At 63.0% G+C, this 115343-nt stretch carries 82 protein-coding genes, 1 other RNA gene and 1 pseudogene (2 of these 84 running past the window's edge); 52 read left to right on the forward strand and 32 right to left on the reverse strand.

Translation table 11 applies throughout. From position 1 onward, the window contains the following. A protein-coding gene (locus J9885_RS06830) for a CvpA family protein (RefSeq protein ID WP_043761016.1) crosses the window boundary here: on the forward strand, nt 1-400 show its 3' portion. 92 nt of this gene lie to the left of the window's left edge; only the last 400 of its 492 coding nucleotides appear in the window; its start codon lies beyond the left edge, outside the window; the stop codon is at nt 398-400. 18 nt (nt 401-418) lie between these two features. Beyond that, on the forward strand, nt 419-1939 hold the full coding sequence (gene purF / locus J9885_RS06835; protein WP_043761014.1) for an amidophosphoribosyltransferase: 1521 nt from the start codon (nt 419-421) through the stop codon (nt 1937-1939). Nucleotides 1940-2044: 105 nt separating this feature from the next. Here purF and J9885_RS06840 read toward each other — a convergent pair whose 3' ends face one another. Further along, nucleotides 2045-3475: a 6-phospho-beta-glucosidase gene (locus J9885_RS06840; RefSeq protein ID WP_210548538.1), complete on the reverse strand. Its 1431-nt coding sequence runs from the start codon at nt 3473-3475 to the stop codon at nt 2045-2047. 30 nt (nt 3476-3505) lie between these two features. Further along, on the reverse strand, nt 3506-4957 hold the full coding sequence (gene ascF / locus J9885_RS06845) for a PTS cellobiose/arbutin/salicin transporter subunit IIBC (protein ID WP_210548539.1): 1452 nt from the start codon (nt 4955-4957) through the stop codon (nt 3506-3508). 253 nt (nt 4958-5210) lie between these two features. Between ascF and J9885_RS06850 the strand changes: the two genes are divergently transcribed. Further along, nucleotides 5211-6221 carry a LacI family DNA-binding transcriptional regulator gene (locus J9885_RS06850; RefSeq protein ID WP_210548540.1) on the forward strand — a complete coding sequence of 337 codons (1011 nt, stop codon included), beginning with the start codon at nt 5211-5213 and terminating at the stop codon, nt 6219-6221. Between the two features lie 103 nt (nt 6222-6324). Next, a complete protein-coding gene (miaE, locus tag J9885_RS06855) occupies nt 6325-7083 on the forward strand; it encodes a tRNA isopentenyl-2-thiomethyl-A-37 hydroxylase MiaE (protein ID WP_043761008.1) in 759 nt (252 codons plus the stop codon). Nucleotides 7084-7224: 141 nt separating this feature from the next. On the opposite strand, the gene J9885_RS06860 is transcribed toward miaE, so the two are convergent. The 6 genes from J9885_RS06860 to pspF form a co-directional block, all read right to left on the reverse strand. Further along, nucleotides 7225-8010, reverse strand: a complete 786-nt coding sequence (locus J9885_RS06860) for an ABC transporter ATP-binding protein (RefSeq protein WP_043761007.1) — start codon at nt 8008-8010, stop codon at nt 7225-7227. A gap of 82 nt (nt 8011-8092) precedes the next feature. After that, complete coding sequence (locus J9885_RS06865; protein ID WP_043761006.1) at nt 8093-9091, reverse strand: oligopeptide/dipeptide ABC transporter ATP-binding protein; 999 nt, start codon at nt 9089-9091, stop codon at nt 8093-8095. A 79-nt stretch (nt 9092-9170) separates the two neighbouring features. Continuing rightward, complete coding sequence (locus J9885_RS06870; RefSeq protein WP_134694970.1) at nt 9171-10064, reverse strand: ABC transporter permease subunit; 894 nt, start codon at nt 10062-10064, stop codon at nt 9171-9173. 86 nt (nt 10065-10150) lie between these two features. Further along, nucleotides 10151-11110 (reverse strand): ABC transporter permease subunit, encoded by a 960-nt coding sequence (locus J9885_RS06875; protein WP_043761004.1) that lies wholly within the window; start codon nt 11108-11110, stop codon nt 10151-10153. Between the two features lie 67 nt (nt 11111-11177). Beyond that, nucleotides 11178-12773 (reverse strand): ABC transporter substrate-binding protein SapA, encoded by a 1596-nt coding sequence (sapA, locus tag J9885_RS06880; protein ID WP_210548935.1) that lies wholly within the window; start codon nt 12771-12773, stop codon nt 11178-11180. Nucleotides 12774-12903: 130 nt separating this feature from the next. Then, a complete protein-coding gene (gene pspF / locus J9885_RS06885; protein ID WP_210548541.1) occupies nt 12904-13950 on the reverse strand; it encodes a phage shock protein operon transcriptional activator in 1047 nt (348 codons plus the stop codon). A 196-nt stretch (nt 13951-14146) separates the two neighbouring features. On the opposite strand from pspF, the gene pspA reads away from it, so the two are divergent. From pspA to hutW, 12 genes are all read left to right on the forward strand, one after another. After that, on the forward strand, nt 14147-14821 hold the full coding sequence (gene pspA, locus J9885_RS06890; protein ID WP_043761001.1) for a phage shock protein PspA: 675 nt from the start codon (nt 14147-14149) through the stop codon (nt 14819-14821). Between the two features lie 3 nt (nt 14822-14824). After that, nucleotides 14825-15061 carry an envelope stress response membrane protein PspB gene (gene pspB, locus J9885_RS06895; protein WP_042075503.1) on the forward strand — a complete coding sequence of 79 codons (237 nt, stop codon included), beginning with the start codon at nt 14825-14827 and terminating at the stop codon, nt 15059-15061. Beyond that, nucleotides 15058-15462, forward strand: coding sequence for an envelope stress response membrane protein PspC (gene pspC, locus J9885_RS06900; RefSeq protein WP_043761000.1), 405 nt, complete (start codon nt 15058-15060; stop codon nt 15460-15462). Before pspB ends, pspC begins: the two co-directional genes overlap by 4 nt. A 104-nt stretch (nt 15463-15566) precedes the next feature. Continuing rightward, on the forward strand, nt 15567-16973 hold the full coding sequence (locus tag J9885_RS06905; RefSeq protein ID WP_210548542.1) for a YcjX family protein: 1407 nt from the start codon (nt 15567-15569) through the stop codon (nt 16971-16973). A gap of 30 nt (nt 16974-17003) precedes the next feature. Continuing rightward, complete coding sequence (locus J9885_RS06910) at nt 17004-18026, forward strand: TIGR01620 family protein (protein WP_210548543.1); 1023 nt, start codon at nt 17004-17006, stop codon at nt 18024-18026. A 168-nt stretch (nt 18027-18194) separates the two neighbouring features. Next, nucleotides 18195-18989: a phenylalanine 4-monooxygenase gene (gene phhA / locus J9885_RS06915; RefSeq protein WP_210548544.1), complete on the forward strand. Its 795-nt coding sequence runs from the start codon at nt 18195-18197 to the stop codon at nt 18987-18989. A gap of 42 nt (nt 18990-19031) precedes the next feature. Next, nucleotides 19032-19370 (forward strand): 4a-hydroxytetrahydrobiopterin dehydratase, encoded by a 339-nt coding sequence (locus tag J9885_RS06920; protein WP_210548545.1) that lies wholly within the window; start codon nt 19032-19034, stop codon nt 19368-19370. A 142-nt stretch (nt 19371-19512) separates the two neighbouring features. Beyond that, entirely contained in the window at nt 19513-21060 is a 1548-nt protein-coding gene (tyrR, locus tag J9885_RS06925) for a transcriptional regulator TyrR (protein WP_210548546.1), read from the forward strand. Between the two features lie 189 nt (nt 21061-21249). Continuing rightward, nucleotides 21250-21798, forward strand: coding sequence for a YfiR family protein (locus J9885_RS06930; protein ID WP_210548547.1), 549 nt, complete (start codon nt 21250-21252; stop codon nt 21796-21798). Then, nucleotides 21795-23024, forward strand: a complete 1230-nt coding sequence (locus tag J9885_RS06935) for a diguanylate cyclase (RefSeq protein ID WP_210548548.1) — start codon at nt 21795-21797, stop codon at nt 23022-23024. Before J9885_RS06930 ends, J9885_RS06935 begins: the two co-directional genes overlap by 4 nt. Nucleotides 23025-23057: 33 nt before the next feature. Beyond that, nucleotides 23058-23546 (forward strand): OmpA family protein, encoded by a 489-nt coding sequence (locus J9885_RS06940; RefSeq protein WP_210548549.1) that lies wholly within the window; start codon nt 23058-23060, stop codon nt 23544-23546. Nucleotides 23547-23828: 282 nt separating this feature from the next. Further along, the gene (gene hutW, locus J9885_RS06945) at nt 23829-25202 is read left to right on the forward strand and encodes a heme anaerobic degradation radical SAM methyltransferase ChuW/HutW (protein WP_210548550.1); all 1374 of its coding nucleotides are present in this window, start codon (nt 23829-23831) and stop codon (nt 25200-25202) included. Between the two features lie 59 nt (nt 25203-25261). Here hutW and xseA read toward each other — a convergent pair whose 3' ends face one another. Together xseA and J9885_RS06955 are read right to left on the reverse strand one after the other, a co-directional pair. Beyond that, nucleotides 25262-26623, reverse strand: a complete 1362-nt coding sequence (xseA, locus tag J9885_RS06950; protein ID WP_134694961.1) for an exodeoxyribonuclease VII large subunit — start codon at nt 26621-26623, stop codon at nt 25262-25264. A 107-nt stretch (nt 26624-26730) separates the two neighbouring features. Then, a complete protein-coding gene (locus J9885_RS06955) occupies nt 26731-27630 on the reverse strand; it encodes a DMT family transporter (protein WP_210548551.1) in 900 nt (299 codons plus the stop codon). Nucleotides 27631-28040: 410 nt separating this feature from the next. On the opposite strand from J9885_RS06955, the gene J9885_RS06960 reads away from it, so the two are divergent. From J9885_RS06960 to J9885_RS06980, 5 genes are all read left to right on the forward strand, one after another. Beyond that, nucleotides 28041-31208, forward strand: coding sequence for an alpha-amylase family glycosyl hydrolase (locus tag J9885_RS06960; protein ID WP_246876804.1), 3168 nt, complete (start codon nt 28041-28043; stop codon nt 31206-31208). A 679-nt stretch (nt 31209-31887) separates the two neighbouring features. Next, nucleotides 31888-32520: a YitT family protein gene (locus J9885_RS06965; protein WP_043760988.1), complete on the forward strand. Its 633-nt coding sequence runs from the start codon at nt 31888-31890 to the stop codon at nt 32518-32520. 252 nt (nt 32521-32772) lie between these two features. Then, nucleotides 32773-34236, forward strand: a complete 1464-nt coding sequence (guaB, locus tag J9885_RS06970; RefSeq protein ID WP_210548552.1) for an IMP dehydrogenase — start codon at nt 32773-32775, stop codon at nt 34234-34236. An 83-nt stretch (nt 34237-34319) separates the two neighbouring features. After that, on the forward strand, nt 34320-35909 hold the full coding sequence (guaA, locus tag J9885_RS06975; RefSeq protein WP_210548553.1) for a glutamine-hydrolyzing GMP synthase: 1590 nt from the start codon (nt 34320-34322) through the stop codon (nt 35907-35909). 662 nt (nt 35910-36571) lie between these two features. Beyond that, nucleotides 36572-37153 carry a GNAT family N-acetyltransferase gene (locus J9885_RS06980; protein WP_210548554.1) on the forward strand — a complete coding sequence of 194 codons (582 nt, stop codon included), beginning with the start codon at nt 36572-36574 and terminating at the stop codon, nt 37151-37153. A gap of 259 nt (nt 37154-37412) precedes the next feature. Here the strand turns inward: J9885_RS06980 and J9885_RS06985 are convergent. Continuing rightward, nucleotides 37413-37639 (reverse strand): annotated as a pseudogene (locus J9885_RS06985) (MGMT family protein); the annotation flags it as partial. A 112-nt stretch (nt 37640-37751) separates the two neighbouring features. Here J9885_RS06985 and J9885_RS06990 point away from each other — a divergent pair. Both J9885_RS06990 and J9885_RS06995 read left to right on the forward strand, forming a co-directional pair. Further along, nucleotides 37752-39125, forward strand: coding sequence for a leucine-rich repeat-containing protein kinase family protein (locus tag J9885_RS06990; RefSeq protein ID WP_210548555.1), 1374 nt, complete (start codon nt 37752-37754; stop codon nt 39123-39125). A gap of 160 nt (nt 39126-39285) precedes the next feature. Continuing rightward, nucleotides 39286-39933: a thiopurine S-methyltransferase gene (locus tag J9885_RS06995; protein ID WP_210548556.1), complete on the forward strand. Its 648-nt coding sequence runs from the start codon at nt 39286-39288 to the stop codon at nt 39931-39933. 309 nt (nt 39934-40242) lie between these two features. Here the strand turns inward: J9885_RS06995 and J9885_RS07000 are convergent, their stop codons facing one another. Continuing rightward, entirely contained in the window at nt 40243-43017 is a 2775-nt protein-coding gene (locus J9885_RS07000) for an insulinase family protein (protein ID WP_210548557.1), read from the reverse strand. Between the two features lie 162 nt (nt 43018-43179). On the opposite strand from J9885_RS07000, the gene sixA reads away from it, so the two are divergent. From sixA to J9885_RS07015, 3 genes are all read left to right on the forward strand, one after another. After that, nucleotides 43180-43647, forward strand: a complete 468-nt coding sequence (gene sixA, locus J9885_RS07005; RefSeq protein ID WP_043760982.1) for a phosphohistidine phosphatase SixA — start codon at nt 43180-43182, stop codon at nt 43645-43647. Between the two features lie 133 nt (nt 43648-43780). Next, complete coding sequence (locus tag J9885_RS07010; RefSeq protein WP_005324080.1) at nt 43781-43987, forward strand: DUF1107 domain-containing protein; 207 nt, start codon at nt 43781-43783, stop codon at nt 43985-43987. 198 nt (nt 43988-44185) lie between these two features. Beyond that, the gene (locus tag J9885_RS07015; RefSeq protein WP_043760981.1) at nt 44186-45106 is read left to right on the forward strand and encodes a DMT family transporter; all 921 of its coding nucleotides are present in this window, start codon (nt 44186-44188) and stop codon (nt 45104-45106) included. Nucleotides 45107-45155: 49 nt separating this feature from the next. On the opposite strand, the gene J9885_RS07020 is transcribed toward J9885_RS07015, so the two are convergent. Further along, nucleotides 45156-46772, reverse strand: coding sequence for a peptide ABC transporter substrate-binding protein (locus tag J9885_RS07020; RefSeq protein ID WP_043760980.1), 1617 nt, complete (start codon nt 46770-46772; stop codon nt 45156-45158). Nucleotides 46773-46938: 166 nt separating this feature from the next. Between J9885_RS07020 and J9885_RS07025 the strand changes: the two genes are divergently transcribed. Continuing rightward, on the forward strand, nt 46939-47157 hold the full coding sequence (locus tag J9885_RS07025; protein ID WP_210548558.1) for a hypothetical protein: 219 nt from the start codon (nt 46939-46941) through the stop codon (nt 47155-47157). After that, a complete protein-coding gene (gene fbp / locus J9885_RS07030; protein ID WP_043760979.1) occupies nt 47145-48179 on the forward strand; it encodes a class 1 fructose-bisphosphatase in 1035 nt (344 codons plus the stop codon). The genes J9885_RS07025 and fbp overlap by 13 nt, the downstream gene beginning before the upstream one ends. Before the next feature lie 75 nt (nt 48180-48254). On the opposite strand, the gene mfd is transcribed toward fbp, so the two are convergent. Then, nucleotides 48255-51716: a transcription-repair coupling factor gene (gene mfd, locus J9885_RS07035; protein ID WP_210548559.1), complete on the reverse strand. Its 3462-nt coding sequence runs from the start codon at nt 51714-51716 to the stop codon at nt 48255-48257. Nucleotides 51717-51764: 48 nt separating this feature from the next. Then, nucleotides 51765-52340: a hypothetical protein gene (locus J9885_RS07040; protein WP_043760977.1), complete on the reverse strand. Its 576-nt coding sequence runs from the start codon at nt 52338-52340 to the stop codon at nt 51765-51767. Between the two features lie 76 nt (nt 52341-52416). Between J9885_RS07040 and J9885_RS07045 the strand changes: the two genes are divergently transcribed. The 3 genes from J9885_RS07045 (at nt 52417) to lolE (ending at nt 55671) form a co-directional block, all read left to right on the forward strand. After that, on the forward strand, nt 52417-53652 hold the full coding sequence (locus J9885_RS07045) for a lipoprotein-releasing ABC transporter permease subunit (protein WP_043760976.1): 1236 nt from the start codon (nt 52417-52419) through the stop codon (nt 53650-53652). 79 nt (nt 53653-53731) lie between these two features. Beyond that, nucleotides 53732-54430: a lipoprotein-releasing ABC transporter ATP-binding protein LolD gene (gene lolD, locus J9885_RS07050; protein WP_167576576.1), complete on the forward strand. Its 699-nt coding sequence runs from the start codon at nt 53732-53734 to the stop codon at nt 54428-54430. Beyond that, complete coding sequence (gene lolE, locus J9885_RS07055; protein ID WP_134694949.1) at nt 54430-55671, forward strand: lipoprotein-releasing ABC transporter permease subunit LolE; 1242 nt, start codon at nt 54430-54432, stop codon at nt 55669-55671. Before lolD ends, lolE begins: the two co-directional genes overlap by 1 nt. 74 nt (nt 55672-55745) lie before the next feature. On the opposite strand, the gene yfbR is transcribed toward lolE, so the two are convergent. Then, nucleotides 55746-56336, reverse strand: coding sequence for a 5'-deoxynucleotidase (gene yfbR / locus J9885_RS07060; RefSeq protein ID WP_134694948.1), 591 nt, complete (start codon nt 56334-56336; stop codon nt 55746-55748). Nucleotides 56337-56425: 89 nt separating this feature from the next. Beyond that, the gene (locus tag J9885_RS07065; protein WP_043760972.1) at nt 56426-56860 is read right to left on the reverse strand and encodes a YccF domain-containing protein; all 435 of its coding nucleotides are present in this window, start codon (nt 56858-56860) and stop codon (nt 56426-56428) included. Between the two features lie 428 nt (nt 56861-57288). Here J9885_RS07065 and tig point away from each other — a divergent pair, with 428 nt between their 5' ends. The 6 genes from tig to ppiD all read left to right on the forward strand — a co-directional run bounded on the left by tig (nt 57289) and on the right by ppiD (nt 65726). Next, nucleotides 57289-58599, forward strand: coding sequence for a trigger factor (gene tig / locus J9885_RS07070; RefSeq protein ID WP_210548560.1), 1311 nt, complete (start codon nt 57289-57291; stop codon nt 58597-58599). Between the two features lie 86 nt (nt 58600-58685). Beyond that, nucleotides 58686-59309 (forward strand): ATP-dependent Clp endopeptidase proteolytic subunit ClpP, encoded by a 624-nt coding sequence (clpP, locus tag J9885_RS07075; RefSeq protein WP_005324106.1) that lies wholly within the window; start codon nt 58686-58688, stop codon nt 59307-59309. A 70-nt stretch (nt 59310-59379) separates the two neighbouring features. Next, nucleotides 59380-60654, forward strand: a complete 1275-nt coding sequence (gene clpX, locus J9885_RS07080; RefSeq protein WP_043760970.1) for an ATP-dependent protease ATP-binding subunit ClpX — start codon at nt 59380-59382, stop codon at nt 60652-60654. Nucleotides 60655-60794: 140 nt separating this feature from the next. Next, complete coding sequence (gene lon / locus J9885_RS07085; protein ID WP_134694946.1) at nt 60795-63149, forward strand: endopeptidase La; 2355 nt, start codon at nt 60795-60797, stop codon at nt 63147-63149. Between the two features lie 240 nt (nt 63150-63389). After that, entirely contained in the window at nt 63390-63662 is a 273-nt protein-coding gene (hupB, locus tag J9885_RS07090; protein ID WP_005315375.1) for a nucleoid-associated protein HU-beta, read from the forward strand. 150 nt (nt 63663-63812) lie between these two features. Further along, nucleotides 63813-65726, forward strand: coding sequence for a peptidylprolyl isomerase (ppiD, locus tag J9885_RS07095; RefSeq protein ID WP_210548561.1), 1914 nt, complete (start codon nt 63813-63815; stop codon nt 65724-65726). Nucleotides 65727-65936: 210 nt separating this feature from the next. Here ppiD and J9885_RS07100 read toward each other — a convergent pair whose 3' ends face one another. The 5 genes from J9885_RS07100 to J9885_RS07120 all read right to left on the reverse strand — a co-directional run bounded on the left by J9885_RS07100 (nt 65937) and on the right by J9885_RS07120 (nt 72234). Beyond that, nucleotides 65937-67529 (reverse strand): ABC-F family ATPase, encoded by a 1593-nt coding sequence (locus J9885_RS07100; RefSeq protein ID WP_210548562.1) that lies wholly within the window; start codon nt 67527-67529, stop codon nt 65937-65939. Between the two features lie 208 nt (nt 67530-67737). Then, entirely contained in the window at nt 67738-69393 is a 1656-nt protein-coding gene (locus J9885_RS07105) for a cation acetate symporter (protein ID WP_043760965.1), read from the reverse strand. Continuing rightward, nucleotides 69390-69701 carry a DUF485 domain-containing protein gene (locus J9885_RS07110; RefSeq protein WP_043760964.1) on the reverse strand — a complete coding sequence of 104 codons (312 nt, stop codon included), beginning with the start codon at nt 69699-69701 and terminating at the stop codon, nt 69390-69392. The genes J9885_RS07105 and J9885_RS07110 overlap by 4 nt, the downstream gene beginning before the upstream one ends. A gap of 105 nt (nt 69702-69806) precedes the next feature. After that, nucleotides 69807-70433, reverse strand: coding sequence for a 3'-5' exonuclease (locus J9885_RS07115; RefSeq protein WP_210548940.1), 627 nt, complete (start codon nt 70431-70433; stop codon nt 69807-69809). 13 nt (nt 70434-70446) lie between these two features. Then, a complete protein-coding gene (locus tag J9885_RS07120) occupies nt 70447-72234 on the reverse strand; it encodes a putative nucleotidyltransferase substrate binding domain-containing protein (protein ID WP_210548563.1) in 1788 nt (595 codons plus the stop codon). A 158-nt stretch (nt 72235-72392) separates the two neighbouring features. On the opposite strand from J9885_RS07120, the gene J9885_RS07125 reads away from it, so the two are divergent. Next, the gene (locus J9885_RS07125; protein WP_210548564.1) at nt 72393-73199 is read left to right on the forward strand and encodes a crotonase/enoyl-CoA hydratase family protein; all 807 of its coding nucleotides are present in this window, start codon (nt 72393-72395) and stop codon (nt 73197-73199) included. A gap of 76 nt (nt 73200-73275) precedes the next feature. Here J9885_RS07125 and J9885_RS07130 read toward each other — a convergent pair whose 3' ends face one another. Then, nucleotides 73276-74769: an alanine/glycine:cation symporter family protein gene (locus tag J9885_RS07130; protein WP_043760961.1), complete on the reverse strand. Its 1494-nt coding sequence runs from the start codon at nt 74767-74769 to the stop codon at nt 73276-73278. Nucleotides 74770-75087: 318 nt separating this feature from the next. Between J9885_RS07130 and J9885_RS07135 the strand changes: the two genes are divergently transcribed. Next, nucleotides 75088-75525 (forward strand): GNAT family N-acetyltransferase, encoded by a 438-nt coding sequence (locus J9885_RS07135; protein ID WP_043760960.1) that lies wholly within the window; start codon nt 75088-75090, stop codon nt 75523-75525. 18 nt (nt 75526-75543) lie between these two features. Further along, the gene (locus tag J9885_RS07140) at nt 75544-76359 is read left to right on the forward strand and encodes a M90 family metallopeptidase (protein WP_210548565.1); all 816 of its coding nucleotides are present in this window, start codon (nt 75544-75546) and stop codon (nt 76357-76359) included. A 66-nt stretch (nt 76360-76425) separates the two neighbouring features. On the opposite strand, the gene J9885_RS07145 is transcribed toward J9885_RS07140, so the two are convergent. From J9885_RS07145 to J9885_RS07180, 8 genes are all read right to left on the reverse strand, one after another. Further along, nucleotides 76426-77022, reverse strand: coding sequence for a GPR1/FUN34/YaaH family transporter (locus J9885_RS07145; RefSeq protein WP_043760958.1), 597 nt, complete (start codon nt 77020-77022; stop codon nt 76426-76428). Nucleotides 77023-77572: 550 nt separating this feature from the next. Further along, nucleotides 77573-80500, reverse strand: a complete 2928-nt coding sequence (locus J9885_RS07150; protein ID WP_246876807.1) for a DUF748 domain-containing protein — start codon at nt 80498-80500, stop codon at nt 77573-77575. Nucleotides 80501-80737: 237 nt separating this feature from the next. Then, nucleotides 80738-81166 (reverse strand): MerR family DNA-binding transcriptional regulator, encoded by a 429-nt coding sequence (locus J9885_RS07155; RefSeq protein ID WP_280634126.1) that lies wholly within the window; start codon nt 81164-81166, stop codon nt 80738-80740. Between the two features lie 75 nt (nt 81167-81241). Beyond that, entirely contained in the window at nt 81242-82213 is a 972-nt protein-coding gene (locus tag J9885_RS07160) for a hydroxymethylglutaryl-CoA lyase (protein WP_210548567.1), read from the reverse strand. Next, nucleotides 82210-84186, reverse strand: a complete 1977-nt coding sequence (locus tag J9885_RS07165) for a biotin carboxylase N-terminal domain-containing protein (protein WP_210548568.1) — start codon at nt 84184-84186, stop codon at nt 82210-82212. Before J9885_RS07165 ends, J9885_RS07160 begins: the two co-directional genes overlap by 4 nt. Next, entirely contained in the window at nt 84183-85037 is an 855-nt protein-coding gene (locus J9885_RS07170) for an enoyl-CoA hydratase-related protein (RefSeq protein ID WP_043760949.1), read from the reverse strand. Before J9885_RS07170 ends, J9885_RS07165 begins: the two co-directional genes overlap by 4 nt. Before the next feature lie 10 nt (nt 85038-85047). Further along, entirely contained in the window at nt 85048-86649 is a 1602-nt protein-coding gene (locus tag J9885_RS07175; protein ID WP_210548569.1) for a carboxyl transferase domain-containing protein, read from the reverse strand. Continuing rightward, nucleotides 86646-87794: an isovaleryl-CoA dehydrogenase gene (locus tag J9885_RS07180; RefSeq protein ID WP_210548570.1), complete on the reverse strand. Its 1149-nt coding sequence runs from the start codon at nt 87792-87794 to the stop codon at nt 86646-86648. Before J9885_RS07180 ends, J9885_RS07175 begins: the two co-directional genes overlap by 4 nt. 269 nt (nt 87795-88063) lie before the next feature. Between J9885_RS07180 and J9885_RS07185 the strand changes: the two genes are divergently transcribed. The 9 genes from J9885_RS07185 (at nt 88064) to ffs (ending at nt 97477) form a co-directional block, all read left to right on the forward strand. Continuing rightward, complete coding sequence (locus tag J9885_RS07185) at nt 88064-89575, forward strand: CoA-acylating methylmalonate-semialdehyde dehydrogenase (protein WP_210548571.1); 1512 nt, start codon at nt 88064-88066, stop codon at nt 89573-89575. A gap of 38 nt (nt 89576-89613) precedes the next feature. After that, nucleotides 89614-90771: an acyl-CoA dehydrogenase family protein gene (locus tag J9885_RS07190; RefSeq protein WP_210548572.1), complete on the forward strand. Its 1158-nt coding sequence runs from the start codon at nt 89614-89616 to the stop codon at nt 90769-90771. Nucleotides 90772-90905: 134 nt separating this feature from the next. Next, nucleotides 90906-91703 (forward strand): enoyl-CoA hydratase, encoded by a 798-nt coding sequence (locus J9885_RS07195; RefSeq protein WP_210548573.1) that lies wholly within the window; start codon nt 90906-90908, stop codon nt 91701-91703. Continuing rightward, nucleotides 91696-92796, forward strand: coding sequence for an enoyl-CoA hydratase/isomerase family protein (locus J9885_RS07200; protein WP_210548574.1), 1101 nt, complete (start codon nt 91696-91698; stop codon nt 92794-92796). The genes J9885_RS07195 and J9885_RS07200 overlap by 8 nt, the downstream gene beginning before the upstream one ends. Before the next feature lie 40 nt (nt 92797-92836). Further along, nucleotides 92837-93769: a 3-hydroxyisobutyrate dehydrogenase gene (gene mmsB, locus J9885_RS07205; protein WP_210548575.1), complete on the forward strand. Its 933-nt coding sequence runs from the start codon at nt 92837-92839 to the stop codon at nt 93767-93769. Nucleotides 93770-93830: 61 nt separating this feature from the next. Beyond that, nucleotides 93831-94592, forward strand: coding sequence for an SDR family oxidoreductase (locus J9885_RS07210; RefSeq protein ID WP_210548576.1), 762 nt, complete (start codon nt 93831-93833; stop codon nt 94590-94592). A gap of 368 nt (nt 94593-94960) precedes the next feature. Further along, a complete protein-coding gene (gene arcD / locus J9885_RS07215; protein ID WP_043760933.1) occupies nt 94961-96397 on the forward strand; it encodes an arginine-ornithine antiporter in 1437 nt (478 codons plus the stop codon). A gap of 92 nt (nt 96398-96489) precedes the next feature. Next, nucleotides 96490-97278, forward strand: coding sequence for a sulfite exporter TauE/SafE family protein (locus J9885_RS07220; RefSeq protein ID WP_043760931.1), 789 nt, complete (start codon nt 96490-96492; stop codon nt 97276-97278). A 102-nt stretch (nt 97279-97380) separates the two neighbouring features. After that, nucleotides 97381-97477, forward strand: an RNA gene (ffs, locus tag J9885_RS07225) — signal recognition particle sRNA small type. Nucleotides 97478-98081: 604 nt separating this feature from the next. On the opposite strand, the gene J9885_RS07230 is transcribed toward ffs, so the two are convergent. Next, complete coding sequence (locus J9885_RS07230; RefSeq protein WP_160171617.1) at nt 98082-98846, reverse strand: LuxR C-terminal-related transcriptional regulator; 765 nt, start codon at nt 98844-98846, stop codon at nt 98082-98084. A 1617-nt stretch (nt 98847-100463) separates the two neighbouring features. On the opposite strand from J9885_RS07230, the gene J9885_RS19935 reads away from it, so the two are divergent. From J9885_RS19935 to J9885_RS07295, 3 genes are all read left to right on the forward strand, one after another. Beyond that, entirely contained in the window at nt 100464-112301 is an 11838-nt protein-coding gene (locus J9885_RS19935; RefSeq protein WP_282598282.1) for a peroxidase family protein, read from the forward strand. 244 nt (nt 112302-112545) lie between these two features. Beyond that, a complete protein-coding gene (locus J9885_RS07290) occupies nt 112546-114300 on the forward strand; it encodes a type I secretion system permease/ATPase (RefSeq protein WP_210548577.1) in 1755 nt (584 codons plus the stop codon). Continuing rightward, nucleotides 114297-115343: the 5' portion of an HlyD family type I secretion periplasmic adaptor subunit gene (locus tag J9885_RS07295; RefSeq protein ID WP_052365681.1), read on the forward strand. The gene runs 300 nt beyond the window's last position; only the first 1047 of its 1347 coding nucleotides appear in the window; its start codon is at nt 114297-114299; its stop codon lies beyond the right edge, outside the window. Before J9885_RS07290 ends, J9885_RS07295 begins: the two co-directional genes overlap by 4 nt.

A 115343-nucleotide genomic window follows, 5' to 3' on the forward strand; every position in this document is an offset into this window, starting at 1 on the left:
CGTCACCTGGTTCGTCGCCTTCTTCATCGCCAGCCATTTCTATTCCGATCTCGCCGTCTATTTCACCTCCTTCTCCGACGCCATGGTGCGCAATGGTCTCGCCATCGCAGCCCTGTTCGTGGCGACCCTGATCCTCGGCAGCGTGGTCAACTACGTGGTGGGCCTGCTGGTGGAAAAGACGGGGCTGTCCGGTACCGATCGGGTGCTGGGGGTCTGCTTCGGTGCGATCCGCGGGGTGCTGATCGTCAGCGCCCTGCTGTTTTTCATGGATACCTTCACCAGTCTCTCCCAGAGCGACTGGTGGGCGGCATCCAGACTGGTTCCCGAGTTCAAGCCGGTGATCCAGTGGTTCTTCGGGTTCATGATGAACTCGTCCAGTTTTCTTCAACAGGTACAGTGACATCGAGGTAGCAAAGACATGTGCGGTATTGTCGGTATAGTTGGCACCACCCCCGTCAATCAGGCCCTCTACGACGCCTTGACGGTGTTGCAGCACAGGGGACAGGATGCCGCCGGGATCGTGACCATTGACAGTGGAAACTTCCGGCAACGCAAGGCCAACGGTCTGGTGAAGGATGTGTTTGAAGTGCGCCACATGCAGCGGCTGAAAGGGAATATCGGCATCGGACACGTCCGCTATCCCACCGCCGGCAGCTCCAGCGCCGCAGAGGCCCAGCCTTTTTACGTCAACTCCCCCTACGGCATGGTGCTGGCCCACAACGGCAACCTCACCAACGCCAAGGAGCTCAAGGAGCAGCAGTTCAAGGTGGCCCGTCGCCACATCAACACCACCTCGGACTCCGAGGTGCTGCTGAACGTGCTGGCCCACGAGCTGGATCTGTGCGACAAGATGGCGCTGCGTCCGGAGGACATCTTCGCCGCGGTGCGCAAGGTGCATCAGCAGATCCGCGGCGCCTACGCCGTGGTCTCCCTGGTGATCGGCCACGGTCTCATCGGTTTCCGTGACCCGAACGGCATCCGCCCGCTGATCCTGGGCCGTCGTCAGGACGAGCAGGGCCAGGTGGAGTACATGCTCGCCTCCGAGAGCGTGGCCCTCGACGCCATCGGTTTCGAGACGGTGCGTGACGTCGCGCCGGGCGAGGCCATCTACATCACCGAGCAGGGCCAGCTCTTCTCCGAGCAGTGTGCGGACAACCCGCAGATGAGCCCCTGCATCTTCGAGTACGTCTACTTCGCCCGTCCCGACTCCTTCATCGACAAGGTCTCCGTCTACGCCGCCCGCCTCAACATGGGTCGCAAGCTGGGCCAGAAAATTGCCCGCGAGTGGGACGATCTCGATGTGGACGTAGTCATCCCCATCCCCGAGACCTCCTGCGACGTGGCGCTGGAGATCGCTCACACCCTGGGCCTGCCGTATCGCCAGGGCTTCGTGAAGAACCGCTACATCGGCCGTACCTTCATCATGCCGGGCCAGACCCAGCGCAAGAAGTCGGTGCGCCGCAAGCTCAACGCCATCAGCTCCGAATTCAAGGGCAAGAAGGTGTTGCTGGTGGACGACAGCATAGTGCGCGGCACTACGTCCGAGCAGATCATCCAGATGGCCCGTGAAGCGGGTGCTGCTAAGGTCTATTTTGCCTCGGCGGCGCCGGAAATTCGCTTCCCCAACGTCTACGGCATCGACATGCCCACCGCCAACGAGCTGATCGCCCATGGCCGTGAAGTGGAGGAGGTGTGCAAGCTGATCGGGGCCGACGGTCTCATCTTCCAGGATCTGGAAGATCTGGAAGCGGCGGTGCGGGAGATCAACCCCGAGCTGCGCCACTTCGAGACCTCGGTGTTCAACGGCCACTACGTGACCTCCGACGTGGATCAGGGCTACCTGGACCACCTGAACGCCCTGCGCAGCGACGACAACAAGGCGGTGCGCGAGTGGCAGGAAGGGACCAGCAACCTGGAAATTTTCAACGAAGGCAGTTAAACGTTTTCAGATTGTCATCGCGATGAAACAAGATGGGGGCCTAGGCCCCCATCTTGTGTTTGTGCACCCGGCGCAGAGCCTGGCGATAACCCGGGCAAGGGGCGCTCAGGCCAGATCCTCCCCGTTGCTCGCGATCACCTTCTTGTACCACCAGAACGACTTCTTGCGCCTGCGGGCCAGGGTGCCATGGCCGGCGTCGTCCCTGTCCACATGGACGAAGCCGTAGCGCTTGCTCATCTCGCCAGTGGAGGCGGAGACGAGATCGATGCAGCCCCAGCTGGTGTAGCCCATGAGCGGTATGCCGTCGGCGATGGCATCCCCCATGGCCTGGATGTGTTCCCGCAGGTAGGCGATGCGGTAGTCGTCCTCGATCTCCCCCTGTTCGTTCACCTCGTCCACCGCCCCCAGGCCGTTCTCCACCAAGAACAGCGGCTTCTGGTAGCGATCGTGCAGGGTGTTGATGGTGATGCGCAGGCCCAGGGGATCGATGCCCCAGCCCCATTCGCTGACCTCGATGTGGGGGTTGCGCAGGGACTTGACCACGTTGGCCTCGCTGGTGTTGCCCTGGTTCATGTCGGCGGCGGCGCAGCGGGAGGCGTAATAGCTGAAAGAGACGAAATCGACGGTGTGCTTGAGGATCTCGTCATCCCCCGGCTCCTTGACCAGGGTCACCCCCTTGTCGCGAAACACGCGGGCAGCATAGGCGGGGTAGGCGCCTCTCGCCTGCACGTCGATGAAGAAGAGGTTCTCGCGATCCTTCTCAAGGGCGGTCCAGACGTCGGCCGGCTTGCAGGAGTAGGGATAGAAGTTGCCCCCCGCCAGCATGCAGCCCACCCGGTTGGCCGGGTTCACCTCGTGGGCAATCCGGGTCGCCAGGGCGCTCGCGATGAGTTCGTGGTGGGCCGCCTGGTACTTCACCTGATCCTGGTGTTCACCCTCTTCGAACACCAGCCCGGCCCCGGAGAAGGGGCTGTGCAGCAGGATGTTGATCTCGTTGAAGGTGAGCCAGTACTTCACCAGGCCGTCGAAAGCTTCGAAGCAGGTGCGGGCATAGCGGGTGAAGAACCCGACCATCTGGCGGCTTCGCCAGGAGCCGTACTCCGTCACCAGGTGCATGGGCACGTCGAAGTGACACAGGGTCACCAGGGGTTCGATACCGTGCTTCTTGCACTCTTCGAACAGGGCGCGATAGAAGGCGATGCCCTCGGGGTTGGGCTCGCGCTCGTCCCCCCTGGGGTAGAGACGGGCCCAGGCGATGGAGGTGCGAAACACGGTGAAGCCCATCTCGGCCATCAGGGCGATGTCTTCCCGATAGCGGTGATAGAAGTCGATGGCCCCGTGGCTCGGGTAGAACTCGTCATCCCTCGGGGAGAAGCGCTTCTCCTGGCCGAGTTTGACCGCCATACGGTGCGGGCCATGGGGGATCATGTCCACCGTGGTCAACCCCTTGCCCCCCTCGAGATGGGCGCCTTCCGCCTGGTTGGCGGCCAGGGCCCCCCCCCACAGGAAGCCCTGGGGAAATCTTGCTAACGACATTGGTTACCTCTTGTCATGTCTGAAATGGGATCACGCGCTGGCCTGTGCCCGGGCGCCCGCGAGGGCCTGGGAGGCGTCGGTCTGGCGCTCGGTGTTCTCTGCCGGTATGTCGTCGAAGCCCATCAGCAGGGTCAGCACGAAGGAGAGCACCACGGAGAGCGCCATCACGCCGAACACCCAGGCGATGCTCATGGGATTGGCCGGATCGAAGAACTGCACGCTGGTGAAGAGGCCGGGGGCCGCCATGGAGTGGCTGGCGAGACCCGCCATGCCGGCGACGGCGCCGCAGATGAAGCCGCTGATGAGGCTCGCGATGAGCGGGCGCTTGAGACGCAGGGCGACGCCGTAGAGGGCGGGCTCGGAGATCCCGGCCATGATGGCGGAGGCAGCGGCGGCTAGGGCGGTCTGGCGCAGCTCCGGGTTGCGGGTTTTCCAGGCGACCGCGAGGGAGGCACCGCCGAGGGAGAGGTTGGCACCTATCTCGGAGGGCATCACCATGCCTTCCTTGCCGGTCTCGGCGATGGTCTGGATGATGGTCGGGGTGAAGACGCGGTGCATGCCGGTCATCACCAGCAGGGGCCAGAGCGCACCCATGATGGCCACCGACAGCCAGCCCAGGTAGTCGTGGACGGTGTAGACCAGGCCGGAGATGGCGGTCCCGATCCAGATGCCGACGGGGCCGATGAACAGGATGGCCAGCGGCGCGGCGATCAGCACGATCAGCATGGGTTTGAGGAAGTTCTTGGTCACCGCCGGGGTGATGCGATCAACCCAGCGCTCGATATAGGAAAGGCACCAGGTCATCACCAGGGCGGGGATGACGGTGTAGGTGTATTTGACTGCGGTCACCGGGATGAACGCGAAGGTCACCTGCTCTCCCTGGGCGGCCCTGGCCATCAGATCGATGAAGCTCGGGTGCACCAGAACGCCTGCGATGGCGATGGCCAGCGACATGTTGGTCTTGAACTTGATCGAGGCGGAAGCCGCCACCATCAGGGGCAGGAAGAAGAAGGCGCCGTCGCCGATGGCATTGAGGATGATGTGGTTGGGGGAGGTAGCCTCCACCAGACCGCTCATGCTCAGCACCATGGCCAGCAGCTTGAGCATGGAGCCGCCGATGATGGCCGGAATGAGCGGCGACATGGTGCCGATCAGGGCGTCAAGGATGGCGGCCCCGATGCGGCGCAAGCTGAACCCCGCGTTGCCTTGCACCGGCGCGGGCTGGATATCGGCCGGCAGCAGGGCGATGACCTCGCGATAGGCGTGGGAGACGGTGTTGCCGATGATCACCTGGCACTGGTTGTCGGCCTGTACCACGCCGAGCACCCCCGGGGTTGCCTTGAGCCCGGGGCCGTCGACCCGGGCCGGGTCTCTCAGCACGAAGCGCAGGCGCGTCATGCAGTGCGTGACGGCGACGACGTTGTCGGTACCACCGAGGGCGGTGATGACAGTACTGGCCAGAGCCGCATAGTTCTTTGACATCGAGGTTGATCCTTTTACCAAGTGGGTCCTGCTTCTGTTCACCACAGCTGATGGCGAGAGAAGGGGGATGAAACTGCATGTGGAACCGGTTTCACATAGAGTGCGAGCTTTGCGTTGGCGACACAAGTCCCCGGGGCCGACATTGTGCAGATCCGTGAATGGGATCACTGAAGGGGGGCTGCATCGCCATTCTTGCTACGACAAGCGGGGGAGGGTGCAGTACACTGCGGCCCGTCGAATAAAGGGGGAACATATGACGACGATGCTGGAGGTGGCAAAGCGGGCAGGGGTGTCAAAGGCGACGGTCTCCCGCGTGCTGTCGGGCAATGGATACACCAGCCAGGAGACCCGGGATAGGGTGTTTCAGGCCATCCAGGAGAGCGGCTATCGCCCCAACCTGCTGGCCAGGCAGCTGGCGACCCGGCACAACCAGACTCTGGGGCTGGTGGTGACCAACACCCTCTATCACGGCGGCTACTTCGGCGAGCTGCTCTCCCACGCCGCGCGGATGACGGAGGCGCGGGGACGCCAGCTGATCCTGGCGGACGGCAAGCACAGCGCCGACGAGGAGCGCCAGGCCATCCAGTACCTGCTCGATTCACGCTGCGACGGCATCATCATCTATCCGCGTTTTCTCAGTGTCGAGGAGATGGACGAGATCATCGAGCAGTATGACCAGCCCATCATGGTGCTCAACCGGCGCTTGCCCCGTCACCCTGCCCACTGCGTCTATGCGGATCAGCAGGGGGCGGCCGAGGCCGTGGTGGACAGCCTGGTGGCGATGGGACACAGGGAGATCGCCTTCATCACCGGGGCGGCGGAGTCCCCCACCGGCATCGAGCGGCTGGCCGGCTATCGCCAGGCCCTGCAGCGCCACGGTATTCCCCCTTGCGAGGAGCGGATCGTCGCCGGACGCTGGACCCCCGCCTGCGGCGCGCAGGGGGTATCGACCCTGCTGACGCGGGGCGTGCGCTTCAGCGCCCTGGTGGCCAGCAACGACGACATGGCCATCGGTGCCATCAAGCAGTTGCACCAGCAGGGCATAGGGGTGCCGGAGGCAATCTCCGTCATCGGGTTCGATGACATCGCCGTGGCTCCCTACACCATCCCCTCCCTCTCCAGCGTCAAGATGCCGGTGACCGAGATGATCAAGGAGACCATAGGGCGACTCATCGCCATGCTGGAGGAGGCAAGGCCCGTGGCCGGCGTGCCCTTCGCCGGTGAGCTGGTGCGGCGGGACTCCCTGCGGGAGCGGAATGCCTGATCGGCAATTGCACCGGGGAGGTGGGCAGGCTTTGCGGGATCCGTTAGCATAGGCGCCCCCGGCGCTGCGGCGCCGCGTGTCGTATCAACAGATGAGAGTTCAGATGGATGACCTGCTAGCCCCCGTTCGCCAGTTCCTGCATTGTGAGACCCCGGATGAGTGGGTGGAAATGGCGCGGGATCCCGCCCAATTGCCGACCCTGCTCATCGATCACGCCAACTGCGAGAACAAGGCGGCCCTGACGGCCCACAGCCTGGTGCGCCGCTACTGCCTGCCCAAGGAGAAGCGCCACCTGCTGCCCAAGCTCGAATTTTACCGTGAGCTGGACGCCATCCCCGAGAAGGCGGAGATCCTCGGCAAGCGGACCATGGGCGAGTCGGAGCGCAGCGTGTTTGCGGAGCTGGAGCGCAACCCCCTGCTGTTTCCCATGGTGCGCCTCATCCAGGAGGAGCTGCACCACTTCGAGCAGGTGCTGGAGATCATGGCCGCGCGCGGCATCCCCTACGGGCCCGTCACGGCCTCCCGCTATGCCCGCAGCCTGCTGACCCACGTGCGTACCTACGAGCCGGCGGCCGTGGTGGACAAGATGATCATCGGCGCCTACATCGAGGCGCGATCCTGCGAGCGCTTCGCGAAGATTGCCCCCCACCTGGACGAGGAGCTGGGCCGCTTCTACGTCTCCCTGCTGCGTTCTGAAGCGCGCCACTACCAGGACTATCTGGCCCTGGCAGAGGAGTTCGCACAGGAGGACATCAGCGAGCGCATCGCTTTCTTCGGGCGCCTGGAGGCGGAACTCATCCGTTCGCCGGACTCGCAGTTCAGGTTCCATAGCGGACTGCCTGTCAGATCTGACAGTTGTTGAGGTAGTGGGGGCTGCCTACCATTGCCCTGTTCCTACTACGAGCGACGCAATCACTTTTGAGCGCAATCCCCCGGCGACTGATGCCACATCAGGCCGGGTTTTTTTATGTCTGCGAGAAGGGGGAGAGGGATGCCGCCGGGATCAGCGGCGGTATTCGTTGTTGTAGTTCTGGATGAGACGGCGGGTCACCTCGTGCTGGGGATCGGCGAAGACCCGCAGGGTCTTGCCGCGCTCCACCACCCGGCCCTCGTGCATCACCAGCACCTCGTCGCTGATGTGGCTGACGATGCCCAGATCGTTGGCCACCAGCACGTAGCTGAGCCCCATGGTCTCCTGCATCTCCAGCAGCAGGTTGATGATCTGGGAGCGCACCGAGATGTCCAGGGTCGAGAGGGCCTCGTCGGCCACCACTATCTTGGGGTTGAGGATGAGCGCCCGCGCCAGCCCCACCCGCTGCTGCTGGCCGGCGGAGAGCATCTGGGGGTAGAAGAGCGCGTGATCCGCCAGCATCCCCACCATGCGCAGGGTCTGGATCACCTTCTCCCTGCGCTCCTCCTCGGTCATCTCGGTGTTGAGCCGCAGCGGCGTTTCCAGGATCTGGCCGACCCGGATCTTGCGGTTCAAAGACGTATTGGGATCCTGGAAGATCATCCGCAGCAGCTTGCAGCGGGTCTGATAGTCACCGTGGACCATGGGCTGCCCCTCGATGGCGATCTCGCCGCCGCTCGGCTCTATCATGCCGGCCAGGATGCGTGCCAGGGTGCTCTTGCCCGAGCCCGCCTCCCCGACGATGGCCAGGGTCTGACCCACCCCGAGATCGAACGACAGCGGCTTGATGGCCTCCACGGCGCGGCGCCGGAACAGGCCGGTACGGTTCTGGTAGGTCTTGCACAGGCCCCTGACCTGCAACAGGGAAGGTTCGGTCACGACGTGATCTCCTTGCGTGTGGTCGCCGGGAAAAGGGGCTGGCAGGGCGGGCAGGTGCCCCGGGTCATGGTCTGGTGCCGGTTCATTTCTTCGGGTCTTCCATGTTGAGCGGGAAGTGACAACTGAACTGATGTCCCTTGACCTTGCTCATCAACGGCGTCTGCACGCACTGCTTCTGGGCGTAGGGACAGCGGGGGCCGAGGCGGCAGCCGATGGGCAGGTGCTGCAGCGGCGGGATGACGCCGGGCAGGGTCTCGAGCCGGGACTTGTGGCGCACCAGCTTGTCAAAGTCGGGGATGGACTTGAGCAGGGCATCCGTATAGGGGTGGTGAGGGGACTCCAGGATCTGGTCCCGGGTGCCCACCTCCACCATCTGGCCGCAATACATGATGTTGAGGGTGTCGGTCAGGTTCGCGATGGCGGCAATGTCGTTGCTGATGATGAGGATGGTGGTGTTGCCCAGCTTGTTCATCTTGTCCAGCAGTCGCAGGATCTGGGAGTGGGTGGTGGACTCCATGGCGCTGGTGGGTTCGTCCGCCACCAGCAGACGCGGCTGGTTGGCAATGGCCATGGCGATCATCACCTTCTGGCACATGCCGTCCGACAGCTCGTGGGGATAGGCCCGCATCACCTTGCGGTGATCCTTGACCCCCACCCGGTGCAGCAAGGCGATGGCCCGTTTCTTGCGCCACTGGAAGCGCTGCCAGAACTTGCCGGCGAAGGCGCTGGTGGGGATGGCCTCTTCGAGCTGGGTGCCGATCTCCTCCGAGGGGTCGAGGCAGCTGATGGGATCCTGGAAGATCATGGCGATCTCCCGGCCCATGATGCGGCGCCGTTCCTTGGGGGCCATGGTCAGCAGATCCATGTCGTTGAAGCGCATCCGGTCGGCCCGGACCGTCCAGTTGTCCTTCTGGATGCCGACGATCACCTTGGCAACCAGGCTCTTGCCGGAGCCCGATTCCCCCACCAGGCCGCGGATCTCCCCCTCGTTCAGGGTCAGGCTGACCCTGTCCACCGCCTTGACCTTGCCCTGGGGCGTGTCGATTTCGATGGTGAGGTTGCGTATGTCGAGTAACGGCATCAGTGGCGCTCCTCATGGTGGCTCAGGGGAGGGCGGCGCGCGCCCTGGTGGATATGGCCGGCATTGAGCAGGGGCATCATCAATCATTCCCCTCTTTGAGCGCTTCGCGAATGCCTTCACCCACCAGGTTGGTGACCAGCACGCTGAACAGGATGGCCATGCCCGGCAGGGTCACGGTCCAGGGTGCCAGGTAGATGAGATCGCTCGAATCCGCCAGCATGGCGCCCCACTCCGGCTGGGGGGACTGGGCTCCGAGGCCGAGAAAACCCACCGCCGAGATGTCCAGGATGGCCGCCGAGAGGGTACGGGTGGTCTGGGTCACCAGGGTCTCTACGATGTTCGGCAATATGGCCAGGCGCATGATCCGCAAGGGCGGTGAGCCGTCGAGGCGGCTCGCGATGATGTACTCCTTCTGCATCTCGGCGTGGACCGCGTTGTAGGTCGCCCGGATGAAGGGGGGGATCAGCGCCAGCGTGATGGCGATCAGGGTGTTGAAGAGGCCGGGCCCCAGGATGGCCACGACGATGATGGCCAGCAGCAAAGAGGGGATGGAGAGCAGGGTATCGAGCAGGTGATGGAGCACGCTCGATTTCACCCCCTTGCTCATGCCACCCAGGATGCCGATGGCCGAGCCGACGACGAGGGCGATGACCACCACCACCAGGGCGTTGCCGAAGGTGAGGCGGGCGCCCGCGACGAGGCGGGAGAGGATGTCGCGCCCCAGATCGTCGGTGCCGAGGAAGTAGTCGATGTTGCCGATGCTGGCCCAGGAGGGGGCGAGCAGCAGGTGGTCGCTGTGCTGATCGTCGATGCCGTAGGGGATCACCAGGGGGCCGATGAGGGTGATCAGCAGCAGCAGGCCGAAGCACCAGAGCCCGGCCATGGCCAGCGGATTTCGCCGGTAGGAGGCCCAAGTCTGCTCCAGGGGAGAGAGGATCTTGAGCTCCGGATAGATGTTCGATTTATCGTGCATGATGCAGGTTCCCGCCCTGATTGCGAGGGTCGTCAACAGGGTGTTGCATGGCGTACGTTACCCCGCGAAGGGCCTGGGGCGCGCGGTCAGTCTTGTCGTGCATAGAGTTCCTTGCGCCTTGCCGGGTACATGATGGTGGTCAGCAGCTCGGTACTGACGCTGATGAAGATGACGAAGCTGGCCACCACCAGGGAGGCGCCGCGGATGGCGGCATAGTCCTGCAGCGCGATGCTGCTCACCAGCCAGCGGCCGATGCCGGGCCAGTCGAACACCACCTCGGTGATCATGGCGGAGGTGAGCACGCTGCCCAGCTGCAGCCCGAGCAGGGGCAGCACGGGGGGCAGGGCGTTCTTGAGGCCGTGGCGCCAGACGATCTGGCGGCGGGAGAGGCCGCGGCTGGCCGCTGCCTTGATGTAGTTCTGCTTCATCACGTCGATGAGGGAACTGCGCACGTGGCGGATCACCTCGGTGGTGGGCACCACGGCCAGCACCAGGGAGGGCAGCACCAGGTGGCGCAGGGCATCGTGCAGTGCCTCTTCCCGCCAGGGCTCCTGGCTCATCAGCACGTCGACGATGGCGACCCCGGTGATGGAGGGGACGTCGTAGAGCAGGCTGATCTGGCCGGAGGAGGGCAGCCAGCCGAGATCCAGCGAGAAGAACATCACCATCAGGAGGGCCAGCCAGAAGACGGGCACGGCATAGCCGAGGAGGCCGGCGGCCATGATGGAGAGATCCAGGCTGCGGCCCTGGTAGAGGGCGGCCAGGGTGCCGAGGGGGATCCCCACCAGCAGCGAGATGGCGAAGGCCGCGAGACAGAGCGCCAGGGTCGCCGGGAAGTAGCGGCGGATCTCGTCCAGCACGGGCTGGCCGGAGACGCTGGAGAGGCCGAAGTCCCCCGCGAAGATCCGCTGCAGAAAGTCAGGGTAGCCGTGCCAGAAGTCCAGCACCTGGGTGATGAGGCGAAACTCCAGCAGGTAGGCCCCCAGGGTCAGCACCAGCAGGGTGATGACCAGCAGGGTGATGCGGCGCAGGATATAGAAGAACATGCTTATGCCTCCAGGTGCGGCCGTGCCGCCGGGCGAGCGCCGCCGATGGGATGGATATCCGACATGTTCACTCCCGATAGGCCTGGTTGAAGGTGGTGCCGCCGAAGGGCATGAGCATCAGTCCCTGGACGTCGTTGCGGCTCACCTGGGTGCGCAGGGCATGGGCCAGCGGGATGAGCGGCAACTGCTCGTTGAGCAGGGACTGGGCATAGTAATAGTTGCGCAGGCGGAAGGCGAGCTGCGGGGTGGTCACCGCATCGTCCAGCAGCTGATCGAAGGCCGGGCTGCACCAGCGGCTGTAGTTGTTGCCCCGCTCCACGGCGGCGCAGCTCAGCAGCTGGCGGAAGAAGTTGTCCGGGTCCGCGTTGTCGGCGATCCAGCCGGAGAGCAGGCTGTCGTACTGCCCCCGGGCGAGCCGGGTCTCGATGACCGGCCAGGCCTGCTGCACTATCTTGAGGCTCACCCCTATCTTGGCGAGATCGCTGCGCATCAGCTGGGCGGTCTTGAGGCCGTCCGGGTTGTAGGGGCGAGCGCCGGGCTGCACCAGCACCTGCATCTCGAAGCCGTTGGGGTAGCCTGCGTCCTTGAGCAGCTGGCGTGCGAGCCTGAGGTCCGGCTTGCGCTGCGGCAGGGAGGGGTTATAGCCCCAGGAGAGCGGCGGCAGCAGGCTGGCGGCGCTCTGGCCCGTCTCGAAATAGACCGCCTGCAGCAGGTTCTGCACGTTGATGGCGCTGGCGAGGGCCTGGCGCACCTGCACCTTGTTGAAGGGTGCCTTGCGGGTATTGAGTGCGAGGAAGGCGACATTCATCCCGGACTGCACCGACAGATTGAGGTGGGTGTCCTTGCCTATCACCGACAGCTGGCTGGCGGAGGGGGTGCTCATCACATCGCACTCGCCGGTCAGCAGCTTGGCCAGACGCTTGGAGGATTTGGGGGTGATGTCGTAGATGAGCTGCTCCACCTTCGCCTCGCCGCCCCAGTAACCGGGGTGGCGCAGGTAGCGCACGAATTCGTTGTGGCGATACTCCTTGAAGCTGAACGGGCCGGTGCCGATGGGGCGGCTGTCCAGCAGTGCCGGGGTGCCGGCCTTGGCCATCTGCTCGCCATACTCGGCGGAAAGCACGATGGCGTAGTCGCTGGCCAGGGTGGCGAGGAAGGAGGCGTCCGGGCGGTTCAGCTCGAACACCACCACCTGGGGGCCCTTCTTGTAGACCCGCTTGATGAGGCTGCCGAGCCCCAGGCCGTAAAAGTAGGGGTACTCGCCGCCGGAGACGTTGTGGTAGGGGTGGTGCTCATCGAGCAGGCGCTGCCAGGTGAACAACACGTCGTCGGCGTTGAAGTGGCGTGTCGGGCTGAACCAGGGCGTGCGGTGGAAGGTCACCCCCTTGCGCAGGGTCAGGGCATAGGAGAGGCCGTCATCGCTCACGCGCCAGTGGGTGGCGAGCGCCCCTTCGATGCCGAGGGTGTTGGCATTCACCTCGAGCAGGCGATCGTAGAGGGGGCGGGCGCTGGCATCCAGGGTCGGATCCGCACTGGCCAGCTGGGGATTGAAGGTTCGGGGTGCCCCTTCGGCGCAATAGATGAGCCCCGTTCTGGAGGCCTCGTCGCGTTTCTGACAGCCGCTGACCAGGACCAGGAAGCCGAGCAGCAGCGGGGTTAGCATTCTCATGTTGGAACCATGTTTTCAGACAAAGTTGCCCGCCAGAGGGCGGGCGCGTTGCGGGAGCCTGGCTGGCAGGCACTCCCATCGGGGTGGCGAGCACCGTGATGCCCGCCGGCACAGAGGGGGCTCATCAGCCCATCTCCGTGTTGCCACCGTTCTCATCCCCGTCCAGCAGCTGGTATTTGCGCAGCATGCCTCTGAACTGGTGGTAGCTCAGGGCCAGCAATTGAGCCGCTTTGCGCTGATTATACTGGGATTGCTGCATCGCTTGCTTGAGTAAATTAATCTCGTATTCCGCCACCGCTCCCTTGAGATCCAGGGGCAGGCCGGGGGCCTGGGCCCCGTTCACCGGCGCCGCCTCGCTGGCCACGGGCGCGGCCTTGCCGGCGGCGCGGGGGCGCCAGGGGGAGTCAAAGGGATTGAGCACCAGCTCCGCCAGCGGCAACTGCGGGTTGCCCTGGCGGTAGAGGCTGCGCTCCACCACGTTCTTGAGCTCCCGCACGTTGCCGGGCCAGGGGTAGTCCAGCAGCAGCTGGGTCGCCTTGCGGGAGAAGCCGGCAAACAGCGGGTAGCCGAGCTCCCGGGTCATGCCGTGGGCGAAGTGCTCCGCCAGCATCAGGATGTCCTCGCGCCGCTCCCGCAGGGGGGGCAGGGTGATGACGTCGAACGCCAGCCGGTCCAGCAGATCGTGGCGAAACTGCCCCTTGTCGGCCAGCGCCGGCAGATCCTCGTTGGTAGCGCACACCAGGCGCACATCGACCTTGAGGGCCTTGGCACCACCGACGCGCTCGAATTCACCGTACTCGATGACCCGCAGCAGCTTCTCCTGCACCCGGGCACTGGTGGTGGCCAGCTCGTCGAGGAACAGGGTGCCGCCGTCGGCCCGCTCGAAGCGGCCCTGATGGCGCTTGGCGGCCCCGGTAAAGGAGCCCGCCTCGTGGCCGAACAGCTCGGTTTCCAGCAGGCTCTCGCTCAAGGTGGCGCAGTTGATGGTGACAAAGCTTTGATCCCAGCGATCCGAGAGATAATGTAGGCGGTGGGCGATGAGCTCCTTGCCGGTTCCCCGTTCGCCGATGATGAGCACGGGCTTGCGCAGCGGCGCAAGGCGCGAAGCCTGCTCGATGATTTCTAGAAACGCGTTGGACTCACCCAACAGACTCTCCGTGGCCGTGGTCATCCCTGCCCCTGTTCGTTGAAAAATCTGGTTAATCTTACCAAAAGTTGGTTATTTTAATCATCTCTTGTTTCCGGGGTACTTGAATCTCAGCGAGAGTGCCCATATAAATCAACAAGTTAATAATTGTTCCAGATTGGCACACAAGTTGCCATTGTCAATGGAGAAACAACCCGATGCCTATCACAGGAGTACAATCATGAGCATTTTTTCCCGCCTGGCCGACATCATCAACTCCAACCTGACTTCCCTGCTGGACAAGGCGGAAGATCCCCAGAAGATGGTGCGTCTGATCATCCAGGAGATGGAAGATGAACTGGTGAAGGAGCGCTCCAACCTGGCCCGCTTCCTCGCGAACCAGAAAGAGATCGGCCGTCAGGTCAGCCGCCATCAGGAGCGGGTGGCCGAGTGGCAGGGCAAGGCCGAGCTGGCCCTGACCAAGGGGCGCGAGGATCTGGCCCGCGCCGCCCTCATCGAGAAGAGCAAGCAGACCGAGCTCGCCGATGCGCTGCAGCGCGAGCTGCAGGCGGTGGACAGCGGCATCGACAAGCTGGGGGAGGAGATCCGCCAGCTGGAAGCCAAGCTGGAAGATGCCCGTGCCCGCCAGAAGGCGATGGCCATTCGCAGCGAGGCCGCCAGCAGCCGGCTGAACGTGCAGAGCCAGGTGGCCCGTGGCGGCAGCCAGTCCGTGGTCAGCAAGTTCGAACGCATGGAGCGCCGCATCGACGAGATGGAGGCCCGCGCCGATCTGGGCCAGTCCGATCAGGCGCTTGCCCAGCAGTTTGCCGAGCTGGAGGCGGACGATCAGATCAGCCGCGAGCTGGAGGCCATGCGCCAGAAGCTCGGTCAGAGTGACAGCAAACAGGGGGAGTAACAGATGGAAGATCTGCTGGGTGTGTTGATGGTTCCCATGGTGGTCTTCATGGTGGTGGTGGCCCCCATCTGGCTGGTGCTGCACTACCGCGCCAAGGGGCGGATCGGTGCCGGCCTTGCCGACAGCGAGCGGGAACAGCTGCAGGGGCTGCTGGCCCGTGCCGAGAAGATGCAGGAGCGGGTCGGTGCCCTTGAGTCGATCCTGGATGCCGAGGTCCCGGGCTGGAGGAGCAGGGTATGACACAGTGGAGCAGAGAGGGACGCAACCTCTATCGTGACCCCCAGCAGGGCAAGATTGCCGGGGTCTGTGCCGGCCTTGCCGACTACTTCGGGGTGGAGACCTGGATCGTGCGGCTGCTGGCCATCAGCGGTCTCATCTTCGCCGGCTTCATCACCTTCACCGCCTACATCGCCGCTTGGTTCCTGCTCGACAAGAAGCCGGTCACCCTCTACGGGGAGCAGGAGGGGGAGTTTGCCGAGGTGCGCATGAAGGCGCGCACCTGGCAGGCGGGCATCACCCCCCATCAGGCGCTGGGCCGCATCGCCCGCGAGCTAGACACCCTGGAGCCCAGGGTGCAGCGGCTCGAGAAGCTGGTGACCTCCAAGGAGTTCACCCTGCAGCGCGAGTTCAACAAGCTGTAACGACCCCGGGCCGCGGGGCACACGCCTCGCGGCCCGTCTCATGGCCCCTCTCATGACGTTGCCGGGGCCACCCAGAGGTGACAACAGGGGGAGACAGACCCGCCTTGATACGCAACAAACTCGAACACTCCTGGTCCGTGCTGCAGCACAGGGCCTTTGAGGTGGTGAACCGGGCCCGGGATCGCCACATCCGGCTGGCGGTCACCGGCCTTTCCCGCAGCGGCAAGACCGCCTTCATCACGGCCCTGGTGAACCAGCTGGAGCACGCGGCCATCGACGGCCGGCTGCCCCTCTGGGATGCCCAGCGCCAGGGGCGGATCCTGGGGGCCCGCCGGGTGCCCCAGCAGAATGCCCACATTCCCACCTTCCCCTACGAGCGGGGCCTGGACGCCCTGTTCGGCGAGCCGCCGGCCTGGCCCGAACCGACCCGGGGGGTGGCCGAGGTGCGCCTCGAAATTCGCTATCGTACCCGCCACCCCCTGCGCAGGCACCTGGGGGAGATCTCCACCCTCTACGTGGATCTGGTGGACTATCCGGGGGAGTGGCTTCTGGACTTGCCCCTGCTCGAGCTCGATTACGCCCAGTGGAGCGAGCAGGTGCGCGAGCAGCTGCGCCGCCCCGAACTGCAGGCCCTGGCGGCAGACTGGCTGACCCCCGGCTGGCAGGCGGAGCAGGCCTTTGAGGAGCGGGCCGCCAGCGAACTGGCCGCCCGTTATACCGACTACCTGCACGCCTGCAAGCGGGAGCTCGGTCTGCACCTCATCCAGCCGGGGCGCTTCGTGCTGCCGGGGGAGTATGCCGGTGCGCCGCTGCTGCAGTTCGTGCCCTGGGTCTGGGATGCCCCGGCCCAGACCCCCGTCGATGGCACCCTCTACGCCACCTTCAAGCAGCGTTTCGAGCAGTACAAGCAGCACCTGGTACAGGGCTTCTACGAGCAGCACTTCGCCGGTTTCGATCGCCAGATCGTGCTGGTGGACTGCCTGCAACCCCTGAACGCCGGCGCCGCCAGCTTTGGCGACATGCAGCAGGCCATCGCCCGCATCATGGAGAGCTTCGCCTACGGCAAGAGCAACTGGTGGCGCCGGCTGTTCGCCCCGCGCATCGACAAGCTGCTGTTTGTGGCGAGCAAGGCGGATCACGTCACGCCGGAGCAGCACGGGCCCCTGGTATCCCTGCTGCAGCACCTGGTGAGCCGTGGGCGGGGTCAGGCTCGCTTCGAGGGGATAGAGACCGAGTGTCTGGCCCTCGCCGCCATCAAGGCCACCGAGGTGGGCAAGGGGCAGGCGAATGGCCGCGAGTTCCCGGCCATTCGCGGCACCAGCCTGGCCGGCGAGCCGCTGCTGCTCTTCCCGGGGGAGGTGCCGTCCCAGATCCCGCCAGCCCAGTGGTGGCACACCCAGGGTTTCGATTTTCAGGGGTTTCGCCCTTTGCCCATGAGCGCCCATGAGGCGCTGCCCCATATCCGGCTCGATGCGGCGCTGGAGTTCTTGCTCGGGGATCACCTCGAATAACCGGCACCGCCCGAAGGAGCAGACAACAAGATGAACGATCAGATCAAACCGGCGCCGCTGCAAGGCAAGGTGATCCTGGAACCCGCCCAGGCGGCGCAAGAGCGACCGCCTGCCCCTGCCCAACGGCTGGAGGAGGAGAGCTTCGAGCGCCTCGAGGAGCTCGACGCCCTGACCGAGGTCGAGCCCGCCCTCACCGTCAGGCCGCGTCGCCGCCATCGTTTGCTGGCCTGGGGGCTGGGGGCGGTCGGCCTGCTCTCCCTGGGTCAGTTCGGCCTCTTCCTCACCGAGCAGTTTACCTCCTCGCCATTCTGGGGCGGGGCCTGGTTGCTCGCCTCCGGTCTGGTGGCGGTGGGCACCGCCGGGATGGTTGGGCGCGAGTGGCTGCGCCTGCGCACCCTCAAGAAGCGGCAGGACGTGCGCTCGCGGGCCGAAGACCTGCTGGCCCATCAGGGGGTCGGGCAGGGGCAGGCGTTCTGCGAACAGCTGGCCGAGCGCAGCGGTGACAAGGGGCGGGAGGGGTATCGCACCTGGCTCGCCCAGCTCGACGAGAGCCACAGCGATCGGGAGGTGTTGACCCTCTACAGCCAGCTGGTGCTGACCGAGCGGGACAAGCTGGCCCAGGCAAGGGTGGCGAAATGGTCGGGGGAGGCCGCCGTGCTGGTGGCCCTGAGCCCGCTCGCCACCGTCGACATGATGCTGATGCTGTGGCGCAACCTGCGGATGATCGAGGACATCGCCGATGTCTACGCCATCGAGCTCGGCTACTGGAGCCGCATTCGCCTCATCCGCCAGGTGTTTCGCAACATGCTCTACGCCGGCGCCACCGAGCTGGTGACCGAGGTGGGCATGGATCTGCTGGGGGCCGAGCTCACCGCCAAGCTCTCCGCCCGGGCGGCGCAGGGGGTGGGGGCCGGGCTGCTCACCGCCCGTCTGGGCCTGCGCACCATGGAGGCGTGCCGTCCGCTCCCCTGGTGCGCCGACGAGAAACCGAAGCTGGGCGAGCTGAGAAAGCGACTGATCGGCCAGCTGGCGGGCTACCTCAACAAGGCGTGAGCCCGTCGGCACCCGGGTGCGAATGTCACAAAATATTTACAATTATCAACGGCAGCCGACCTCGGGGTCGGCTGCTTTTTTGAGGGGCAAACCGTTACAGTGATCCCATGGTCAAGCGGCCAGTCAGCACCCGGATGGCGGGGCGGCACCCAGAGGATGGAAGCACTCATGGCAAGTCTCTACACGGCGCATCAGCCGGATGAACAGGGCAGGATCCACTACACGGACGAGGAGCACGGCACCTGGCAGATCCTGATCGAGCGCCAGCTCGCGGCCCTGGAAGGCAAGGCCTGTGACGAATACCGGGCGGGTCTGGCACGGCTTGCGCTGCCCCGGGATCGCATCCCGCAGCTTGGTGAGATCAACGCCGCCCTGACCCCCGCCACCGGTTGGTCGGTGGCCGCGGTGCCCGCCCTCATCTCGTTTGATCGCTTCTTTTCCCTGCTGGCGGATCGCCAGTTTCCGGTGGCCACCTTCATCCGTCGCCGGGACGAGCTCGACTACCTGCAGGAGCCCGACATCTTCCACGAGCTCTTCGGCCATTGCGCCATGCTGACCAACCCGGCGTTCGCCCATTTCACCCACCTCTATGGCCAGCTCGGACTCAACGCCAGCAAGGAGGAGCGGGTCTATCTGGCGCGGCTCTACTGGTTCACGGTGGAATTTGGCTTGCTGCAAGGGGCGGGGGGGCTGCGCATCTACGGGGGCGGCATCCTCTCCTCCATCGGCGAGACCGCGTATGCGCTCTCCGGCAAGCCCGTGCTGCAGCCCTTCGATCTGCTGGAGATCCTGCGCACTCCCTATCGCATCGACATCATGCAGCCGGTCTATTTCGTGCTGCAGGATCTCGACACCCTTTACCGTCTGTCGCCGCAGGCCATCATGGACGCCGTGGCTCAGGCCCGTCGCCTCGGCCTGCGTCCGCCACACTTTGCACCCGTTGCCGGCAAGCAGGCGAGTTAACCCGTTTTCATGTCCCCCCTGTTTCAATGAAAGGAGTCCCGAATGTCCGAACTGGCGAGTCAACGATGCGAGGCGTGCCGCGCCGATGCCCCCAAGGTGAGCGAGCAGGAGCTTGGCGAGTTGATGCATCTCATCCCCGACTGGCAGCCCCTGGTGGTCAACGGTGAGCTGCAGCTCAGGCGTGAATTTGTGTTTCGCAACTTCAAGGAGGCGCTGGCCTTCACCAACCGCCTCGGCGAGCTGGCGGAGGCGGAGTTCCACCATCCGGCGATCCTGACGGAGTGGGGCAAGGTGACCGTGAGCTGGTGGACCCACAAGATCGGTGGGTTACATCGCAATGACTTCATCATGGCGGCGCGCACGGACGAGTTGCTGAAGTAATCGCCGTAAAAACACGGCACAAGATGGGCCCGCCCGGTGAAAACGGGGTGGGCCCGCATTTTTATGGGGGAGCGCTCGCACTGGCGGGATCGAGTCTGTATTATCCGGTCATTCAGAATGTTAGCTAGGAAGTGTGTGCCGAATGCGTCTTGAAGTCAGCTGTGAAGACCGCCTGGGCCTGACCCGGGAACTGCTCGATCGACTGGTGGAGCACAACATCGATCTGCGCGGCATCGAAATCGATACCTCAGGCATCATCTATCTCAATTTCCCCGAGTTGGAGTTCCGGGATTTCCAGCACCTGATGCCGGAAATCCGCCGTATTCCCGGCGTCTACGACGTCAAGACCATCCCCTACATGCCCTCCGAGCGGGAGCACCACGAGATAGAGGCCCTGCTCAAGGCGCTGCCCGACCTGGTCTTCTCCCTCGACAGCAAGGGGCGGGTGACCCAGGCCAACCAGGCCGCCCTCACCACCCTCGCGCTGCCGCCGGAAGAGGTGCGCGGCGTGGCGCTCGGCTCCCTGGTCAAGGGGTTCTCCTTCGCTCGCTGGCTGGAGGCGAACGAGATCAAGCCCCAGACCTGCAAGCTCAGCCTCGGCGGCGAGGAGTACCTCGGCGATCTGATGCCGCTGTTCGTGGCCGAGGAGAAGGGCAGGCAGGCCCTGGCCGGCGCCGTGGTGGTGCTCAAGTCCGCCCGTCGGGTCGGCATGCACTTCAGCGCCCTGCACGCGGTGGAGGTGGGGGGCTTTGAACACCTGCAGGCCGAGAGCCAGAAGATGAAGGAGGTGCTGGCCCAGGCGGCGAAGCTCGCGATGCAGGATGCACCGCTGCTCATCGTCGGCGAGACCGGCACCGGCAAGGAGCTGCTGGCCCGGGCCTGCCACGGTGCCAGCCTGCGCTCCAGCCACCCCTTCATGGCGCTGAACTGCGCGGCCATGCCGGACAACGTGGCGGAGAGCGAGTTGTTCGGCTATGCCCCCGGCGCCTTTGGCAACAACACCGAGGGCAAGCGCGGGGTGCTGGAGCTGGCGAGCGGTGGCACCCTGATGCTGGACGAGATCGGCGACATGTCCCCTCATCTGCAGACCAAGTTCCTGCGGGTGCTGCAGGACGGGGTCTTTCGCCGGGTCGGCGACGAGCAGGAGGTGAGGGTCAACGTGCGCTTCATCTGCACCACCCAGAAGCAGTTGCTGGATCTGGTGCACGAGGGCAAGTTCCGGGAAGACCTCTACTACCGCCTCAACGTGCTCAGCCTGGCGCTGCCGCCACTGCGCGAGCGCAAGGCGGACATCATGGCCCTGGCCCAGCAGTTCGTCGCCCGCTTCGCCAGCGAGTTGCAGCGCCCCAAGCCGCGCTTTACCCGCAACATGGCCGAGTACCTCACCGCCTACCGCTGGCCGGGCAATGTGCGCCAGCTGCGCAACTGCCTCTACCGGGCCATGACCCTGCTGGAAGGGGACGAGCTCGGCCCCGAGCACGTTGATCTGCCGGTGGCGGCCGATGCCATGCCCCTTATCGACGAGTGGTTCGAAGGGGGGCTCGACGAGGCGGTGAAGCGCTTCGAGAGTCGCCTGCTGGAACGCCTCTATCCGGCTTTCCCCTCCACCCGCCAGCTGGCCAAGCGGCTCGGCGTCTCCCATACCGCCATTGCCAACAAGCTGCGCGAGTACGGGATTGGCAAGAAGTAGCGGCTGAGCTGCCCGTGGCGTGCGCTGACGCGCACCCCGGGCGGCACTGCGACACCCCGTGACGCACCCTGTGTGCGGGCGGATGGGGCAACCCCCTCGGGCTGATAAGCTCGGTACGACTCCCTTCAGGCAATCCCTTCATGGGCGTCGGCCCACCCTATTGTCGACGTGAACATAAGTGCGGACATCATGCAGTTGTTGTCTTTCATCCGGATTTTTGTGTGGCTGTTGCCACTGGGCTGCACGCTGGTGCTGGCCAATGCGGCCGTGGCGGCGACCTCGGCCGAGCTTCGCAGCGAGCTGGTGCGCCAGACCGTGCTCGACATCCTCAGCTACACCCGCTGGCCCAAGGAGCCTGCAACGCTTCGACTCTGCATCGCAGCCCCGACGGAATATGCCGGCGCCCTCTTTGCCATCACGCGGCAGGCCAACGGTCGCCCGGTGGAGGTGCATCGCTACGGGCTCGACGAGGAGGCGCTGGTCCGGCGCTGCGATGTGATCTATCTGGGGGTGCTGGCCCCGGAGCAGCGTCTCCCCCTGTTCGAGCGGCTGCAGGGGCACGCCATCCTCAGCATCAGCGAACAGAGTCGGGAGTGCATCGCCGACGCTGTCTTCTGCCTGCAGCCGGGCACGGAGCGGGTCCGCTTTCGGGTCAACCTGGATGCGCTCGCCCGCAGCGGCGTGCGGGTGCACCCGGCCGTGCTGAAGCTCGCCAAGGCAGACGAGGGCGCACGATGATGACCTCACACGCCAGCCCCAGGCTCACCCTGCGACAGAGCCTGGGTCGCACTCACATGATGATCTCCCTGACCGCCGTCTGCATGGCGGGCCTGTTCCTGACCGTCACGGCGCTGCTGGCGCTGCGCCTCTATGCGGATCACAACCTCGAGCTGGTGGCCCGCGCCATCAGCTACACCGCAGAGGCCGCCGTGGTGTTCGATGACGAGGAGGCGGCGAAGGATGCCCTGGAGACCATCACCTCCCGGGAGGATATCGCGAGCGCCAGCATAGTGCTGCCCGATGGCCAGGTGCTGGCAAGCTGGCGCCGTGCCATCACCACCCCCTGGACCACCCTGGAGCAGCATCTGGCCCGCCTGATCCTGCCGGGGCCGGTGGAGCTGGCCATGGTGCGGGAGAGCCGGGAGATAGCCCGGGTGCACCTGGTGGGTCACGGGCAATACCTGCTGCGCTTCCTGCTGCAGACCCTGCTGGCGACCCTGGTGTGCCTGCTGCTCAGCATCCTTGGGGCCCTCCATGTGGCGCGGCGCATGCAGCGCTCCATCACGGCGCCCCTCAAGGCCCTGGCCGAGGTCGCCTACAGCGTCAGTCGCCAGCGCGCCCTCAAGCAGCGGGTGCCGGCGGCCAACATCGCCGAGCTGCACGAGCTCGGGGAGGACTTCAACACCCTGCTCGACGAGCTGGAGGCCTGGCAGGCCCACCAGAAGCGGGAGAATGCCAGCCTGCTGCACCGGGCCACCCACGACGCCCTCACCGGCCTGCCCAACCGGGCCCTGTTCGAGGCTCGGCTGGGGCAGGCCATCCAGGGGGATCAGGAGCGCTTCGCCCTGCTCTATCTCGACTGTGATCGCTTCAAGCAGATCAACGACAACCTGGGCCACGGGGTAGGGGACGAGGTGCTGGTCGCCCTGGCGCGGCGGGTGCAGCATCAGCTCAGACCGCTGGATCTCGTGTGCCGCCTCGGGGGCGACGAGTTTGTCATCCTGCTCGCCCCGATCCGGGACGAGCACGAGGTGCACGAGGTGATGGGGCGGATCCAGCAGGGGATGGGCACCCCTGTGGTATTGAGCGACGGCCGCCACCTCGGGGTGGGCATCAGCATCGGCGCGGCCCTCTACCCCGAGCAGGGGGAGACGGCGGAGGCCCTGCTGCAGTTCGCCGACGACGCCATGTATCAAGCCAAACGACAACGTAAGGAGGAAGAAGCACACAGGAGAACCACGTGAAGTTGAACCGGACATAGTGAAAGGACCATAACAATGATCATTTTGAAGGCGCTAAAAACCGGGCTTGTTGCGCTGCTGCTGGGAGTGCTGGCCGGGTGCCAGAGTGCGCCCCAGGGGCTCACGGCGGAACAGATCGCCACCCTCAGGGAGCAGGGGTTCCACCTGACCGACGAGGGCTGGACCCTGGATATCTCCAACAAGGTGCTGTTTGCCAACAATGTCGGGGCCCTCACTCCCCAGACCCGCCAGGTAGTGGAGCGTCTTGGCAAGGCCCTCATCGACGTGGGGCTGAACCGTGCCAGGGTGGACGGTCACACCGACTCCAACGGGGAGGCGAGCTACAACGAGCAGCTCTCGCTCAAACGGGCCCGCTCCGTGGCCGATGTCCTGATGTCGGTGGGGATGCCACCTGCGAACCTGGACATCCGCGGCCGGGGTGAAGCGGCGCCCATCGCCGACAACGGCACCGCCGCCGGACGAGCGGAGAATCGCCGGGTCGCCATCGTCATCGACAACGGCTGAGCCATTTCGCCCCTTGCGTCGGCATGACGAGGCTGTCTCTGATGTCCGACTGCGTGTGTGATACCACTCTCCTGCCGGGGAGTGGCTCTCTTTCTCCTCCAGCATTGTCTTTCCCTTTCTTCTATTCATCCCGCTGTTTCCGCACACGCTTCGACGGCGTTGAACCTCCTCCGCTCCTGAGAATCCTGGCTGAGCACCCCAGGTCCCGAACTTGATCCAGCACAAGGGGGCTCTTGTTGATATTGGTTATCATTTGCATTATTTCAGATGGTAGCCACAGTGATGACCCCCCTGTTTACCCCGACCATGACGGGTCTTGCGACCCCGGATCCCCTCGCATTCGCCTTCACCGCCAAGACCTCAGCCCACGCCAGCCGCGGCGGTGCCGGGCCCCTGATGCTCGACGAGGCGGGCTGGCAGGCCTGGTGGCAGCAGCCGAGCGAGGCCGAGGCGCGGGCGCTCTACATCCACGTCCCGTTTTGCCGCAAGCGCTGCAGCTTCTGCAACTTCTTCGAAAATGGCGCCAATCCGGCGCGCATGAGCCGCTATATGGCGGCCCTCTGCGAGCAGCTGACCAGGGCGGCCAAGACCCCCTTGGTGCAGAGCCGGCCCTTCTCCGCCGTCTATGTGGGCGGGGGCACGCCCACCGACATGGCGGCGGACGATCTGGCTCGTTTGGCCAATGCCATTGGTCGCTTCCCCCTGACTTCGGATGTGGAGCTGACCCTGGAGGGGCGCCTCAACGGTTTCGATGACGCCAAGTGGGAGACCGCGCTGGCGGGGGGCTTCAACCGCTTCTCGTTCGGGGTGCAGAGTTTTGATACCCGCGTGCGCCAGCAGGCGGCCCGCTTCGATGACAGGGAAACCCTGCTGGCCCGGCTAGGGGCGCTGTCCCGCCACGACGAGGCCGTCATCGTGGCGGATCTCATCTTCGGTCTGCCCGGCCAGGACGACTTCGTGTGGCGTCAGGACGTTGCGGACGTGATGGCGAGCGGCGTGCACGGGGTGGATCTCTACCAGCTCATCGCCATGGCGGGCACCAACCTGGCCCGCGCCGGGGAGAAGGGGACATTGGGCTGGGCCGCCGATGGCCCGCAGCGGGCCGCCATGTATGCCCAGGGCGCCCAAACGCTGGAGGCGGGTGGCTGGCAGCGCCTCTCCTGCAGCCACTGGCGGCGCACCCCCGCCGAGCGCAGCCGCTACAACCAGATGGCGAAGTGCGGCGCCGAGATCCTCCCCTTCGGGGCGGGGGCGGGGGGCAACATTCACGGCCACGGCCTGATGCAGGGGCGGGATCTGGCCGCCTGGCACGAGGCACTGGCCGAAGGGCGACGCCCCCCTGGCATGGTGATGGGGCCGAACCCCGATGTGCGCATCGATGGTCTGCTGCGGGGAGGCCTGGACGCGGGCTGGCTGGATCTGACGTGCCTGCCTGCGCCGCTGCGGGCTCATCTGCTGCCGCTGTTCGAGCGCTGGCAGGCGCACGGGCTGGCCGAGCTGGGTCAGGAGCGCCTTGAGCTCACCCTGGCGGGGCGCTTCTGGAACGTCAATCTGCAAGCTGGCTTGTTCGAATATCTGCAGTCAAACCCATTGGGAGGAGAGGCGGCGACCCCCGCCGTTCATCCGGGCGGGACTCTGCATCGTTCGCGGGGGTAGCTGGCAGGGGCCAGACGAGGAGGGAAAGAAAGGGGGGCCGCTTGACGGCCCCCCTTTCGTTACTGGTTGTGCACCTCTTCCACGCGCACCCGCAGCTGGCCCTCGGCCAGGGTGGTGACCAGGGGCTGGCCGACGTTCACCTGGGCGGCGCGGCTGATCACCTCGCCGGTCGGGGTGCGCACGATGGCGTAGCCGCGTCCCAGGGTGGCCAGCGGGCTGACCCCGTCGAGGCGTGCGCTCAGCATGGCGAGGCGGTGCCCGGCCACATCCTGGCGCCGGGCGATCAGGGCGTGGAGCCGCTCCTCCGCGAGCTGGTGGCGGCGCTTGCCGGCGGCCAGCAGTTTCTCGGGGCTTTTGGCCTGCAGGCGCAGCTCAAGATTGGCCAGGCGTCGCTCCCCCTGATGCAGGCGGCTTGCCAGCAGTTGCTGCAGGCGGGCGGACAGCTCGTCTAGGCGCTGGGACTGCTGCTCCAGCCGACGCTTGGGATCCTGGTGGTCGAGCCGCTTTTGCAGCAGGGCGAAGCCGTGGCGGGCGGCGGTCTGGTGGCGGTTCATGGCCTGGGTGAGCCGCTGGTGCAGGTGCACGAGGCGCTGGGCGCGGGCACTCCTGTCCGGCGCCACCAGCTCGGCGGCGGCGGAGGGGGTGGGGGCGCGCAAGTCAGCGGCAAAGTCGCTGATGGTGACGTCCACCTCGTGGCCCACGGCGCTCACCACGGGGATGGCGGAGCCGTGGATGGCACGGGCCACCGCCTCCTCGTTGAAGCACCAGAGATCTTCGAGCGATCCGCCGCCGCGCCCGACGATGAGCACATCCACCTCGGCGCGCCGGTTGGCAAGCATGATCGCCGAGACGATCTGGGCGGTGGCGGCGCTGCCCTGCACCTGGGTCGGGTAGATGAAGACGGGCAAGTCCGGTGCGCGGCGGCGCAAGACGGTCAGCATGTCGTGCAGGGCGGCGCCGGTGGCCGAGGTGACCAGACCCACGGCGCGGGGCTCGCGGGGCAGGGGACGCTTGGCTCCCTCGTCGAACAGCCCCTCGGCCCCGAGGCGGCGCTTGAGCTCCTCGAAACGCAGGGCCAGCATGCCGTCCCCGGCGGGTTGCATCGACTCGATGATGAGCTGGTAGTCGCCCCGGGGCTCATAGAGGGAGACTCGCGCCTGCACCAGCACCTGCATGCCGTCCTGGGGGCGGAACGGCACCCGGCGGTTGTTGCCCTTGAACATGGCGCAGCGCACCTGGGCCGACATGTCCTTCAAGGAGAAGTACCAGTGGCCCGAGCTTGGCATCGCGAGATTCGAGAGCTCCCCGGTCAGCCACACCAGCCCCAGATCCTGCTCCAGGATCATGCGCACGGCGCTGTTGAGGCGGGTGACGGTAAAGATCTGCTGCTTGTTCTGGCTGGATTGGTTGAGCTGATTCAAGGCTGGCCCTGCTGTGGTGTCCGCCGGGGCGGGAGAAACGATGGGGGCCATCTTACCCCAGTTGTGCCCATCTGCCGAGCCATGGGGCCCGGCAGATGACACTCAGCCTAGGCTTGCGCCCTGGCCGGCTTGGCGTGGCTGGTCACCAGCCAGACCGCGAGGCAGACCACGGCGCCGCCGAGCACGAAGCCGCCGGTGAGGGTTTCGCCAAGCACCAGATAACCCCAGAGGATGCCAAACGGCGGGATGAGGAAGGTGACCGTGAGGCTGCGCAGGGGGCCGATGTCGGCGATCAGCCTGAAATAGAGCAGATAGGCGAAGGCGGTGCAGAGGAGCCCGACCGCCAGCACGCTGGCCCAGACCCCAGGCTGGGCCCAGTCGACGGCGGGCCCGCTCGTCAGGCTGTAGCCGAAGAAGGGGAGCAGGAAGAGGACGGCCCCGATCTGGCTGCCGAAGGCCACCAGCTTGGCGTCCAGCCCGCCCCGCTCGGTGATCCAGCGCCTCGTCAGGAAGCCGGCGCAGCCGTAGCAGGCGGTGGCGATGAGGCAGGCGAGCACCCCGATGGCGAGCTGACTGCTCAATTCGACCTCCCCCGTGGTGGTGATGAGCCCGATGCCCACCAGTCCCAGCATGACCCCGGCCCATTTGCGCAGGCTGAGCTGCTCGTTGAAGAAGGAGAAGCCGATGAGGGCCCCCATCAGCGGCGTGGTGGCGTTGAGGATGGCCGAGTAGCCGGCGGGCAGCCAGAGGGCCGCCACGGCGTACATCAGGAAGGGCACGCCGGAGTTGATGATGCCGAGCACCATGATGGCTTTCAGCTTGCCGTGAAACTGCATGGGGGTGCGCAGCAGCAGGAGCATGGCGGCGAGCCCGACGAGGGCGAAGAAGACCCGCAGAAAGGTGGTGTTGATGGAGCCGAACGCCGGCGCCGCGATGCGCATGAACAGGAAGCTGGCGCCCCAGATGGCCGCCAGCGCCAGCAGCCTCCCATAATCCGATGGTCTCATCGTCTCTCCTTGAATGAACCGCCCGGTGCCCGGGATGGCAAGGGCGGCCCTGCATCATGGCGGCAAGCGTCCCCGATGGCAACGGCGCCGAGCGGGGCGCTTGGCGCGGCTTCTTACCCCCGATACGGCCGCCAGGGGGGCGCCTCTCTATCCTTTGACGTTCGACCCCATGCCCAGAAATGAAAGCGCTATCAATCACATACAGCTTATTTCCTGGTCGATGGCGGTCACATTTCGCACCTTATGGCCACGAATCGACCACGGCGACTTCTAGACTGGTCGGGCTCATCTGAAGGCGGGACGTCGCGGATGGGGGAATGCCGGGGCACACCGGCATCACACACAACACAATGAAAAACAAAGGACTATCAATGGCTAGATGGATACTCGTGGCCGGAATGTTGGGGACCATGATCACGCCGCCCGGGATGGCGGCGGAGTGGTTCTTCCGGGGCACCGCGAATGGATGGGCGGCGACTGCCATGGCGTCGACCGACGGCGTCAATTTTGAAACCTGCCAGCGCTTCGTGAGCGGCGACGCCAGTGGCGGGCCGCGCTTCAAGATAGACAGGTACGGCAACTGGCAGCAGAGCTACCCGGCGGCCGACTACGGGGTCAATGCCAACACGGCGTACCAGATCCGCATCAATGCCACGACCCAGGCGCTGAGTGCGACGGCGGTCGCCAGTTGCGAGGCCTCGGGGTTTGCCAGCACGCTGCCGCAGCTCAATGTGCGCGGCACCTTCAACGGCTGGGCCAGCCTCCCCATGACCCTGGTGGGGGATCACCTGTGGCAGGCCGAGGCCTATATGGATGGCAAGGCGAGCCAGCGCCTGAAGTTCGATCAGGCCGGCGACTGGGCCATCAACTTCGGGGACAGCAACGGCGACGGCGTGCTGGAGAAAAGTGGCGGCGACATCTTCTGGAACGGCATCGGCACGGTGCGCATCCAGGTCAACGACCAGACCCGGGCCTACAGCATCACCCCACTTGGGGATGACAACCAGCCGCCGCTCGCGGTCATCACCCCGGGGGGCACGGTGAACGTGGCCCAGGGCGCGGCGCTCACCCTGAGCGGCAGTGACTCCACGGATCCCGACGGTCAGATAGCGAACTATCTGTGGAGCAGCGGCGAGACCACGGAGAGCATGGTCGTCAACACGGCACAGACCGGCACCTTCACCTATGGCCTCACGGTCACCGACGATCAGGGGGCCAAGGGCAGCAGCAGCGTGAGCGTGGTGGTGGCCGCCGGACAGACCGGCGACAGCTGGTACTTCCGCGGTACCCCCAACAACTGGGGTCTCACCCCCATGACCAGCGAGGATGGCACCACCTTCTGCACCGAGCAGGCGTTTGGCAGCAGCAACCCCCGCTTCAAGATTGACCACAAGGGAGACTGGACCGAGGCCTATCCGGCCCAGGATTACCTGGTCAGCGCCAACACCCGCTATCGCATCTGCTTCGACAGCCAGCGCAAGGCCGTTGAACTCGAGCCCCTGGCGGGTGCCGACGTGCAGGCCCCCACGGTGACTGCTACCCCGGCGCCGGGGAGCTATCTGGATGCCCAGTCCGTGGTGCTCGGGGTGAGCGACGATCAGGACGCCGCCCCCGCCGTGCATTTCACCACAGACGGCAGCCAGCCCACCACGGCGTCGGCCCGCTATGCTGGCCAGCCCCTGGTGGCGAGCGACAAGGGGAGCGGCACCGACCTGGTGATCCGCACCCTCGCGGTGGACGAGAGCGGCAACCAGCGGGAGCAGCGCTTCGAGTACGTTATTGGCGAGCAGGGGGTGGCGAGCGGCGATTTTCGCGCCGAGAGCATCTATTTCCTGCTGACCGCCCGCTTCTATGACGGCGATGCCGGCAACAACTACCATAACCGGGATCGCTACAAGGCCGGAGATCCCCAGTGGCGCGGCGACTTCAAGGGCTTGATCGCCAAGCTCGACTACATCAAGGATCTCGGCTTTACCGCCATCTGGGTGACGCCGCCGGTGGAGAACCGTTCCGGCCTCGACTACCACGGCTACCATGCCTACGACTTCTACCGGGTCGATCCCCGTCTGGAGTCGCCGGGGGCGGGTTACCGGGAGTTCATCCAGGCGGCCCACGCCAAGGGGATCAAGGTGATCCAGGACGTGGTGATCAACCACTCGAGCCAGTACGGCCTGCGCGGCAAGACCTGGATCGATCGCCTGCCCATCAAGTACTACGTGCCGACGGGGTCGAGCCAGGGGCTCATCAACAACGGCCCCTATCAGGGCAATCTCGGGGACTACGCCAGCGCCAACCGCTGTGACGACGACAACCCGGCGGCTCCCGACTGGTACAAGGCCCGTTGCCAGTCCGATCCGGCGGGCACCCAGCCCCTGGTGGACCCCAAGACCGGCGCCACCGTGCCGAGTGCAGGCTACAACCCCAACCGCTTCTTCGGCATCGACGCCCAGACCCTGGATCCCGCCTGGTATCACCTGGACGGCTTCATGTCCGGCGGTGACTGGGAGAACCCGCTCGCCCTGCAGCGCAAGCACATGGCGGGGGACTGCATCGATCTCGCTACCGGCAACCAGAACGTCAAGGACTACCTCAACGGCGCCATCCACCAGTACCTCGACATGGGGGTGGATGCGATTCGCATCGATACCTTGAAGCACATCGAGCGGGACGAACTGCTGACCTATGTCCACGACTGGCAGGCCCACAAGCCGGGGCTGTTCGTCTTTGGCGAGAACCTGGTCAAGGGCACCGGCTGGGGCTCTGAGCTGGCCAATGACAACGCCTCGGCGGTGATCCGTCCCTGGTGGTATACCCGCACCACGCCGAACCCGGCGGATCCCCGCGCGGGGGGCGATTCCGGCCTCTCGGTGCTGGACTTCTCCCTCTTCTCCACCTTCCGTGACAACGTCACCCGGGGGAACTTTGGCGGGGTAGGGGGGATCTTCGCCATGGACTGGGTCTACGGGGATGCCACCAAGCTCATCACCTTCTTCCAGAACCACGACGTGGGGCCGGACAACGACTTCAAGTACCGCTACGGCGGGGAAGAGGGCAATGCGGCCATGACCTACAACCTGCTCTGGACGGCGCGGGGCATTCCGACCCTCTACTACGGGGAGGAGGTGATGTTCCAGGCCGGCAAGCCCCAGGACATCGACGGGGCCACCATGACGGTGGATCAGACCGGCCGCGCCTACTACGGGGACGTGCTGGACAACCCGGCGACCCCGAGCCACCCGCTCTATCAGCACATCAAGCGCCTGAACCAGATCCGCAAGGCGGTGCCCGCCCTGCAAAAGGCGCCCATGAGCCAGGTGAACGAGTGGGGCAGCGGCATCAGCTTCGTGCGTGATCTCAGCGCCGAAGGCAGCTACGCCGCTGTGGGCCTCGCGGCCAACTCGGCCCAACAGATAAGCCTGAGCGGCCTGAAGAACGGCACCTACACGGACGCCGTGACCGGCGCGAGTCAGAGCGTCAGCAACGGCAGCCTGAGCTTCGCGGTGCCCGCCTACTCGGCCCGCGTCTGGGTGCTCAATGGCCCGGGCAAGGTGGGGGCTGACGGCAAATACCTCAAGTAAGGGAAGCCTGTCACAGCGTGCAACGAGTCGGCCTTCGGGCCGACTTTTTTATGGGCGGATATGGGGCACGAATGGATGGCGGAGCATGTGGCATGGATCGATGGCGTCGAGGTGCGAGGCAGGACAAGGAAGGGGAGGGGCTGGGTACAGAGTGCGCCGGGGAGACCAGCGTGCGAACCCATGTTGCACCATATTGGTTAGGTTGCACTTATGTGGTGCATTGCCTGGGCGTTGCTCTCTGGATCCCGCCCCGAAGAAACACGCCGTATCGCCCCCATGGCCCCCGCATCATGTGCACCATCCATGCTATCAAGTGGCGCCTAATCAGCATTATCTACCGGATAAACGGTTTTATTAGGTGTGAGCGAGGCATGTTATTGGGATATCAGGGTAAACATGCTGATTCGGTAGGGTTGCCGATCCCCGAGGTGGTACGATCAACCTGTTTTCAGCGTTCATTGCGGAATTTAAATTCGATTTTTAATGCTATTCCGGACTCTTGTGTTGATTGGCGCTCTTTTTGCTGTGTCTGATGATGCCCATCATGGGGGCAGCCCCGGGCTGCGGGCTGCAAGGTCGGGGGCAGGGGCGTCATGGCGAACGCGCCGCCGCCATTCCCGATAAACCGGCCTTGCTTGCAGGCAACGGATGCCACTATCAACCCTGGTTAAGGAGTCATATGGAAGGTGAAATGGTCATGTCGCCCCCCGCGCACAAGGGGCTGGCCCATACCCTCAAGGACGATGTCTACGGCATGGTGCTCGGCGTCATGTTTATCGCCGTGGGGCTCAACTTGCTCAAGTGCTCGGGGATGATCACCGGCGGCATCGCGGGCATCGCCCTGTTGCTCGCCCATGTCAGTAGCCTGCCTATCGGTGTGCTGTTCTTCCTGGTCAACCTGCCCTTCCTGCTGTTCTGCTACGTCACCATGGGGCGGGCCTTCATGGTCAAGACGCTGATCGTCAACGTCGCCCTCTCGGCGGCGACCCAGGCGGTGCCGCTGCTCCTGACGGTGAGCTATGTCCACCCCCTGTTCTCGGCCCTGGTGGGGGGGACTTTCCTCGGCATGGGGGTGCTCTCTCTGGCGCGCCACAATGCCTCCGTGGGGGGCACGGGGGTGGTGACGCTCTGGTTGCAGAAGCGCAGCGGCATCAACGCAGGAAAGAGCCAGATGGTGCTTGATGTGCTGGTGTTTGCGCTCTCTCTGCTCACCCTGCCGCTCTCTTTGCTGCTCTGGTCCACCTTAAGCGCACTCGCCATGAACGCCATGTTGATGAACTGGCACAAGCCGGGTCGCTATCAGGGGAGCTGAGGGGAAGGCGTTGTTAAAAAATGCTGCCGAGACGGGTTCGGGGCAGAAATGACCCCAAGGGCAAAAAAGATCATCTTGTCGGGAAAAACGGCATGGTTACGGCTGAATTTATTGGTTTTTTGCCCAGTTGGTGGCGTTAAATCGGGCTACGCCATAAAAAATTCAAAAAACTTCTTTACCACTGCCCAATGCATGAGTAAAATTTGTCGGCAATATTTTACACCCCCACTTCCACAACGGTGAGATATTGCCATGCTCAGGATTGCCAAAGAAGCGCTGACCTTCGACGATGTACTGTTGGTTCCAGCCCACTCCACTGTTCTCCCCAATACCGCCGACCTGCGTACCAAGCTCACGTCCGCGATCACGCTGAATATCCCGATGATCTCCGCTGCCATGGACACAGTGACCGAAGCCCGTCTGGCTATCGCACTGGCCCAGGAAGGCGGCATCGGCTTCATTCACAAGAACATGTCCATCGAGCAGCAGGCTGCCGAAGTGCGCAAGGTCAAGAAGTACGAGAGCGGCGTGGTCAGCGACCCCGTCACCGTGCGCCCTGACATGACCATCGCCCAGATCAAGGAGCTGAGCCACAAGAACGGTTTCGCCGGTTACCCCGTGGTGACTGACGGCAACCAGCTGGTGGGCATCATCACCGGTCGTGACGTGCGCTTCGTCATCGATCTCTCCCAGACCGTCGAACAGATCATGACCCAGAAAGATCGTCTGGTGACCGTGCGTGAAGGGGCTCCTCGCGAAGAGGTGGTGGCCCTGATGCAAAAGCACCGCATCGAGAAGGTGCTGGTGGTCAACGGCGACTTCAAGCTCAAGGGCATGATCACCGTGAAGGACTTCCAGAAAGCCGAGCGCAAGCCCAACGCCTGTAAAGACGAGCGTGGCCGTCTGCGTGTCGGTGCCGCCGTCGGTGCCGGTGCCGGCAACGAAGAGCGCGTCGCCGCCCTGGTGGAAGCCGGTGTGGACGTGCTGCTGATTGACTCCTCCCACGGCCACTCCCAGGGCGTGCTGGATCGCATCAAGGCGACCCGTGAAGCCTATCCTGACCTGCAAATCATCGGCGGCAACGTCGCCACTGCCGCCGGTGCCAAGGCGCTGGTGGAAGCGGGTGTCAACGCCGTCAAGGTCGGTATCGGCCCGGGCTCCATCTGTACTACCCGTATCGTGACCGGCGTGGGCGTGCCCCAGATCACCGCCATCTCCGACGCCGTGGACGCCCTGGCAGGCACCGGCGTGCCCGTGATTGCCGATGGCGGCATCCGCTTCTCCGGTGACGTGGCCAAGGCCATCGCCGCAGGTGCAAGCTGCGTCATGGTGGGTTCCATGTTCGCCGGTACCGAAGAGGCGCCGGGCGAGATCGAGCTCTATCAGGGCCGCTCCTTCAAGTCCTACCGCGGCATGGGCTCCCTGGGGGCCATGTCCAAGGGCTCCAGCGACCGCTACTTCCAGACCGACAACGCCGCCGACAAGCTGGTGCCGGAAGGGATCGAAGGGCGTGTGCCGTACAAGGGCCGCCTCAAAGAGATCATCCACCAGCAGATGGGCGGCCTGCGCTCCTCCATGGGCCTGACCGGCAGCGCGACCATCGACGACATGCGCACCAAGGCCGAGTTCGTGCGCATCTCGGGCGCCGGGATGAAAGAGTCCCACGTTCACGACGTGACCATTACCAAAGAAGCCCCCAACTACCGGATGGGCTGATGAAACGGGGCTCTGCGCCCCGTTTTTCCACCCTTTTTTATCCCGTGCTTTTTGTGACAACATCAGCCTGATGCAGGAATAAAATGACTAAAGACATTCACGCCCACCGCATCCTTATCCTGGATTTCGGTTCCCAGTACACCCAGCTCATCGCCCGTCGCGTCCGTGAAATCGGCGTCTACTGCGAGCTGTGGGCCTGGGACGTAACCGAAGAGCAGATCCGCGAGTTCAACCCGAGCGGCATCATCCTCTCCGGCGGCCCGGAGTCCGTCACCGAGGCGGGCAGCCCGCGCGCCCCCGAGTACGTGTTCAACGCCGGCGTGCCGGTGTTCGGCATCTGCTACGGCATGCAGACCATGTCCGAGCAGCTCGGCGGCAAGGTGCAGTCCTCCAACCTGCGTGAATTCGGCTATGCCCAGGTCGAAGTGCTGGGCCAGTCCGGCAAGGCCAGCGCCCTCTTGCGCAACATCGAAGACGCCATTGCCGACAACGGCAATGCCCTGCTGGATGTCTGGATGAGCCACGGCGACAAGGTCACCGAGATCCCCGACGGTTTTACCACCATCGCCCAGACCGCGACCTGCCCCCATGCCGCCATGGCCGACGAAGCCAAGCGCTTCTACGGCGTGCAGTTCCACCCGGAAGTGACCCACACCCGTCAGGGTGCCCGCATGCTGGAGCACTTCGTCAAGGACATCTGCGGCTGCGAATGCCTGTGGACCCCGGCCACCATCATCGACGACGCCGTTGCCCGCATCCGCGAGCAGGTGGGTGACGACGAGGTGATCCTGGGCCTCTCCGGCGGCGTGGACTCCTCCGTGGTCGCCATGCTGGTGCACCGCGCCATCGGCGATCGCCTGACCTGCGTCTTCGTCGATAACGGTCTGCTGCGCCTGAACGAAGGCCAGCAGGTGATGGACATGTTCGGCGATCACTTCGGCCTGAACATCATCAAGGTCGACGCCGAAGAGCGCTTCCTCTCCGCTCTCGCGGGCATCGACGAGCCGGAAGCCAAGCGCAAGACCATCGGCCGCGTCTTCGTCGAGGTGTTCGACGACGAGTCCAAGAAGCTCAAGAACGCCAAGTGGCTGGCCCAGGGCACCATCTACCCGGACGTCATCGAATCCGCTGCCAGCAAGACCGGCAAGGCTCACGTCATCAAGTCCCACCACAACGTCGGCGGCCTGCCGGAAGAGATGAAGATGGGTCTGGTGGAGCCGCTGCGCGAGCTGTTCAAGGACGAAGTGCGCCGTGTCGGCCTCGAACTCGGCCTGCCCTACGACATGCTCTACCGTCACCCCTTCCCGGGCCCGGGTCTGGGCGTGCGCGTGCTTGGCGAAGTGAAGAAAGAGTACTGCGATCTGCTGCGCAAGGCTGACGCCATCTTCATCGAAGAGCTGCGCAAGGCCGACCTCTACAACCAGGTCAGCCAGGCGTTCGCCGTCTTCCTGCCGGTGCGCTCCGTCGGCGTCATGGGCGATGGTCGCAAGTACGACTGGGTCATTGCGCTGCGCGCCGTCGAGACCATCGACTTCATGACCGCTCACTGGGCCCATCTGCCGTACGACTTCCTCGGTCACGTGTCGAACCGCATCATCAACGAGATCAACGGCATCTCCCGCGTGGTGTACGACGTCTCCGGCAAGCCGCCCGCAACCATCGAATGGGAATAAGGGTTAACCCCTCTTCCAGCGTTCACGCAAAACTGTCAAAAAGGCGCCCTTGAGGCGCCTTTTCTTTTTCCAATCGTTTGCGAGAAAATTTTGCTCCTGGCGAGGGGTTGGGGCCCTGTTGCCAACGTTGCCGTGGTGAGTGCCCGAGTCGATCGGCAGAGCCTCATCCATCGCTTCCACACAAGGCGGCAGGCTGTTGTTTATACAGACAGGGGAGGGAGAGCAAACCCTATCCGCCAGATGCGGTGTGCAATGGCGCCGAATACCAGCGGCTTCGATGCCCCATCTTGATGCGCGGTGGTAATGCGAGCCGCTGATGCGCCCCCAAGATGGGGTCATTTCTTGAGCTGGTTTGGGAAACGCCCACCTTCCGCTTTTTCTTGTCTCTCACGCTCGCTAGGATAGCAGTCTGGGTATGGCCTCTCTGGAGTCGCCGATGAACCAGAGACACTGAGTGGGTTAAAGACAGCAAACGGAAGGCTGCCGGGTGGTAACTTGGCCGTGATTCGGGGGGGACCGGCTAAAATCCCCCCCTTAACCAAATGTGGGGGCTTGGTAATGGGCGTTGCACAGCTATGGGTATTTCAATCATGCTACCAATCCAGGTCGGTGCACTCTTTTGTCGTTCAATGTTCATGGGATATCGGTTGGGGATGAATTAAGTGAAAGGATCAGAAGAGAACGTAAACATAAGTCTCCTAGAGGCTGATCCTGGCAGCCTTCCCGAGTTCAAGCTCGCCTTGCAGGATGCCTTTCGCGTGGCGGCAGAGGCAGACTTTGGACACCCACTTGAAGAGCCCATTCCTTCTGATGAAGATATTGAACAGTCATTTCACACCAAGGGGGCCGTTACATACTGGATCATGGCAGCCGAACAACGTGTTGGCGGAGCCGTGCTAGTGATAGACCAGAAGAGCGGTCGCAACTCCCTGTCATTCTTTTTCATCGCGACGAGCCAACAGAGCAAAGGCTTGGGCCTTAAAGCCTGGCATGCGATTGAACACGCGTTTCCTCTCACCAAAGTGTGGGAAACGGTGACGCCATATTTTGAGAAACGGAATATTCACTTCTACGTGAACCGATGTGGTTTCAACATTGTCGATTTCTACAACAAGTACCATCCAGACCCTCATCAGCTCTCACACCATCTTGATGGCAAAGGAGATGACGATGAGATGTTCCGGTTTGAGAAAATAATGGAAGGTGCGAGTGGTGGTAAACGCGAAAGCCAACCCGGCGATTGACCCCGCTTGTTTCGCTCTCCATGCATGCCATGGGGGGGGGGCTTATGGCATCCTACGGGCTTGGTCAATCCGATGAGTGGTGGTCTGGATAGCCATCATGTTCCGTCTCCAATTCAACTAAAGGGGCACTCTTCGCCCCGACCCATCTGACCTCCCCACTTAATATTGCCGGATGGTTATCCAGGGCCCTCAATGGCCAGCTATCTCGTGACTAGGGGGGCCCTTTTCGCCTTATCAAGTAACCCATAAAGGGCCGAATTTACTCATACCTCGCCGCCTTACAGGTGTGAATCGCCTGTTTGCGGGTCTCGCCCCAGTGATAGTCGCCGAGCTTGCCGTTTTGCTGGATGACCCTGTGGCAGGGGATCATCAAGGCGACGGGGTTGACGCCCACCGCCAGCCCCACGGCGCGGGCGGCCTTGGGATTGCCGACGGTGCTCGCCACTGGGCGTAGCTCACCACCCTGGCTGGCGGGATCTGCAACAAAACAGGGGATCTCTGGCCGCCATTCCTTATAATGCCCCTCCTTTATTGCCATCGGGCCGCTGCCCGCTGATGCCGATGGCCGTGAGCCGGCCACCCTGATAGAGACGAATTTATGCATACCCTGGAACAGCTGCGCTCCGGAGCCTTGTGCGGCGCACGCCACCTGAAACTCGCTGAAGGCCTCGCGGTTTTCCCCCCCGAGATCCTGAGCCTCAAGGAGACCCTGGAGGTGCTGGATCTCACCGGTAACCAGCTGAGCGAGTTGCCGGACGCGCTGGCCGAGTTCAGCAAACTGCGCATCATTTTCTGCTCCGAGAACCGCTTTACCGAGTTGCCCGAGGTGCTGGGGCGCTGCCCCGCGCTCACCATGGTGGGCTTCAAGGCCAACCGCATCGCGACCGTCTCGGCCGCCTCCCTGCCCGCCAGACTGCGCTGGCTCATTCTGACTGACAATGCCATCGAGCAGTTGCCCGATGAGCTGGGTCGGTGCACGGATCTCCAAAAGCTGATGCTCTCGGGCAACCGCCTGCGCGAGCTGCCCGAGAGTCTCGCTCACTGCCACCGTTTGGAGCTGCTTCGCATCGCCGCTAACCGGTTTGAGGCCTTCCCCGACTGGCTGCTGGCGCTGCCGCGCCTCAGCTGGCTGGCCTACGCGGGCAACCCCTTCAGCGACCGGCAGGAGCGCCTGCTCGAGCAGTGCGCCTCGGTGGCCGACATCCCCTGGGATGACCTGACCCTGGGCGAGTGGCTGGGGCAGGGAGCGTCCGGCATCATCCATCGCGCCGAGCTGAAGGGGCAGGCACAAGCCGAGGCGGTGGCGGTCAAGCTCTTCAAGGGAGCGGTGACCAGCGATGGGCTGCCCCGCTGCGAGCTGGCGGTGTCGCTCGCCGCCGGTCGCCATCCCCATCTGGTCGGCGTGGTGGGCAGGGTGGGGGATCACCCCTCCGGGATCCCGGCGCTGGTGATGGCGCTGATCCCCCCGGACTTTGTCAATCTGGCGGGGCCGCCGAGTCTGGACTCCTGCACCCGTGACATCTACCCGGACGGCGTGCGCTTCACCCCGGCCACGCTGCTCAACCTGGCGCAGGGGGTGGTGAGCGCCGCACGGCATCTGCACGGGCGGGGCATCCTGCACGGCGATCTCTATGCCCATAATCTGCTGCACTCTGTGCAAGGGCAAGGGAAGGTGCAAGAGCAGGCACAGAGCCGGGTGCTGCTCGGCGATTTTGGCGCCGCCTCCTGTTACGACAGAACCGATGAGGTGCTGGCCGGGCGGCTGGAACGCCTGGAGGTACGGGCCTTCGGCTGCCTGCTGGAGGAGCTGCTGGCGCGCAGCACCGACAACCACGAGGCGCTGGCGGGGCTCGGCGAGCTGGTCGGGGAGTGCCTCTGCGAGGTGCCGTCACTGCGTCCCACCTTTGCCCGCATTGCCGCGCGGCTCGACGCAGCGCAGGCCCGGCTTGTGGCCGAGCCGGTGACGGTATGACCATCCGGCCGGGAGTCACCTCTTTCAAGACTGCGGGGCCACGTCCAGGGCGCTCACGGCGTGTCTTGCAAAAAGGGTGGGGGACGGACGGCGCGGGGCTTGCACCGCCCCGGTGAAGTTGTGATAGTGATGCATCAATGCAGATGACGGGAGAAAGAGGATGGAAGCGGCGTTTTGGCATCAGAAGTGGAAAGAGAACCGGATTGGCTTTCATCAGGCAGATTTCAACCGCTGGCTGCAGTCCTGGTGGTCGGCCCAGCAGGGGGATGAACCCGTGCTGGTCCCCCTGTGCGGCAAGTCCCGCGACATGCTCTGGCTTCGGGAGCAGGGGCATCCGGTGGACGGCTTCGAGCTCTCAGAGCTCGCCGTCACCCAGTTTTTTGCCGAGAACAGCCTGAGTGCCGAGACAAGCGAGCAGGGTCCCTATCAGTGCTACCAGCACGAACACCTTCGCATCTATCAGGGGGATTTTTTCGCCGCCCCGGAGCTTGGCCGTCGCTATCGGCTGGTCTATGACAGGGCCGCCCTCATCGCCCTGCCGACGGCGATGCGCCGCCAGTATGCTGCCCTGATGAGCCGCCTCGTGGAGGCGGGGGGGCAAGTCCTGCTGGTGACTCTCGAGTACCAGCCGGAGCAACAGCTACAGCCGCCGTTTTCGGTGGGAGAGATGGAGGTGCGCACCCTGTTCGAGCGCGACTTCAGCGTGGAAGTGCTGGGGCGGGCGGCGGAGCTGGATCACCCCAGGGTGCTCGCCGGGCAGCTCTCCTATTTCGATGAAGTGGCCTATCGCCTGATCCGTCGGGGTTGAGAAGACGCCCGGCCCCAGGTTGGAGAAAGGTTGCGGGCAGGCGACCTTTTTTACCTCCTTTGACATAGATCAACGTGGGAAATCAGGGGAGTGCCTAAGATGAGGCTGTTTCTCAATCACTGCTGGTGCCGACCGATGCGCTCTGGTTTGAACCATCCGGCCGACCATCAACCCAGTGTCTGATTTTCACGCTCATGTTCACTTTTGGCGGCTCTGGTCGCAATTGTTTATGGTATTTCCAGCCGACCCCCAGGGGTCGGCTTTTTATTGCCCGGATGGCCCCGGACGGAGAGTGGACAAGGGGCCGATTCAGGCCTCGAAGGTGGCGCTGTTGAGCCTGAAGGCCCTGGGATCGTCGATGAACTGGCCGGTGATCCGCTCGTCGTGCTCGTGGCCGAGACCATAGCTGCAGAGGATCAGGCGATCCGAGGTGCGCGATCTCAGCTGGGTGATAAAGCGCACCAGGTCGGCGCGGCTCAGCCTGCCCACCTCCTCGCACACCCGCTCCCGCTGATCGAAGCCCAGATCCTTGTTGCCGATGCTGACCCAGAGCCGCTGGCCGCGGCTGCGCAGGTTGGCGTCCCGCTCGCTCAGCTGGGCCTGCAGGCCCGCCTTGCTGTCTTGCCACTGCTGCTCGGTGAACTCCAGCATGGCCAGGGGGAAGAGGTCGATGAACTCCTCCACCGCGTCCAGCAGGATCTGCGGCCCCGCCACTGGCGACTGGATATAGAAGATGAGGCCGGGATGGCGGTTGAGGGGCAGGTTGCCGGCCCCCACCACGTAACCGAGCTGCTGGCGGGTGCGCAGCTCGTGGAAGAAGGTGGAGGACATGATGTGGTTGGCCAGGGTGAAGCAGGCGAGATCCCGCGCCCGGGTGGTGCGTGACTGGTAGTAGACCAGGAGCGCCGAGTCTTCATGCTCGCATCCCTGCTCGCGAATCAGGGTGCCCCTGTCCTGAATGGAGATGAGGGGGCGGCGGGTCTCCGCACTGGGCTGGCTGCTGGTGCCGAGGTGGCGCTCCAGCAGGGATGCAAGCTCGAGGGCCTCGGCCGCCGTCCAGTCCCCGTGCACCAGGGTTTCAATGTGTACCTCGGCAAAGAGCTGGGAGACGAAGGCGGGCATCTCGCCGAGTTCGACGGTGCGCAGGTGGCGCAGCAGCTGCTCGAACGGCGGGTTGTTCGGCTGCAGCAGGCTGGTGAGCTGGTTGAACAGCTGGGAGATGGGCCGGGTCTTGGACTGGTTCTCCCAGTTGCGGATGAGCTGCTCCTTGATCTCGCTGAAGCGGGCCGGATCCGGGTACCCCAGGGTGCGGTTGCCGAGGATCATGTCGAGCAGCAGCGGCTGCTTGTCGGCAAAGCCGCTGAGGTTGATGGTAAAGCCCCCCTGATGGGCATAGATCTGGTAGCCGAGCCCGGCGAGTTCGGCCGGGTAGGTGAGGGCATTGAGGTGGTCCGTGAGCAGCTCCACCGCGAGCCGTGCCATGGCGATGTGGCGCGGACTCCTGACCGCGTGCTCGCTGTCCATGGAGATGTAGAGACTGCCCTTGGGCACGCCGAACAGATGCTCGTGCAGATGCCAGAGGCGGAACCCGGGCCGGTCGATGAGGCAGGCGGGCATGTCGGCGGCCAGTGCCGGCAGGCGGGCATCGAGACGGCTGCTGATAAAGGGGTTGGGCGCCGGCAGGTGCAGGGCGGGATCAGGCTGGCTCTGCTGCCAGCGGATCTTCTCCGCCTCCGTGATGGTCTGGACGCTGTACGGGGTCTGATACCAGCGGGCCAGGCGATCCGTGCTCACCTCCGGGGCCTGGATGGTCACCCTCAGATTGTGGGGGGTCAGCTTGGCGAGGAAGCGCCGGATGAGGGGCTCGTCAAACTCGCGCATCATGTAGTCGCCATGGAGCAGATCGTCCGGCGCATAGCTGAACAGGTTGAGCACCAGCCCCGAGGCGGTATCCAGCGCCCGGCCCCGCTCCTGGAAGCGGAAGGCGGATTCCAGCACGCTGCGCTTCTCGTCATAGCGCCAGGCCTGGACGCCATCCTGCTCGATGAGTTTCAGATAGCCGAACAGGGCGGCGATGATGTCGTCCACATGGTCAAGCCCGAGGGGCGTCAGGCCGAAGCTCACGCCAAAGTCCTTGAAGTTGGCCCCGCTGATGCCGCCGCCGGCGGCGAGCTGGTTGACCCAGCCCTTCGCTTTCAGCAGAGAGAGCAGGCTGCCTTCCCCTTCGTAGCCGATGAGGTGGCTCAGGAAGGTGAGGGGCTTCTTGTCGTACAGAGCATCCACGCTGGGCAGCGGGAAGGTCAGAGCCAGCTTGCGGGTCTCCTTGACCGGGTTGATCTGGATGCGGATGCCGAGATCATCGAGCCGGTAGAGGGGCGCCGACAGGGCCGGGGGGCCGAGGTGGCGATCCGGAATGGTGCTGAAGAAGCGATCGCACCAGGCCAGCTGGGTCTCGATGGAGGCGGGCGAAATCATGACCAGCGCCATGCGATCCGCACTGTAGTGCGTTTCGTAGAAAGCAATAAGGTCGGAGCGCAGATCCCGCCCCGGCAGATCCGCCAGGGTGTCCAGGTTGCCGACCGAGAACTTGGAGAAGGGATGGGCCGGGTTGACCGTCTCCTTGTGCACCTGATAGCTGCGGCGCACGTCATCCTGCAGCTTGAGGCGATATTCGGAGTCGACCGCGTTGCGCTCCTTGTCCACCCACTTGGGATCGAAGGTGGGGCAGATGAAGAACTGGGAGAAACGATGGAGCCCCGCTTCGAAGAAGCCGTTGTCGATGTCGAAGAAGAAGTTGGTGAACTCGGTGCCGGTCCAGGCGTTGTTGCTCCCCCCGTGGCGGCTCATGAATTGCTGATATTCGCCGGGTTTGGGATAAGTACGAGTACCTAGGAACAGCATATGCTCAAGGAAGTGGGCCATGCCCTGGCGATCGACCGGGTCATCGAAGTGACCTGTGTTGACGGCCAGGGAGGCGGCCGATTTGTCGGTCTGGGGATCGCAGATCAACAAGACCCTGAGCCGGTTTGCCAGCTCCAGATAGTGATACTGCCGATGGTCGTTGGGACTGGCATATGGGCTCATTGGGGCGTGGCTCGCGGTGAATTTATTTGAATTTAAACATGATTATCGACCCCGCTATCTCACGAGGCAAACCCTTTTCTGAGAGGTAGCGCAATTGTTTCCCCCGGCATGGCGGGGTAAGATCCCCCCGCTATTTAAACAGGCCCCCTGGGCGAGGTTGTAATGAAAATCTACATCATGCGTCATGGCCAGGCTGGCATGAACGCAAAGACTGATGAACAGCGTCCACTGACCGAACAAGGCATCGAAGAGTCCATCCATATGGCATGCTGGCTGGCTCCTCAACTCACAGGCTCCCTGAGCCTGGTGATCCACAGCAACTACCTGCGTGCCAGACAGACCTGGCAGGCCATTTCGCCCGAGCTGCCCAAGGCCCGCAAGGTCGAGGAGAGCGGCGAGATCACGCCCTATGGCGATCCGGCCTTCGTGGCGAGCTACCTCACCGCGCTGGCGGCGGAGCACGACAACATCCTCATGGTCAGCCATCTGCCGCTGGTGGGGTATCTGGTGCAGAGCCTCTGCCCGGCTGCGGGTGCGCCCATGTTTGCCACCTCCGGTCTTGCCTGCATCGAGTGGCAAGATGGCAAGGGGGCCTTGCTCTGGCTGGAAGGACCGCATACAATACGTTAAAAGTTAATAAAAAGTTACAAGATGGTTTTTTGGGGAAGAGAGAGTCGATTTTTCCGGTTTTTTATATAAATTTAACGGAATTATTGCGCATAAGCTGCTGTCATACGGATACAACTGCAAGAGGTTGCAAACGATGAGAGTATTCAAGAAGTACCTGCCACTGATGGTGGCAAAACATGTCAAAACCTTCTTCAAGGGGCGTATTTACATCCATGGCAGGGGGCGCTTCGACTTCCAGTCGGGCTTGCTGATGATGCCACTGCAAGCCGACATTCCCCATCGCCAGACGGTGCTCGAGGTCAACGAACTGATTTCGAGGCTCCATATGGACGCTGCCTGAGCCACCCTGGCTTGACCCTTTTCCCCCATCATGCCCGCCCTGTGCGGGCATGATGTTTGATGAGCCTGGGGAAGGCCGGCAGTGCCGCCTTCATCCGGGTTGACGCAACATCGCCGCCCCCGCATCAGAGTGCTTGCTTATCCCGTTTGCCTCTCTATACTCCCGCGAAATACCCGCCTCCTTTCTCTGGATATCGCGATGCCTCTGGCCTTTCTGTTTCCCTTCTCCTGCATGGCCATCTGGGCCGGCAATGGCATCGTCAGCAAGCTGGCGGTCGGCGTACTCTCTCCGGCGGCTCTGGCCTGGTCGCGCTGGATGGTGGCGGCCCTGGTGCTGACCCCGTTTCTTGCGCGCCGTGCCTGGCGGGTGCGTGGCAAACTGCGGGCCGGTTTTTCGAAGCTGGCGGCGCTGGCCCTGCTCGGTATGGTACTCAACCAGACGTTCGGCTATTACGCGGCCCAGACCCTGGGAGCGACCGAGATCGGGCTGATGATGGGGCTGACCCCGCTGATGACGGTGCTGCTCAGCATCTGGCTGCTACGCGAGCGGCCCACCTGGGGCGCCCTGCTGGGGGGCGTCATCTCCCTCATGGGGCTGGCCATCTTGCTGGGGCAGGGGGATCCGAGCCGTCTGCTGACCCAGGGCATCCACATCGGCTTCGTCTACATGCTGCTCTCGGCGGCCACCTATGCGCTCTACAGCGTGCTGCTCAAGCGTTGGGATCTGGGGCTCGACAACTGGTCCATGCTCTATGGCCAGGTGCTGTGCAGCCTCCTGTTTCTTACCCCCTTCTATCTGCTGGTGGACGGGCACTGGCCGGATGGCAGCGCCCTCTGGCTCATCCTCTATGCGGGGATCCCGACGTCGGCGCTCTCACCCTGGCTCTGGATGCAGGGTATCGCCCTGCTGGGGGCAAGCCGCACCGCCATCTTCATGAACCTGCTGCCGGTGATGACGGCGGCGCTCGCCATCACCTGGCTCGGGGAGCGGCTCACCAGCTATCACCTCATCGGCGGCGGCATGACCCTGATGGGGGTTCTGCTGGCACAGTTGCTGGTCAAGCCCGTGGTGGTGCGCCGGCGGGCCAGGCTGGCGATGGCGAGCTGTCAGGAGGATTGAGATAAAAAAGACCGCCCCGAAGGCGGTCTTTTGCTGTCCGGGGCGCGGGTTATTGCGCCGTCAGATAGAGATCCTTGGCATAAACCAGGTCTTGCGGGTTGTGATAGGGGTAGCCCTTGACGTTGGGTTTGAGCAGGCGAGATTTCACGTAGAAGTAGACCGGTGCGATGGGGGCCTCCTCGTCGATCAGCACCTCCGCTTGCTGATAGAGCCGGTTGCGTTCCGCCGGATCCTTGGCGTCATGGGCCTTGGCCAGGAGGGCGTCGTACTCCTTGTTGAACCACTTGCCGCTGTTGGCGCTGCTGCTGGAGGTCATGATGTCGAGGAAGGTGGAGGCATCGTTGTAGTCCCCGTTCCAGGAGTAGCGGCTCACCCCGAAGTCCCCTTCGTTGAGGGCCGACACCATGGTCTTCCACTCCATGTTGTTGAGCTCGGCCTTGACCCCCAGGTTGTGCTTCCACATGGAGGAGATGGCGAGCGCTATCTTCTTGTGCCCCTCGTTGGTGTTGTAGAGGATGTCCACCTCGAGCGGCTTGCCCGGGCCGTAACCCGCCTCGCCGAGCAGTGCCTTGGCCTGCTTTATCCGCTCCTCCTTGCTCATCAGCTCGCTGGCCGGACGCTTGAGTTCAAAGCCGTCGACGCTCGGCGGAGTCAGGCTGAAGGCTGAGAGTTGCCCTTGTCCCAGGATCTTCTCCGTGATGGTGTCCCGGTCGATGGCCAGGGAGAGCGCCTTGCGCACCCTGACATCGTCGAAGGGTTTGCGCTGGGTGTTGAACACGTAGTAGTAGGTGGCGAGCATGGGGGCGCTGACCAGCTCATCCGGGCTCTGGCGTTTGATCTGCTGATACTGCTCCAGAGGATAGGTGGTGTAGTGCAGCTCGCTCGCACGATAGCGGTTGTAGGCCGCGGTATCTGAGACGATCTCGAGATAGACCACCTTGTTCAGCACGGTGTGCTGGTTGTCCCAGTAGTGAGGATTGCGCTCGGCGATGAGGCGCTCGTTCGGGGTCCACTCCTTGAGGGCGAAGGCGCCGTTGGAGACAATGTTGCCGGGCTTGACCCACTCATGACCAAACTTCTCGATGGTGGCCCTGGGGGCCGGGAAGGTGGTGTAGTGGGAGAGAGTCTTCAGGAAGAAGGGAACCGGGGCCTTGAGGGTGATCTGCAGGGTGTGATCATCCAGCGCCTTGATCCCCAGGGCATCCGGGCTCTGCTTGCCCTGGATGACGTCGCCGGCGTTGAGCACGCCAGTCAGCTCGATGAACCAGGCGTAGTTGGAGGCGTTCTTGGGGTCTGCCGCCCGCTGCCAGCCATAGACATAGTCTGCCGCCGTCACCGGCTCGCCGTTGGACCATTTGGCATCGGGTCTGAGCTTGAAGGTGTAGACGGTGCCGCTGGCGTCGAGCTCGTAGCCCAGTGCCCCCGCCGCCTGCAGCTTGCCGTTGCCATCCAGAGTATAGAGCCCCTCGAACAGATCGTTGACGATGTCGCTGCCCGCACTCTCTTCGACCATCTGGGGATCGATGGAGGCGGGCTCGGTGCCGATGTTGCGGACGAAGGTTTGCTGGGCACTGGGCAGCAGCTGGGTGCCTTCAGGCACCTGGGCGGCCAGGGCAGGCAGGGAGAGCAGGGCGGTGATCGCGCCGGCAATGAGAGTCCTTTTCATTGAATATCCTTATGTTTTTTTGCTTCCAAAGCCGAGTCAGTGTGCGGGATCGATGGCGAGATCTCAAGAGGGTGCCGGCAGGGGGGACGGGAAAAGGACCGGATGGGGGTGAACGGCATCGGGTGAGGCAGGGTTGTCTTCTTGCCACGAATTAAGATGCCAAAAGATGTCGTTCGAGACCTCTTTTGGTGCCCGAAAAGTCCGCTCCATAGGGGCTTTCTGGCGATTTAAACAGCGCCTTAATTCGCTGCAAAAACAAAAAACACGCGTTACATTAGGTTACAAAACAACGCTGCCGAAGATCGGCACTTTTTTTGCCGAGATCTGCAAACGTTTTCAACGGCCAACGGAAACGATCTTAAAGGAACAAGAATGCGAAACATGATCACCATGGGCGAATTCATCGTCAAAAAGCAGGCGGACTATCCTACCGCGACTGGCGAGCTGACCTCCTTGCTCAGCTCCATTCGCCTCGCCGCCAAGGTGGTGAACCGGGAGATCAACAAGGCGGGGCTGGCGGACATTATCGGCTCCATCGGGTCCGAAAACGTGCAGGGGGAAGTGCAGCAGAAGCTGGATGTCTACGCCAATGAACGCTTCAAGGCGGCGCTGGAAGCCCGTGGCGAGGTGTGCGGCATGGCCTCCGAGGAGGAAGAGGACTTCGTCTCCTTCGATTCCGAGCTCTCCCGCCACTCCAAATACGTGGTACTGATCGACCCCCTCGACGGCTCTTCCAACATCGACGTCAACGTCTCGGTCGGAACCATCTTCTCCATCTATCGCCGGGTCAGCAAGCCGGGGGCCGGCGTCACCCTGGAAGACTTCCTGCAGCCGGGCAACCGCCAGGTGGCCGCCGGTTACGTGGTTTATGGCTCCTCCACCATGCTGGTCTACACCACCGGCTTCGGGGTCAACGGCTTCACCTACGACCCTTCCATCGGCTGCTTCTGCCTCTCCCACGAGAACATCCGCATCCCGGAAGAGGGCAAGATCTACTCCATCAACGAGGGCAACTACATCAAGTTCCCGGATGGCGTGAAGAAGTACCTGAAATATTGCCAGGAGCGTGACGAGGCGACCCACAGGCCATACACCTCCCGTTACATCGGCTCCCTGGTCTCCGACTTCCACCGCAACCTGCTCAAGGGCGGCATCTACATCTATCCGTCCGGCACCAACTCCCCGAACGGCAAGCTGCGCCTGCTCTACGAGTGCAACCCCATGGCCTTCCTGGTGGAGCAGGCGGGGGGCAAGGCCTCCGACGGTTTCGGCCGGATCATGGATATCCAGCCTACCGCCCTGCACCAGCGCACCCCCTATTTCGTGGGATCCACCAAGATGGTGGAGCGCGCCGAGGCCTTCATGCGGGAGTTCTCTGCTCACGAGGATCCGGCCAGCCAGGCGTGATCCACGGATGATAAAGCTCAGGTAAAAAAACGGGAGCCATCAAGGCTCCCGTTTTTATTTGGGCAAGCAGTCAGCTCACTGGCTGTTGCGGGCGAGATCCGCCAGCAGGCTGTCCACCAGTTTGAGGCGCATGGCCCGCTCCTGGGTCGGCACCTGGAAGCGCAGCCGGGTCGGCCCATCCATCTTGTAGATGCGCGGCTGCTCGGAGAGGAGCCTGACCAGATAGGCCGGGTTGACGCGGGTCTCCTGGGTGAAGTCCAGATAACCGCCGCGCTCGCTCATCTCCACCCGGCGAATGCCAAGGGCGGTGGCGCGCTGGCGGAAGGCAGCCAGCTCCATCAAGGTCTTGGTCGGCTCTGGCAAGAGGCCGAAGCGGTCGATGAGCTCCACTTTGAGTTCGCGCAGCTCCTGCTCGTCCGCCGCACTGGCGATGCGCTTGTACATGGAGAGCCGCATGTTGACGTCCGGGATATAGTCGTCCGGGAGCAAGGCGGGCAGGCGCAGCTCCACCTCGGTGTGCTGGCTCATGAGCTGCTCCAGCGACGGCTCCTTGCCATGTTTCAGCGCCTCCACCGCCTGCTCCAGCATCTCCATGTAGAGGGTAAAGCCCACCGACTCGATCTGTCCGCTCTGATCGTCGCCCAGCAGCTCGCCCGCGCCGCGGATCTCCAGATCGTGGGTGGCGAGCGCAAAGCCGGCGCCGAGATCTTCGAGCGACGCAATGGCCTCCAGCCGCTTGGCCGCGTCCTTGGTCATCAGCTTGGGATGGGGGGTGAGCAGGTAGGCATAGGCCTGATGGTGGGAGCGACCGACCCGGCCCCGCAGCTGGTGCAGCTGGGCCAGGCCCAGGTGATCCGCCCTGTCCATGATGATGGTGTTGGCGCTCGGCACGTCGATGCCGGTCTCGATGATGGTGGTGCACACCAGCAGGTTGAAGCGCTGGTGGTAGAAGTCCGACATCACCCGCTCGAGCTCCCGCTCGCGCATCTGGCCGTGGGCGATACCGATGCGCGCCTCCGGCACCAGCTCGGCAAGATCCGCCGCGCACTTCTCGATGCTCTCCACGTCGTTGTGCAGGTAGTAGACCTGGCCGCCACGCTTCAATTCCCGCAGCACCGCCTCGCGCACCACTGCCGGCTCGTGCTGGCGCACGAAGGTCTTGATGGCCAGGCGCTTGGCGGGCGGGGTGGCGATGATGGAGAGATCCCGCATGCCGGACATGGCCATGTTGAGGGTACGCGGAATGGGGGTCGCGGTGAGGGTGAGGATATCCACGTCGGCCCGCAGCGCCTTGATCTTCTCCTTCTGGCGCACCCCGAATCTGTGCTCCTCGTCGACGATGAGCAGCCCCAGATCCTTGAAAGTGAGATCGGCGCCGAGCAGCTTGTGGGTGCCGATGATGATGTCCACCTTGCCCTCGGCCATCTCCTTCATCACCGCGCTCTGCTCCTTGGCGGAGCGGAAGCGGCTCAGCACCTCCACCCGCACCGGCCAGTTGGCGAAACGGTCGCGGAAGTTGTCATAGTGCTGCTGGGCCAAGAGGGTGGTGGGCACCAGCACCGCCACCTGCTTGCCGCCATGCACGGCCACAAACGCCGCCCGCATCGCCACTTCGGTCTTGCCAAAGCCCACGTCGCCGCACACCAGCCGGTCCATGCTCTTGGCCTGGCACATGTCGCCGAGCACGGCGTTGATGGCGTTGAGCTGATCGTCGGTCTCCTCGAACGGGAAGCCCGCGGCAAACTGGCGATAGGCCTCCCGGTCGTGCTTGAAGGCAAAGCCGGCGCGGGCCGCGCGGTGAGCGTAGACATCGAGCAGCTCGGCCGCCACGTCGCGCACCTTCTCGGCCGCCTTGCGCCGTGCCTTGACCCAGGCCTCGCCGCCGAGCTTGTGGCTGGGCGGATTGTCGGACCCTGTGTAGCGGCTGATCAGGTGCAGGCTGGTGACCGGCACGAACAGCTTGTCGCCACCGGCATATTCCAGGGTCAAAAACTCGGTGGGCAGGCCCCCCGCGTCTATGGTTTCGAGCCCCAGATAGCGGCCGACCCCGTGATCGAGGTGCACCACCGGCTGGCCCTGGGTCAGCTCGCCCAGGTTTCGGATGACCGCATCCGAGCTCAGGTTCTTGTTCTTCTCCCGTGTGCGTCGGCTGCGGATCTTGCCGCCCAGCAGCTCGCTCTCGGTGATGAGGGCGAGGGCCTCCTGCCCCGCCTCTTGCAGCAGGAAGCCGCGCTCGAGCGGGCAGACCAGGATCCCGTGGCGCACGTTGCTCGAGAGGAAGGCCTCGAGGGAGGGGAACTCCCTGGGTTGCAGCGCGATCCGCGCGAGCAGATCGCCGAGCCCCTCGCGCCGCCCCTCGGACTCCACCGCAAACAGGGTGCGCCCGGCAAAGCCTTGCAGGAACTGGTCGAGGGCCAGCAGGGGTAGCTCCTTGCTGTGGTCGAGCTGCAGTTCGGGCAGGGGGGCGAGGGGGAGATCATGCTGGCCCGCGCCACCGTCGCCAGCCGCCTCCTGCAGGCGCACGGCGCCATAGTGGCCGAGGGCGGCGAATAGCTCCTCCACCGGCAGATAGATCTGCTGGGGGGGCAGCAGGGGCCGGGTGTTGTCCCAGCGTCTGTCTTCATAGCGCTGGCCGATGTCGTTCCAGAAGCGCTGGGCCGCGGGGTAGATCTCCCCCACGGTGAGCAGCAGGGTGTTGCCCGGCAGGTAGTCGAACAGGCTGGCGGTGTGGCTGAAGAAGAGCGGCAGATAGTACTCGATGCCGGCGGGCCAGCGCCCCTTGCTCACCTCCTGGTAGATGGAGCCCTCGGCCCGCGACAGCTCGAACTGCTCGCGGAACTGGCCGCGAAACAGCTCGATGGCCCCCTCGTCCGTGGGAAACTCCCGGGCAGGCAACAGGCTCACCGACTTGACCGGTTCGCTGGAGCGCTGGCTCTCGGGGTCGAACGGGCGGATGGAGTCCACCTCGTCGTCGAAGAAGTCGATGCGATAGGGACGGCGGCTCCCCATGGGGAAGAGATCCAGCAGGGAGCCGCGGGCGGCGAACTCGCCGTGCTCCAGCACCTGCTCCACCGCCACGTAGCCCGCCTCGGCGAGGCGACCGCGCAGCTGCTGCAGGTTGAGGCGCTGGCCGCTTTTCACCATCAGGCTGTACTTGTCGAGATAGGCCTGGGGGGCCGTGCGCAGCATCAGGGTGGAGATGGGCACGATGAGCACACCGCGGCGCATCTGCGGCAGTTTATAGAGGGTTTCGAGGCGCTGGGAGATGATGTCCTGGTGAGGGGAGAAGCTGTCGTAGGGCAGGGTCTCCCAGTCCGGGAACAGCAGCACGGGGCAATCCTGGTCAGCCAGCAGGAAACCGAGCTCCTGTTCGAGGCGCAGGGCGCTCGGGGTATCGGCAGTCACCAGCAGGACGGGTCTGTCCGCCTCCCGGGTGAGGCGGGCGGCAACCAGTGCCAGGCTGCTGCCGACCAGCTGGCCGAACGTTAACTTCTGGCCCGCTTTGGCGGGCAAGGCGGGGAGTGTCATTGGCATCATGGCATTCTTTTAAATGTTGGCGTTCAGTTGGCGTTGACGTGGGGGTGGTTAGCGTTGGCGTTCCTGGGCACGCAGCTTGAGCTGCTTCGATTGCACATGGAGGCTGGCGCGCACCAGCAGCTCCCGGTCATCCTCGCGGATCCGCACATAGTCGAGCACCACGTGAGTGCCGTGCTCCCCGGCCTCCCGCTGCTTGACCTCCCCATAGCAGTAGACGGCCGAGGCCTCTTCCCGCAGGAAGATCTTGAGCCGCACTATCTGGTGCAGTGCAGGCGGCTCCCCGTGACCCTGGCGAGGGTGCAGGTAGGTGAGTTGACCGGCGCCAAAGCGCAGGGTGTGGAAGCGATGCTCGGGGTGATCCTGGGCCGCCAGCACATAGCCCATGATCATGTCGATCTTGCGGGACTGCTGGTTGATGATCTCCACCAGATCGTGCATGGACTCGTTCTGGTTACGGATCAGCCGGCTGCTCACCAGATCGATGGAGGTGATGGCAGAGGCGATGCGAAAGGGCTCGGGCAACTCGGCCTCCAGGGCTTCCAGCGTCGGCAGATGAAAGTCGGCCGGCATGGGGATCACATTGACCGGCATGGCATGGGTGACGCTGAAGAACTGTTCCTGCATGGAGGCTATCCCTTGTTGTCATAGTCTGTTTGCCTTTATTATCCGGTATCTTATTTCGTTGGCAACGTAGATATCCTTGAAGACTGGACTTTTTCAGCCACTGTCGCTGGCCATCGGCCTGCGTTACGCAGGCTCGCGACGCAGTAACCGCTTCGTCTCCTTTATCTCCCTGTTTTCCACCTTTGGCATCGCCATCGGGGTCGCCGCCCTGATGGTGGTCATCTCGGTCATGAACGGGTTCGAGGGGCAGCTCAAGGGGCGGATCCTCGGGGTGATCCCCCATGTGGTGGTGACCAATCAGGCCGGGCGCATCGAGGCCGAGCCAGAGGGCCTGCCCGATCTGGCCCGCTTGCCCCACGTGGTGGCCACGGCCCCCATGCTCGACAGTGAAGGCATGCTGCAAAGCCCCGGCCAGCTGACCGGGGTGAACGTACAGGGGATCGATCCTGCTCGCTGGCCCAAGGATGACATCCTGCACGCCCAGATGCTGGGGGGGCGCCTGGACAGCCTGCAGCGCGGTGAATACCACATCGTGTTGGGGCAGGGGGTGGCGAGCCGGCTCAAGGTTTCCATTGGCGACCAGGTACGTCTCATCCTGACCGAAGGCACCCGCTTCACGCCGTTTGGCCGGGTCCCGGCTCAGCGCCTCTTCACCGTCTCCGGCATCTTCGGGGTCGGTGCCGACGTGGACAGCCAGGTTGCACTCATCGCCCTGGGCGATGCCCAGCGCATGCTGCGCCTGACCGATGACAAGGTGGGGGGCATTCGCCTTTGGCTGGACGATCCCTTCGCCGCCGACGAGGTGATCAAGACAGCTCTCCCCGACGGTCTGGAGTGGCAGGACTGGCGCCGCGAGCGCGGCGAGCTGTTCCAGGCGGTGGCCATGGAGAAGCGGATGATGGGGTTGATGCTGGTGCTGATCATCGCGGTCGCCACCTTCAACATCCTCTCCGCCCTGGTGATGGTGGTTACCGATAAAGAGGGGGAGGTGGCCATCCTGCGCACCATGGGCATGAGTGAATCCGGCATCGTCAAGATCTTCATGGTGCTGGGGGCGTCGAGTGGCGTCATCGGCGCCCTGTTTGGCGCTATGGCGGGGCTGGCGCTCTGCTTCGGCCTCAACCCCCTGCTCGACGCGGTGGGGCTCAACCTCTATATGGCGGCCGGTGGCGCAGGTCTGCCAGTCACTGTCGAGCCTGCCCAGGTGGTGACCATCTTGCTGGGGGCCGTGCTGCTGAGCTTCAGTGCCACCCTCTATCCGGCGGCCCGCGCTGCCCGGGTCAAACCGGCCGAGGCATTACGGTATGAGTAGTGCTGTGAATCATTCATCTTCTGTTGTGACATCCGGTGTGATTACCGGCGTAGTTTCTGGTGCAAGTGGAGCCTCCTGTATGAATCAACCCCAGTCCTGCGAGGCGCTGCTGCGCTGCCAGGCCCTCAACCATGTCTACAAGGAAGGCAATCTGGAGACCCAGGTGCTCAAGGGGATCGACCTGTCCGTCGCCCCGGGGGAGATGCTGGCGGTGGTGGGTAGCTCGGGTTCGGGCAAGACCACCCTGCTGCACCTGATGGGGGCGCTCGACAACCCCTCCAGCGGCACCGTGCTGTTCAAGGGGCAGGATATCCATGGCTGGGACAGCCGTACCCAGGCCAGGTTCCGCAACCGGGAGCTGGGGTTCGTCTACCAGTTCCACCACCTGCTCTCCGAGTTCAGCGCGCTGGAGAACGCCGCCATGCCGCTGCTGATCGCCGGTGAGTCGGTGGCCGTCGCCACCGAGAAGGCGAGCCGGATGCTGGGACGGGTGGGGCTCTCTCACCGCCTCCATCATCGCCCTTCCGAGCTCTCCGGCGGTGAGCGCCAGCGGGTGGCTATCGCCCGAGCCCTGGTCAACGAACCCAGCCTGGTGCTGGCGGACGAACCCACCGGCAACCTGGACCACGCCAGCGCCACCGCCGTGTACGAACTCCTGTGCGAGCTCAATCGCGAGCTCGGCACCGCATTCGTGGTGGTGACCCATGACTTGAGCCTGGCTGCCAAACTGCACCGCCGGGTGACGCTGGTGAGCGGCATCATGGCGGAGGTCGCCTGATGTTCAAGCCGCTGCCCCTGTTCCTGGGCCTGCGTTACAGTCGCTCCCGCCGTCGCAACGGTTTCATCGCCTTTATCTCGGCCTCCTCCCTGATCGGCATTGCCCTCGGGGTGATGGCGCTGATCCTGGGGCTTTCCGCCATGAACGGGTTCGAGCGGGAGCTCAAGAACCGGGTGCTCTCCGTGGTGCCCCACGGGGAGCTTATCGGCATGGAGGCCCCTCTGCCTGACTGGCCGAGGCTGCGCGACTACCTGCTGGCCCAGCCGGGCGTCGTGGCCGCGGCTCCGGTCATTCGTCTGGACGGCCTGCTGGAGCACGGCTCCGCCCTCAAGGGGGCGCAGGTGCGCGCCGTATTGCCTGAGCTGGAAGCCAACCTGTCCGATGCGGGCAACTACATGACGGGCCGCGGCCTGCGCGAGTTGCAGGCAGGCGAGCACGGCCTCATTCTCGGCAAGACCATCGCCGACAAGCTGGGAGTCAAGATTGGTGACTCGGTGGCGTTGTTGCTGCCCCAGGGCGGCGATGCCACCGGTATCAAGAATCCGAAGCGGGAGACGCTCACCGTGGTGGGGCTGCTCGAGATCGGCGGTCAGCTGGATGGCGTACTGGGCTTCATGCACCTGGCGGACGCCCAGGCCATGACCGGCATGGGCAGCGCCGTGGAGGGCTTCAGCCTCAAGGTGAACGACGTGCTCAAGGCCCAGTCCATCACGGTGGCTGCCGCCCAGAAGTTCCCGCACTACGTCTACATCAGCAGCTGGATGAGCCGTCAGGGCTACCTCTATCAGGATATCCAGATGGTGCGAACCGTCATGTACGTGGTGATGCTGATGGTGGTGGCGGTGGCCTGCTTCAACATCGTCTCCACCCTGGTGATGGCGGTGAACGAGAAGCGCAGCGAAATCGCCATCCTCAAGACCATGGGGGCGAGCCCGGGCCAGATCCGGCTCACCTTCGTCATTCAGGGGATGGTGAACGGGGTGGCGGGGGCGCTGCTCGGCGCCCTGCTCGGCGGCCTGCTCTCCAGCAAGCTGACCCAGATCCTGAGCGCCATCGAAGGGGTGATCGGCCATCGTTTCCTGAACCCGGACATCTATTTCATCGACTTCCTGCCCACCGAGCTGCACATGCAGGATCTGGTCATCGTCACCAGTGCGGCCATTCTGATGAGCCTGGTAGCGACCCTCTATCCCGCGTGGCGGGCGAGTGGTCTGGTGCCTTCCCGGGAGCTGGGACACTGATCCGGATACCTTCACGGTGACAAATAAAGAAGGGCCCGTCGGCAATGCCGGCGGGCCCTTCGCATTGATGGGGGTCAGTGGGCGTTCAGCTCGTCCAGGGGCAGGGAGAAGCTGGCCACGAAGACATCGATGAAGTAGCGCATGGCGGGGTTCATCCGGGATGCCAGCATCTGTTCGAGGCGCTTGCGTGCCGGTTCGAACTCCCGGTTGCCGACGCTCAGCTCCTCCAGACACTTGGTGTAGGCGCAGAGGGTGTCCGCATCCTTCACCAGGCGGGCCAGCCCCTCGTCCTGGGCGCCGGAGTCGAGCAGGGGGCGAAAGTCCTCCACCAGCTCCGCCGGCAGCATGCCCAGCAGGCGCTGCTCTGCGGCCAGTTCAATCTTCTTGTATTCGCGGGCAATCTCGGGATTGAAGTACTTGACCGGGGTGGGCAGATCGCCGGTCAGCACCTCGCTGCTGTCGTGGTAGAGGGCCATGACGGCGGCCTGGTTGGCGTCCACCTGGCCACCGAACAGCCGGTTGCTGATGAGCCCCAGAGCATGGGCCACCATGGCCACCTGCAAACTGTGTTCGGCGATGTTCTCGGGCTGGATGTTGCGCATCAGCGGCCAGCGGTAGATGAGCCGCATACGGGCGAGGTTGGCGAAGAAGTGGCTGGGCAGCATGAAAGACCTCAACGGGTGACAATGAAAAGGGCAGACCCTAGTCTGCCCTTTTTTCACATCCCTGGCATCGCCCGGGTGTGCATTCTTGTTCAGCGGATATAGCGGCCCGATTCGGCCTCCTGGTTGGTCACTATCATCTGGCCGATAGGGGCCAGGCTGATGAGGGCCAGCTTGAGGTGCTGGATGCCGAACGGGATGCCGACGATGGTGACGAAACAGGCCAGCGCCGAGGCGATGTGGCCGATGGCGAGCCAGACGCCGATCAGCACAAACCAGAGAATGTTGCCAATCAGCCCCAGGGTGCCGGTGCCGATGTCGCTCTGGCCCGTCATGGCCTTGCGGCTCACCGCCTGCTTGCCAAACGGGAAGAAGGTGAAGGTGCCGATGACGAAGCAGGCGCGTCCCCAGGGGATCCCGATGAGCGACACGAAGCAGAGCAGACCGGCCAGCCACCAGGCGAGTCCCATGAAGACGCCTCCCAGGACGAACCAGAGCAAATTGAACAAGAAGCGGAAAAAGGACATGTTGCGGACTCCAGAACCGTAAATTGGCTGTCACCATAGCGAGCCGGGCCGGGGGACGCAATGGCACAGGCGAATTGGTGGACAATTTGGGTCGCAGGAGACCAGCGAACGGACGGCCTGGCGGGTAATGGCGATGAAAAAGCCCGGTTTGGCGTACAAAAAAGTGAGCCAGTGCAAATTATTGCGGATGCAATGCTTGAACTCGGTGCAAGGCCTCCCCATATAGGAGAGAGTCTTGCGCAAATTGTGCCGTCTGTGCCCCGGATGGGGGATGTGCGGCTCGACGCGACCACTGCACGCCGCTATAATGTCGCGTCATATTTTCTCATCACAAAGACAGTCGTTGTCTTTATAAACAGGAAGACTCCGGGCTTGCCCGGGGGCAATAAAGGGTCAGCACACAGTGCTGAGTTGAACGAGGTAAAAGAATGCAAGTTTCTGTAGAGACAACCCAGGGTCTGGAACGCCGTCTTACCATCACTGTACCGGCTGCTACCGTTGACGCCGCCGTGCGTAAAGAATTGAATGGCCTGGCCAAGACTCGTCGCATCGACGGTTTCCGTCCTGGCAAGGCTCCGGTTGCCATCATCAAGAAGATGTTCGGCGCCATGGCACATGCCCGCGTTGCCGATGAAATGATGCAGAACAACTTCATCAAGGCCATCATCGAGAACAAACTGAGCCCGGCCGGTGCGCCGACCATGGATCCGAAAGAGATCAAAGAAGGTCAGGACTTCGAATTCACCGCCACTTTCGAAGTGTACCCGGAGTTCGAAGTTGCCGGTCTGGAGAGCATCAAGGTCGAGAAGCCGGTTGCCTCCGTCAAGGATGCCGATCTGGCCAACATGATCGACACCCTGCGCAAGCAGCACGCTACCTGGTCTGAAACCGACGCCGCTGCCGCCAATGGCATGCGCGTGACTCTGGACTTCGTCGGTTCCATCGACGGTGAAGAGTTCGACGGTGGCAAGGCTGAAGGTTTCACTCTGGAACTGGGCGCTGGCCGCATGATCCCGGGCTTCGAAGACGCCATCCTGGGCAAGAAAGCGGGCGACGAGTTCACCATCGACGTGACCTTCCCGGCCGACTACCACGCCGAAGCCCTGAAGGGCAAGGCTGCCAAGTTTGCCTCCAAGCTGCACAAGGTTGAAGAGCAGATCCTGCCCGAGCTGACCGAAGAGTTCGTCAAGCGTTTCGGCATCGAGAGCGGCAGCGTTGAAGAGCTGAAGGCCGAAGTGCGCAAAAACATGGAGCGCGAACTGGCTCAAGCCCTGAAAAACAGCGTGAAAGAGCAGGTACTGAACGGTCTGGTTGAAGCCAACCTGATCGATCTGCCGAAGGCTGCCGTTGCCCAGGAAATCGACACCCTGCGTCAGCAGGCTCTGCAGCGTTTCGGTGGCTTCCAGGGCGGCAACGCGCCGGAACTGCCTGCCGAGCTGTTCCAGGCTCAGGCCGAGCGTCGTGTACGCGTAGGTCTGCTGCTGGGTGACGTCATCCGTACCAACGAGATCAAAGCTGACGACGCCCGTGTGACCAGCATCATCGAGTCCATGGCCACTGCCTACGAAGATCCGAAGGAAGTGATCGAGTACTACCAGCAGAACGAACAGATGCTGAATGGCGTTCGTAACCTGGCCATCGAAGATCAAGCCATCGACCTGATCCTGTCCAAAGCGCAAGTGACCGAGAAAGAAGTTGCCTTTGACGAAGTGATCAACAAGTCCGGTGCCGCTGCCTAAGATCATTTGACTTAAGGTCAAAACTGTTAAGTATAATGGCTCGTGTGATCTCCACTCGGGCCATTTTATTTTAGGGACAATGCCTTATGTACAAGAACTATAACGATGTGACTGAATCCCCACGCAATGCGCTCATCCCTATGGTGGTAGAGCAAACCGCGAAAGGGGAGCGTTCCTACGACATCTATTCCCGTCTGCTCAAAGAGCGGGTGATCTTCCTGACCGGTCAGGTGGAAGATCATATGGCGAACCTGGTGGTGGCCCAACTGTTGTTCCTGGAGTCCGAGAACCCGGATCAGGACATCAGCATCTACATCAACTCCCCGGGTGGTGCCGTGACGGCGGGCATGTCCATCTATGACACCATGCAGTTCATCAAGCCGGACGTCAGCACTGTCTGCATGGGGCAGGCCTGCTCCATGGGGGCCTTCCTGCTGGCCGGTGGCGCCAAGGGCAAGCGTTTCTGCCTGCCCAACGCCCGGGTGATGATCCACCAGCCGCTGGGCGGCTTCCAGGGTCAGGCATCTGACATCCAGATCCATGCCCAGGAGATCCTGAAGATCAAGAATACCCTGAACGACCGTCTGGCATTCCATACCGGTCAGGACATGGCCACCATCGAGCGCGACACCGACCGTGACAACTTCATGTCGGCGGAGCAGGCCGTGGCCTATGGTCTGGTTGACGGCATCCTGAGCCAGCGCGGCTGAGCAGGGTATCCCGTCCTGTTGTAAACTCAACAGGACGATCCATCCTCTATTGATAAAACGAGGTCGCTGAATGACAGAGAAACGCAAGGGTGAGGGCGACAAGCTGCTTTATTGCTCTTTCTGCGGCAAAAGCCAGCATGAAGTGCGCAAGCTGATCGCTGGCCCTTCCGTCTACGTATGTGATGAGTGTGTCGAGCTGTGCAACGACATCATCCGCGAGGAGATCCGCGAGATCTCTCCCAAGCGCGATGGTAGCGAGCTGCCGACCCCTCATGAAATCCGTGCCCATCTGGACGACTACGTGATCGGGCAGGAGTACGCCAAGAAGGTGCTGGCGGTGGCCGTCTACAACCACTACAAGCGTCTGCGCAGCGGCAGCGAGTCCGGTGGTGTGGAGCTGGGCAAGTCCAACATCCTGCTGATTGGCCCGACCGGTAGCGGCAAGACACTGCTGGCTGAAACCCTGGCTCGTCTGCTGGATGTCCCCTTCACCATGGCTGACGCCACCACCTTGACCGAAGCCGGTTACGTGGGCGAGGACGTGGAGAACATCATCCAGAAGCTGCTGCAAAAGTGCGATTACGACGTGGAGAAGGCCCAGCGCGGCATCGTCTACATCGATGAAATCGACAAGATCTCCCGCAAGTCGGACAACCCCTCCATCACTCGCGACGTGTCCGGGGAAGGGGTGCAGCAGGCACTGCTGAAGCTGATCGAAGGCACCATCGCCTCCGTGCCTCCCCAGGGTGGTCGCAAGCATCCGCAGCAGGAGTTCTTGCAGGTCGATACCTCCAAGATCCTCTTCATCTGTGGCGGTGCCTTTGCTGGGCTGGACAAGGTGATCGAGCAGCGTTCCGTCAAGGGCACCGGTATCGGTTTTGGCGCAGACGTCAAATCCAAGAATGCCAAGGCTACCTTAAGCGAGAACTTTGCCAAGGTGGAGCCGGAAGATCTCATCAAGTACGGTCTCATCCCCGAGTTCATCGGTCGTCTGCCTGTGGTGGCCACACTGACCGAGCTGGACGAAGCTGCCCTCATCCAGATCCTGAAAGAGCCGAAGAATGCGCTGACCAAGCAGTATGCCGCGCTGTTCGCCCTGGAAGAGGTCGAGCTGGAGTTTCGTGATGACGCCCTGAACGCCATCGCGCGCAAGGCGATGGAGCGCAAGACCGGTGCACGTGGTCTGAGATCCATCGTCGAGGCCGTGCTGCTCGACACCATGTATGATCTGCCGTCCCTGAAAGGGGTCAGCAAGGTGGTGATCGACGAGACGGTGATCAAGGGGGACTCCGAACCTCTGATGATCTACGACAATCCCGAGACTCAGGCTGCAGCCTCAGAGTAACTGTCTGATTTTTAATCATATAAAGGGGCTTTTTGCCCCTTTCATGCTTTTTACGGCCAAGGCGATTGAATCTCATCTTTGCGCCCCCATATACTCAGCCAAGCGCTTTGCCAACGGTATAACAAGCCGAGAGGACATATATGAACCTAGAGCGTTCAGAACGCATCGAGATTCCCGTCCTGCCTCTTCGTGACGTGGTGGTTTACCCCCACATGGTCATTCCACTCTTTGTGGGGCGGGAAAAATCCATTCGCTGTCTGGAAGCGGCCATGGAGCAGGACAAGAAAGTTCTGCTGGTGGCCCAGAAGGATGCGTCGACTGACGAGCCAACGGTGGAGGAGATCTTCTCCGTCGGGACAGTGGCCAACATTCTGCAGATGCTCAAGCTGCCTGACGGCACCGTCAAGGTGCTGGTGGAAGGGGGCCAGCGTGCCCGCCTTGAGCGGATGATCGACGATCGCGACTTCTTCGTCGGCGAGGCGCAGTACATCGCATCCGCCCCCATCGAGGAGAAGGATCAGGATGTGCTGGTGCGCTCCGCGATCGGCCAGTTCGAAGGCTACATCAAGCTCAACAAGAAGATCCCGCCCGAGGTACTCACCTCGATTTCGGCGATCGATGACGCGGCTCGTCTGGCCGATACCATGGCTGCCCACATGCCGCTCAAGCTCGAAGACAAGCAGAAGGTGCTGGAAATCGCCTCCGTGTCCGAGCGCATCGAGTTTCTGATGGCCATGATGGAGTCGGAGATCGACCTGCTGCAGGTCGAGAAGCGTATCCGCTCCCGGGTCAAGAAACAGATGGAGAAGAGCCAGCGGGAGTACTACCTCAACGAGCAGATGAAGGCCATCCAGAAAGAGCTGGGTGAGCTGGAAGACAGCCCGGATGAATTCGAAGCCCTCAATCGCAAGATTGAAGAGGCGGGGATGCCGGAGGATGCGCGCGAGAAGGCGCAGGCCGAGCTCGCCAAGCTGAAGATGATGTCTCCCATGTCCGCCGAGGCCACCGTGGTGCGCAGCTATGTGGACTGGATGGTGCAGGTGCCCTGGAAGGCCCGCTCCAAGGTCAAGAAGGACCTGGGCAAGGCGCAAGAGGTGCTGGACGCGGATCACTATGGCCTGGACAAGGTCAAGGATCGCATCCTCGAATACCTGGCGGTGCAGGCGCGGGTTAACAAGCTCAAGGGCCCCATCCTCTGTCTGGTCGGGCCTCCCGGTGTGGGCAAGACTTCCCTGGGGCAGTCCATCGCCAAGGCGACCGGCCGCAAATATGTGCGCATGGCGCTGGGCGGGGTGCGTGATGAGGCGGAGATCCGCGGTCACCGTCGTACCTACATCGGCTCCATGCCCGGCAAGCTCATCCAGAAGATGGCGAAAGTCGGCGTGAAGAATCCGCTGTTCCTGCTCGACGAGATCGACAAGATGAGCTCGGACATGCGTGGCGATCCCGCCTCCGCCCTGCTGGAGGTGCTGGATCCCGAGCAGAACAGCAGCTTCAACGATCACTATCTGGAAGTGGATTATGACCTGTCGGACGTGATGTTCGTGGCCACCTCCAACTCCATGAACATCCCGGGTCCGCTGCTGGACCGGATGGAAGTGATCCGTCTGTCCGGTTACACCGAGGACGAGAAGCTCAACATCGCCAAGCAGCATCTGGTGGCCAAGCAGATCCAGCGCAACGGCCTGAAGCCTTCCGAGATCACCATCGAGGATTCGGCGCTGATCGGGGTGATCCGCTACTACACCCGCGAGGCGGGGGTACGCAGCCTGGAGCGCGAGATCTCCAAGATTTGTCGCAAGGCAGTCAAACGCATCCTGCTGGACAAGAGCATCAAGCATGTTCAGGTCAATCAGGAGAACCTCAAGGAGTTCCTCGGGGTGCAGCGCTTTGACTACGGCAAGGCAACCGACCAGAACCAGATTGGTCAGGTGTGCGGGCTGGCGTGGACCGAGGTGGGGGGCGATCTGCTCACCATCGAGACCACCAACATGCCGGGCAAGGGCAAGCTCACCTACACCGGTTCCCTTGGGGACGTGATGCAGGAGTCCATCCAGGCGGCCATGACGGTCGTGCGGGCCCGTGCGGAGAAACTGCGCATCAACGCGGACTTCTACGAGAAGCGCGACATCCACGTGCACGTACCGGAAGGGGCGACCCCCAAAGACGGTCCGAGCGCCGGCATCGCCATGTGTACCGCCCTGGTCTCCAGCCTGACCGGCAACCCGGTGCGCGCCGATGTGGCCATGACCGGCGAGATCACCCTGCGCGGCGAAGTGCTGCCCATCGGGGGGCTCAAGGAGAAGCTGCTGGCGGCTCACCGCGGTGGCATCAAGCGGGTGCTGATCCCGAAAGAGAACGAGCGGGACCTCGAGGAGATCCCGGCAAACGTCAAACAAGACCTTGAAATCTATCCGGTTCGCTGGATTGACGAGGTGCTTGCACTGGCGTTGCAAGAGAATCCGCAGGGTTTCGAACGCGTTTCTGTCGTGTAAATGTTGATGCGCCGCAAATTTGGTGCATTCGGGGGGTGGTTAAGGCTTGCATGCGCCGGACAACGGAAGTAGCCTTGACCACCGATCGGGTACTCATGATGAGTCGCAAGGCGTGATGTGGCGCGGGTTTGCGCCAGATTGTCACTTGCAACTGATCAGGAGGCTTGTTATAAAACCTCCACTTGTTGTGGCCAGGGAAATCAGCGCCGCAGCGATGTTCGATAAAAGGGGAATATAAGAGTGAATAAATCTCAACTGATTGACAAGATTGCAGACGGTGCTGATATCTCCAAAGCTGCCGCTGGTCGTGCGCTGGATGCTTTCATTGACGCCGTGGGCGAAGCTCTGAAAGAGGGTGACCAGGTTGCTCTGGTTGGCTTCGGTACTTTCGCCGTGCGCGAGCGTGCTGCCCGTTCTGGCCGTAACCCGCAAACTGGTGCGACCATCGAAATCGCCGCCGGTAAAGTTCCTGCCTTCAAAGCCGGCAAGGCCCTGAAAGACGCGGTCAACTAAGCCGGTCGCTGATATCACATCGGCACCGTCCTTGGTCTTTGACCAGACAGGTGAGAGGGCTCTCCCTCATACTGATTGACCAAGGCGCATCGCAATCGGTGCGCCTTTTCATTATTTACGCCCATCGAGTTCGGGAGCATAAGTACAAACATGATGTTGGATAAACTACGCGAAGGGGCGCAGGGCAAGGTAGCCAAGGTTATCTTGGGCCTGATCATCCTCTCCTTTGCCTTGGCCGGCGTAGGCAGCTACCTCAATGGCCCGGCACGTACCGCCCCCGCCACCGTCAATGGCAATGACATCAGTGCCCCCGCACTGGAGAATGCCTACCGCAACGAGCGGGCCCGCATGGAATCCCAAATGGGTGAGGCCTTCAACCAGCTGGCTGCGAACCCCGACTACATGAAACAGTTCCGTCGTGGCGTGCTGGATCGGTTGATCGATCAGGCACTGATCGATGACAAGGCTCGCACACTCGGCCTGCGCGTCAGTGACGAGCAGATCAAGCAGGCCATCGTCGCCATGCCGGAATTCGCCGAAAACGGCAAGTTCAGCAACGAGCGCTACCTGCAGCTCATCCGTCGTGCCGGTATGACGCCGGAGATGTTCCGCGACTCCCTGCGCCAGGACATGGTGCGTCAGCAACTGATGGGCGCCGTGCTGGGCTCCGAGTTCGCCCTCAAGGGTGAAGCCGAGCAACTCGACCGGCTCTACAACCAGACCCGGGATCTGCGTCTGGTGCGCCTGGCCGCGTCTGCCTATGTGGACGGGATCGAGGTGAGCGATGCGGAGATTGAGCAGTTCTACAAGGCCAACAGCAACCGCTTCATGAACGACGAGACGGTCAAGGTCGATTACCTGCTGCTGGACGCTGCTGCCCTTGGCAAGAACATCAAGGTCACCGAGCAGGATGCCCAGGATTACTATGATCAGCATCAGGACCTGTTCCAGCGTGCCGAGCGCCGCCAGGTGGCCCACATCCTGATCCCGTTCGGCAAGGATGAGAAGGCCGCCGAGAAGCAGGCTGACGAGCTCCTGGCCAAGGCCAAGGGCGGCGAAGACTTTGCCGAGCTGGCCAAGGCCAACTCCTCTGACACCTTCTCCGCCAAGAAGGGCGGCGAGCTGGACTGGTTCGAGAAAGGGGTGATGGATCCGGCCTTCGAGAAAGCCGCCTTTGCGCTGGCCAAGGTCGGGGATCTCTCCACCGTGGTGAAAAGCCCGTTCGGCTTCCACGTCATCAAGCTGCTGGGCGTCGAGCCCGCCAAGACCAAACCCTTCGTGGACGTGATGAGCGACACCATCGCCCGCCTGCAGTCTGACAAGGCGAAGGAGCAGTTCTTTGCCGAGCAGCAGAAGATGGCCGACAGCAGCTTCGAGAACCCGGACTCCCTGGATCTGACCGCAGAGACCATGGGCCTCAAGGTGCAGTCCACCGGTTACTTCAGCCAGGCCGATGCTCCGGCGCCGCTCAATGATCCCAAGGTGCTCTCCGTGGCCTTCTCCGAGCAGCTGCGCGATGACAACACCAACTCCGACGTCATCGAACTCTCCGATGGCAAGGCCCTGGTGCTGCACATCATGGGTCACCAGCCCAGAGCGGCCAAACCACTGGCCGAGGTGAAAGAGCAGGTGATCGCGGCCATCAAGCACGACAAGGCGAGTGAAGTGGCGCGCGGCAAGGCCCAGGGCCTGCTGGACAAGCTACATGCCGGCGAGGACATCCAGGCCGATCTGACCGCCCTGGGGCTGAAGGTGGAGACCCACAACGGTGTGGCCCGCTTCGCCCAGGAGATGGATCAGAACCTGGTGGCCCAGGCGTTCCGCATGCCTCATCCGACCGATGGCAAGCCTAGCGTCGAGCTGGTGACCGAAGCCAATGGCGACCGCGTGGTGGTGGCCCTGGACAAGGTCAACGTGACCAAGGAGCCATCCCAGATGGTGAGCCTGCTACAAGGGCAGCTGGGCCAGGGCAAGGCACAGGCGGACTACAAGTCGCTCATCGACGAGCTGCGCAAGGCAGCCAAGATTGAGTACTTCACCGATGTGGAAGCCGCAGTCGAATAAGTCAGACCGGCCCGTCCACCTTGAAAACGGCTCCTATATGGAGCCGTTTTTTTATCTGCACGCGGCAGGAGGGGCGTGCTGCCAGCCCTGGTCGAGGATGAGTAACACCAAGGGGGCTTACTGGTCGGCATCCCAAGGCAGGTTGGCTTGCCAACAGACATAAAAAAACCGGCGCCTGGGCGCCGGTTGTCACTGGGAAAGCGGGGTGGGTTAGACGACGCCCTGGGTACGCAGGTAATCCTCGTAGGTGCCGCCGAAGTCGCGGATGCCATCTTCAGTCAGCTCCAGGATGCGGGTCGCCAGGGAGGAGACGAACTCGCGGTCGTGGGAGACGAAGATCAGGGTGCCCTTGTACATCTCCAGCGCCAGGTTCAAGGATTCGATGGATTCCATGTCCAGGTGGTTGGTCGGCTCATCCATGATCAGGATGTTGGGGCGTTGCATCATCAGCTTGCCGAACAGCATGCGGCCCTGTTCACCACCGGAGAGCACCTTGACCGGCTTCTTGATGTCGTCCTGGGAGAAGAGCAGACGGCCCAGCACGGAGCGTACCGCCTGCTCGTCTTCGTTCTCCTGCTTCCACTGGGCCATCCAGTCGAACACGTTGAGGTCGGTGTCGAAATCCTCGGCGTGATCCTGGGCGTAGTAACCGATCTGGGCGTTCTCGGACCACTTGATGGTGCCGGTATCCGGTGCCAGAGCCCCTACGAGCGTCTTGATCAGGGTGGATTTACCGATCCCGTTGGTACCCAGAATGGCGACCTTCTCGCCCACTTCCAGCATCATGTTGAGGCCCTTGAACAGGGGGCCCTCGCCATAACCCTTGGAGACGCCTTCGATCTCCAGAATGTTGCGATAGAGCTTCTTATCCTGCTCGAAGCGGATGAAGGGGTTCTGCCGGCTGGAGACCTTCACTTCCTCAATCTTGATCTTGTCGATCTGCTTGAGGCGTGATGTGGCCTGGCTGGACTTGGAGGCGTTGGCGCTGAAACGGGAGACGAAGGACTGCAGATCGGCGATCTGGGCCTTCTTCTTGGCATTGTCTGCCAGCAGGCGCTCACGGGCCTGGGTGGCAGCCAGCATGTATTCGTCGTAGTTGCCCGGGTAGACGCGCAGCTCGCCGTAGTCCAGATCCGCCATGTGGGTGCAGACGGAGTTCAGGAAGTGACGGTCGTGAGAGATGATGATCATGGTGCTCTCGCGATCGTTGAGCACCTGCTCCAGCCAGCGAATGGTGTTGATGTCCAGGTTGTTGGTCGGTTCGTCCAGCAGCAGGATGTCGGGGTTGGAGAACAGCGCCTGCGCCAGCAGTACTCGCAGTTTCCAGCCCGGGGCCACTTCGCTCATGGGGCCGTTGTGCTGCTCGATGGGGATGCCGGCACCCAGCAGCAGCTCGCCTGCGCGGGACTCGGCGGTGTAGCCGTCATATTCGGCGACCAGGCCTTCCAGCTCGGCGGCCTTCATGTAGTCGTCGTCGGTCGCTTCCAGGTTGGCGTAGATGGCGTCGCGTTCCGCGATGGCGGCCCACAGCTCGGTGTGGCCCATCATGACCACGTCCAGCACGCGCATTTCTTCGTAGGCGAACTGATCCTGGCGCAGCTTACCGATGCGCTCGTTGACATCCAGGCTCACATTGCCGCCGGTGGGTTCGAGATCGCCGCCGAGGATCTTCATGAAGGTGGACTTGCCACAGCCGTTGGCGCCGATGAGGCCGTAGCGGTTGCCGCCGCCAAACTTGACGCTGATGTTCTCAAACAGCGGCTTGGCGCCGAACTGCATGGTGATGTTGTTGCTTGAAAGCACTGGAATGTCCCGGTTGGTCTGTCAAATGGCGCGCATTATGGCACAGATCCCCCAAAAGTTTTAGCAGGAACTGTGATCTGGCCCCATTGCAGGGGCGAAGGTTTCACGACAAGGCCCCCCTCTGGACTGCGGCGCCTTTCGGGGGGAGCCGAGGGGGCGGCCATGAAAAAAGCCGGCACAGGGCCGGCTTGAAGGCATGGAGTGGATCCTAGTGGGCGGAGGCGCCGGAGGCACCGAGCCCGGTCTGGGAGCGAACGAACTGCGGGAAGAACTTCGCGTGCTCGTCGGAGGCTGCCTGGGACTTGTCGGTCACCGAGAAGAACCAGATCCCGATGAATGCCAGCGCCATGGAGAAGAGGGCCGGGTATTCGTAGGGGAAGATGGCCTGGGCGTGACCCAATACCTTCACCCACACGGTCGGGCCCAGCACCATCAGGGTCACGGCGCTGATGAGGCCGAGCCAGCCGCCATAGACGGCGCCACGGGTGGTCAGGCGGGACCAGAACATGGAGAGGAAGAGCACCGGGAAGTTGCAGCTCGCGGCGATGGAGAAGGCCAGGCCCACCATGAAGGCGATGTTCTGCTTCTCGAACAGGATGCCCAGGCCGATGGCCACCACACCCAGGACCAGGGTAGTCATCTTGGAGACGCGCAGCTCGTCGGCTTCGTTGGCCTTGCCCTGCTTGAGCACACAGGCATAGAGGTCGTGAGAGACCGCGGAGGCACCCGCCAGGGTCAGACCTGCCACGACCGCCAGTATGGTGGCGAAGGCCACGGCGCTGATGAAGCCCAGGAACAGGCTGCCACCCACCGCATCGGCCAGGTGAACCGCCGCCATGTTGGTGCCGCCCAGGAGGGCGCCGGTGGCGTCCTTGAAGTCAGGGTTGGTGCTGACCAGCAGGATGGCACCAAAGCCGATGATGAAGGTCAGGATGTAGAAGTAGCCGATGAAGCCGGTGGCATAGAACACGGACTTGCGGGCTTCCTTGGCGTCGCTCACGGTGAAGAAGCGCATCAGGATGTGGGGCAGGCCGGCGGTGCCGAACATCAGCGCCAGACCCAGGGAGATGGCGGAGATGGGGTCGGCGACCAGGCCACCCGGGCTCATAATGGCCGCGCCGTTGGCATGGACCTTGACCGCTTCGCTGAACAGGGCACCGACGTCGAAGTTGACGGACTTCATCACCATGATGGCCATGAAGGAGGCGCCGGAGAGCAGCATCACCGCCTTGATGATCTGTACCCAGGTGGTGGCCAGCATGCCGCCGAACAGCACGTAGAGCACCATCAGGATGCCGACCAGCACCACGGCAACATGGTATTGCAGGCCGAACAGCAGCTCGATGAGCTTGCCAGCCCCCACCATCTGGGCGATGAGGTAGAGCGCCACCACCACCAGGGAACCGCTGGCGGAGAGGCTGCGCACCGAGGTCTGCTTGAGGCGGTAGGAGGCCACGTCGGCGAAGGTGTACTTGCCGAGGTTGCGCAGCCGCTCCGCGATCAGGAACAGGATGATGGGCCAGCCCACCAGGAAGCCGATGGAGTAGATGAGGCCATCGTAACCCGAGGTGTAGACCAGGGCGGAGATGCCGAGGAAGGAGGCGGCGGACATGTAGTCACCGGCAATGGCCAGGCCATTCTGGAAGCCGGTGATGCGCCCGCCGGCGGCGTAGTAGTCGGAGGCGGAGCGGTTGCGCTTGGAGGCCCAATAGGTGATGAAGAGGGTGGCGGCCACGAAGGCCACGAACATCACGATGGCCGAGATGTTCAGGGGCTGGCGTTGCACCTCGCCACTGATGGCATCGGCCGCCAGCAGCGGGGTGGAGACCAGACCGGTCAACAGCAGCAGAGACTTGCCTTTCATGATTGCACTCCCTTGAGGATCTTGTTGTTCAGCTCGTCGAACTCGCCGTTGGCCCGAAACACATAGACACCGGTCAGCACGAAGGCCGACAGGATGAGACCTATCCCGACCGGGATGCCGCGGGTGATGCTGGAGCCTTCGCTCAGGGGGGTACCGAGCCAGCCGGGGGCGAAGGCAATGAGCAGGATGAACGCCAGGTAGAGCCCCAGCATCAGGATGGAGAGGGTCCAGGCAAAGCGCTGGCGCTTGGCGACCAGCGCCTGGAAATTGGGATCTTGCTGGATCCTCAGATAGTGTTGCTGTTCCATTGCAGTTCTCCGTGACGGTTGTGTCCGCTGTGAATGAAGGTGTCCCTACCGAGCAGCAGGCTGCTCATGTAAGCAAAATGTGAATTAAATGTTATTTTCGGACAATTAGACTTTGGGATAAGCCAGGGGGCCGCCCTGGTGCAGGCGGACAAAGATGAGGGCGGCCGCGATGGCATCGGCCAGGGCGTCGTGGGGGGGCAGGGGGGGCAGCCCGAGGTGGTGGCAGATGGCGGCCAGGTGCAGGTCGATGACGGCGTCGGGATAGCGCCGGTAGAGCCGGTCGTGATAGAGCCGGCTCACCTCCACCCCCTCCTGGGGGAGCCTCAGCCCCCACAGCCGCTGGCAGGCGAGGTTGAGGATGCGCAGATCATAGGGGATGTGATAACCCACCAGTTCGCGGGGGCCGATGAAGGCGAGGAGCTGGCGCAGTGCGGCCTCCAGCGGCATGCCCTGCTGCAGGTCCTGGTGGCGCAGGCCGTGGATGGTCACCGACTGTGCGTTCAGGCTGGGGGGCGGTTGCACTCGCAAGGAGAGCGCCTCCCCGGTCAGCAGGCGATTCCCCTGGATGCGCACCGCCCCGATGGCCACGATGTCGGCCCGCTCGGGATCCAGGCTGGTGGTCTCCAGATCCAGGGCCACCCACTCGTCGGCGGGAGGGGGTCCGAAGAGGGGGGCGAACTCCCCCTGCAGGAAGGCGCGCCCGTACCAGTGGCGGCGCCAGCGGCTCACGATGCCCATGGATGCCTCACTGCCTCAGACGAAAGTGCAAGGTGAGCCACTGCTGGAACTTCTTCACCCGATGCAGGGCGTGGCGCAGCAGATCGCGTTCACCGTGGCCGAGCCCGGCCACGCGCACCCGCCCATCCCCCTCCTGCAGCTGAGCCCGCAGCCGCAACCGGATGAAGAGCCGGAAGGCCTCCGCCAGATCGGCGCCATAGTCGCTGCTGAGGCGCCCCTGGGCGACCAGGGCATCGATGCGCGCCGTGGTCGAAGTCTCCAGGATCCCCGCCTCCAGGGAGAGCACTCGTACCCCGTGCACCAGGGGGAAGAGGCCGCCCCGCTTGAGATCCAGCCCCTCGGGATCCTGCTCCAGCCGGCCAAAGAGGGTGAGGGGGGCGTGGAAGGCGACGGCGGCCCGTGCCATCTCCGCCAGCAGATCCGGCCTATCGGCCAGGTGTGCCCGCAGGGCGCGGGCGACGGGGGCGAGCCGGGATCTCTCCCCGGCGATGGCCTGGGCATCGGCCAAGGTGGCGAGCCAGAGCAGATCCTCCTCGCTGGCCCGCACGCAGGCCAGCTCGATCTCCGTCAGCCACTGCTTCCCTTCCTTCACCCAGTCCGGGTTGCTCACCATGACATGCCCCGGACAGGGGGGATAGCCGAGGCGTGCCAGCAGGGCGCTGAAGGCGGCCAGATCCGCCTCCCGGGTGGGCCAGTCCGAGCTGTCCGGCAGGATCAGGGCATTGTCCTGATCGGTCTTCTGGATCTGCTCGCCCCGCCCCTCCGAGCCCAGCATCAACAGGCAGACCTGCTCCTGCTGCTCTGGGGGGATCACCAGGGCGAAGGCCCTGGCGATCAGCTGTTCGTTGATGGTGGCGATGAGTTTCATCAGGAAGAGGGTGTGGATCCCCTGGGCGAACAGGGAGCGCACGAGCTGCTGCTGCTCCCGGGCCACCGCCTCGAGAGCCGCCGGCGAGTCGGCCCGGGCGATGCGCAGGGTGAGCACGTGGGAGTGGGCGGAGAAGAGCCCGAGTACCTGGGTCAGGTGCAGGATGCCCGCCACCTCCTGTCCCTGCCAGATGACGAGGCGCTTGATGCGGTGGCGCGTCATCAGCAGGAGGGCATCGAACAGATAGCTCTCCAGTGGCAGACCTATCAGCGGAGTGGGGGTCAGCACCGCCAGCGGTGCGGTGAGCGGCAATCCCTTGAGGGTGAGGGCATGGAGCAGGGTCTTGCGGGTCGCCAGGCTCAGGCTGCCGTCGGCAGCGGGGTAGAGCAGGCAGTCGGTGCCCTTGGCCACCATGGCTTCGGTGGCGGCCAGCAGGGACAGGCGGCCGTCGACGATAAGGGGCGCCTGCAGGTGGCCTGGCGCTATGCGCGTCAGGATGAACTCCGCCAGGTTCTGCTGCCCGAGCTGGCCGCGGCGCTCCTGCTCCCGTTGGCGATCGGCCAGGGTGGCGGTGAAGTAGCGGGCGATGTCGGGGTGCTCGTCACACAGGGTTAGAAAGACGGAGCGGGGAATGAGCTGGCAGAGGGTGTCTTCCTGCGCGGCGAAGCGGTGGCGGCAGCGTCCGTCGAACTGGGCACGGACGTCGAACATGTCCCCCTCGCCATAGTCGCCAAACGACTGGTGGGGGGCCGACTCTTCCACGGCCCCCTTGATGATGAGGTAGAGGCCGGTGGGCTCGTCCCCCGGGCTCTGCACCGTCTGGCCGGCGCGAAAGTAGCAGATGCTGAGGTGCCGGCCGAGACGCTGGCGGGCCTCGTCGTCCAGGCAGTCGAACGGCGGGCGGGCAAAATTGAACAACAGTGACATGACAGGCTCCGTCGTGACCATGGGGCCAGTCTGGCAAAGGCGCCGGAGCTGGGCCAGCCGACTTTAGTCGCAGAGCGGCAGAGGCCTTCCTGTACCTGCCGGTAACACTCTGGTAACGTTGTGGTATGACCAGTTCAAGGGAAGAGACGGAGAAGGAGATGGAAAGACCAAGGGTCAAATGGGTGTTTCAGGACGGTATCGCCGAGGTGATGCTGAACCGGGGCGACAAGCTCAACGCGCTGGATCGCGCCATGTTCAGCGCCATCGACGAGACGCTCAATGAGGTATCCCGACAGAAAGGGCTGCGGGCGGTGATCCTGCACGGGGAGGGGCGGGCCTTCTGTGCCGGGCTGGATGTGAAATCCATGCTGAGGCAGCCGGTGGCGGCGCTGGAGATCCTCAAGCGCGAGGCGGACGAGGCGACCAATCTGGCCCAGCGGGTGGCTTATGGCTGGCACCAGCTGCCGGTGCCGGTGATCGCCGTGACCCGGGGGGTCTGCTTCGGGGGCGGGCTGCAGATCGCCCTTGGTGCCGATTTTCGCTTCAGTACCCCGGATTGCCGCTTTTCGGTGATGGAGATCAAGTGGGGCATCATCCCCGATATGAGCGGCAGCGTCACCCTGCGCAACCTGATGGGGATGGACACCGCCATGGAGCTTGCCATGAGCGGGCGCGAGCTGGAGGCTGCCGAGGCCAAGTCGCTCGGGCTGGTGAGCCGGGTGTGTGTGGATCCCCTGGAGGAGGCGCGGGCATTCGCCCGAACCCTCATCACCAAGTCGCCGGATGCGCTGGCGGGCATCAAACAGCTCTACACCCAGGCCTGGGCCCGCAGTGACGAGGCCATGCTGAAGGAGGAGACCCGGTTGCAGAAGCAGATCCTGGGGCGCCCCAACCAGTGGCGGGCTACCCTCAACAGCCTGCTGCACTGGCGTCTGCCGTTCGGGCCGAGGCGCAACGCCCTGTGAGCGGGTGACTCATCTGCAGCAGCAATAAAAATGGCAGCCGAGGCTGCCATTTTTTATCTGCTTGTTTGTCAGGGGATCAGGTGGGTTCGCGATCCGGCTCGAACGGGTGGCCGGATTGCTCTTGCTGCAGGTTCTGCTCGGAGCGGCGGCCGGTCCAGTAGTCGGCGTTCTTGATGCCAAGCTTCTCCGGGTGGAACACGGGATCCAGCCCCATGGCCTTCTGGGCTTCATAGTCCTTCAGGCAGGCGAAGGCGGGCTTTTGCAGCAGCAGGATGGCGCCGATGTTCAGCCAGGCCATCAGGCCGACCCCGATGTCACCCAGACCCCAGGCGAGATCGGCGGTCTTGACGGTGCCGTAGACGGTGGAAGCCATCAGCGCCAGCTTCAGCAGGAAGGTGAGCCAGGGACGGTTGATCTTGCGGTTGATGTAGGCAATGTTGGTCTCGGCGATGTAGTAGTAGGCCACTATGGTGGTGAACGCGAAGAAGAACAGCGCGATGGCGACGAAGGAGTTGCCAAAGCCCGGCATCATGCTCTCCATGGCGGTCTGCACATAGCCCGGGCCTGCGGCCACGCCGGCGATGCCGGTGTAGAGTGCGGCACCATCCGGACCCTGCACGTTGTACAGGCCGGTGATGAGCAGCATGAAGCCGGTGGCGGAGCAGACGAACAGGGTGTCGATGTAGACGGAGAACGCCTGCACCAGGCCCTGCTTGGCCGGGTGGCTCACCGCAGCGGCGGAGGAGGCGTGCGGGCCTGTGCCCTGGGCGGCTTCGTTGGAGTAGACGCCACGCTTGACGCCCCACATGATGGCCAGGCCCAGAATGGCACCGAAGCCGGCTTCCATCCCGAAGGCGCTCTTCCAGATCAGCAGGATCACGCCCGGCAGCTGGCCGATGTTCAGGGCGATGATGACACAGGCGACGATGATGTAACCCAGCGCCATGAAGGGGACGACGGTACTGGCGAAGTTGGCGATGCGCTTGACGCCGCCAAAGATGATGAAGCCAAGCAGCAGGGCGAGACCGGCGGCCGTCACGTTCGGGTCGATTTCGAAGGCGGTCTGCAGGCTGGAGCCGATGGAGTTCGCCTGTACGCCCGGCAGCAGCACGCCGCAGGCGAAGATGGTGGCGATGGCGAAGGTCCAGGCGTACCACTTCATGCCGAGCCCTTTCTCGATGTAGAAGGCCGGGCCGCCGCGGTATTCACCGTTGATCTTCTCCTTGTAGACCTGACCCAGGGTGGACTCCACGAAGGCGGAGCTGGCGCCGAGGAAGGCCACCATCCACATCCAGAACAGGGCGCCCGGGCCGCCGAAGGTGATGGCGGTGGCCACACCGGCGATGTTGCCGGTACCGACGCGACCGGCCAGGGTCATGGCCAGGGCCTGGAAGGAGGAGACACCTGCATCCGTGCTCTTGCCATCAAACATCAGGCGCACCATCTCCTTGATGTGGCGCAGTTGCAGGAAACGGCTGCGCAGGGAGAAGTAGAGGCCTACCCCCAGGCACAGGTAAATGAGCGCTGGGCTCCAAATCACGCCATTGATGGCATTGACGATCTCATTCATGTACAACAACTCCTTTGTTGCGCTGTCTTGGCGAGGTCTGTGCCTCGCTCCCTTAACATTGAAATAGGTGGTGACCAAGGGGGTCACTCAACACGTCACTCAACACATAGTGCAGGACTTTCGACTGGATGGTCCGCGGGATTCAACATATCGGTTTGTACAGGCCCTTCCTAGTGAAAAGTGTTGTTTCTTTGTTAATTTGTGAATTGACATTAACAAACGATGAATGGAACTGGACAAGGTTCGGTACTTACCCATCATCTGCATCTTTTTCAGGTCCAGGGGCCCAGGGGGCATAATGCAAATAGGAGGCCAGGAGTGACAACGAAGGAAAATGACTGCACCATTCGCCCCGCCGAGGGGGAGGATGGGGCCGCGTTGTCGGTGTTGTTTGCCCAGTTGGGCTACCCGAACCCTGACGGCGAGGTGGCCGTGCGCCTGGCCGAGCCCGAGCCGGCCCGGGAGGTGCTGGTCGCGAGCCTTCATGGCCGCATCCAGGGTGTGCTGGTGTGGCATCGGCTGCAACCCATGCACCTTGCACCAGCCTGGGGCCTGATCTCGGCGCTGGTTGTCGATGAGGGTGCAAGGGGTGAGGGGATCGGCGCCCTGCTGCTGGCGGTGGCAGAGCAGCGGGCTGCGGCCCTGGGGTGCTGCCAGCTGGAGCTCTCCAGCAGCCTCAAGCGCGAAGGGGCGCACCGTTTTTATCTGGCGCAAGGCTATAGCGAGCGCCCGAAACGCTTTGTGAAAGCGGTCTGATTGGCAAGAGGAGTCCCAGTGTTCTGGTCCAGGTTGAAAGCGGTATTTGGTGGTGCATCCCCCATGGAGCGTGCGCTCCCGGGGGAACAGGAGTGGCGGCAGGCCCTGGCGGCCGTCCCCATCCTGCAGGGGCTTCCCGCCGGGGAGGAGGAAAAGCTGATCGCATTGGCGCACCTCTTCCTCTCGCGCAAGACGATCACCCAGATCGGGGTCGAACTGAGCCCCCGGCAGCAAGGCGTGCTGGCTCTGCAGGCGGTGTTGCCCATCCTGCATCTGGGGATGGATTGGTATCGCGGTTTCCACGAGGTGATCATCATCCCCGAGCCCGTCACCCGCCGTCAGGAGGTGCAGGACGAGTTCGGGCTGGTGAGCGAGTTTGAAGAGGAGAACGCCGGCGAATCCTGGCCCCAGGGGCCGCTGGTGCTGGCCTGGAGCGAGCTGCAGCAGGATGGGGACTGGGATGGCTTCAATCTGGTGATCCATGAGCTCGCCCACAAGCTCGACATGCTGGGAGGGGATGCGGACGGGGCGCCGCCGCTGCCGGCCGGCATGGATCCACGGCAATGGACCCGGGTGTTGCAGCAGGCATTCGACGAGATGAACGAGCAGCTGGCCAGGGGGGAGGTGACCGAGATCGATCCCTATGCCGCCTCGCACCCCGCCGAGTTCTTCGCGGTGTGCAGCGAGAGCTTCTTCACCGATCCGCTGCGCCTGCGCACCGTCTATCCCGCCGTCTACGAGCAGCTCGCCCACTTTTATGGGCAGCAGCCCGCCGATCGCTTCCCTGCTACCCGGCTGCTGGCGGGGGACACAGCGGAGCAGGAGCCGCTTTAGCCCCCGACGACAGATAGACAAAAGGCACCCGAGGGTGCCTTTTTCACAAGCGATGTCGCGTGCCTGTCAGGCAGCGGCTTTCAGCTGGGCGGGAGCGGCTTTCTTCTGCTCGCCGATGGGCATCACGGTGCGACCGAACTGCTCGTTGATCACGGTGGCCATGGCCAGGTAGATGGCGCTGGCACCGCAGATGATGCCTTCGAAGCCGGCGATGGTGCCGATCAGGGTGCTGCCGGTGAAGTCACGGGCGGCCAGCAGGAAGAACAGCACGGTCAGGGAGGCGAACACGAACTGCTTCACGCGCGGGAAGTTGACGGTACCGACCAGCATGAACAGGGTGAAGACGCCCCACATCAGCAGATACCAGCCCATGTAGGCGTGGGGAGTGGCTTCGGCCAGACCCATGGTCGGCATTACCAGCAGGAACACCAGGCTCCACCAGAAGGTGCCGTAGGAGATGAAGGCGGTGACACCGAAGGTGTTGCCACGCTTGTACTCCATGATGCCGGCGATGATCTGGGCCAGACCGCCATAGCACAGACCCATGGCCAGGATCATGGCGCTGATGGGGAAGAAACCTGCGTTATGGATGTTCAGCAGAATGGTGGTCATACCGAAACCCATCAGACCCAGAGGGGCAGGGTTGGCCAATTTTTCGCTCACGTGGTGTTCTCCAACAATAGAGGTGGGGTTGATAAAAGACGCGCGATTTTAGGCAGCCTCTTGGCCCCGGGCAAGGGGGGAAGGGGTTGAAACGGTAAAAAAATGACACAAAATTTTACGCAGCCAACCATTCGTGGGATTACGGTAGGCAACACGTGAAGGAATAACGTTTTCTTCGTTGCATTTTTGTGTTTTTGACGTCGGAAATGAAACTGGGTAACGAATGGGGCAGTGACCCCGCTGGCAGAGAACGAGCGCTGCGGGACTTGAATGTAATCAGGGTTTGGTACAAAAAAACATCTGATATGCCATCAGACAAGAGATGCTTACCACCATTTCTCTCACCTCGACTCCCAGACAAGCGGCATGCCCTTTTCTGCCGGCCACTCGGAGGCGGACGGGGGAACTCTTGCGAGGGGGTCAAGGGAGGGAAGGGGCGTGGCCGCCAGTAAAAAAAGGGAGTGGCGTCAAGCGGCGAACGGGCGAGGCGCCACCAGGGTTATCGGGTCTCCCAACAAAAAGGGGAGCCAATTTGGCTCCCCTTTTTGGGTCAGTCGTCCAGGGTCAGCACGACCTTGGCTTCCTTGTCCGTCTCCTTTACCTGGCTGTCGAGCACGAACAGGCGCTCCGGTGCTATGCCCTGGGTATCGACCAGGTACTCCTTGGTGTTCTGGGCCCGGCGCATGGCGAGGTTTCGCAGGGACTTGGCGGTGATCAGCTGCTGGTCCCGCAGCAGGATCACCGCCTGGGCGCGCAGGGCCGGACTCTGCTCGGCCAGTTGCAGCCGGCTGGCCAGGGTGTCCAGATCCTCGTTGAATTTGGCCTCATAGGCCTCTGCCAGGGCGCTCTGCATGGCGGGGTCCTGCTCCAGCAAATCGAGATCGACCGGGCTGCCGGTGAGCTTGGCCAGCGCCCGCTCCAGCTTCTGGTGCTGGAGGATGGGGCGCTCCTCGTGGAAGTTGACCTTGCCGCGAATGTTCATGCTGAGCTTGGGCCTGTCCTTGAGGGCCTGCGCCAGGGTGGCGAGCTTGCCCTGCTGGGTCGGGGTCAGGCTGGGATCCCCGGGCAGGAAGGGAAGCTCGTCGAGATCCTGAGGGCCGCCCGTCAGGGAGGCCAGCAGAGAGAAGGGAGAGGTGATGGCTTTGCTGAGGGTGTTGCCGAGCACATCCCAGAAGATGTTGCCGAGGCTGAAATTCGGCTGATCCAGATCGCCCTTCACCTTGAGGTTCATCTTGATGACACCGCTTGAGTCGCTCAGCAGGGCGATGGCAAGCCCGAGCGGCAGATCCCTGGCCTGTTCGCTCTTCACCTTCTCCCCGAGCTGCAGCTTCTTGATGGTGATGTCGTTGTCCCCCTCCAGCCGGTTGCCCTGCAACTTGTAGTTGAGCTTCATGGAGAGCTGCCCCTTGTCGATGGCATAGCCCGCATAGGTGCTGGAGTAGGGGGTAAAGGTGGTGAGCTCCAGGTTGTTGAAGGCCACGGCGACGTCGAGCACGGGATCCTCGATGAGCAGGTTGGCGCCGCCCCGGATGGTGACGGGGGCGTATCTGTCCACCTTGCCGTTGAAGGCGATCTCGGATCGCTGGCCCGGCGTGTTGCTGATGTGGCGGCTCTGGCCCTCAAGGGAGGCGATGTCCACCACGAACTCCGGGCTCAGGCTGCGATCGGCAAAGCGCAGGTTGCCCTGGGCGGTGCGGATCTGGTCGATGAGGATGTGGGGAGCGGGGCCGCTCTCCATGCTGGTCGGCTGGGGCAGCAGCAACTGCTGGACGTTGGTGATCCCCTCTTCGTTTATCTCGATGCGGGCGAAGGGCTTGGTCAGGAGGACGTCGGCTATCTTCACCTGCTGGCGGATGCCGTCATAGTGCAGGCCGCTCAGCTGCAGGCTGTCAATCTGCAGCAGGCGCTGGTTGTCGGCCCGATCCAGCACATTGAGCCGCGCGATGTCGAGCCCGCCGCTGATGTCCAGCTTGTTCAGGGTGCCCTGCTCATCGGTGGCCAGCGCCAGCTTGATGCGGCTGGCAAGTTCCCCGTCCCGCACGCTGATGCGCAGCAGATCCTGCAGATAGGGTTGCGCCAGGGTGAGGGGCAGGCCTTGCTGGCGGATGGCGCCATTCAGGGTGAAGGGGGCCAGCCCCAGGGTGCCGTCAAACGCCACCGTCGTCCTGGTGTCGAGGGCCGCGCTGAGGGCGAGGGGAGTGCTCTGGCCGGGCTGGCTGCCGAGGGTGCCCAGGGTCAGCGCGAGACCGGATATATCCCGCACCAACGGCTTGCCGCTGCTGGATTCGGTCAGCTTGAGGCTACCCTGCTCGATGCGGGTCTGCTTGAGGCTCCAGCGCCAGGGCCTGGCTGTCGTGGCAGAGTGTTTGGCCGCTGGCTTGGTGGATTTCTGTGCTGATGATTTGGCGGGTTTGGGGGCCGGCTGGGGGATCAGCAGATCGGCCAGATCCAGCCGCTGCTGCCCGTCGAGGACGGCGACGAGCGCCGGCGCCTTGATAGTGGCGGCGTCCATCTCCAGGGTTTGCTTGGTGCCGTCGACCCGGATCCCCGTGAGAGCCAGGCGGTTGAAGCGGGCAAACTCGCCCCCCTTGTCACCCTTGAGCTGCCAGTTGGAGAGCGTCAGCTTGCCCTTCGAGAGCTGCCATACGAGCCCCCTTTTGCCCGGGGTGAGGCGATAGGCGATCTCGGCGCTGGCCTCTCCCTTGCCTAGCCTGGCCTTGACATAGGGGGCCCAGAGCGGGGCGAAGGGGGCGATGGCCACCTTGCCGAGGCTGAGCTGCCCCTTGCCGGCCCCCGTCATGATGTCGAGTTCGCCTTCCGCCTTGAGGGGGCTCTTCTGGTTGAGGGTGGCGCTGAGTCGATAGGGATTGAGGGCGCCCTGGGCGCTGGAGAAGCCGGGCAGCGTCAGGTCGAGGTCGACGAGGGTCAGGGGGGGCACCCAGCCGGTGCTGCTCTGCTTACGACTGTCTTTGTACTGGAGTTGTCCCTGGGTCAGGGCCAGCTTGGCGACAGTTACCACCAGAGACGCGGCGCCGGTTGCCGGCTCTGCCGGAGTCTGCATCTGCGCCAGCAAGGGGGCCAGGGCTTCGGTCAGATTGAAGCGAGCCTGCCCCTTGCTGTCAGGGAGGCGAACCAGGTCCAGGCGGGGGGCGGTCAGGGTCGCCTCTGCCAGCACCAAGGCGCGCTGTCGCCAGCTCTCTTTCACCTCGGGAATGAGGCGCAGCCCCTCGAACGACACCAGCACCCGTCGCTCGTCGTCGAGCAGGGTGGTGGGGCCCAGGGTGAGGGAGGGGGAACGCAGCCCGATGTCAATCTCTCCCAGAGTGAGGTGCAGACCGTAGTGGGTGGCGAGCCAGCCAGGCAGATGGCGCTGGATGAGATTGGGGGCTTGCCAGAGCAGTATGGTGACGCAGATGAGCAGGCTGGCGCAGAGATAGAGGGCGTAGCGCAACAGGCGGGCAGGCAGGGGCTTGAGCATGACGGTCTCCATTTGATGCGCATATGGTAGCAATTAATCGCGATGGAATCATGGGAGGGGCTCATGAGGTGCGCCGCACTCTGACCAGGATGGGGAAAGCTTGCACAGCCGTGGTGATGCGCGTTTGCTCCCGCGCACCAGAGGACGTGCTTTGGCCTCAGGGGGGCGGGTGCCTGCCGGCACCTGGGGACGACTGCGGCATAGGAGACTCCGGGGGCGAGATACCCCCAGAGTCTGTCAATCCGCGTCGGTTTTCAAGCCACCCAGGGAGTGGATGCAGCGCTGCTCGGCGGCGTCGAGTTCGGCCATCACCATCTGGATGTCCTCGAGCTGCTGGCGCAGGGAGTGGCGCCTGGCTTCGATGAGCTGGATCATGGAGTGCAGCTGCATCCGGCTGGAGCGGTCCGTGTCGTACATGTCGAACAGCTCGCGGATCTCCGCCAGGCTGAAACCGAGCCGCTTGCCTCTGAGGGTGAGCTTGAGGCGGATCCTGTCCTTGTGGCTGTAGATGCGGGTCTGCCCCTCCCGGGCCGGGGTGATCAGCCCCTCGTCCTCGTAGTAGCGGATGGTGCGGGGGGTGACGTCGAACTCCTGGGCGAGCTCGGAGATGCTGTAGGTTCTCTCCTTGCCGCCGAAGCTGCCGGCTCTCATGGGGTTGTCCTGCATGATCTGGCCTCCAACAGGGGGGAAGGGGGGCATAGGGCTGGCGCCTGGCCGTTCTCGGGGACGGCGCTCACGGGATCATCCTGCATGGGGCGCTCCCTGGGTTTTCTCTTGCCGCTCCGGTGGCGACTGGCGGGCCCTGGCGTGGAGGGCCTGACCGACCCGGGAGCCGTTGGGGCGGCCTAGCAGCTCGCTAACCCACTGGCCGGTGGCCGCCAGCTTGTCCAGGTTCACCCCCGTCTGCATGCCCAGGCCGTGCAGCAGGTAGACCACCTCCTCCGAGGCGATGTTGCCCGACGCCCCCGGTGCATAGGGGCAGCCGCCGAGCCCGGCCACCGAGCAGTCGATGGTGCGAATGCCGCGCTCCAGCGCCGGCAGCAGGTTCGCCACCCCCTGGCCATAGGTGTCGTGAAAGTGCACCGCGAGGCGCCCGGCCGGGACCTCGTGCAACACGGCGTCCAGCATGGGGGCCACGGTGCCCGGGGTGCCGACGCCTATGGTGTCGCCGAGGGATATCTCGTGACAGCCGAGATCCAGCAGGCGCTCGGCCAGGGCGGCGACCCGCTTCGGCTTGGTCGGCCCGTCGAAGGGGCAGGCGATGACGGTGGAGAGATAGCCCCGCACCTTGATGCCGAGGCGACGCGCCTCCTGCACCAGGGGGGCGAAGCGTATCAGGGACTCCTCCACGCCGATGCCGATGTTGGCCCGGGTGAAGCCGTCCGAGCAGGCGGTGAAGAGGCCTATCTCATCGGCGCGGGCGGCGATGGCGGCTTGCAGGCCCTGCAGGTTGGGGACCAGGGCGCCGTAACGGGTCGGCCCCCTGCGGGGCAGCGCCTCGAACAGGGCGGCGGAGTCCGCCATCTGGGGCACCTTTTTGGGGGAGACGAAGGCCCCCACCTCGATGCGCTGCAGGCCGCACTGTGCGAGGCGCTCGATGAAGGCCTGACGCTGCCCCAGCGAGAGGAGGCGAGGCTCGTTTTGCAGACCATCCCGCGGCCCCATCTCCACCAGGCTGACCCGGTCGACGGGGAGGTGGATCTCCTTGTTCATGGCGCGTCTCCTTGCTCGTCTTTCTCATCTTTTTCATCATCGGCGGCAAAGTGCACCAGCAGGGTGCCCTGGCTTACCTGATCCCCCTGGCGGCAGGGCAGGGAGGCGATCACCCCGTCCCGATCCGCTCGCAAGATGTGCTCCATCTTCATCGCCTCCATCACCAGCAGGGGTTGACCCCGGGTGACGGACTGGCCGGCCTCGACCAAGAGTGCTACCACCATGCCGTGCATGGGGGCGATCGCGCCCTTGGCGGCCTCCGCACCCTGATCATGGTGATGCTGGTGGCGCTGATCATCGGCCGAGAAACGGATGCGTTGGCCGGCCAGCTGCAACACATAGTCTCCCTCGGCCAGGGTGTGGAGGGGGTAGCGCTGCCAGCGTCCCGCCTGCTGCAGACGGATATGATCGGCCCCCAGCTCGTAGGCCTGCGCTTCCCCTTGCCAGAACAGGGTACCCGCACGCTCATTCAGGGTCAGCACCCTGACCTCGTCGCCGATGCGCACCGCCGCCGTAAAGCTCCTGGTCGCCCCCAGCCGAAAACCGGGGGCCTGCTGCCAGGGGGAGGGGCCGATGCGGCTGGCCAGCCAGAGGGTGGCCAGCGGCCAGGCGAGGGGGGGGACGGGCTCGGCCGTGGTGGGGATGGGCCACTGGGTGTGGTGGCTCATGGCCAGCACCTCGGGCTCCTGGCACAGGCACAGCAGCAGGGGGCCGTTGTGCACCAGGGGGCCTAGATCCAGCGCCGCCAGGGCGTCGGCCAGCCTGGCGAAGGCCTGGGCCCTGTCATCCCCGTGGGCGACCAGCTTGGCGATCATGGGATCGTAATAGGGGCTCACCTCGTCACCGGCGGCGACACCGGTATCGATGCGCACCCCCTGGGGCCAGTCGAGCCAATGGATGGGGCCGCTCGCGGGCAGGAAACCGGCGGCCACGTCTTCGGCGTAGAGGCGCGCCTCCACCGCGTGGCCGCGCAGCACCACTTCCTCCTGGGAGAGGGGCAGCGGCCTGCCCTCGGCCACCGCCAGTTGCCAGGCCACCAGATCCTGGCCGGTGACGGCCTCGGTGACCGGGTGCTCCACCTGCAGCCGGGTGTTCATCTCCATGAAGAAGAACTCCTCCCCGCACAGCAGGAATTCGACGGTGCCGGCACCCCGATATTTGATGGCCCGGGCGGCGGCCACGGCGGCCTCGCCCATGGCGCGGCGAAGGGCTGGCGCTATGTTCGGCGCCGGCGCCTCCTCGATCACCTTCTGGTGGCGGCGCTGCAAGGAGCAGTCCCTGTCCCCCAGGTAGATGGCGTTGCCCTGCGTATCGGCAAACACCTGTACCTCCACGTGGCGGGCGCGGGGGAGGTAGCGCTCCAGCAGCACCTGATCATCGCCGAAGGCCGCCAGGGCCTCCCGCTTGACCGCTGCCAGGGCCTCGTCAAAGTCCTCTATCTGCTCAACCCGGCGCATCCCCTTGCCGCCGCCGCCACTGGCCGCCTTGATAAGGAGCGGGAAGCCGGTGAGCCTGGCCTGATCACGCAATACCGCCAGGCCTTGATCGGCGCCGTGATAGCCGGGCAGCACGGGCACCCCGGCCGCCTCCATCAGCGCCTTGGCGCCGGACTTGTCCCCCATGGCGAGGATGGCGGCGCCGCTTGGACCGACAAAGCGCAGGCCGCGTTGCTCACAGGCGGTGGCAAAGTCGCTGTTCTCCGAGAGGAAGCCGTACCCCGGGTGAACGGCATCGGCCCTGGCCTCCTTGGCGATACGCAGCACCTTGCCGGTGTCGAGGTAGCTCTCCCGGGCGGGGGCCGGGCCCAGATGCCAGGCTTCGTCGGCTTCACGCACATGCATGGCATGGGCATCGGCGTCCGAATAGAGGGCGATGGTGTGGATGCCGAGACGCCGCGCGGTCTTGATGATGCGCACGGCGATTTCGCCTCTATTGGCGATGAGCAGGCGCTGGATAGGGTGGTATTGAGTCATGTTTCGTCCTTGAAACGGGGGCGCCAGCTCGGGGGGCGCTTGTCGAAGAAGGCCTGGATCCCCTCCTGGGCCTCGAGTCCGACCCGGACCCGGGCGATGGTCTCGACCGTCCTCTCTTCGTGTTGGGGGCCTGGGTGCGCCTCGATGGCAGCCAGCAGCCGCTTGGTCTCCTTCATCGCCTCCGGGCCGTTCTGGCACAGGCGCAGTGCCATGGCGCGCCCTTCTGCCAGCAACTGATCGGGATGGCAGAGCCGGTGCACCACGTTGAGCCGACAGGCGGTGATGGCATCGAAGGGTTCTGCGCTCAGCATGTATCGGCGGGCCTGGCGCGTGCCCATGGCGCGCACCACATAGGGGCTGATCACCGCAGGCACCAGCCCCAGGCTCACCTCCGAGAGGCAGAAGCGGGCATCGTCGCTGGCCAGCACGATGTCGCAGGCACAGACGAGGCCAAGCGCCCCGCCGTAGGCGGCCCCCTGCACCAGGGCCACGGTGGGGAAGGGCAGGGTGTCGAGGGCCTGCATCAGATGCGACAGCACCCGGGCATCCTCGCGATTCTTGTCAAAGGAGCTGGGGTCGAACTCCCCCTGGGCCATCTTGCGCATCCAGTTGAGGTCGGCGCCGGCACAGAAATGCGGCCCCTCGGCCCGCAGCAGCAGCACGTGGGGACGCTCGGCCAGGGGCTGGCCGTGGCAGTGGGCGAGATCGTCGAGGCAGTCGAGCAGCCCCTGCATCAGATCGGCGTCGAGGGCGTTGTGGCGGGCCGGTCGCGCCAGCACCAGCTCGATGAGCGGGCCGTGGCGCTCCAGCCGGAAATGGGCCAGGGGGTCATTGCAGAGCGGGTCTGACATGTTGCACTCCTTACATCCGGAAGATGCCGTACTGTTCCGGGCCACTCTTGGCCCCCTGGCACGCCGCCAGGGCCAGGGCCAGCACGGTGCGGCTCTGGGCCGGGTCGATGACGCCGTCATCCCAGAGCCTGGCGCTGGCGTAGTAGGGGTGACCCTGACGCTCGTATTGCGCGATCACCGGCGCGCGGATGGCGGCCGCCTCCTGCTCGCTCAGCGCCTTGCCTTCCGCGGCCAGTTTGTCCCGGCGCACCTGCACCAGCACGCCGGCGGCCTGCTCGCCCCCCATGACGGAGATACGGCTGTTGGGCCAGCTGAACAGGAAGTCCGGCTCATAGGCGCGGCCGCACATGCCGTAGTTGCCGGCGCCAAAGCTGCCACCGACGATCAGAGTGATCTTGGGCACCCGGCTGCAGGCCACGGCGGTGACCAGCTTGGCGCCGTGCTTGGCGATCCCGTCCCGCTCGGCCTGACTCCCAACCATAAAGCCGGTGATGTTCTGCAGGAAGAGCAGCGGGATGGCGCGCCGGTTGCAAAGCTGGATGAAGTGGGCCCCCTTCTGGGCGCTGTCGCTGTGCAGCACGCCGTTGTTGGCGAGGATCCCCACCTGCATGCCGGCGATGCGGGCGAAGCCGGTGACCAAGGTGGTGCCGAACAGCGCCTTGAATTCGTCAAAGTCCGAGCCGTCTACCAGGCGGGCGATCAGCTCGCGTGCGTCATAGGGGCGCTTGAGGCTGGTGCCCACCAGGCCGTACAGCTCCTCGATGGGATAACAGGGGGGCTCGTAGCCGGGGTTGGTCTCTACCGGCTCATTGCCCAGATGGGTGACCAGGGTGCGGGCGATTGCCAGGGCATGGGCATCGTCCCGGGCCATGTGATCCGCCACCCCGGAGTGGGCGCAGTGAACCTCGGCGCCCCCCAGGGCCTCGGCGCTGATCTCCTCGCCGGTCGCCGCCTTGACCAGGGGCGGGCCCGCCAGAAAGATGGTGGCCTGTTCCTTGACCATGATGGACTCGTCCGCCATGGCGGGCACGTAGGCACCGCCGGCAGTGCACAGTCCCATCACCACCGCCAGCTGGGGGATGTTCTGGGCGGACATGCGGGCCTGGTTGTAGAAGATGCGACCGAAATGTTCCCGGTCGGGGAAGACCTCGTCCTGCATGGGCAGGAAGGCACCGCCGGAATCCACCAGATAGAGGCAGGGGAGGCGCAGCCGCTCGGCGATGGCCTGGGCGCGCAGGTGCTTTTTCACCGTGAGCGGGTAGTAGGTGCCCCCCTTCACGGTGGCGTCGTTCACCACCAGCATGCACAGGCGCCCCGAGACCCGGCCGATGCCGGTGAGGATGCCGGCGGCGGGCACCGGCTCGTCATAGACCTGCCAGCCCGCCAGGGCAGACAGTTCGAGAAAGGGGGAGCCCGGGTCCAGCAGCTGGTTGATGCGCTCGCGGGGCAGCAGCTTGCCGCGGGCCTGATGGCGGGCGTTGTTGGCCGCACCACCGCCCAAAGCTATCTCCTCCAGGCGGGCGTTGAGATCGTCGACCAGGACCTGCATGGCGGCCTGATTGGCCTCGTAGTCGGGGCTGGCCCTGTCGAGGCGGGAGTGGATCCTGCTCATGCATTCTCTCCCATCAGTTCGCGGCCGATGAGCCAGCGGCGGATCTCGGAGGTGCCTGCACCTATCTCGTAGAGCTTGGCGTCCCGAAGCAGGCGGCCGGTGGGGTATTCGTTGATGTAGCCGTTGCCGCCGAGCAGCTGGATGGCGTCCAGGGCCATCTGGGTGGCGTTTTCGGCGGCAAACAGGATGGCGGCGGCGCAATCCTTACGGCTGGTGCGGCCCTGATCGCAGGCGCTTGCCACCGAGTAGACCAGCGCCCGGCTGCTGGCGAGGCGGGTGTACATGTCGGCGAGCTTGCCCTGCACCAGCTGGAAGTCGCCGATGGGCTGGCCGAACTGCTTGCGATCGCGCACATAGGGCAGCACCACGTCCATACAGGCCAGCATGATGCCGAGCGGCCCGGCCGCCAGCACCACCCGCTCGTAATCCAGACCGCTCATCAGCACCTTGACCCCCCCGTGCAGGGGGCCCAGCAGGTTCTCCTGCGGCACGCGGCAATCCTGGAATACCAGCTCGCAGGTGCTGGAGCCGCGCATGCCGAGCTTGTCGAGCTTCTGGGCGGTGGAAAATCCCGGGGTGCCCGCCTCGACGATAAAGGCGGAGATGCCTTTGGGGCCGGCGGCGGGATCCGTCTTGGCATAGATGACGAAGGTGTCGGCATCGGGGCCGTTGGTGATCCACATCTTGTTGCCATTGAGCACGAAGTGATCCCCCTCGCACACCGCGGTCAGGCGCATGCTCACCACGTCGGAGCCGGCTCCCGGTTCGCTCATGGCGAGCGCCCCCACGTGCTGGCCGCTCACCAGCAGGGGCAGGTAGCGCGCCTTCTGATCCGGGGTGCCGTGACGGTGGATCTGGTTGATGCAGAGGTTGGAGTGGGCGCCGTAGGAGAGGCCGACCGAGGCGCTGGCGCGGCTCACCTGCTCCATCACCAGCACGTGGGCCAGATAGCCGAGGTCCACCCCGCCATACTCCTCCGCCACCGTGATGCCGTGCAGCCCCAGATCCCCCATGGCGGGCCAGAGATCGCGGGGGAAGGCGTTGCTCTGATCGATCTCGGCGGCGCGCGGCGCGATCACTTGTCGGCAGAAGGCTTCGACCTGTTCGGTCAGGGCCTGGAGGGTCTCATCCATCAGGACATGCATCCGTGCTCTCCTTGTGCTTGGGTCTTGGTTGTTGGGACTCAACCTTGTTCGCCTGATGCAGGGGGACTGGTCAGTCCATTCGCGATTTAAGTTTACGTTAGCGTAAACGTAAATGAGTTGTTAGTCTAAGGTAAATTCGTTGCCCGCCGACCGCAAGGGGCTCCCTTCGGGTGGGAAACGCAAGGAGCGAACATGATGATCAGCGTGTGCATGAGGGGGGCGGACTTGCGGTGCCCGGCCACTTTCTGCCAACCAGAGGAGAGGGCGGCATGAGCCAACACCATACCCAGTTCGGGGATCTGCCGCTGCATATCGGCGGCGAGCCCTATCCATCCGCGAGCGATCAGTGGATTGAAGTCAGCAACCCGGCGGATCAGAGCCTGCTGGCGCGGGTGCCTAAGGCTACCCCTGCCGAGATCGAGCACGCGGTACGTACCGCCCACGATGCCTATCTGTCGTGGCGGGAGGTGCCAGCCTCCGAGCGGGCCCGGGTGATGTTCAACTACCAGCACCTCTTGAAGGTGCACCACGAGGAGCTGGCGACCCTGCTGGCCCAGGAGACCGGCAAGAACCTGGCGGACGCCAGGGGGGACGTGTGGCGCGGCATCGAGGTGGTGGAGCAGGCCTGCGCCATCGCGAGCCAGACCCTGGGGGAGACCATGGGCAACGTGGCGCGCCGGGTGGACGGCCACTCCTGGGTGCAGCCCCTCGGGGTGTGCGTCGGCATCACCCCCTTCAACTTCCCGGCCATGATCCCGCTCTGGATGTTCCCGCTGGCGGTGGCCTGCGGTAACGGCTTCGTGCTCAAGCCCTCGGAGCAGGATCCCCTCACTCCCATGCGCCTGGCCGAGCTGTTCATGGAGGCAGGGGCCCCCAGGGGCATTCTCTCGGTGGTGCACGGCGGCGCCGAGCAGGTGGATGCGCTGCTCACCCATCCTGACGTCAAGGCGGTCAGCTTCGTCGGCTCGGCCCGGGTCGGGGCCCATGTCTATCGCACCGCCACCGCCCAGCTCAAGCGGGCTCAGTGCTTCGTCGGTGCCAAGAACCACATGGTGATCATGCCGGACGCCAACAAGGCGCAGGTGCTGAGCAACCTGGTGGGGGCCGGGGTCGGCGCCGCCGGCCAGCGCTGCATGGCCATCAGCGTGGCGGTGTTCGTGGGGGGCGCCAGGGAGTGGATCCCGGAGCTCGCCGCCGAGTTCGCCAAGGTGAAGCCCGGTGTCTGGCACGATCCCGACGCCGCCTACGGCCCCCTTATCAGCCCGGAGGCGAAGGTCAGGGTGGAGGGGCTCATCGAGGCGGGGATAGCCGAGGGGGCCGAGTGCCTGCTGGACGGGCGTTTCTGCGACGTGCCCGGCTACCCGGTGGGCAACTGGGTGGGGCCGACCCTGTTTCGCGGCGTGACGCCCCAGATGCGCATCTACAGGGAGGAGATCTTCGGGCCCGTGCTGGTGTGTCTGGAGGTGGGCAACCTCGACGAGGCGCTCGCCCTCATCAACGACAACCCCTATGGCAACGGCACCTCCATCTTCACCGGCTGTGGCGCCGCCGCCCGCAAGTTCCGCCACGAGGTGGCGGTAGGCCAGGTGGGGATCAACGTGCCCATACCGGTGCCGCTGCCGTTCTTCTCCTTCACCGGCTGGCGCGGCTCCTTCTACGGGGATCTGCACGCCTACGGCAAGCAGGCGGTGCGCTTCTACACCGAGACCAAGACGGTGACCGAGCGCTGGTTCGACGAAGACATTCCCACCGGCCCCAACATGACCATACAGCTGCGTTGAGTGGCCCGAACGATCGAGACAACAAGGAAGCAGACAAGATGGATTTTAACCTGACCCCGGATCAGCAGGCGTTCATCGAGGCGGCCGGCGTCTTCGCCGAGGAGGCGCTCAAGCCCCACGCTGCGCGTTGGGACAAGGAGCACGAGTTCCCCATCCCGACCATCAAGGAGGCGGCGGCGCTCGGCTTTTGCGGCCTCTACACCCCGGAGCAGTATGGCGGGCTCGGTCTGCCGCGCCTCGATGCCAGCCTCATCTTCGAGCGCCTCGCCATGGGCTGCACCTCCACCACCGCCTATCTGACCATTCACAACATGGTGAGCTGGATGCTGGGCAGCTGGCTGCCTCCCGAGGTGGCCGAGGAGTGGGTGCCGAGGCTCGCCAGCGGCGAGCTGCTGGGCTCCTACTGCCTCACCGAGGCGGGGGCCGGGTCCGATGCGGCGGCCCTCAAGACCCGTGCCCTGCGCGATGGCGATGATTACGTCATCGACGGCAGCAAGGTGTTCATCTCGGGGGCGGGCAGCACCCAGGTGCTGGTGGTGATGGCCCGCACCGGTGGCGAGGGGGCGAAGGGGATCTCCGCCTTCATGGTACCGGCCGAGACGCCGGGGGTGAGCTACGGCAAGGCGGAAGAGAAAATGGGCTGGAACAGCCAGCCCACCCGGGAGGTGAACTTCAGCGCCGTGCGCATCCCTGCCCGCTACCGGCTGGGGCTGGAGGGGGAAGGGTTCAGATTCGCCATGCAGGCGCTCGATGGCGGGCGCATCAACATCGCCACCTGCTCGGTGGGCACCGCCCAGCAGGCTCTCGACGATGCCCTGGCCCATGTGCAGCAACGCCAGCAATTTGGTCACCCGATCAGCGAATTCCAGAGCGTGCAGTTCCGTCTCGCCGACATGGCCACCGAGCTCGCCGCCGCCCGCCTGCTGGTGCGTCAGGCGGCCGAGAGACTCGATGCTGGGGCGCCGGACAAGAGCGCCTGGTGCGCCATGGCCAAGCGCTTTGCCACTGACGTGGGCTACCGCGTCTGCGACGAGGCTCTGCAACTCTTTGGCGGCTATGGTTATATCCGCGAGTACCCCCTGGAGCGCTACCTGAGAGACACCCGGGTACACCGTATTCTGGAGGGGACGAACGAAGTGATGCGCCTCATCATCGCCCGCCGCCTGCTGGCGGATCCCGGTCTGTCGCTGGGTTAGCCGGGGGAGGCGAGCTTGCCGACCCGGGTGGAGGGATCCACTGACCCTCTCGCCGCCCGTTGTGTGAGCGCGTCGAATGTTGGCTCCATTCAACCCTGTCATCATGGACAGGTTTCAATGACAAGGACGATGCAATGACAAGGATCAGGCTCGAATACCAAGGTCACGTGGCCTATATCACCCTCGACCACCCGCCTGCCAACACCTGGACCCTCGCCAGCCTGCAGGCCTTCCTGCAGATGATGGTGGAGCTGGACAGCCGCCCCGATGTGGTGGCCCTGGTGATCCGCGGTGCCGGGGACAAGTTCTTCTGCGCTGGCGCCGATCTCAAGATGTTCGCCGACGGCAACGTCGAACACGCCCGCGACGTGGCCGAGGCCTTCGGCCGCGCCTTCGAGGCGTTGGCCCGCTTCCACGGGGTCAGCATCGCCGCCATCAATGGCTATGCCATGGGGGGCGGACTGGAAGTGGCGCTGGCCTGCGACATCCGCATCGCCGAGCAGCAGGCCCAGCTGGGGCTGCCTGAGGCCTCGGTGGGGCTCCTGCCCTGCGCCGGCGGTACCCAGCGCCTCACCGAGCTGGTGGGGCCGGGCTGGGCCAAGCGGATGATCCTCTGTGGCGAGAAGGTGAGTGCCACCCTGGCCTACGAGATGGGGCTGGTGGAGGAGGTGGTCAAGGAGGGGCACGCCTGGGAGGCGGCGCACCAGATGGCCCGGCTGGTGGAGCGCCAGAGCCCGAGCGCCCTGCGCGCCTGCAAGCAGCTCATCAACCAGGGGCGAAGCGGCCATCGTGATGCGGCGCTGCCGCGCGAGCGCAGCCTCTTCCTCGAGCTGTTTGAGGATGCCAACCAGCGCGAGGGGGTGGCCGCCTTCCTCGAGAAGCGTGCCCCGCACTGGCACTATGACAAGCCCAGGGGAGAGGCCCATGAGTGAGCCCGTCGTCGTCACGACCCACCCCACCGCAGACGGCCGCCAGATTGGCGTCCTGACCCTGGACAGCCCCGCCTCCCTCAATGCCCTGAGCCTTGAGATGATCCAGTTGCTGCAGGCGGCGCTCACCGCCTGGGAGCAGACCCCGTCCATCGTCTGCGTGCTACTGCAGGGGGCCGGCGAGAAGGCATTCTGCGCCGGCGGCGACATCCGCTCCTTCTATTACCGCAAGCAGGAGGCGAGCGAGTCGGAGCTGTTCGGCTACGCCCGCGATTTCTTCGAGCAGGAGTACCGGCTCGATCATCACATCCACCGCTACACCAAACCCCTCATCTGCGTGGCAGACGGCATCTGCATGGGGGGGGGCATCGGCCTCTTCGCCGGGGCCGCGTTCCGGGTGGTGACCGAGAAGAGCCTGTTTGCCATGCCGGAGGTGACCATAGGTCTCTACCCGGACGTGGGAGCCAGCTGGTTTTTGAGCCGGATGCCGGGGCGTCTCGGGCTCTGGCTCGGCCTCACCGGCGCCCGCTTCAACGGGGCGGATGCCCTGGGGCTGGGGCTCGCGGATCACGCCATGGCAAGCCGTGAGCGGGCCGAGCTGCTGCCCCGCCTTGCGGCCCTCGACTGGTCCGCCGACGCCAGCGAACAGATAGAGGGGCTCCTCGCCGGCTTGCAGCGTGGGCTCGGCCAGGCGCTGCCGGCCCCCGTGATCCTGCCCCATCAGGCCCGCATCGATGCACTCCTGGCTGGCCGCTCCCTGCAAGGGGTGCTGGAGAGGCTGGCGTGCGCCGAGCTGGATGAACCGGCGCTGGCCCAGGCCCGGGCGACCTGCCAGGGGGGCAGTCCCATCAGCCGCGCCATCCTCTGGCGCCAGTTCTGGCAGGCGCGCCGCCAGTCCCTGGCCGAGGTGTTTGCCGACGAGCTGACGCTCTCGGTCAACTGCGTGCTCAGAGGGGACTTCGTGGAAGGGGTGCGGGCGCTGCTCATCGACAAGGACAAATCCCCCCGCTGGCAGGCGCCGCAAGGAGGCGAGGCCTGGCTGGATGCCTTCTACCGCTGGCCCGAGGGAACGAATCCCCTGAGCCCTGCCTGCTGAGGCGCGGGACCCACGAACGGAACATATCAAGGAGCAGATCATGACAAGGATTGGATTTATCGGGCTGGGCAACATGGGGGGGCCCATGGCCGCCAACCTGGTCCGGGCGGGGCACAGGGTACAGGTGTTCGACCTGGTGCCGGAGAGCCTGAGCCGGGCGATCGCCGCCGGTTGCATCGCGACCGCCGATGCCCGGGAAGCGGTGAGCGACTGCGATCTGGTCATCAGCATGCTGCCCGCAGGGGAGCATGTGCGCAGCCTCTGGCTGGGCGAAGGTAGCGGTGAGCAGGGCGGCCAGGATCTGCTGGCGGCCCTGCCGGCGGGCACCCTGGTCATCGACTGCTCCACCATAGACGTGGCCTCGGCCCGCAGGGTGGGGGAGGCGGCGAAGTCGCGCGGCATCCGCTTCATCGATGCCCCTGTCTCGGGGGGCGTGGCCGGCGCCACGGCAGGGACGCTGACCTTCATCGTTGGCGGCGAGGCGGCGGACTTCGAGGCGGCCAGGCCCGTGCTCGCCTGCATGGGGCAGAACCTGTTCCACGCCGGGGCGCTCGGAGCGGGCCAGATCGCCAAGATGTGCAACAACATGCTGCTCGCCATCCACATGGCGGGCACTGCCGAGGCGCTGGCCCTCGGGGTGAAAGAGGGGCTGGATCCCGCCGTCCTCTCCACCATCATGGGCAAGAGCTCGGGCAACAACTGGAGCCTGGAGCGTTACAACCCCTGGCCCGGGGTGATGGAGAATGCCCCGGCGTCACGCAACTACCAGGGGGGGTTCATGACCCGGCTGATGGTGAAAGACCTGGGGCTCGCGATGGCGCTTGCCGAACATGCCCACAGCGCCGTACCCATGGGAGCCCTGGCCCGCAACCTGTTCAACCTGCATGCGGCCAAGGGACCGGACACGCGGGATTTCTCCAGCATCGTCGAACTCTATCGAGATGCGGAGCTGGATCAGACCAAGGCGGGTTGAGCCGGCGCGGCCATCCCCTTTATCCACCCATTTATGGCCGGGCAACCGGCAAGGAGCATCCATGGATATCACGCAGAAGGTCATCGCCATCACGGGGGCGGGCAGGGGGCTCGGCCGCGCCATCGCCCTGAGCCTCGCTGAGCAGGGCGCGGTGCTCGCGCTCATCGACGTCAACCGCGCGGATCTGGAGGTGACCGAGGCCGAGGTGCGCAGCCGTGACGGCCGCTGCGCCCTCTTCGTCTGCAACGTGGCGAGCGAGCCCGAGGTGGAGGCGACCTTCGCCGCCATCGACGAGCAGTTCGGCGTCCTGCACGGCCTCATCAACTGCGCCGGGATCCTGCGGGACGGAATGCTCATCAAGGTGAAGGAGGGAGAACTGCTGGAGAAGATGAGCCTGGCCCAGTGGCAGAGCGTCATCGACGTCAACCTCACCGGCACCTTCCTGTGCGGGCGCGAAGGGGCGGCGCTGATGGCAACCGGCGGGGAGGGGGGCGTCATCATCAACATCTCTTCCATCGCCCGCGCCGGCAACATGGGTCAGAGCAACTATGCCGCCAGCAAGGCAGGGGTGGCCTCGCTGGTGGTGACCTGGGGGAAGGAGCTGGCCCGCCACGGCATCCGGGTGATGGGCATCGCCCCCGGGGTGTTTGCCACCGACATGACGGCGGCCATGAAGCCCGAGGCCATGGCCCGCATGCAGCAGGCCATCCCGGTGGGAAGCCTGGGGGAGGCGGCGCAGCTGGCCCACACGGTACAGTTCATCCTCGCCAACGACTACCTGTCGGGTCGGATGATCGAGATAGACGGGGGACTGCGGCTCTAGCTCGCCACTCGTTTATGGTGACCACTGCGCCCCGGATCCCGGGGCGTTTTCATGAGCAGTGCCGGCAGCCCGCAGGGATGAATAGCCATGCAGCCTTTTTCCTAAAAACCCCGGGTCACATCATGGAAAAACGTGAAAGATCAACGGGTCTCTCTTAATTTGAACCAGCTCACAGGCGAGGTGAGTGAGTGCTGTAGAATTGCGCGCGGTCAAGACGGTGCGTGATTGGCGCTGCGAAGGATTGCGGTCGGAATAGTCATGCAATATAGTTGCCGCCTTTTTCACGGGGTACGGATCTTTCGCCCCTCCCATGTCGCGCGCTGTATGAATACGGATGCTCAGCCGCCGCCTAAGAAAACAGGTTTGAGATGGACAAGAAACTGGGGCTCGGTGCCCTCATTTCGCTGGTGATCGGCTCCATGGTCGGTGCCGGGGTCTTCAGTCTGCCACAAAACATCGCGGCGCATGCCAGTGCCGGGGCCGTCGCCCTGGGATGGACCATCACGGGGATCGGCATGATCTGCCTCGCCTTGGTGTACCAGAACCTCTCCATGCGCCGTCCGGATCTCGATGGCGGCATCTTCAGCTACGCCAAGGCAGGGTTCGGTGACTTCGTAGGCTTCAACGCAGCCTGGGGCTACTGGCTGTGCCAGCTGCTGGCCAACGTCTCCTACGCCATCGTGGTGTTCAGCGCCCTGAGCTACTTCTTCGATACGCCGGACAATGTCATCTTTGGTGACGGCAACACCCCGATCGCCATCACCCTTGCGTCCCTGCTCATCTGGTCGGTGCATGCCCTGGTGCTGCGCGGCATCCAGGTGGCGGCGCTGGTGAATATCGTCACCACCATCGCCAAGATGGTGCCCCTCATCGTCTTCTGTGTCGCCATCCTGCTCGCCTTCAACATGGAGACCTTCACCCTGGATCTCTGGGGGCAGGGGAGTCCCGAGCTCGGCTCCGTGATGGATCAGGTCAAGTCCACCATGAAGGTGACCCTCTGGGTCTTCATCGGCATCGAGGGGGCCGTGGTGGTCTCCGCCCGTGCCCGCCACCGCAAGGACGTGGGCCGCGCCACCGTGCTGGCCCTGCTGGGCGCCCTGGCGCTCTATGTCATGGTCACCCTGTTCTCCCTGGGGGTCATGAACCAGCCGCAGCTGGCGGCCCTCAAGAACCCCTCCACCGCCATGATCCTGGAAGCCGTGGTTGGCCCCTGGGGCGCCTGGCTCATCAACATCGGCCTGGTGATCTCGGTCATGGGGGCCCTGCTGAGCTGGACCGTGCTGGCGGCGGAAGTGCCTTACATCGCGGGCAAGACCGGCGTCTTCCCGGCCTGGTTCGCCAAGGAGAACAAGAACGGCTCGCCCCAGGTGTCGCTCTGGTGCTCCACCTGCCTGGTGCAGATCTTCCTCATCATCATCTACTTCCAGAGCAGCACCTACCTGGCGCTGGTCAACATCGCCACCTCGGCGGCCCTGGTGCCCTATGTCTTCTCCGGCGCCTACGGGCTCAAGCTGGCGATCCAGGGCACCACCTACGAGCAGCAACCCCATCAGCGCAAGCGTGACCTGCTGCTGGCCCTGGTGGCCACCGCCTACGGCTGCTGGCTGGTCTATGCGGCGGGGGTGGAGTACCTGCTGCTGGTGGCGCTGCTCTACAGCCCCGGCATCTTCATCTACTGGAAGGCGCGCCAGCATCACGGCCTGCGCAGCCTCAACCGGCTGGAGCAGGGGATGACGGCGGCCCTGCTCGGCTGCGCCGTGCTGGCCTTCTACAAGGTGATGGACGGTACCATTCCCCTTCATTAATCGGCACAATAAAGAGATGGCCTGGCGCCATCTCTTTTTTTATGGGTATTGGCGGTCGAGTCGACCGCCAATTTATTAGCGAAGGAAATTTTATGCTGTTTGTGGGGTATCTGGTGTTGGGGGCCTTCGCGGGCATGCTGGCCGGGCTGTTCGGGATTGGAGGCGGGCTCATCATAGTGCCCGTGCTGGTGCTGAGCTTCCACGCCCAGGGCGTGGCCCCGGAGATCATCACCCACCTGGCACTCGGCACCTCGCTGCCCACCATGATCTTCACCGGTTTCAGCTCCCTGCGAGCCCATCAGGAGGCCGGGGCCGTCGACTGGGTGATGATACGGCGCCTCGGGGCGGGCATGTTGCTCGGGGCCTGGCTCGGCGGCATGACGGCAAATCTGCTCAGTGCCAGCACCCTCAACATCATCATCGGCTGTTTCGCCTGGACCATGGCGCTGCAGATGGGGCTCAACTTGAGGCCCAAGGCGGAACGTCGCATGCCGGGACCGGTCGGCACCGGGATCGCGGGCAGCATCATCGGCTGGATGTCGGCCCTCTTTGGCATCGGCGGCGGCTCGCTCACCGTGCCTTATCTGAGCTGGAACTCGGTGCCCATGCGCAACGCCGTGGCGGCCTCCGCCGCCTGCAGCATGCCCATCGCCCTGGCGGGTAGCCTGAGCTACCTCTACGCCGGCTGGGGGAACCCCGATCTGCCCGAGTGGAGTGCCGGCTACATTTATCTGCCGGCCCTCGTCGGCATCGTGCTTACCAGCACCCAGTTCGCCCGGTTCGGCGCCAGGCTGGCACACCGGCTGTCACCCGCACGACTGAAGCAGGCCTTTGCTCTCCTGATGCTGGTGGTGGGGGCCAAATTCATGCTGTTTAGCTGAACCCTTGGCCAGATTGTTGAAAAATAAGGCGAACGGCTCGCGCTGTGGCAGAAAGCCATTGCATTGACAGGCCAGTTTGCCTATTCTCCTCGCCGGTGGTCCTATTGGTCCTCTCGCATTGATAACCCGTCGACCTGGTCAGGACCGGAAGGTAGCAGCCAAGGCGGGGGACTCGAGTGCCGGGATGTGGCTGGTAGGGCCACCACTTGTTTTTGGAAATCAATAAGTTACAGCTAATCACCCCCTTCAGACCTCTTGGTAATCCACTTTGTGTGGATGGATCAGGAGTCTTCTCTGTGAATCTCTGGCTCAGTCCCCACGGCATCTGGTATTACCGGAAAGTGACCACGCTCCCCTGTGGTCGTCGTAAAGAGATCAAAAAATCCCTGCATACCCGAGACAAGCCTTGTGCACGCCAGAAGGTGACCCAGCTGCTTTCCTGTCTGTGTTCCAGACCCAAGTCCAATCAGTTGCCTGCAGACGCCACAGTCGACCGACAAGAGCAATCAGCAGCCCAGCCGATGACACCGGCGGTCAAACCGCTTGCTCCGCTTCTGTCGGTCTTGAGTAACCGCTATCAGAGAGAGAGGGCCCTCTCCTGGGCACCCAAAGAGCGAAAGAACCAGAAAAACTATCTCGGTTCCTTTAATCGAGGCACTCGGCGACAGGCCAGCCGCAGGCTACAGAAAGGCTGATGTGGTCAAGTTCAAGGAGAGGTCGCTGAACTCCGGCAAGAGCCCAGCCACCATCAACAAGTATCTGCAGAAGCCGGGGAGATTCAGATGGTGATTCAGGGGGGGAATTCAGCTCACAAACATCAAAAGTCTCATCATTGATGCAACAAGATCGTCAGCCAGTATCGAAAATGAGGATACCCAGCACAGGAAACGCTGTGGCAGATTTTCGTTAGCCCATTGCACCGCCTGTAAACGATTCCGCACACCTATCTTCTTGAATATTCGATAGAGATGAGACTTGGTGGTGTTTTCACTAATATAAAAACTCGTTGCAATATCATGATTGGAGTGGCCCAGACACAACTGGTTCAATATTTCCAACTCTCTCTTGGTCAAGAGACAGTTGGAACTTGACGCTAAGGCACAATTTTTAATTTGCTTGCGATATAAGTCAGCCAACATATCACGTGGTATCCAGAGCTCCCCCAGCAGAATTTTCTTGATCCCACATGCCAAGCATTGAGGTAAGTCTGAGGAAAAAAAGACCCCAACACAACTGGGCCATTGCAGCATTGACCATATATCGACATGTGGTTCTGCATTTAACAACGCTACAATGTGTTTCTGGTTTGTGGTTTGACTGTAAGCCTGCCATTCAATTAACTCTTTTCCCTTGATGGTAGCCATGTCAATCAACCATAAAACGGCCTGAGCTAAAGCATCTGGTGGGCATTCTGGAGAGGGGCTGGTATGAATGCATTGGACGGTAATTTTTAACTCTTGGGACAAATAGCTAGACAACATACTGGTCTGCAGTGATGGCTCTGCTACAAGGAGTAAAGTGATGTCCCTGTCCTTCATCTCCTGTATCTGCTGCATCTGCATATGCATATGCATCTCCGGCATCATTTTAACGTAGCCTCATAGCCAAGAATAGGGATAAGCATAGACCATCACTGCATGGAGTGAGCAACAGGAGATATCGCTTAATTTTGTGCGAACACGTGAATAGAAACGGTACTGTTCCCGACTCGTGTTAGAAAGTCTTTTGACTTCAACAAGGAACGTCTAATGGGGTTCATTAGAGTTCATTTCAGCCGCCAAAGAACCATGGCAATCTGAAATTAGGTGCCATTCGGATTACAAGTCATGACACATCTATCTTCATAGCTACCTTAAATAATATCAAAAAATGGTACTAATATGTTTTTGGAATAGCGCCTTCCTTGCAGCCCTCTTCGGCGTTTAGAGGAATAGCCATTTCGATGGTGCCGCTCCTTTGACGGTGTGGGCATGTTTCTCGTCGTCCCTATGTTCGTCCATATCGGAGTTGAGTGCAGTCTCGACGGTGAGTTCGGGCAATGGCTGGCTCAGGCCTCCCGGGAACCTGTTCGGACTAGATGTCTTTGGCCTGCCAGCAGTCAGTGCTTTGAGTTTCTCTTGGACTATTTGCTGACTCACGAAGGTATCTTTTTGAAAAAGTTAATTATTATTGTGTGGTTACACGATTGGGTTTACAAACTCCAGGCATCCGTATCAGCCATTTGGGGGCTTGTTTTGTTTGATGACTAGTCAGAACGTCCCGGTTGGACTGAGTTTCCTTCCTTGAATGCTACTGTTCGAAACAGTTTTTAAACTCGAGCGAACATTCAAACCCAAAAAATGTCATCAATGTTTCAAGTAGATGTTTTTATTGGTGTTTGTAAATTAGGGTGTGGGGGAGGAATATGTAAATTTCAGTTTTTCAGGTTATTGCAAGCCTATCAAGCTAGGTTTCATGCATCATAATGTTAAAACTAAAGTATGCCCTTGGTATTAACTGCGTGGAGATTAAATTCATCACATTTCATGATGGCAGCATTTGAATAGTGCCCCAATAATCAAACGCGTAAGATGTTGACAATATGGATGCGGGAAGCATATGGCTAGTAGCAAGATTGATGTACTGTTATAGCTCTAATTTGCAACTGAGTTGTGACATCAGCATCAATCATCGTTTTCATGACTTAAAAATATTTAAAGAGCCACCGGGTTGTTTTTAATGGTGGTGGGCCAAGTTATTTCAAATTTGGCTGGCTGCTGGCTTTGTATTGATTTAGGTAATGCCGATAGAAATTATTGGTAGACATACATTATGTCGCAACATTGGCATATTGGATGCTTTGCATTAACTATTTCACCTTGAGTTGAAAATGGTTTCAATTCGATGATGGAAGGTGCTTGTTCTCACCTCCCGTCAAGGAGTGAGTTATGTCACCTATTTCTTGCTTTCACAGCGTCAAGAGAAGGCTGGGGGCCAATTTGCATGCCCCGTAAAGACCAAAAGTCAGCATAAAAATAACATGGGCGCTTATTACAGGAGCACAGCCAAATGATTTGCCCTCCTTATCTTACCAGCTGTTATCAAGTAAGGAGACTCACAAGCTGTGTATGCCAACCGGTAACAGCGCATGGGTAGGATCTTGTTTCCTTTCCTGGCTTTTACCAAATGAGTCAGAGGGTATTATCATGGCTGATTTGAGCAAGTCAGATCTAGAGTTCATCCTCCTGCAGATCCAGATCGCCGAGGCCCACGCGGCGGGCGAAGACCTGCAAAACCTGATTCCGAATACGGAGTTGCCGTGGGGGTTGCGCACGATCACCGGGGAGTTCAACAACCTCCTTGAGGGACAAGAGGACTTCGGCAGCGCCGACAGCACCTTCCCACGGATGCTCCCCGCAGAGTTTCAGAACGAAAGCGATGAAGTCGGGTTTGACGCGGACGGGCCCGGGCCCGCAGGGGCGGTGACGAACACAGACTACGGTGTGACGGGGAGTGTCGTCGATTCCGATCCGCGCATTATCAGCAACCTGATCGCCGATCTGACGCCGAACAATCCGGCGGCCGTCGCCTTGGCTGGCAGTGCCGGAGATGATGGTATCTTCGGTGACGACCCCAGCACGGCCGATGTCGACGAGAGCCTGGATGACGTCCTGAACGATGGCGTTGAAGTCGTGTGGGCCACGCGGGAGGACGGCACGGCGTTCAATACGTTCTTCTTCGCGAACGAGGCTCCCGACCTAGGCCTGAGCGCCGGTTTCAACCAGTGGATGACGTTCTTCGGCCAGTTCTTCGATCACGGACTTGATTTGGTGACCAAGGGCCAGAATGGCAACGTCTACATTCCGCTGGCGGCGGACGACCCGCTGGTACTTGGCGCAGACGGTGTCGCGGGGACGGATGACGATCTGCCGGAAGCGCAGCGCTTCATGGTGGTGAGCCGCGCAACGCTCGAGGGTGGTGTAGTCGGCGAAAACATCAACACGACCTCGCCGTTCGTCGATCAGAACCAGACTTACTCTTCTCATCCGTCGCACCAGGTCTTCCTTCGCGAGTACGAACTCGACGCGAACGGTCGGCCGGTGGCGACCGGCAAGCTGATCGTCAACCGTGACCTTGGCGAGGATGGAAAATACGGCACGGCCGACGATATCGTGCTCGGCGGCATGGCTACCTGGGCGGTCGTCAAGGCGCAGGCCCGAGACATCCTCGGTATCAACCTGACAGACGCCAACTACAATAATGTACCGCTGCTCGCGACCGACCAGTACGGCATGTTCCAACGCGGCCCCAACGGCTTGCCGATGGTGGTCATGAGCAATGGTGACCTGGTCGAGGGGAACATTGATGCACCGATCAGCCTGGTCGGTGCTGTCCCTACCGGCCATGGGTTCCTCGATGACATCGCGCACAACGCGGTGCCGGTGTTCAGCGCCCCGGGCGTTCTCGCCCCGGACGCCGATAGCCAAGCCGGTAATGGCGTTGCCTTCGACCCCTTGACGGGGCGCAATCTCGAGTACGACAACGAACTGCTCGACGCGCACTACATCGCCGGCGACGGCCGCGTGAACGAGAACATCGGCCTGACGGCCGTGCATCACGTCTTCCACTCCGAACACAATCGACAAGTCGACGAGATCAAGCAGACACTGCTCGACTCCGGCGACATAGACCTGCTGAACGAGTGGTTGGCTACCCCGGTAGTGGAGATCCCGGCGGATCTGTCGACGCTGGTGTGGAACGGCGAGCGCCTGTTCCAGACGGCCAAGGTCGCGACCGAGATGCAGTACCAGCACCTCGTGTTCGAGGAGTTCGCGCGCACGATCCAGCCCAATATCGACGCCTTCCTCGACTTTAATGACACCATCGATCCGGCGATCGTCGCCGAGTTCGCGCACACGGTGTACCGGTTCGGACACTCAATGCTCGACGAGACCGTCGCCCGGCTAGATCCCAACTTTGCATCCAGTGAAATCGGGCTGATCCAGGCTTTCCTGAATCCGCTGGAATTCAATGAGAACGGCACCCTGACCCCGGAAGAAGCAGCAGGTGCGATTATTCGCGGTATGACGCGTCAGGTGGGCAACGAGATCGACGAGTTCGTCACCGAGGCGCTGCGTAACAATCTGCTCGGCTTGCCGCTGGACCTGGCGACGATCAATCTGGCTCGTGGAAGAGACACTGGCATTCCATCGCTGAACGAGGCACGCAGAACCTTCTTCGAAGGGACCGGTGACGCACAGCTGGCTCCCTACACAAGCTGGGTCGATTTCTCGTTGCACATGAAGAATCCGGTCTCGCTGGTCAACTTCATTGCGGCTTATGGCACGCATGAAACTATCACCAGTGCCCTTACGCTGGCGGACAAGCGGGCCGCAGCGACGGCATTGGTGTTGGGAAATGGCATCCTCGACGAAGCCGACCGGATGGCGTTTCTGCACGGCACGGGCGTTTACGCTAGCACCCTTGGTGGCCTGGAAAACGTAGACCTGTGGATCGGCGGCCTTGCCGAGGACAATGCGCCGTTCGGCGGCATGCTAGGTTCAACCTTCAACTTCGTGTTCGAGACCCAGCTCGAGGCCCTGCAGAACGGTGACCGCCTGTACTACCTGCACCGGTTTGCGGGAACGCACTTCCTGACAGAGCTTGAAGCAAACTCCTTCGCCAAGCTGATCGCCCAGAATACGGACGTCGATCACCTGTCCGGCCTCGTATTCCAGACCCCCGGCTTGACGCTCGAGGTAGATGAGGTGCGGCAGTTCAACGAAGGCCTGGGCAACGATGATCCAACCTGGGACAACCCATTCATTCCGCTGGTGGTCCGTGACAATCCGTCGACCCCCTCGGACGAAGACAGCGCCAACAATTACCTGCGGTACAACGGTGACCAGCACGTCGTACTGGGCGGTACCGAAGGCAACGACACACTCATTTCCAGCGAGGGTGACGACACTATCTGGGGCGACGGCGGCAACGATCGGATCGAGGGCGGATTCGGCAACGACATGATCGAGGCCGGCGCCGGCAACGACATTATTACCGACGTCGGCGGTGACGACGTGATCAAAGGGGGTGACGGCCACGACGTGATCCACGGCGGCCAGGGCCTGAACCTGATCATCGGCGGTAGCGGCAACGACTTCATCATCACTGGTGACGATGTCAGCGAAACCTTTGCTGGCGAGGGCAACGACTTCATCCTCGGCGCCCGGCTCGACGCCTTCCCGAACGGCAATGAAGGCGACGACTGGCTTGAACGCGGCCTCCAGGACGGCGCGGCCGGCGACATGTTCGATCCGCTCGAGCGGGACGAGACGCGCGGCAACGACGTGTTCCTCGGCGATGGCGGCTTCGACGAGACGTTAGGCGAGGGCGGCGACGATATCGTCGTCGGCAGCGAAGGGCCCGACAAGTACACACTCGGTTCCGGCTATGACTGGGTCACCTATAAAGACGGCCGGTTCGGCGTTTATGCCGACATGTTGAACAATGGTGCCGTCGCCGGTCCGTTGCCACAGTCCCTGGCTGGCACGGCGCAAGTCTTTGCGTTCACTGAGGGGTTGTCGGGGTCGTCGCACGGCGACATCCTGCGCGGCGATCACGAAGACGCCCTGACCCTCCCCGGCAACGGTGCGCAAGGCAGCGTGCTGTCGCAGATGGACCTGATCAGCGGCCTGCGAGCCTTGATCGGCACGGCGGCCATGCCCGGCGAAGACGGTATTGCAGGCAATGCCGACGATGAGTTCGGGTCGGGTAACATCATCCTCGGTGGTGAGGCGAGTGACATCATCGAGGGGCGCAGTGGCGACGACATCATCGACGGCGACCGCTGGCTGAACGTCCGGATCAGCGTGCGCGAGAACGCCGACGACCCCAATTCGGAGATCGCCAGCTTCAATTCGATGCAGGCGCTCGTGCCGTTGATGATGAATGGCACCTATAACCCGGGCCAGCTGGTGATCGTGCGCGAGATCCTGGACGACGACAATGCCTTCGACACGGCAATGTTCTCGGGCAACCAGGATGAATATACGATAACGACCGATGCCGTCTCCGGCGTCACGACCGTGGCGCACACGGGCGGCACGACGCTCGACGGCGTAGATCGCCTGACCAACATTGAACGCCTGCAATTCAACGACAGTTCGTTGACGCTAAGCGGTACCAACTCAAACCCGGTGGGTGAGGTGACGGTCACGGGCATCGTCGCGGTCGGCCAGACCCTGACGGCCTCGATCGCGGGTGTCACCGATGCCGACAGCCCAGACGGCATCACCGGCCGCGTCACCTACTTCTGGCAGTACGAACAGGTCCCCGGCAGCGGGCTGTTCGTCGACATTACGCCGGAAGGCGGTGGCCAGCCGAGCGAGTTCGGGCCGACGTTCGTCGTCCGCGCTGACCTCGAAGGTCTCCTGCTGCGCGTCAAGGCGCACTACCAGGACGCTACCGGTGTATACGAGACCGTGTTCTCGGGGCAAACAGATGCCGTGGAGCCCGGCACGCCGCCAGCACCGCCCGCGCCGCTACTGAGTGAACAGAACGGCGTCGTCAGTGAAGGCGTGCACTTCATCGGCTCCGATCTGCAGTTCATTCTGGATCAGATCAAGATTGCGGAGGCGCATGCCGCAGGTGCGGACCTGGCGTCGCTGCTGCCCAACGCCCGCATGGCGCTCGGCTTGCGCACGGTCGACGGCTCGTTCAACAACCTGCTGGAGATCAATGACCAGGACGCGATATTCGGCGCAGCCGACAACACTTTCCCGCGCATGTTCCCCGCGGAGTTCCGCGACGAGGGTGACGACGGGCCGTTCTTTAACGTCTCGAACAACAACTACGGGACGACCGGGAACGTCGTCGATGCCGACCCGCGCATGATCAGCAACCTGATCGTCGAGCAGACGGCGAATAACCCTGCGGCCTATGCGTTGGCGTACGACCCGGGCGCGGATGGCGTGCTCGGCACGGCGCTCGACCGAGGGGATGACGTCCTGAGGGACGGCGTGGGGATCGTCCAGGGCACGCGCGCGGATGGCTCCACGTTCGAAACGTTCGTCTTCCCGAACGTTGCGCCCGACGTCGGCCTCAGTGCCCCCTTCAACGCCTGGATGACCTTCTTTGGCCAGTTCTTCGACCACGGCCTGGATCTGGTTACCAAGGGGGGTAACGGCAATGTCTACATCCCCCTGGCGGCGGACGATCCGCTGGTGCTTGGCGCAGACGGCATTGCCGATACAGCAGACGACCTGCCGATCCAGCAGCGCTTTATGGTGATGAGCCGCGCGACGCTCGAGGGCGGCGTGGTCGGCGCAAACACGAACACGACCTCGTCGTTCGTCGACCAGAACCAGACTTACTCGTCGCATCCGTCGCACCAGGTCTTCCTTCGCGCGTACGAACTCGACGCCGATGGCCATCCGGTTGCAACCGGCAAGCTGCTCGTCAACCGTGACCTCGGCGACGATGGAAAATACGGCACGGAGGACGACGTCGTGCTCGGCGGCATGGCTACCTGGGCGGTCGTCAAGGCGCAGGCTCGCGACATTCTCGGCATCGACCTGACCGACGCCAACTACAACAATGTGCCGCTGCTCGCGACCGACCAGTACGGCATGTTCGAGCGCGGCCCCAACGGCTTGCCGATGGTGGTCATGAGCAATGGCGACCTGGTCGAGGGTAACCTTGATGCACCGATCAGCCTGGTTGGCGCAGTGCCTACCGGTCACGCCTTCCTCGACGACATCGCACACAATGCCGTGCCGGTGTTCAATGCCGCGGGCGATCTCGTTCAGGACACCGACGCCCTTGCCGGTAATGGCGTTGCCGTCGATCCCTTGACGGGGCGCAATCTCGAGTACGACAACGAACTGCTCGACGCGCACTACATCGCCGGCGACGGTCGCGTGAACGAAAATATCGGCCTGACTGCCGTGCACCATGTGTTCCACTCGGAACATAATCGCCTGGTCGACCACACCAAGGAAGTGATCCTCTCCACCGGCAACGTCGATTTCCTGAACGAATGGCTGGTTACGTCGGTCGATGCGATCCCGGCCGATCCGTCCACGCTTGACTGGAACGGCGAGCGTCTGTTCCAGGCCGCGAAGTTCGGCACCGAGATGCAGTATCAGCATCTGGTGTTCGAGGAGTTCGCACGTACGATCTCGCCGAACATCGATGTATTTATCCCGGGCTTGCAGAACTACCAGACCGAGATTGATCCCTCGATCGTCGCGGAATTCGCGCACGTCGTATACCGCTTCGGGCACTCGATGCTGACCGAGCAGATCGACGTGCTTGACCCGCAGTTCCAGCAAGTCTTTGTCAGCGAGGAGGGAGATCCCGCCCCGATCGGTCTGATCCAGGCGTTTTTGAATCCGCTCGCCTTCGCGAGCATCGACCAGGACGCGGACGTGGCGGCGGGGGCTATCATCCGGGGCATCACCCGCCAAGTGGGTAACGAAATCGACGAGTTCGTCACCGAGGCGCTACGCAACAACCTGCTTGGTCTCCCGCTGGACCTTGCTGCGATCAACCTGGCCCGCGGCCGCGACACCGGTATTCCATCGCTGAACACGGCGCGGACACAGCTCTATGAGGCGACGGGCGACAGCGCCCTGGCCCCATACACGAGCTGGGCCGACTTCGTCCAGCACATCAAGTATCCGGAGTCGCTGATCAACTTCATCGCGGCCTACGGTACCCACTCAACCATCACCAGCGCGTCGACGCTCGATGAAAAGCGGGCCGCAGCAACGCTGCTGGTGTTCGGTGGCACTGACGCACCGACCGACCGGAATGAGTTCCTGAATGGCACGGGGGCGTACGCCGCCGACCTCGGTGGTCTGAACGAGGTAGACCTGTGGATCGGTGGTCTGGCCGAGGAGAAGATGCCGTTCGGCGGCATGCTCGGCTCTACGTTCAACTACATCTTCGAGACGCAGCTCGAGGCGTTGCAGAACGCCGATCGTTTCTACTACCTGGAGCGCGCGGCGGGCCTCAACTTCATCACCGAGCTCGAAAACAACTCGTTTGCGAAGATGATCATGGCAAACACCGATGTCACGCACTTGCCGGGGCTGGTCTTCCAGAACAACCTCGTGCTCGAGGTGGACCCGTCAGCACAGAACGGGGCGGACCCGACTAACGGCAATCCGTTGTCGCCGCTGGTGATTCGCAACAATCCGGCCACCCAGGGTGCCGACACGAATTACCTGCAATACACAGGTGAAGACCACGTGGTGATTGGAGGCACCAATCCAGGTAACAACAGTAATCCGACCGGAAACGACATCATCATCTCCAGCGAGGGTGACGACACCATCTGGGGCGATGGTGGCAACGACCGCATCGAAGGCGGTCACGGTAACGACCAGATTCGCGGGGGGGCCGGTGACGACATCATCACGGACATAGGTGGTGACGATAACCTGCAGGGCGACGACGGCAACGACGTCATCCACGGTGGCTCCGGCGTCAACCTGATACTCGGCGGCTTTGGCCAGGACTTCATTGTGACCGGTGAGGATGCCAGCGAGGCCTTTGGCGGGGCGGGCAACGACTTCATCCTGGGGGCCGACACAAACGAGCAGGACCTTGGCAACGAAGGCGACGACTGGCTGGAAGGTGGACTGACCGACGGCTCGCCGGGCGACAACTTCGACCCGCTCGGTCGTGACCTCATCATCGGCAACGATGTGTTCATCGGCTCCGGCCTGACGGACATCATGAACGGCGAAGGTGGCGACGACATCATGTATGGCGCCTCTGGGCCGGGCGACAAATACCTTGGCGCATCGGGCTTCGACTGGGCGACGTTCGACCTCTCGCCTGACGGCGTCAGCATGAACATGGCCGTCCGGGCGAACCTCGCGGGACCGATCCCGATCGCGGCCGGCATCAACGCCCGCTTCTCGTTTGTCGAGGGCCTGTCAGGGTCTCACCAGGCCGACCTGCTGCGCGGTGACGACGCAGACTCTGTCTCGATTGCGCTGGCCGGAGCGCAAGGCAGCGTGCTGACCAACTTCGATCTGATCGATGGCTTGCGCGACTTCGTCGGCTCGGCTGCGGCCATCGGCCCCAATGGTGCCAGCTTCGGTGCCGGTAACATCCTGCTTGGGGGGGGCGGCAGCGACATCATCGACAGCCGCGGTGGTGACGATCTGATCGATGGCAACCGTTACCTGAACGTTCGCATCGCCGTGAGCAATCCCGGGCCAGGTGTGGCAGCGTCGTACGACAGCATGGTGCCGCTCGTGCCGCTGATGTTGAGTGGCGCGGTGAACCCCGGGCAGTTGAGCATCGTCCGCGAGATCGAGACCAGCAATGCCGGCGTCAACGTCGACTCTGCAATCTTCTCGGGTTCGGTGAACAACTACCTGATCGACCAGATCGAAGGTGCTGACACTGCGACGACGGACGACGACGTCTACCTCGTCACGGACACGAACGTCGGCCTGGGTAGTGATGGGAGCGACAGAGTATCAGGGATCGAACGCCTGATATTCTCGGACTTTGTGACGAACCTCGTCGACACCAGCGCGATCAACGCGGCTCCCGAGGGCAATCTGGCCGTCACCGTCAACCTCGCTGGTGCGACGCCAATGCTGAGGGTCTCCGCGGCGGGGGTGACCGATGCGGACAACGTGTCTGATACCAACCCGACCGGCGCGATCCTCAGTCCCATCACCTTCATCTGGCGTCAGGAGGTGAACCCGGGGTCAGGTGTCTTCCGTGACGTGGTGGTGGCAAACGGCGTTGGTGAGGATCCCCTGACAGGAGCTGAAGTCCCGCTGACGTCATTCGCGCCAGGAGGCGGGGCAATCCAGGTACTGGCGGTCTACGAGGACGCCCACCACGTGCTCGAGCCGCTGTTCTCGACGCCCATCAACGTGATCATCGGCACGGAAGGTAACGACGTCCTGATCGGGACCGCGGCCGATGACCTGATCTTCGGATTGGGCGGCAACGACACGATCAGCGGCCTGGACGGTGACGACTTGATCGACGGAGGGGACGGTAACGACACCCTGGACGGCGATGCCGGTAACGACACCCTGAACGGTGGTGACGGTAACGACACCCTGAACGGTGGTGCCGGCAACGACACGCTGAATGGTGATGCCGGCGACGATACGCTCGACGGTGGTGCAGGGGCGGATGTGATGGCGGGGGGGATTGGCAACGACACCTTCCTGGTCGACGACCTGGGCGACACCGTGAACGAGGTCGCCAACGAAGGCACCGACACCGTTCGCACGACACTCAACACCTTCTCGCTGGCCGCATTGCTGGCGGTCGAAAACCTGGCGTTTGATGGCACCGGCGACTTCGTCGGCATCGGCAACAACCTCGACAACGTGATCGACGGCAGCACCGGCAACGACATGCTGAACGGTGAGGGGGGGGACGACACGCTGAACGGTGCGGGCGGCAATGACACGCTTGATGGTGGCACGGGCAACGACACGATGGCTGGCGGTGCCGGCAACGACATCTACGTCGTCGACTCGGTGACCGACGTCGTGACCGAAGCGCCAGGCGGCGGTACTGATACGGTTCAGACGAGCACTCTCGCCGCGTACACGCTGGGCGCCAACGTCGAGAATCTGACGAACACCGGTAACGGTACCTTCACCGGTAACGGCAATGGTCTCGATAACGTCATCAACGGCGGTGGTGGTGTCGATACGCTGAACGGTGGCGCCGGCAACGACACGCTAAACGGCGGTATCGGCGACGACATACTGAATGGCGGTATCGGCAACGACATACTGAACGGCGAGGCCGGCAACGACACCCTGAACGGTGATGCAGGCAACGACACCCTGGACGGTGGTGCGGGCGTCGACGCGATGGCGGGGGGGATTGGCAACGACACCTACATCGTCGATGCGGCGGGTGATACGGTGACCGAAGCGGCAGGGGCCGGTACGGACACGGTCCAGACCAGCACCCTTCCCACATATACGCTCGGCGCCAACGTCGAGAACCTGACGAACACCGGCAACGGCCCGTTCACCGGCAACGGTAACGTGCTCGACAACATCATCACCGGCGGTGGTGGGACAGATACGTTGAACGGTCTGGATGGCAACGACACCCTGAACGGCGGTGCAGGCAACGATGTGCTGAACGGCGGTGCTGGCAACGACACCCTGAATGGCGGTGATGGCAACGATGCGATGGTGGGAGGGAGCGGCAACGACACCTTCCTGGTCGACGACCTGGGCGACACCGTGACCGAGGCCGCCAACGAAGGCACCGACACCGTTCGCACGACGCTCAACACCTTCTCGCTGGCCGCATTGCTGGCGGTCGAGAACCTGGTGTTCGCCGGCACCGGCAACTTCGTCGGCACTGGCAACGACCTCAACAACGTGCTCGAAGGTGGTTCCGGAGACGATGCGCTGAATGGCGCGAGCGGCAACGACACGCTGAACGGCAATGCCGGCAACGACATGCTGGACGGCGGAGCGGGCAACGATGCGATGGCGGGGGGAGGCGGCAACGACACCTACATTGTCGACTCGGCTGCGGACACAGTGACCGAAGCCGCCAACGAAGGCACCGACACCGTTCGCACGACCCTCAACGCGTTTTCGCTGGCCTCATTGCTGGCGGTCGAAAACCTGGCGTTTGTCGGCACTGGCGACTTCGTCGGCACCGGCAACAACCTCGACAACGTGATCGACGGTAGTACCGGCAACGACACGCTGAATGGCGGAGCTGGCAACGACACGCTGAACGGTGATGCCGGGAACGACACCCTGAACGGTGGCACGGGCAACGACGTGATGGCGGGTGGGGTCGGCAACGACACCTACATTGTCGACTCGGCTGCCGACACCGTGATCGAGGCCGCCAATGAAGGTATCGACACCGTTCACACGACGCTCAACGCCTTCTCGCTGGCCGCATTGCTGGCGGTGGAAAACCTGGCGTTTGCCGGCATCGGCAACTTCGTCGGTACCGGTAACGACCTCAACAACGTGATCGATGGTGGTGCCGGCAACGACACGCTGAACGGCGCGGGCGGCGACGACACGCTGAATGGCGGTGCCGGCAACGACACCTACGTCGTCGATTCGGCTAACGACGTCGTCACCGAAGCGGCAGGCGGCGGTACGGATACGGTTCAAACGGGGACTCTCGCCACCTATACGCTGGGCGCCGACGTCGAAAACCTGATCTACACCGGCAACGGCCCCTTCACCGGTAACGGCAACGGCCTTGACAACGTCATCACTGGCGGTGGCGGAGCCGACACGCTGAACGGCGGTGCCGGCAACGACACCCTAAGCGGCGGTATCGGCGACGACACGCTGAACGGGGGGACAGGCAACGATACGATGGTTGGTGGAGCGGGCAACGACATCTACCTAGTCGACTCGGCTACCGACGTCGTGACTGAAGGTGCAAACGCCGGCACGGACACGGTGCTGACGGCCCTTGCTACCTATTCGCTTGGCGCCAATGTCGAGAACCTGACGAATACCGGCAACGGAACGTTCACCGGCAACGGCAACGGTCTCGCCAACGTCATCACTGGCGGTGGCGGTGTCGACACGCTAAGCGGCGCCGCCGGCAACGACACGCTGAACGGCGGTGCCGGCAATGACACGTTGAACGGCAATCAAGGCAACGACACGCTGAGCGGCGGTGTCGGCGCCGATATCCTGAATGGTGATGTCGGCGACGACATACTGGACGGCGGTACCGGCAACGACACCATGAACGGTGGTGCCGGAGACGACATCTTCCTGTTCGGGCAGGGCAGCTTCGGCGCCGACGTGATCAACGGTTTTGATGCCACCGCGGGTGGTGGCCAGGATCTTCTCAACCTCACCGGGGCTGGGGTCACATCGGCGAACTTCCTCGATCGCGTGGACATTGTCGACCTGGGGGCAAACACACAAGTCACGGTCGAGGATGCCAATGGTGTGGCTCTCGGGACGATCCTGCTGAACGGCGTGAATGGCAATGGCCAGAATGTCATCACCATTCAGGACTTTGACTTCACGAGCTAGGAGACGAGTCGTACAAGCAATCAGTTTTCGAGGCCAGGGAACCGGCCAGAGAAAGCACAGAAGGTGCATCGGAGCCGCCGCCCCCCAAGCCTGTCGGGCGGGTGCGGCGGCACCGGAGCGGGGGGACGTCACCATGACCAGGGGTGATGGCACCACCATGCTAGAGGGACTAAAGAGCCAGTTACTATTGACAGACTTTAATCTGTAAATACCCAAGATAGCTGCCGCTATAAGGAGATAGGGTATGGCAAGCCAGCACCCGTCGAAAGAATTGAATAATGCCTTGGAGGGTACCAAGGGGGCCTTTATTCTACTGATGTTTTTTGGCTGCATTATTAATTTGTTAATGCTATCACCGGCGATCTATATGTTGCAGGTATACGACCGGGTGTTGGCTAGCCAGAATACGACAACCCTGCTGGTGCTGACATTATTGATCATTGGTTTATATATCCTGATTGCGATGCTGGAATCTTCCCGTGCCAGAGTGATGACCCGATTTGGCAATCGACTGGATGTCATGTTAAACCAGTTGGTGTTTAATGCAACATTCAAGAAGAAATTAGAAACTGGAGATAATAATCCAGCCCAAGCACTGACGGAACTGTCGCAAATTCGCCAGTTTCTTTCCGGCAACAGTCTGTTCGCATTGATGGATGTGCCATGGACGCCGTGTTATCTATTGATTGCTTTTATCGTCCATCCGTTGTTGGGTTATCTCTCAGCTGGGGGCATATTGATTCTCTTTAGCCTGACACTGGTGACTGAGTTTTCGACCAAACGTCAGATCCAGCAAGCGAATGAATTGACCGTCGACAGTACAAGCAAACTCAACAAACAATTGCAGAACACCGATGCCATTGAAGCGATGGGGATGCTGCCCAAGCTGAAACAGCGGTGGCTGGAGCAGCATAAAAAAGTGCTGATATTGCACACGCAAATCGCGGATAAGACCACGCGACTCAGCAGCCTTGGGCGTTTTGTTCGGGTATTGTTACAGTCCATCGCACTGGGTGCCGGTGCCTTGCTGGTGATCGATGGCGAAATCACTCCCGGTCTGATGATCGCGGCCTCCATTATCTTGGGGCGTGTGCTCAATCCGGTAGAGCAAGTCATCGGTAACTGGAAGCAATTTGTACAGTTTCGTAGTGCATGGCGTCATATATCAGTGCTGCTGCAGGAGTATCCCGCTCCGAAGGAGGTACTGACCCTGCCTCGGCCGGTGGGCAATATTAGTATGGAAAGTGTCTTTGCCGCCCCACCTGGCAATCATACTCCCACGCTGTGCAATATATCTTTTCATCTCGAGGCCGGGGATGTGCTCGGTATTATCGGGCCTTCCGCATCAGGAAAAACCTCACTTGCCAAGTTGCTGGTTGGCGTATGGAGTCCGCTATCCGGCAAAGTCAGATTAGATGGTGCGGATATAGCGTTATGGGATAAGTCACTGCTCGGTCCGTCACTGGGTTATTTACCACAAGATGTCGAATTGTTTGATGGCAGCATTGCCCAAAATATCTGCCGTTTTGATGCAATCAATAGTGAGCTTATCGTTGCCGCCGCACAGCTGGCAGGTGTACACGAAATGATATTACGGTTGCCACAGGGTTATGATACCCCCCTGGGAGCCGGTGGACATCAGTTATCAGGCGGGCAACGACAGCGTATCGGCCTTGCGCGTGCGGTCTACAACGATCCTGCGTTTATCGTCCTGGATGAACCAAATTCCAATTTGGATGATCTGGGGGAGGGGGCCTTACTCAGAGCCATCCAGATTCTGAAAACCAAACAAATAACCACGGTAATTATCTCTCATCGGCCAACCTTGCTTGGTATTGTCGATAAGGTACTGCTACTAAGGGATGGTGTCATACAAGAGTTTGGCGGGCGGGAAGAAGTATTTGCTAATTTAAGGAAGGCCAACATATTGAAGCCTGTTGCGATCAATCAAGCATCAGTAGCACCAGCAGGGGAAATCAAGAAGGAGGCAACAATATGAACCCACCCATTGTTCATCTGGCTGATCAACAGAACGTAGCCTCTGAAAATATGGTCGACACCAACATCTGGTCGCCACTGCTCGCTGGATTCATCACAGTATTGTTTGGTGTTGGGGGATTTCTGGCCTGGTCGATGCTGGCGCCATTGGATGCGGGGGTCGTCGCCGATGCCACTGTCACTGTGTCCAATAATCGGAAAACAATCCAGCACCTGAGTGGGGGGCGAATTATCGATATTCATATCAGTGAAGGGACAATCGTACATAAGGGACAACCTTTATTAACTCTGGATAAAACCCAGATTGAAATGAAGCACAGCACACTGAGTGCGCAATATTTAGTGGCCAAGAGTATCGAGGACCGCCTGCTGTCAGAGCGGGAAAATCGGGCTGAAGTGTTGTTCAGTGAAAAATTGACCAAGGCATTCTCGCATAATCAGCGATTGAAAGAAGTCATGACGTTACAAGCAGAGTTATTCGAAACAAGGAGGCATGCTGTTCAAGGTGAAATTGCCATGCTTGATGAGAGTCTGAAAGGCGTTGAGCAACAGATTGGTAGTCTGAGTAAGGTAAGAGATTTTCGCGAACGCCAACTGACGTTGATCAATAAAGAGTTGGGTGCTGCTCGCAGCTTGAATGCAAAGAAATATTACCCTACAGCACAACTACTGGGGGTAGAACGTGAAGCCGCCGAGCTTTCTGGCAAGCTGTCAGAAGATATTCTGGAGATCGGGAAATTAAAAAGCCAACATAATGAATTGAAGTTGAAGCGTTATCAATTACATCATGAGTATATTCGTGATGTTGAGTCAGAGTTGACCCGTCAACAAAAGGAAATTGCGACGCTGGAGGATGAATTGATTGCGACTAAGCATGAGTTGGATAATGTAATCATTCGTTCACCTATAGATGGCGTCATTCTTGATATGAAGGTAAGTACTATAGGTGGGGTGGTACAACCCGGTGAACAATTAATGGATATTGTGCCAGCAAATCAACCGTTACAGATCAATGCCATGATCCCTGTTCATGCCATCGATAAA

It is taken from the genome of Aeromonas sp. SrichE-2G (assembly GCF_017939565.1).
GTDB classification, from domain to species: Bacteria; Pseudomonadota; Gammaproteobacteria; order Enterobacterales; family Aeromonadaceae; genus Aeromonas; species Aeromonas taiwanensis.

Bases quoted from the DNA above. Each gene is read 5' to 3' on its own strand.
- lolE (WP_134694949.1), top strand. From the start codon at position 54,430: ATGTTCAAGCCGCTGCCCCTGTTCCTGGGCCTGCGTTACAGTCGCTCC.
- J9885_RS06930 (WP_210548547.1), top strand. From the start codon at position 21,250: ATGCAGTTGTTGTCTTTCATCCGGATTTTTGTGTGGCTGTTGCCACTG.
- J9885_RS07200 (WP_210548574.1), top strand. From the start codon at position 91,696: ATGAGTGAGCCCGTCGTCGTCACGACCCACCCCACCGCAGACGGCCGC.
- J9885_RS06965 (WP_043760988.1), top strand. From the start codon at position 31,888: ATGGAAGGTGAAATGGTCATGTCGCCCCCCGCGCACAAGGGGCTGGCC.
- pspF (WP_210548541.1), bottom strand. From the start codon at position 13,950: ATGACCACGGCCACGGAGAGTCTGTTGGGTGAGTCCAACGCGTTTCTA.
- J9885_RS06995 (WP_210548556.1), top strand. From the start codon at position 39,286: ATGGAAGCGGCGTTTTGGCATCAGAAGTGGAAAGAGAACCGGATTGGC.
- J9885_RS07180 (WP_210548570.1), bottom strand. From the start codon at position 87,794: ATGCATGTCCTGATGGATGAGACCCTCCAGGCCCTGACCGAACAGGTC.
- J9885_RS06955 (WP_210548551.1), bottom strand. From the start codon at position 27,630: ATGAGACCATCGGATTATGGGAGGCTGCTGGCGCTGGCGGCCATCTGG.
- lolD (WP_167576576.1), top strand. From the start codon at position 53,732: ATGAATCAACCCCAGTCCTGCGAGGCGCTGCTGCGCTGCCAGGCCCTC.
- J9885_RS07165 (WP_210548568.1), bottom strand. From the start codon at position 84,186: ATGACTCAATACCACCCTATCCAGCGCCTGCTCATCGCCAATAGAGGC.
- J9885_RS07110 (WP_043760964.1), bottom strand. From the start codon at position 69,701: ATGGAACAGCAACACTATCTGAGGATCCAGCAAGATCCCAATTTCCAG.
- tyrR (WP_210548546.1), top strand. From the start codon at position 19,513: ATGCGTCTTGAAGTCAGCTGTGAAGACCGCCTGGGCCTGACCCGGGAA.
- J9885_RS06960 (WP_246876804.1), top strand. From the start codon at position 28,041: ATGATCACGCCGCCCGGGATGGCGGCGGAGTGGTTCTTCCGGGGCACC.
- J9885_RS07150 (WP_246876807.1), bottom strand. From the start codon at position 80,500: ATGCTCAAGCCCCTGCCTGCCCGCCTGTTGCGCTACGCCCTCTATCTC.
- J9885_RS07155 (WP_280634126.1), bottom strand. From the start codon at position 81,166: ATGCAGGACAACCCCATGAGAGCCGGCAGCTTCGGCGGCAAGGAGAGA.
- clpX (WP_043760970.1), top strand. From the start codon at position 59,380: ATGACAGAGAAACGCAAGGGTGAGGGCGACAAGCTGCTTTATTGCTCT.
- J9885_RS07130 (WP_043760961.1), bottom strand. From the start codon at position 74,769: ATGAATGAGATCGTCAATGCCATCAATGGCGTGATTTGGAGCCCAGCG.
- yfbR (WP_134694948.1), bottom strand. From the start codon at position 56,336: ATGCTGCCCAGCCACTTCTTCGCCAACCTCGCCCGTATGCGGCTCATC.
- J9885_RS07290 (WP_210548577.1), top strand. From the start codon at position 112,546: ATGGCAAGCCAGCACCCGTCGAAAGAATTGAATAATGCCTTGGAGGGT.
- fbp (WP_043760979.1), top strand. From the start codon at position 47,145: ATGCGAAACATGATCACCATGGGCGAATTCATCGTCAAAAAGCAGGCG.
- J9885_RS07195 (WP_210548573.1), top strand. From the start codon at position 90,906: ATGACAAGGATCAGGCTCGAATACCAAGGTCACGTGGCCTATATCACC.
- J9885_RS07175 (WP_210548569.1), bottom strand. From the start codon at position 86,649: ATGAGCAGGATCCACTCCCGCCTCGACAGGGCCAGCCCCGACTACGAG.
- guaA (WP_210548553.1), top strand. From the start codon at position 34,320: ATGACTAAAGACATTCACGCCCACCGCATCCTTATCCTGGATTTCGGT.
- pspB (WP_042075503.1), top strand. From the start codon at position 14,825: ATGGAAGATCTGCTGGGTGTGTTGATGGTTCCCATGGTGGTCTTCATG.
- arcD (WP_043760933.1), top strand. From the start codon at position 94,961: ATGGACAAGAAACTGGGGCTCGGTGCCCTCATTTCGCTGGTGATCGGC.
- pspA (WP_043761001.1), top strand. From the start codon at position 14,147: ATGAGCATTTTTTCCCGCCTGGCCGACATCATCAACTCCAACCTGACT.
- J9885_RS19935 (WP_282598282.1), top strand. From the start codon at position 100,464: ATGGCTGATTTGAGCAAGTCAGATCTAGAGTTCATCCTCCTGCAGATC.
- pspC (WP_043761000.1), top strand. From the start codon at position 15,058: ATGACACAGTGGAGCAGAGAGGGACGCAACCTCTATCGTGACCCCCAG.
- J9885_RS06840 (WP_210548538.1), bottom strand. From the start codon at position 3,475: ATGTCGTTAGCAAGATTTCCCCAGGGCTTCCTGTGGGGGGGGGCCCTG.
- tig (WP_210548560.1), top strand. From the start codon at position 57,289: ATGCAAGTTTCTGTAGAGACAACCCAGGGTCTGGAACGCCGTCTTACC.
- J9885_RS07040 (WP_043760977.1), bottom strand. From the start codon at position 52,340: ATGCAGGAACAGTTCTTCAGCGTCACCCATGCCATGCCGGTCAATGTG.
- J9885_RS06990 (WP_210548555.1), top strand. From the start codon at position 37,752: ATGCATACCCTGGAACAGCTGCGCTCCGGAGCCTTGTGCGGCGCACGC.
- sixA (WP_043760982.1), top strand. From the start codon at position 43,180: ATGAAAATCTACATCATGCGTCATGGCCAGGCTGGCATGAACGCAAAG.
- J9885_RS07190 (WP_210548572.1), top strand. From the start codon at position 89,614: ATGGATTTTAACCTGACCCCGGATCAGCAGGCGTTCATCGAGGCGGCC.
- J9885_RS06865 (WP_043761006.1), bottom strand. From the start codon at position 9,091: ATGCCGTTACTCGACATACGCAACCTCACCATCGAAATCGACACGCCC.
- J9885_RS06870 (WP_134694970.1), bottom strand. From the start codon at position 10,064: ATGCACGATAAATCGAACATCTATCCGGAGCTCAAGATCCTCTCTCCC.
- J9885_RS07010 (WP_005324080.1), top strand. From the start codon at position 43,781: ATGAGAGTATTCAAGAAGTACCTGCCACTGATGGTGGCAAAACATGTC.
- J9885_RS07105 (WP_043760965.1), bottom strand. From the start codon at position 69,393: ATGAAAGGCAAGTCTCTGCTGCTGTTGACCGGTCTGGTCTCCACCCCG.
- guaB (WP_210548552.1), top strand. From the start codon at position 32,773: ATGCTCAGGATTGCCAAAGAAGCGCTGACCTTCGACGATGTACTGTTG.
- mfd (WP_210548559.1), bottom strand. From the start codon at position 51,716: ATGATGCCAATGACACTCCCCGCCTTGCCCGCCAAAGCGGGCCAGAAG.
- J9885_RS07210 (WP_210548576.1), top strand. From the start codon at position 93,831: ATGGATATCACGCAGAAGGTCATCGCCATCACGGGGGCGGGCAGGGGG.
- J9885_RS07160 (WP_210548567.1), bottom strand. From the start codon at position 82,213: ATGAACAAGGAGATCCACCTCCCCGTCGACCGGGTCAGCCTGGTGGAG.
- J9885_RS06875 (WP_043761004.1), bottom strand. From the start codon at position 11,110: ATGTTCTTCTATATCCTGCGCCGCATCACCCTGCTGGTCATCACCCTG.
- J9885_RS07120 (WP_210548563.1), bottom strand. From the start codon at position 72,234: ATGTCACTGTTGTTCAATTTTGCCCGCCCGCCGTTCGACTGCCTGGAC.
- J9885_RS06910 (WP_210548543.1), top strand. From the start codon at position 17,004: ATGAACGATCAGATCAAACCGGCGCCGCTGCAAGGCAAGGTGATCCTG.
- J9885_RS07220 (WP_043760931.1), top strand. From the start codon at position 96,490: ATGCTGTTTGTGGGGTATCTGGTGTTGGGGGCCTTCGCGGGCATGCTG.
- J9885_RS07065 (WP_043760972.1), bottom strand. From the start codon at position 56,860: ATGTCCTTTTTCCGCTTCTTGTTCAATTTGCTCTGGTTCGTCCTGGGA.
- J9885_RS07230 (WP_160171617.1), bottom strand. From the start codon at position 98,846: ATGCATATGCAGATGCAGCAGATACAGGAGATGAAGGACAGGGACATC.
- J9885_RS07185 (WP_210548571.1), top strand. From the start codon at position 88,064: ATGAGCCAACACCATACCCAGTTCGGGGATCTGCCGCTGCATATCGGC.
- ppiD (WP_210548561.1), top strand. From the start codon at position 63,813: ATGATGTTGGATAAACTACGCGAAGGGGCGCAGGGCAAGGTAGCCAAG.
- J9885_RS06935 (WP_210548548.1), top strand. From the start codon at position 21,795: ATGATGACCTCACACGCCAGCCCCAGGCTCACCCTGCGACAGAGCCTG.
- J9885_RS07025 (WP_210548558.1), top strand. From the start codon at position 46,939: ATGTCGTTCGAGACCTCTTTTGGTGCCCGAAAAGTCCGCTCCATAGGG.
- mmsB (WP_210548575.1), top strand. From the start codon at position 92,837: ATGACAAGGATTGGATTTATCGGGCTGGGCAACATGGGGGGGCCCATG.
- lon (WP_134694946.1), top strand. From the start codon at position 60,795: ATGAACCTAGAGCGTTCAGAACGCATCGAGATTCCCGTCCTGCCTCTT.
- clpP (WP_005324106.1), top strand. From the start codon at position 58,686: ATGTACAAGAACTATAACGATGTGACTGAATCCCCACGCAATGCGCTC.
- J9885_RS07000 (WP_210548557.1), bottom strand. From the start codon at position 43,017: ATGAGCCCATATGCCAGTCCCAACGACCATCGGCAGTATCACTATCTG.
- miaE (WP_043761008.1), top strand. From the start codon at position 6,325: ATGGATGACCTGCTAGCCCCCGTTCGCCAGTTCCTGCATTGTGAGACC.
- J9885_RS07170 (WP_043760949.1), bottom strand. From the start codon at position 85,037: ATGTCAGACCCGCTCTGCAATGACCCCCTGGCCCATTTCCGGCTGGAG.
- purF (WP_043761014.1), top strand. From the start codon at position 419: ATGTGCGGTATTGTCGGTATAGTTGGCACCACCCCCGTCAATCAGGCC.
- J9885_RS06920 (WP_210548545.1), top strand. From the start codon at position 19,032: ATGTCCGAACTGGCGAGTCAACGATGCGAGGCGTGCCGCGCCGATGCC.
- J9885_RS07125 (WP_210548564.1), top strand. From the start codon at position 72,393: ATGGAAAGACCAAGGGTCAAATGGGTGTTTCAGGACGGTATCGCCGAG.
- J9885_RS06940 (WP_210548549.1), top strand. From the start codon at position 23,058: ATGATCATTTTGAAGGCGCTAAAAACCGGGCTTGTTGCGCTGCTGCTG.
- sapA (WP_210548935.1), bottom strand. From the start codon at position 12,773: ATGCTAACCCCGCTGCTGCTCGGCTTCCTGGTCCTGGTCAGCGGCTGT.
- ascF (WP_210548539.1), bottom strand. From the start codon at position 4,957: ATGTCAAAGAACTATGCGGCTCTGGCCAGTACTGTCATCACCGCCCTC.
- phhA (WP_210548544.1), top strand. From the start codon at position 18,195: ATGGCAAGTCTCTACACGGCGCATCAGCCGGATGAACAGGGCAGGATC.
- J9885_RS07020 (WP_043760980.1), bottom strand. From the start codon at position 46,772: ATGAAAAGGACTCTCATTGCCGGCGCGATCACCGCCCTGCTCTCCCTG.
- hutW (WP_210548550.1), top strand. From the start codon at position 23,829: ATGACCCCCCTGTTTACCCCGACCATGACGGGTCTTGCGACCCCGGAT.
- J9885_RS07015 (WP_043760981.1), top strand. From the start codon at position 44,186: ATGCCTCTGGCCTTTCTGTTTCCCTTCTCCTGCATGGCCATCTGGGCC.
- J9885_RS06850 (WP_210548540.1), top strand. From the start codon at position 5,211: ATGACGACGATGCTGGAGGTGGCAAAGCGGGCAGGGGTGTCAAAGGCG.